The sequence below is a fragment of the Thermus composti genome (assembly GCF_014647535.1).
Taxonomy (GTDB): Bacteria; Deinococcota; Deinococci; order Deinococcales; family Thermaceae; genus Thermus; species Thermus composti.
In genome coordinates, this window is sequence record NZ_BMPJ01000010.1 from 1 (window position 1) to 82383 (window position 82383).

The 82383-nt window shown below is 67.7% G+C and carries 85 protein-coding genes and 1 pseudogene; 52 read left to right on the forward strand and 34 right to left on the reverse strand.

Annotated elements, in window-relative coordinates:
- The first annotated feature begins 74 nt into the window (after positions 1–74).
- Positions 75–734 (forward strand): SDR family NAD(P)-dependent oxidoreductase, encoded by a 660-nt coding sequence (locus IEX93_RS05120; protein WP_188847250.1) that lies wholly within the window; start codon positions 75–77, stop codon positions 732–734.
- Here the strand turns inward: IEX93_RS05120 and IEX93_RS05125 are convergent.
- The 11 genes from IEX93_RS05125 to IEX93_RS05175 are packed head-to-tail and all read right to left on the reverse strand — an operon-like array spanning position 688 to position 9076.
- Complete coding sequence (locus IEX93_RS05125) at positions 688–1026, reverse strand: VanZ family protein (RefSeq protein WP_188847169.1); 339 nt, start codon at positions 1024–1026, stop codon at positions 688–690. The two genes, IEX93_RS05120 and IEX93_RS05125, sit on opposite strands and share 47 nt — an antisense overlap.
- The gene (gene mce / locus IEX93_RS05130; protein WP_188847170.1) at positions 1026–1418 is read right to left on the reverse strand and encodes a methylmalonyl-CoA epimerase; all 393 of its coding nucleotides are present in this window, start codon (positions 1416–1418) and stop codon (positions 1026–1028) included. The genes IEX93_RS05125 and mce overlap by 1 nt, the downstream gene beginning before the upstream one ends.
- 4 nt (positions 1419–1422) lie before the next feature.
- Positions 1423–3060, reverse strand: coding sequence for an FAD-binding dehydrogenase (locus IEX93_RS05135; protein WP_188847171.1), 1638 nt, complete (start codon positions 3058–3060; stop codon positions 1423–1425).
- 24 nt (positions 3061–3084) lie between these two features.
- Positions 3085–4035 carry a 4Fe-4S dicluster domain-containing protein gene (locus IEX93_RS05140; RefSeq protein WP_188847172.1) on the reverse strand — a complete coding sequence of 317 codons (951 nt, stop codon included), beginning with the start codon at positions 4033–4035 and terminating at the stop codon, positions 3085–3087.
- The gene (locus IEX93_RS05145) at positions 4035–5102 is read right to left on the reverse strand and encodes a bifunctional 3-deoxy-7-phosphoheptulonate synthase/chorismate mutase (RefSeq protein WP_188847173.1); all 1068 of its coding nucleotides are present in this window, start codon (positions 5100–5102) and stop codon (positions 4035–4037) included. The genes IEX93_RS05140 and IEX93_RS05145 overlap by 1 nt, the downstream gene beginning before the upstream one ends.
- 33 nt (positions 5103–5135) lie before the next feature.
- Positions 5136–5876, reverse strand: coding sequence for a twin-arginine translocase subunit TatC (tatC, locus tag IEX93_RS05150; protein ID WP_188847174.1), 741 nt, complete (start codon positions 5874–5876; stop codon positions 5136–5138).
- Positions 5873–6097 (reverse strand): TatA/E family twin arginine-targeting protein translocase, encoded by a 225-nt coding sequence (locus tag IEX93_RS05155; protein WP_188847175.1) that lies wholly within the window; start codon positions 6095–6097, stop codon positions 5873–5875. The genes tatC and IEX93_RS05155 overlap by 4 nt, the downstream gene beginning before the upstream one ends.
- A 32-nt stretch (positions 6098–6129) precedes the next feature.
- Positions 6130–7491, reverse strand: a complete 1362-nt coding sequence (glmU, locus tag IEX93_RS05160) for a bifunctional UDP-N-acetylglucosamine diphosphorylase/glucosamine-1-phosphate N-acetyltransferase GlmU (protein WP_188847176.1) — start codon at positions 7489–7491, stop codon at positions 6130–6132.
- 4 nt (positions 7492–7495) lie between these two features.
- Entirely contained in the window at positions 7496–8347 is an 852-nt protein-coding gene (gene lgt / locus IEX93_RS05165) for a prolipoprotein diacylglyceryl transferase (protein WP_188847251.1), read from the reverse strand.
- 15 nt (positions 8348–8362) lie between these two features.
- Positions 8363–8596, reverse strand: a complete 234-nt coding sequence (locus tag IEX93_RS05170; protein ID WP_188847177.1) for a glutaredoxin family protein — start codon at positions 8594–8596, stop codon at positions 8363–8365.
- A gap of 3 nt (positions 8597–8599) precedes the next feature.
- Positions 8600–9076 carry a DUF456 domain-containing protein gene (locus IEX93_RS05175; RefSeq protein ID WP_188847178.1) on the reverse strand — a complete coding sequence of 159 codons (477 nt, stop codon included), beginning with the start codon at positions 9074–9076 and terminating at the stop codon, positions 8600–8602.
- Positions 9077–9165: 89 nt separating this feature from the next.
- Here IEX93_RS05175 and IEX93_RS05180 point away from each other — a divergent pair, with 89 nt between their 5' ends.
- The 4 genes from IEX93_RS05180 to IEX93_RS05195 all read left to right on the forward strand — a co-directional run bounded on the left by IEX93_RS05180 (position 9166) and on the right by IEX93_RS05195 (position 14350).
- On the forward strand, positions 9166–10227 hold the full coding sequence (locus tag IEX93_RS05180; protein WP_188847179.1) for a 3-hydroxyacyl-CoA dehydrogenase NAD-binding domain-containing protein: 1062 nt from the start codon (positions 9166–9168) through the stop codon (positions 10225–10227).
- Positions 10224–11552 carry an acetyl-CoA hydrolase/transferase family protein gene (locus IEX93_RS05185; RefSeq protein ID WP_188847180.1) on the forward strand — a complete coding sequence of 443 codons (1329 nt, stop codon included), beginning with the start codon at positions 10224–10226 and terminating at the stop codon, positions 11550–11552. Before IEX93_RS05180 ends, IEX93_RS05185 begins: the two co-directional genes overlap by 4 nt.
- Before the next feature lie 159 nt (positions 11553–11711).
- Entirely contained in the window at positions 11712–14087 is a 2376-nt protein-coding gene (gene topA, locus IEX93_RS05190; RefSeq protein ID WP_229906099.1) for a type I DNA topoisomerase, read from the forward strand.
- Positions 14087–14350: a hypothetical protein gene (locus IEX93_RS05195; protein WP_188847182.1), complete on the forward strand. Its 264-nt coding sequence runs from the start codon at positions 14087–14089 to the stop codon at positions 14348–14350. Before topA ends, IEX93_RS05195 begins: the two co-directional genes overlap by 1 nt.
- Here the strand turns inward: IEX93_RS05195 and IEX93_RS05200 are convergent.
- The 4 genes from IEX93_RS05200 to IEX93_RS05215 form a co-directional block, all read right to left on the reverse strand.
- Positions 14289–15407, reverse strand: a complete 1119-nt coding sequence (locus tag IEX93_RS05200; RefSeq protein ID WP_188847183.1) for a VanW family protein — start codon at positions 15405–15407, stop codon at positions 14289–14291. The genes IEX93_RS05195 and IEX93_RS05200 overlap by 62 nt on opposite strands.
- Positions 15408–15468: 61 nt before the next feature.
- The gene (locus tag IEX93_RS05205; protein WP_188847184.1) at positions 15469–16185 is read right to left on the reverse strand and encodes a pseudouridine synthase; all 717 of its coding nucleotides are present in this window, start codon (positions 16183–16185) and stop codon (positions 15469–15471) included.
- Complete coding sequence (locus tag IEX93_RS05210; RefSeq protein WP_188847185.1) at positions 16182–16511, reverse strand: nucleotidyltransferase domain-containing protein; 330 nt, start codon at positions 16509–16511, stop codon at positions 16182–16184. The genes IEX93_RS05205 and IEX93_RS05210 overlap by 4 nt, the downstream gene beginning before the upstream one ends.
- The gene (locus tag IEX93_RS05215; RefSeq protein ID WP_188847186.1) at positions 16492–16911 is read right to left on the reverse strand and encodes a HEPN domain-containing protein; all 420 of its coding nucleotides are present in this window, start codon (positions 16909–16911) and stop codon (positions 16492–16494) included. The genes IEX93_RS05210 and IEX93_RS05215 overlap by 20 nt, the downstream gene beginning before the upstream one ends.
- 19 nt (positions 16912–16930) lie before the next feature.
- Here IEX93_RS05215 and IEX93_RS05220 point away from each other — a divergent pair, with 19 nt between their 5' ends.
- Both IEX93_RS05220 and IEX93_RS05225 read left to right on the forward strand, forming a co-directional pair.
- Positions 16931–18058 carry an alanyl-tRNA editing protein gene (locus IEX93_RS05220; protein WP_188847187.1) on the forward strand — a complete coding sequence of 376 codons (1128 nt, stop codon included), beginning with the start codon at positions 16931–16933 and terminating at the stop codon, positions 18056–18058.
- A 4-nt stretch (positions 18059–18062) separates the two neighbouring features.
- A complete protein-coding gene (locus IEX93_RS05225; protein ID WP_188847188.1) occupies positions 18063–18833 on the forward strand; it encodes an SDR family NAD(P)-dependent oxidoreductase in 771 nt (256 codons plus the stop codon).
- Positions 18834–18835: 2 nt separating this feature from the next.
- Here the strand turns inward: IEX93_RS05225 and IEX93_RS05230 are convergent, their stop codons facing one another.
- Positions 18836–19378 (reverse strand): NAD(P)/FAD-dependent oxidoreductase, encoded by a 543-nt coding sequence (locus IEX93_RS05230; RefSeq protein ID WP_188847189.1) that lies wholly within the window; start codon positions 19376–19378, stop codon positions 18836–18838.
- 26 nt (positions 19379–19404) lie between these two features.
- On the opposite strand from IEX93_RS05230, the gene IEX93_RS05235 reads away from it, so the two are divergent.
- From IEX93_RS05235 to IEX93_RS05255, 5 genes are read left to right on the forward strand one after another with little or no spacing between them, the layout of a single operon-like run.
- Positions 19405–20721, forward strand: a complete 1317-nt coding sequence (locus IEX93_RS05235; RefSeq protein ID WP_188847190.1) for a PASTA domain-containing protein — start codon at positions 19405–19407, stop codon at positions 20719–20721.
- Positions 20718–21044, forward strand: a complete 327-nt coding sequence (locus tag IEX93_RS05240; RefSeq protein WP_371863150.1) for a YraN family protein — start codon at positions 20718–20720, stop codon at positions 21042–21044. Before IEX93_RS05235 ends, IEX93_RS05240 begins: the two co-directional genes overlap by 4 nt.
- A 9-nt stretch (positions 21045–21053) precedes the next feature.
- Entirely contained in the window at positions 21054–22841 is a 1788-nt protein-coding gene (locus IEX93_RS05245; protein ID WP_188847192.1) for a menaquinone biosynthesis decarboxylase, read from the forward strand.
- 7 nt (positions 22842–22848) lie between these two features.
- Complete coding sequence (gene trmB / locus IEX93_RS05250) at positions 22849–23784, forward strand: tRNA (guanosine(46)-N7)-methyltransferase TrmB (RefSeq protein WP_188847193.1); 936 nt, start codon at positions 22849–22851, stop codon at positions 23782–23784.
- Positions 23785–23803: 19 nt separating this feature from the next.
- Positions 23804–24871 (forward strand): cystathionine beta-lyase, encoded by a 1068-nt coding sequence (locus IEX93_RS05255; protein ID WP_188847194.1) that lies wholly within the window; start codon positions 23804–23806, stop codon positions 24869–24871.
- 46 nt (positions 24872–24917) lie between these two features.
- Here the strand turns inward: IEX93_RS05255 and IEX93_RS05260 are convergent, their stop codons facing one another.
- Positions 24918–25382, reverse strand: coding sequence for an Hsp20/alpha crystallin family protein (locus tag IEX93_RS05260; RefSeq protein ID WP_188847195.1), 465 nt, complete (start codon positions 25380–25382; stop codon positions 24918–24920).
- 98 nt (positions 25383–25480) lie between these two features.
- Between IEX93_RS05260 and IEX93_RS05265 the strand changes: the two genes are divergently transcribed.
- Genes IEX93_RS05265 through IEX93_RS05275 form a run of 3 tightly spaced genes read left to right on the forward strand, consistent with a single transcriptional unit; the run spans position 25481 to position 27533 of the window.
- Positions 25481–26173, forward strand: coding sequence for a sulfurtransferase (locus tag IEX93_RS05265; RefSeq protein ID WP_188847196.1), 693 nt, complete (start codon positions 25481–25483; stop codon positions 26171–26173).
- Entirely contained in the window at positions 26170–26793 is a 624-nt protein-coding gene (locus IEX93_RS05270) for an MBL fold metallo-hydrolase (protein ID WP_188847197.1), read from the forward strand. Before IEX93_RS05265 ends, IEX93_RS05270 begins: the two co-directional genes overlap by 4 nt.
- Complete coding sequence (locus IEX93_RS05275) at positions 26781–27533, forward strand: zinc ribbon domain-containing protein (protein ID WP_188847198.1); 753 nt, start codon at positions 26781–26783, stop codon at positions 27531–27533. The genes IEX93_RS05270 and IEX93_RS05275 overlap by 13 nt, the downstream gene beginning before the upstream one ends.
- Before the next feature lie 3 nt (positions 27534–27536).
- Here the strand turns inward: IEX93_RS05275 and IEX93_RS05280 are convergent, their stop codons facing one another.
- Both IEX93_RS05280 and IEX93_RS05285 read right to left on the reverse strand, forming a co-directional pair.
- Positions 27537–27965: an OsmC family protein gene (locus IEX93_RS05280; RefSeq protein WP_188847199.1), complete on the reverse strand. Its 429-nt coding sequence runs from the start codon at positions 27963–27965 to the stop codon at positions 27537–27539.
- A 75-nt stretch (positions 27966–28040) separates the two neighbouring features.
- Entirely contained in the window at positions 28041–28631 is a 591-nt protein-coding gene (locus IEX93_RS05285) for a DUF981 domain-containing protein (protein ID WP_188847200.1), read from the reverse strand.
- A gap of 71 nt (positions 28632–28702) precedes the next feature.
- On the opposite strand from IEX93_RS05285, the gene IEX93_RS05290 reads away from it, so the two are divergent.
- The 5 genes from IEX93_RS05290 to truA all read left to right on the forward strand — a co-directional run bounded on the left by IEX93_RS05290 (position 28703) and on the right by truA (position 33972).
- Positions 28703–29479, forward strand: a complete 777-nt coding sequence (locus IEX93_RS05290; protein WP_188847201.1) for a metalloenzyme — start codon at positions 28703–28705, stop codon at positions 29477–29479.
- A 60-nt stretch (positions 29480–29539) separates the two neighbouring features.
- Complete coding sequence (locus IEX93_RS05295) at positions 29540–30541, forward strand: iron ABC transporter substrate-binding protein (RefSeq protein WP_188847202.1); 1002 nt, start codon at positions 29540–29542, stop codon at positions 30539–30541.
- Complete coding sequence (locus tag IEX93_RS05300) at positions 30538–32085, forward strand: ABC transporter permease (RefSeq protein ID WP_188847203.1); 1548 nt, start codon at positions 30538–30540, stop codon at positions 32083–32085. Before IEX93_RS05295 ends, IEX93_RS05300 begins: the two co-directional genes overlap by 4 nt.
- A complete protein-coding gene (locus tag IEX93_RS05305; protein ID WP_188847204.1) occupies positions 32064–33110 on the forward strand; it encodes an ABC transporter ATP-binding protein in 1047 nt (348 codons plus the stop codon). The genes IEX93_RS05300 and IEX93_RS05305 overlap by 22 nt, the downstream gene beginning before the upstream one ends.
- Before the next feature lie 100 nt (positions 33111–33210).
- Positions 33211–33972 carry a tRNA pseudouridine(38-40) synthase TruA gene (gene truA / locus IEX93_RS05310; RefSeq protein WP_188847205.1) on the forward strand — a complete coding sequence of 254 codons (762 nt, stop codon included), beginning with the start codon at positions 33211–33213 and terminating at the stop codon, positions 33970–33972.
- On the opposite strand, the gene IEX93_RS05315 is transcribed toward truA, so the two are convergent.
- The 4 genes from IEX93_RS05315 to erpA all read right to left on the reverse strand — a co-directional run bounded on the left by IEX93_RS05315 (position 33969) and on the right by erpA (position 38624).
- Positions 33969–35156 (reverse strand): ABC transporter permease, encoded by a 1188-nt coding sequence (locus tag IEX93_RS05315; RefSeq protein WP_188847206.1) that lies wholly within the window; start codon positions 35154–35156, stop codon positions 33969–33971. The genes truA and IEX93_RS05315 overlap by 4 nt on opposite strands.
- A gap of 9 nt (positions 35157–35165) precedes the next feature.
- Entirely contained in the window at positions 35166–36176 is a 1011-nt protein-coding gene (locus IEX93_RS05320; protein WP_188847207.1) for an ABC transporter permease, read from the reverse strand.
- A 75-nt stretch (positions 36177–36251) separates the two neighbouring features.
- Positions 36252–38120: a peptide ABC transporter substrate-binding protein gene (locus IEX93_RS05325; protein WP_188847208.1), complete on the reverse strand. Its 1869-nt coding sequence runs from the start codon at positions 38118–38120 to the stop codon at positions 36252–36254.
- A 123-nt stretch (positions 38121–38243) separates the two neighbouring features.
- A complete protein-coding gene (gene erpA, locus IEX93_RS05330; RefSeq protein WP_018111546.1) occupies positions 38244–38624 on the reverse strand; it encodes an iron-sulfur cluster insertion protein ErpA in 381 nt (126 codons plus the stop codon).
- A 78-nt stretch (positions 38625–38702) separates the two neighbouring features.
- On the opposite strand from erpA, the gene IEX93_RS05335 reads away from it, so the two are divergent.
- From IEX93_RS05335 to IEX93_RS05360, 6 genes are read left to right on the forward strand one after another with little or no spacing between them, the layout of a single operon-like run.
- Positions 38703–39833, forward strand: a complete 1131-nt coding sequence (locus IEX93_RS05335; protein ID WP_188847209.1) for a M24 family metallopeptidase — start codon at positions 38703–38705, stop codon at positions 39831–39833.
- A 26-nt stretch (positions 39834–39859) separates the two neighbouring features.
- Complete coding sequence (locus IEX93_RS05340) at positions 39860–40792, forward strand: ribose-phosphate diphosphokinase (RefSeq protein ID WP_188847210.1); 933 nt, start codon at positions 39860–39862, stop codon at positions 40790–40792.
- Complete coding sequence (locus IEX93_RS05345) at positions 40789–41511, forward strand: alpha/beta hydrolase (RefSeq protein WP_188847211.1); 723 nt, start codon at positions 40789–40791, stop codon at positions 41509–41511. The genes IEX93_RS05340 and IEX93_RS05345 overlap by 4 nt, the downstream gene beginning before the upstream one ends.
- The gene (locus tag IEX93_RS05350; RefSeq protein WP_188847212.1) at positions 41492–42055 is read left to right on the forward strand and encodes a DUF72 domain-containing protein; all 564 of its coding nucleotides are present in this window, start codon (positions 41492–41494) and stop codon (positions 42053–42055) included. Before IEX93_RS05345 ends, IEX93_RS05350 begins: the two co-directional genes overlap by 20 nt.
- Positions 42052–43944: a biosynthetic arginine decarboxylase gene (gene speA / locus IEX93_RS05355; protein ID WP_188847213.1), complete on the forward strand. Its 1893-nt coding sequence runs from the start codon at positions 42052–42054 to the stop codon at positions 43942–43944. The genes IEX93_RS05350 and speA overlap by 4 nt, the downstream gene beginning before the upstream one ends.
- A 25-nt stretch (positions 43945–43969) precedes the next feature.
- Positions 43970–45016 (forward strand): GGDEF domain-containing protein, encoded by a 1047-nt coding sequence (locus tag IEX93_RS05360; protein WP_188847214.1) that lies wholly within the window; start codon positions 43970–43972, stop codon positions 45014–45016.
- A 57-nt stretch (positions 45017–45073) separates the two neighbouring features.
- Here IEX93_RS05360 and metK read toward each other — a convergent pair whose 3' ends face one another.
- Entirely contained in the window at positions 45074–46252 is a 1179-nt protein-coding gene (metK, locus tag IEX93_RS05365) for a methionine adenosyltransferase (RefSeq protein ID WP_229906097.1), read from the reverse strand.
- A 95-nt stretch (positions 46253–46347) separates the two neighbouring features.
- Here metK and murI point away from each other — a divergent pair, with 95 nt between their 5' ends.
- From murI to IEX93_RS05410, 9 genes are all read left to right on the forward strand, one after another.
- Entirely contained in the window at positions 46348–47121 is a 774-nt protein-coding gene (gene murI / locus IEX93_RS05370) for a glutamate racemase (RefSeq protein ID WP_188847216.1), read from the forward strand.
- A gap of 27 nt (positions 47122–47148) precedes the next feature.
- On the forward strand, positions 47149–47793 hold the full coding sequence (locus IEX93_RS05375; RefSeq protein ID WP_188847217.1) for an LOG family protein: 645 nt from the start codon (positions 47149–47151) through the stop codon (positions 47791–47793).
- 5 nt (positions 47794–47798) lie between these two features.
- Positions 47799–48410 carry an RdgB/HAM1 family non-canonical purine NTP pyrophosphatase gene (rdgB, locus tag IEX93_RS05380; RefSeq protein ID WP_188847218.1) on the forward strand — a complete coding sequence of 204 codons (612 nt, stop codon included), beginning with the start codon at positions 47799–47801 and terminating at the stop codon, positions 48408–48410.
- Entirely contained in the window at positions 48407–49438 is a 1032-nt protein-coding gene (locus IEX93_RS05385) for an RMD1 family protein (protein WP_188847219.1), read from the forward strand. Before rdgB ends, IEX93_RS05385 begins: the two co-directional genes overlap by 4 nt.
- 96 nt (positions 49439–49534) lie before the next feature.
- Entirely contained in the window at positions 49535–50731 is a 1197-nt protein-coding gene (locus tag IEX93_RS05390; RefSeq protein WP_188847220.1) for a sugar ABC transporter substrate-binding protein, read from the forward strand.
- Positions 50732–50790: 59 nt separating this feature from the next.
- Positions 50791–52119 (forward strand): ABC transporter permease subunit, encoded by a 1329-nt coding sequence (locus tag IEX93_RS05395; protein WP_188847221.1) that lies wholly within the window; start codon positions 50791–50793, stop codon positions 52117–52119.
- Positions 52120–53439, forward strand: coding sequence for a sugar ABC transporter permease (locus IEX93_RS05400; RefSeq protein ID WP_188847222.1), 1320 nt, complete (start codon positions 52120–52122; stop codon positions 53437–53439).
- The gene (locus IEX93_RS05405) at positions 53436–55145 is read left to right on the forward strand and encodes a glycoside hydrolase family 13 protein (protein ID WP_188847223.1); all 1710 of its coding nucleotides are present in this window, start codon (positions 53436–53438) and stop codon (positions 55143–55145) included. Before IEX93_RS05400 ends, IEX93_RS05405 begins: the two co-directional genes overlap by 4 nt.
- Positions 55146–55167: 22 nt before the next feature.
- A complete protein-coding gene (locus IEX93_RS05410) occupies positions 55168–57408 on the forward strand; it encodes an endonuclease MutS2 (RefSeq protein ID WP_188847224.1) in 2241 nt (746 codons plus the stop codon).
- On the opposite strand, the gene IEX93_RS05415 is transcribed toward IEX93_RS05410, so the two are convergent.
- On the reverse strand, positions 57405–57812 hold the full coding sequence (locus IEX93_RS05415; RefSeq protein ID WP_188847225.1) for an acyl-CoA thioesterase: 408 nt from the start codon (positions 57810–57812) through the stop codon (positions 57405–57407). The genes IEX93_RS05410 and IEX93_RS05415 overlap by 4 nt on opposite strands.
- A 186-nt stretch (positions 57813–57998) precedes the next feature.
- Here IEX93_RS05415 and IEX93_RS05420 point away from each other — a divergent pair, with 186 nt between their 5' ends.
- Entirely contained in the window at positions 57999–59690 is a 1692-nt protein-coding gene (locus IEX93_RS05420) for a M3 family oligoendopeptidase (RefSeq protein WP_188847226.1), read from the forward strand.
- 35 nt (positions 59691–59725) lie between these two features.
- Positions 59726–60179 (forward strand): annotated as a pseudogene (locus IEX93_RS05425) (arsenate reductase ArsC).
- Here IEX93_RS05425 and ubiE read toward each other — a convergent pair.
- On the reverse strand, positions 60176–60874 hold the full coding sequence (ubiE, locus tag IEX93_RS05430) for a bifunctional demethylmenaquinone methyltransferase/2-methoxy-6-polyprenyl-1,4-benzoquinol methylase UbiE (RefSeq protein WP_188847252.1): 699 nt from the start codon (positions 60872–60874) through the stop codon (positions 60176–60178). The pseudogene IEX93_RS05425 and the gene ubiE sit on opposite strands and share 4 nt — an antisense overlap.
- Positions 60875–60926: 52 nt before the next feature.
- On the opposite strand from ubiE, the gene IEX93_RS05435 reads away from it, so the two are divergent.
- Both IEX93_RS05435 and IEX93_RS05440 read left to right on the forward strand, forming a co-directional pair.
- Positions 60927–62741 (forward strand): ABC transporter permease, encoded by a 1815-nt coding sequence (locus tag IEX93_RS05435; protein ID WP_188847227.1) that lies wholly within the window; start codon positions 60927–60929, stop codon positions 62739–62741.
- Complete coding sequence (locus IEX93_RS05440; RefSeq protein WP_188847228.1) at positions 62738–63661, forward strand: ABC transporter permease; 924 nt, start codon at positions 62738–62740, stop codon at positions 63659–63661. Before IEX93_RS05435 ends, IEX93_RS05440 begins: the two co-directional genes overlap by 4 nt.
- On the opposite strand, the gene IEX93_RS05445 is transcribed toward IEX93_RS05440, so the two are convergent.
- From IEX93_RS05445 to IEX93_RS05465, 5 genes are read right to left on the reverse strand one after another with little or no spacing between them, the layout of a single operon-like run.
- Positions 63649–63906, reverse strand: a complete 258-nt coding sequence (locus tag IEX93_RS05445) for a hypothetical protein (protein WP_188847229.1) — start codon at positions 63904–63906, stop codon at positions 63649–63651. The two genes, IEX93_RS05440 and IEX93_RS05445, sit on opposite strands and share 13 nt — an antisense overlap.
- Positions 63903–64439 (reverse strand): flavin reductase family protein, encoded by a 537-nt coding sequence (locus IEX93_RS05450; protein ID WP_188847230.1) that lies wholly within the window; start codon positions 64437–64439, stop codon positions 63903–63905. Before IEX93_RS05450 ends, IEX93_RS05445 begins: the two co-directional genes overlap by 4 nt.
- Positions 64436–65203: a PSP1 domain-containing protein gene (locus IEX93_RS05455; protein WP_188847231.1), complete on the reverse strand. Its 768-nt coding sequence runs from the start codon at positions 65201–65203 to the stop codon at positions 64436–64438. Before IEX93_RS05455 ends, IEX93_RS05450 begins: the two co-directional genes overlap by 4 nt.
- The gene (locus IEX93_RS05460; RefSeq protein WP_188847232.1) at positions 65200–66009 is read right to left on the reverse strand and encodes a DNA polymerase III delta subunit-related protein; all 810 of its coding nucleotides are present in this window, start codon (positions 66007–66009) and stop codon (positions 65200–65202) included. Before IEX93_RS05460 ends, IEX93_RS05455 begins: the two co-directional genes overlap by 4 nt.
- Positions 65976–66698 carry a metallophosphoesterase family protein gene (locus tag IEX93_RS05465; RefSeq protein ID WP_188847233.1) on the reverse strand — a complete coding sequence of 241 codons (723 nt, stop codon included), beginning with the start codon at positions 66696–66698 and terminating at the stop codon, positions 65976–65978. The genes IEX93_RS05460 and IEX93_RS05465 overlap by 34 nt, the downstream gene beginning before the upstream one ends.
- A gap of 23 nt (positions 66699–66721) precedes the next feature.
- On the opposite strand from IEX93_RS05465, the gene IEX93_RS05470 reads away from it, so the two are divergent.
- Positions 66722–67342: a hypothetical protein gene (locus IEX93_RS05470; protein ID WP_188847234.1), complete on the forward strand. Its 621-nt coding sequence runs from the start codon at positions 66722–66724 to the stop codon at positions 67340–67342.
- A 13-nt stretch (positions 67343–67355) separates the two neighbouring features.
- Positions 67356–67556 carry a hypothetical protein gene (locus tag IEX93_RS05475; RefSeq protein ID WP_188847235.1) on the forward strand — a complete coding sequence of 67 codons (201 nt, stop codon included), beginning with the start codon at positions 67356–67358 and terminating at the stop codon, positions 67554–67556.
- On the opposite strand, the gene IEX93_RS05480 is transcribed toward IEX93_RS05475, so the two are convergent.
- Positions 67544–67972, reverse strand: a complete 429-nt coding sequence (locus IEX93_RS05480; protein ID WP_188847236.1) for a hypothetical protein — start codon at positions 67970–67972, stop codon at positions 67544–67546. The genes IEX93_RS05475 and IEX93_RS05480 overlap by 13 nt on opposite strands.
- A gap of 41 nt (positions 67973–68013) precedes the next feature.
- Entirely contained in the window at positions 68014–68982 is a 969-nt protein-coding gene (locus tag IEX93_RS05485) for a tetratricopeptide repeat protein (protein WP_188847237.1), read from the reverse strand.
- Between IEX93_RS05485 and IEX93_RS05490 the strand changes: the two genes are divergently transcribed.
- The 11 genes from IEX93_RS05490 (at position 68939) to IEX93_RS05540 (ending at position 80502) form a co-directional block, all read left to right on the forward strand.
- Positions 68939–70162: an MFS transporter gene (locus IEX93_RS05490; protein ID WP_188847238.1), complete on the forward strand. Its 1224-nt coding sequence runs from the start codon at positions 68939–68941 to the stop codon at positions 70160–70162. The two genes, IEX93_RS05485 and IEX93_RS05490, sit on opposite strands and share 44 nt — an antisense overlap.
- A gap of 17 nt (positions 70163–70179) precedes the next feature.
- The gene (gene thrS, locus IEX93_RS05495; protein ID WP_188847239.1) at positions 70180–72159 is read left to right on the forward strand and encodes a threonine--tRNA ligase; all 1980 of its coding nucleotides are present in this window, start codon (positions 70180–70182) and stop codon (positions 72157–72159) included.
- A complete protein-coding gene (locus IEX93_RS05500) occupies positions 72159–72935 on the forward strand; it encodes a PaaX family transcriptional regulator (protein ID WP_188847240.1) in 777 nt (258 codons plus the stop codon). Before thrS ends, IEX93_RS05500 begins: the two co-directional genes overlap by 1 nt.
- Positions 72936–72944: 9 nt before the next feature.
- Positions 72945–74132, forward strand: a complete 1188-nt coding sequence (locus IEX93_RS05505; RefSeq protein ID WP_188847241.1) for an ABC transporter substrate-binding protein — start codon at positions 72945–72947, stop codon at positions 74130–74132.
- A 2-nt stretch (positions 74133–74134) separates the two neighbouring features.
- On the forward strand, positions 74135–75289 hold the full coding sequence (locus IEX93_RS05510; RefSeq protein ID WP_188847242.1) for an extracellular solute-binding protein: 1155 nt from the start codon (positions 74135–74137) through the stop codon (positions 75287–75289).
- A gap of 23 nt (positions 75290–75312) precedes the next feature.
- The gene (locus IEX93_RS05515) at positions 75313–76509 is read left to right on the forward strand and encodes an ABC transporter substrate-binding protein (protein WP_188847243.1); all 1197 of its coding nucleotides are present in this window, start codon (positions 75313–75315) and stop codon (positions 76507–76509) included.
- Between the two features lie 10 nt (positions 76510–76519).
- Positions 76520–77284, forward strand: coding sequence for a sugar phosphate isomerase/epimerase family protein (locus IEX93_RS05520; protein WP_188847244.1), 765 nt, complete (start codon positions 76520–76522; stop codon positions 77282–77284).
- Positions 77285–77365: 81 nt separating this feature from the next.
- A complete protein-coding gene (locus IEX93_RS05525; protein ID WP_188847245.1) occupies positions 77366–78094 on the forward strand; it encodes a c-type cytochrome in 729 nt (242 codons plus the stop codon).
- 3 nt (positions 78095–78097) lie between these two features.
- Positions 78098–78580, forward strand: a complete 483-nt coding sequence (locus tag IEX93_RS05530) for a cytochrome C (protein WP_188847246.1) — start codon at positions 78098–78100, stop codon at positions 78578–78580.
- An 8-nt stretch (positions 78581–78588) separates the two neighbouring features.
- Positions 78589–79221, forward strand: a complete 633-nt coding sequence (locus IEX93_RS05535; RefSeq protein ID WP_188847247.1) for a QcrA and Rieske domain-containing protein — start codon at positions 78589–78591, stop codon at positions 79219–79221.
- 9 nt (positions 79222–79230) lie between these two features.
- Positions 79231–80502, forward strand: coding sequence for a cytochrome b (locus IEX93_RS05540; protein ID WP_188847248.1), 1272 nt, complete (start codon positions 79231–79233; stop codon positions 80500–80502).
- Between the two features lie 56 nt (positions 80503–80558).
- Here the strand turns inward: IEX93_RS05540 and IEX93_RS05545 are convergent, their stop codons facing one another.
- A complete protein-coding gene (locus IEX93_RS05545) occupies positions 80559–82148 on the reverse strand; it encodes a 30S ribosomal protein S1 (protein WP_188847249.1) in 1590 nt (529 codons plus the stop codon).
- Positions 82149–82383 lie beyond the last annotated feature (235 nt).

The following is an 82383-nucleotide window of genomic DNA, read 5'->3' on the forward strand; positions in this document are numbered from 1 at the left end:
GAAGTCACCCAAGAACTCTTGAAGCAGGCTAAGGGAGGGCGAGGAAGGAGTTTTGGGTAAAGCCCTGTTTTCTCATCACCGGGGCGGGCGGGGCCCTAAGCCGGGCCCTCATCCCCGCCTTCCACCGGGCCGGGGCGCGGCTTTTCCTCTCGGACCCGAGGCCCGAGCGCATGGCGGAAAGGGCGGAGGCCGTGGGGGCCAAGACCTTTGTGGCCGACCTCACCCGGCTGGAGGAGGCGGAGGCCCTGGCCCGCTTCGTGGAGGGGCAGGCCCCCCTTTACGGGGTGGTCCACACCGTGGGGGGCTTCGCCGCCGGGCGGTTTTTGGACTCCGACCCTGGGCTTTACGACTGGATGCTGGACCTCAACCTCCGCACCACCTTCAACCTCCTCAAGGCCGTCCTTCCCTACATGGAAAAGCGCAAGGAGGGGTTCTTCGCCGCCTTCGCCGCCGGGCCTGCCTGGACGGGCGTGGGCCCGGGAAGGGCCCTTTACACCGTGGCCAAAACCTCCCTGGCGAGCCTCCTAAGGTCCTTGCAGGGGGAGGTGGAAGGGGTCCGTTTCCTCGTGGTCTACCCCATGGGCACCCTGGACACCGAGGCCAACCGCAAGGCCATGCCCCAGGCGGACTTCTCCCGCTGGATCGCCCCCGAGCTCGTGGCAGAGATGGTGGTGGAAGCGGCCAGCGCTAAGGGCGGGAGGCTTCTGGAGCTTCCCATCTACCCGCCCCTTTAGCCCCCACGTAAGCCCCGAGGAGGTCCGCCAGGAGGTCCAGGCCGAAGGCCTCCCGCCCGGGGACGAAGCTTTGGTGCCACTCGTCCAAAAGGCCGTAGAGAAAGGCCCCCAGGAAAGCCGGCCCGAAGCGGCCAAGCCCCAGGCGAAGGAGAAGGCCCAAAAGGGCGTAGGCCAGGAAGTGGGCCCCCTTGTCCCAAGGGTGGGGAAGGCCCGCCCCCGCCGTGGGCTTGCTGGAAAGCCAGAAGAGGAGGCCCATCTCCCCCAGGGCCAAGAGGAGGAAAAGGGGGCGCACTACGCCTCCACCAGTTCCCAAAGCACCCCAAGGCCGAAGCTGGGGTGGAGAAAGGCCACCCGGTGCCCCCCAAAGCCGGGCCTTGGGGCCTCGTCTATGAGCCTGGCCCCTTCCGCCTTAAGCCGGGCCAGGTCCTCTTCTATCCGGGGCGTGGCGAAGGCCAGGTGGTGAAGCCCGGGGCCCCTCTTGACCAGAAACCGCCCCACGGGGGTCTCGGGGCCCAAGGGGGCGAGGAGTTCCAAAAGGGCCTCCCCCTCCCCCTCGAGGAGGGCCACCCGCACCCCCTGGTGGGCCACCTCCCCTTCCGCCACCACCCGGAAGCCCAGAAGAAGGTAGCGGGCCTTGGCCGCCTCGAGGTCCTCCACGGCGATGCCCACGTGGTGAAGCCGCATGGGGCTATTCTAGCCCTTCCAGCACCCCCTGGGCCGCCTGGCGCCCGCTGAAGAGGCACCCCCCCAGGAAGGTGCCCTCCAAGGCCTTGTACCCGTGGAAAGCGCCACCCCCAAACCCCGCCGCCTCCCCCACGGCGAAAAGCCCGGGCAAGGGCTCGCCCTTGGGGGTGAGGGCCCTTCCCTTGAGGTCCGTCTGGATGCCTCCTAAGGTCTTGCGAGTGAGGGTCCATAGCCTGACCGCCACCAAGGGGCCTTTCCCCGAGAGGAAGGGGTGGGGCTTGGCCACCCGGAAAAGCCGGTCTCCCAGGTAGCGGCGGAAGGCGTGGACCATGAGGACCTGGCCGTCCTTGGCGAAGGGGTTTTGAAGCTCCCGGTCCCTGGCCTTCACCTCCCGCTCCAGCCGCACGGGGTCCAAGGCCCCAGGGGCCAGGGCCTCCATCTTGCGCATGAGCTCGGAGAGGTCCTGGGCCACGAGGAAGTCCTTCCCCCGCTCCAAAAAGGCCCGGACGGGGGCCGCGGGGCCAAAGAGGCGGTTTTGCACCACCCCAAGCCAGCTTTTCCCGGTGAGGTCTGGGTTTTGCTCCGAGCCCGAGAGGGCGAACTCCTTCTTCAGGGTGGCCAGGTCCAGAATGAACCAGCTCCAGTCAAAGCCGGTGCTCCGCAGGTAACGCAGGGTCTCCAATGCGTCAAAGCCGGGGAAGAGGGGGGCGGGGAGGCGCTTTCCCATGGCGTCCACCCAGAGGGGCGAGGGGCCGGGGAGGATGCGGATCCCGTGGCGGGTCCAGATGGGGGTGTGGTTCTCCACCCCCTCGGGGTAGTGCCACATCCGGTCCAGGTTTACCAGGCGGGCCCCCGCCCGCTCCGCCAGGAAGAGGCCGTTCCCGTCCACGTGGTCGGGGACCCCGGAAAGGAGCCGCTCCGGGGGCTTCCCCATGTGCTTTGGCCAGAAGCGGCGCACCAGGTCCAGGTTGGCCCCGATGCCCCCCGTGGCCAGGACCACCGCCTGGGCCCGGAAGCGAAAGGCCCCCACCGCCTTGCGGCTCGTGGGGGCCCCCCGGGGCTTGGGGTCCTCCTCCAGGACCACCCCGGCCACCCCCACCGCCTTTCCCCCCTCCACCAGGACCTCCTCCACCCGGTGGCGGAGGAGGACCCTGAGGAAGCCCTTTTCCCCTAGGGCCTCCACCCTTCGCAAGAAGGGGGCAAGGAGCCCTGGCCCCGTCCCCCAGACGATGTGGAAGCGGGGGACGGAGTTCCCGTGCCCCGTGGCCAGGCCCCCGCCCCGTTCCGCCCAGCCCACCACCGGGAAGAAGCGCACCCCCAAGGCGGCAAGCCAGGCCCTTTTCTCCCCGGCGGCGAACTCCAGGTAGGCCTCGGCGAAGCGCCTTCCCCAGGCGTCCTCCTCCCGGTCGTAGCCCGCCGCGCCCATCCAGTCCTGGAGGGCAAGCTCCAAAGAGTCCCGGATCCCTAAGCGGCGCTGCTCGGGGGAGTCCACCAGAAAAAGCCCCCCGAAGGACCAGAAGGCCTGCCCGCCCAGGTAGGGCTCCTGCTCCAAAAGGAGGACCCGCTTGCCCCTTTGGGCCACCTCCGTGGCCACCACCAGGCCGGCGAGCCCCCCGCCCACCACCACCAGGTCGGCGTCCATAGGTTGGGGGCTATTATACCGGGTTCAAAGGTCGTACCAGGGGGGCCTGCCCCGGAAAAGCTCCAGCTCCTTCCCCACCTCTTCCTTGGGGGCCTCTTCCAGCCGGATCACTTGGGGCGGGCAGCTTTCCACGCAGGCCCCGCACCCCGTGCAGGCCTCCACCTGAAGCCTTAGGACGTACTCCTCCCCCTCCCTTACCCGCCTCACCGCCCCCGTGGGGCAGACGTTGGTGCAGACGGGGCATAGGGTGCACCCCTCCTCCACCCGGATCCGGGGCCAGCGGACCTCCGGGGCACGGCTTGCGGCAAGCCGCCGAAGCCGAAGCTCCGCCGGCAAAATCCCCTCCTCCTTGCCCTCCTCCGAAGCGGGCAGGGGGAGCTCGGGGATGAGGTCGGCGGCGGTACGCTTGGCGCTTCCCAAAAGGGCCTGGAAGAGCTCCCGCCTGCCCACCCGCTCCCCGGGAAGCTCCCCTTCCACCACCTCCACCTCCACGGGGAAGTAGCGCCTGGCCTCCTCCGCCATCCGCTCAAGGTGCTGGGGGACCTCCGGCCCCCCGATCCGGCAGGCCCCGCAGTCCCCCCGGGCGAGGACCACCTTGCCGAAGCGGCTTCCCGCCTCGGCCAGAAGCCCCGGGGTGAGGCGGCCCAGGCAAAGGACCTCCTCCCCCTTCCCTTCCGCCTTGGAGCAGCGAAGCTTCCCCTTGCCCCGGATCAGGGCCTCCTGGATGGCCCCAAGGGGGTACTCCAGGGCGATCCCGGGGCAGACCCCGGTGCAGAGGCCGCACCCCGTGCACAAGACCTCGTCCAGCTCCACCCGCCACCCCTCGAGGCGCACCGCCCCCTTGGGGCAGGCCTGGTAGCACCGGTCGCACCCCCCCACGCTGTTCTTGTAGAGGAGGCAGCGGGCCTCGGTATAGCGGGGCCTCGGGTCCGTAGCCTTGAGAAAGGCGTTTAAGAGGTTATCCCAAAGGCCCATCACCCCTCGGGGAGGAGGTCCCTTAGGGCCTCCAGGAAGCGCCCGAACTGGGCGAAATCCATCTGCTGCTGGTTGTCGGAGAGGGCCACCTTGGGGTTGGGGTGGACCTCCACGTGCACCCCGTCCGCCCCCACCGCCAAAGCAGCCCGGGCCAGGGGGGCGAGGAGGTCCGTGCGCCCGGCGGCGTGGGTCACGTCCACGATGACGGGGAGGTGGGTCTCCTGCTTGGCCAGGGCCACGGCGGAGAGGTCCAGGGTGTTCCGGGTCCAGCGCTCAAAGGTACGGATCCCCCGCTCCGCCAGGATCACCTGCTCGTTCCCTTGGGCGAGGATGTACTCGGCGGCGTAGAACCACTCCTCCATGGTGGCGGAAAGTCCCCGCTTGAGGAGGACGGGCTTCCTGGCCTTCCCCACCTCCTTGAGGAGGGCGAAGTTTTGCATGTTGCGGGCCCCGATCTGGAGGATGTCGGCGTATTCCGCCACCACCTCCACGTCCCTGGTGTCCATGACCTCGGTGACGAAGACCATGCCGAAGGCGTCCGCCGCCTTGCGGCCGATCTTTAGGCCCTCCACCCCGAGGCCCTGGAAGCCGTAGGGGCTCGTCCGGGGCTTAAAGGCCCCGCCCCGAAGCACCCGCACCCCCTTTTGGGCCAGGAAGCGGGCGGTCTCCATCATCTGCTCCTCCGACTCAATGGAGCAGGGCCCGGCGATGAGGAGGGGCTTTTCCCCGAAGACCACGTCCTTCACCCGCACCCGGGTGGGCTCGGGCTTGTGCTTTTTGGAGTAGAGGAACTTCTTCTGGTCCTGGCGCTCCTCCAGGTCCAGGCTCGCCTGGAAGATCTCCTTGAAAAGCTTCCTTATGGTCTCGTTGGGGAAGGGGCCCGGGTTTTCGGCGGTGAGGTAGGCGAGCATCTCCTCCTCCCGCTTGGGGTCGTAGTGGGGGAGGCCGAGCTCGGTCTGGATCCGGCCGATCTCCTGCACCAGCCGCCCCCTTTCGGAAAGGAGGCGGAGGATCTCCCGGTTCACCCGGTCCACCTCTTTGCGCAGGGCCAGGATGCGCTCGTCCATGGGCTATTCTATGGCGGAAGGGCTAGCCCCCTGTCAAGCCGCCTCCTGGGGCCTCTGCCTTTCCGCGAGACGAGCCACCAGGACGGAGATCCAGTAGAGGACGAGAAGGGGCAGGGTGACGATGGAGAGGGAGACCACGTCCACCGTGGGGGTGATGACCGCCGCCAGGGTGAGGAGGAGGACCACGGCGATGCGCCAGTTGCGGGCGAGGAAACCGGAGGAGAGAATCCCCAGGCGGGCCAAGAGGTAGCTCACCACCGGCATCTCAAAGACCAGGCCCATCACGGTCATCATCATGAGGATCTGGCCCATGTAGCGGCCGATGGAGATCTGGGGGGTGACCACGTCCCCAAGAAAGCCCAGGAGGAAGGGTATGGCGAAGGGCAGAAAGCCGTAGTAGGCGAAAAGGGCCCCCAGGGCGAAGCTAAACCCAGCCCCCAGGAGAAAAGGCCCCGCCAGGCGCTTTTCGTGCTCGTAAAGCCCGGGGGCGATGAAGGCCCAGACCTGGTAGACGATGAAGGGGAGGGCGAGCACAAGCCCCCCGAAGGCCGCCACCTTTAAGGAGACCAAAAAGGGCTCCGTGATGTCCAGGACGATGAGGTTGATCTGGACGCCGTTCTGCTTGGCCGCCAGGTCCAAGGGTCTCTTAAGCCAGTCCAAAAGGGGGACCCTAAAGGTCCAGGCCACCCCCGTCCCCACCGCCCAGGCGAGAAGGGACCAGAGGATCCGGGCGCGGAGCTCCTCGAGGTGCTCTACCAGCGGGGCTTCCTTCAAGCCTTGGGCTCCTCCTTCTTGGCCTCGGCGGCCACGGCCGGCTTGGGCTCCTCCTTAACCTCCACGCTTTTTTCCAGCTCCTCGCGGATCTCCTGGGCCCCCCGCCTAAACTCCCGGATGCTCTGGCCCAAGGAACGCCCAAGCTCCGGGAGCTTCTTGGGCCCGAAGATGAGGAGGGCCACCACCAGGATCACCAGGATTTCCGGCATGCCCAGGTTCATGCTCTAAGTGTACCACCCGCCCCTGAAGGGAATCACTCCTCGCCCAGCTTCCTCAGGGCGTAGCCCTCGAGGTTCCGCTGCCTCCCCCGGGCCACGGCCAAGGCCCCGTCGGGCACCTCCTGGGTGATCACGCTCCCCGCCCCCACCAGGGCCCGGTTCCCCACCTTGACCGGGGCCACCAAGACGCTGTTGGAGCCGATGAAGGCCTTCTCCCCGATCTGGGTCTTGTGCTTGCGCTTGCCGTCGTAGTTGGCGGTGATGACCCCGGCCCCGATGTTGGTCCCCGCCCCCACCTCGGCGTCCCCCAGGTAGGCGAGGTGCCCCGCCTTCACCCCAGGGTGAAGGAGGCTATTCTTCACCTCCACGAAGTTCCCCACGTGGACCTCCTCCCTAAGGACCGCCCCCGGGCGAAGCCGGGCAAAAGGCCCGGCGGAAGCGCCTCCGTGGAGGTGGGCGCCTTGGGCCACGGTGTGGGCCTGGACCTTGGCCCCGGGTTCCAAAACCGTGTCCTCGAGGACCGCGTAAGGCCCCACCTCGCACCCCTCCCCAACCCGGGTCTTCCCCTTGAGGACCACCCCGGGCCAGAGGACCACATCGGGAGCGAGCTCCACCGAGGGCTCCAGGTAGATGGTCTCGGGGAGGACCATCCGCACCCCCTTTTGCATCCAAGCCCGGCGAAGCCTCTTAAGAAGCACCCCCTCCACCCGGGCGAGTTCCTCGCGGGTGTTCACCCCCAAGGCCTCCTCCGCCACACCCCGCACCGCCTCCACCCTTTTGCCGTGGACCCGGTAGATGGCGATGAGGTCGGGGAGGTAGTACTCCCGGGCGGCGTTTTCGTTTCTCACCTCCCTTAGGGCCTGGAAGAGGAAGCCGTCAAAGGCGTAGGCCCCGGCGTTCACCTCCCGGATGGCCTTCACCTCGGGGGAGGCGTCCTTCTCCTCCACGTTGGCCAAGACCTCCTCCCCCTCGCGGAGGATGCGGCCGTAGCCCGTGGGATCAGGGAGCTCCACGGTGAGAAGGGCCATGCCGGCCCCCGCCTCCACCCGTTCCAAAAGGGCCCTTAAGGTTTCCGGGGTAAGGAGGGGGGTATCCCCCTGGGTTACCAGAAAAGGCCCCGGGAAGCCCCTAAGGAGGCTTTCCGCCTGGAGGAGGGCGTGGGCCGTCCCGAGCTGCTCTTGTTGCCAGGCCACCTCCACGGGGTAGCCCTTTAGGGCCTCCGCCACCACCTCGCCCCCGTGGCCCACCACCACCACGAGCCTTTCGGGCTTTAAGGCCAAGGCGGCCTCGAGGGCGTAGTGGAGCATGGGTTTGCCCAAAAGGGGATGCAGGACCTTGGGCAGGCGGGACTTCATCCGGGTTCCCTGCCCCGCGGCCAGGATCACGTGGGCGTGCATAGGGCTATGCTACCTCCTTCCCCCCGGTGGGATGCCCCCGGCCCAGCCTCCGCAGCATGTAGAGGGAGAGGAGGACGAGGGGCAGGCTCACCACCTGGGTGGCGGTGAAAAGCCCGATGCCGAGCTCATCGTTCCGGTAGACGGGAAGCCACAAGGGGTTTAGGCGGAAAGGCTCCTCCAAAACCGAGCGCAAGACGCTATACCAGAGGAGAAAGTTCCAGAAGGCGTACCCCGGGAAAGGCCTTTTTTTAAGCCAGTAAAGGGAAAGGGGCAGGAGGATGACCCCCACCAAGGCCCCGTAGACCTGGGTCAGGTGCACAGGCCCCCTAAGGAGTTCCGCGCACTGGTACACCTGGGCGATGTCGTCAATGCCGGGGCAGACCCCGGGAAAGCCCTTGGCCCACTCGGGCCAGGTGAAGCCGATGGGCAAGGTGGTGAGGCGGCCTGCGGTGTCGGAGCCATTCATGAGGTTGCCCATCCTCCCGGCGATGATCCCCAAGGCCACCCCCGGGGTGGCGGCGTCCAGGTAGGGCCAAAGGGGGTAGCCCCGTCTGCGGTGGAAGTAGAGGAAGGTTAAAGCCCCGCCCAGCACCGCCCCGTGGAAGGAAAGCCCCCCGTGCCAGATGTAAAAGACCTCCTGGGGGTTCTCTAGGAAGTAGCCCGGCGAGGTGAGGACATACCCGAGCCGCGCCCCCACCACCCCGAAGACCACCGCCCAGAAGGCCACCCGCTCAAAAGCCTCCACGTCCAGCCCCCAGGCCTGGACGCGGCGCTTGGCCAGCTCATAGCCCGCGAAGATGGCCAGGGTGAGGAAAAACCCGTACCACTGGATGCGCAAGGGGCCGATCTCAATCATGGTGGGGTCCACGGCCTACCTCCTTAGCGCCCCCGCAAGCTCCCTTTCGCCGAAGGCCCCTTCCAGAAGCACCCTATCCCCCAAGAGGAGGACCGGGACCCTAAAGGTGTAAAGGCGGAAAAGCTCCGGGTCCTGGTCCACGTCCCGGCGCACGTAAGGAACCCCCAGGACCCATAGAGCCCTTTCCGCCTTCTCGCAAAGCCCGCACCCCTCCCGGGTGACGAAGACCAGTTCCATGGCGGAAAGCATACGTCAAAAGACGGCCCTGAGGACCAGGACCCCCATGGCCAGGTGGACCAAGACCTTGGCCACCACCCCGCCCATAAGGCCCACCAGGGTGCCCCAGGCCGCCTTCAGGGCCTCCTCCGGCCGCCTTCCCGAGAGGTACTCAAAGAGCCAGGCGAGGAAAAAGGGGAGGACCAAGACCCCCACCACCCCGAAGAAAAGCCCCAAAACGCCCCCCAGAAAGGCCCCCCAAAGCCCCGCCCGGCCCGCCCCGTAGCGCCTCGCCCCCCAAAGGGCGGCCACGTTGTCCAAAAGCATGGCGAGGAGGGCCAGGGCCCCAAGCCCAAGCCACGCCCCCAAGGAAAGCTCCCGGAAGCCCACGAGAAGCTCGTGCACCAGGGCCCCGAGGAGGATCACCAAGGTGGCAGGGACGAAGGGGAGGAAGGTGAGGAGCACCCCGAGGACCCACAAGGCCACGAAGAGCCAGTCGGCGAAGGCGTCCACGCCCCAAGCCTAGGGGAGAAGGGGATGAGAAGGGCAAGGGACATCCGCCACCTTCCAAGGCCGTAAGCTTGGAGGCGAGGAGACGGGTCATGGACTTCGGCCTACCCAAGGAACGGACAACCCTCAAAATCCCCCCCGCCCTGGGGGAGGAGGTGCGGGAAGGGCGGGTGGCCCTCACCCCCCAGGGGGTGCGGGAACTCACCCAAAGGGGCCACCGGGTCTACGTGGAGCGGGGGGCCGGGGAGCGGGCGGGCTTCCCCGACGAGGCCTACGAGGCGGCGGGGGCCCGGCTCGTGAGCCGGGAGGAGGCCTTGGGAAGGGGGGAGGTGGTGCTCAAGGTGGCCAGGCCCACCCTCGAGGAGATCGCCCTCCTCCGCCCCGGGGCCACCCTCATGGGCTTTTTGCACCTGGCGGTGGCGGGGTCGGGCCTCATAGAGGCCATGGCGGAAAAGGGCCTTAGCGCCATCGGCTACGAGCTCATCGGGGAGGGAAGCAAGCGGCCCGTCCTCAAGGCCATGAGCGAGATCGCCGGGCGCATGGCCCCCCAGATCGCGGGCCGCCTCCTCGAGGCCCCCCTGGGCCCCGGGGTTCTCCTCTCCGGCCTTCCCGGCATCCCCCCGGCGGACGTGGTCATCCTGGGGGCGGGGACCTTGGGCCGGGCGGCGGCCCGGGCCTTTTTGGGGGCGGGGGCCTCGGTCTACCTTCTGGATAAGGACCTCTCCGCCCTGGAGGCGGCGGCCCGGGAGGCCCCCGGGGCCATCACCGCCCTCATCACCCAAAGCCGCCTGGAGCGCTACGTGGCCTTCGCCGACGTCCTGGTGGGGGCGGTGGCCGTGCCCGGGGAGAGGGCCCCCCGCCTCCTCCCCCGGGACCTCCTCCTCAGGATGCGGCGGGGCTCGGTGCTCCTGGACTTCGCCATAGACCAAGGGGGGGTGGCGGAGACGAGCCGCCCCGGCGTTTACCAAGAAGGGGGCATCACCCACTTCTGCCTCCCCAACGTCCCCGCCCTGGTGCCCCGCACCGCCAGCCACGCCCTCACCGCCACCCTCTTGCCCTTTTTGCTCCAGGTGGAAGACGACCCCCTAAAGGTCCCCGGGCTCCGCCAGGGGGCCTACCTCCTTCTGGGGCAGAAAGGAGGCCACCTAGAATGAGCTACCGCAAGAAGCTCACCTCCCCCGAGGACGCCGTAAGCCTCATCCGATCGGGGATGCGGGTCTTCGTCTCCGGCAACGCCGCCACCCCCACGCCCCTCCTCAAGGCCCTGGCCGCCCGCAAGGACGAGCTGGAAAACGTGGAGCTCGTCCACCTCCTGCAGATGGGGGAGGACCCCTTCGCCGGCCCCGAGATGGAGGGGCACTTTAGGAGGCGCTCCCTCTTCGTGGGCCCCGCCGACCGGGAGGCGGTGAACCAGGGCCGGGCGGACTACGTGCCCATCATGCTCCACCAGGTGCCCTGGCTTTTCAAGCGCCGCATCCTGCCCTTGGACGCCGCCCTTGTCCAGGTCTCCCCGCCCGACGAGCACGGCTTTTGCTCCTTGGGGGTGGAGGTCATCGCCACCAAGGCGGCGGTGGAAACCGCCCCCATGGTCATCGCTATGGTGAACCCCAGGATGCCGAGGACCCTGGGGGACACCTTCGTCCACGTCTCCCGCTTCGCCGCCATCGTGGAGCTGGACTGGCCCCTGCCCGAGCTCAAGCGGGAAGGCTTCGGGGAGGTGGAGCGGAGGATCGGGGAGCACGTGGCGGGCCTCATTGAGGACGGGGCCACCCTCCAGATGGGCATCGGGGCCATCCCCGACGCCGTCTTGGCAAGCCTGGAAGGCCGGCGGGACCTTGGCATCCACACGGAGATGATCTCGGACGGGGTCCTCGAGGCCTGGGAAAAGGGCCTCATCACCGGGGCCAAAAAAACCCTCCACCCCGGCAAGATCATCGGCACCTTCGTCCTGGGCTCGGAGAGGCTCTACCGCTTCGTCCACGACAACCCCCTCTTTGAACTCCACCCCGCCGACTACGTGAACGACCCCTTCGTCATCGCCCAAAACCGCAAGATGGTGGCCATCAACTCCGCCATTGAGGTGGACCTCACGGGCCAGGTGGTGGCGGATTCCATCGGCACCCGGATCTACTCCGGCTTCGGGGGCCAGCTGGACTTCATCCGGGGGGCGGCGCGGAGCGAGGGGGGGAAGCCCATCATCGCCCTGCCCTCCACCGCCAAGGGGCATAGCCGCATCGTCCCCTTCCTCAAGCCGGGGGCGGGGGTGGTCACCACCCGGGCCGACGTCCACTACGTGGTGACCGAGTGGGGCGTCGCCGAGCTCTTCGGCCGCTCCCTGAAGGAAAGGGCCAAGGCCCTCATCGCCATCGCCCACCCGGACTTCCGGGAGGAGCTCACCCAGGCCGCTTGGGAGCGGAAGCTTTTGCCCCGGAGCTACCCCGGGGCCGACCTGAAGGGGAAAAGCGAGCCCCGGGCTTGACAATCCCGCGCCCAGCCCCCTAAATAGGGGGCGATGCCGGGAAAGAGGGCCAAAGGGCCAACCCAAAGCCGAAGAAAAGACCCAAGCCCGGGAGAAAACCCCACCGCCAATACCCTGGTGGTGGTGGAGTCCCCCGCCAAGGCGCGGAGCATCCAGAAGATGTTGGGGCCCGGCTACGAGGTTCGGGCGAGCCGGGGCCACGTGGCGGACCTCCCCGAGCGGACCCTGGGCGTGGACGTGGAGCGGGGCTTCGCCCCCACCTACGAGGTGAAGAAGGACAAGAAGCCCGTGGTGGAGGAGCTAAAGAAAGCCGCCCAGGGAAAGCGCCTCCTCATCGCCACCGACCCCGACCGGGAGGGCGAGGCCATCGGCTGGCACGTGGCGAGGCTTCTGGGCCGCGACCCCAAGGAGCCCATCCGGGTGGAGTTCCACGAGATCACCCCCAGGGTGGTGCGGGAAGCGGTGGAAAAACCCCGCCCCATTGACCAGAACCTGGTGGACGCCCAGCAGGCCCGGCGGGTCCTGGACCGCCTCTTGGGCTACAACCTCTCCCCCCTCCTCTCCCTGGAGTTCCGCAAGCGGGCCCTCTCCGCAGGCCGGGTCCAGAGCGTGGCCCTGAGGCTCGTGGTGGAGCGGGAGGAGGAGATAGAGACCTTCCAACCCGAGGTCTACTGGGTCCTCGAGGGGCGATTCCAGGTAGCCCCTTCGGGACCGGACCCGGAAGGAACCCCCTTCCCCGCCCGGCTTTACGAGGTGGAGGGGAAGCGGCTTTGGACGGGCCAGGGGAGCAAGGAAGGGAAGCTCCACCTAAAGACCGAGGCCGAGGCCAGGGCCCTGGCGGAGGAGGCGGGGCGGGCCACCTACCGGGTGGCCCAGGTGGAGGTGAAGGAGCGGCGCAAATCCCCCCCACCCCCCTTCACCACCTCCACCCTGCAGCAGGCGGCCAGCAGCCGCTTGGGCTACACCGCAAGCCGCACCATGCGCATCGCCCAACGCCTCTACGAGGGGGTGGACCTCCCCGAGGGCACCGTGGGCCTCATCACCTACATGCGCACCGACTCGGTGCGGGTCTCCCCGGAAGCCCTGGCCCTGGCCCGGGAGGTGATCGCCGAGCGCTTCGGACAAGCCTTCCTGCCCGAGGCGCCTCGGGTCTACCAGAACCGCAAGGCAGGGGTGCAGGACGCCCACGAGGCCATCCGGCCCACGGACCCGAGGTGCACCCCGGAAAGCGTGCGCCCATACCTCTCCGAGGAGGAGTACCGCCTTTACGACCTCATCTGGCGCCGCTTCCTGGCAAGCCAGATGCAAGACGCCCTCTACGAGCAGACCGCCCTTCTATGCCAAGGGGGGCGCCTGGTTTTCCGGGCCTCGGGCTCGGTGCTGAAGTTTGAGGGCTACCTCAAGGCCTGGGGGCGGGAGGAGGAAGAGGAAGCCCCCCCGGTGCCCGCCCTCCCCGAGGGCACCCAGGTCCAGCTCGTGGAGGTGCGCCCGGAGAAGCGGGCCACCGAGCCCCCGCCCCGCTACACCGACGCCAGCCTGGTGAAGACCATGGAGGAGCTGGGCATCGGCCGCCCCTCCACCTACGCCCCCACCCTCGAGACCCTGGAGAAGCGGGGCTACGTGGAGCGCAAGGGGCGCACCCTCCTCCCCACCCCCTTGGGCCGCCAGGTGGTCCACTACCTCAAGGAGCGGTTTCCCCAGGTGGTGGCCTACGAGTTCACCGCCCGCATGGAAGACCGCCTGGACCAGGTGGAGGAGGGCAAGGCCCCTTGGCCCCAGGTGGTCTGGGAGTTCTACGAGCCCTTTCTAAAGGAGCTCGCCCAGGTGCCCAAGAAGCTCTGCCCCAACTGCGGCCGCCCCTTGGAGCTCAAGGTGAGCCGCTACGGGCAGTTCCTGGGGTGCACCGGCTACCCGGAGTGCACCTACACCGAGCCTTTGGAGAAAAAAGAGGCCGAGCCCACCGGGGAAGCCTGCCCCAAGTGCGGCAAGCCCCTCCTCCGCAAAGCGGGGCGCTACGGGAGCTTCATCGCCTGCTCCGGCTACCCGGAGTGCGACTACACCCGGGACGACGGCACCCCCACGGGCCAGGCCTGCCCCAAGTGCGGGGGACGCCTTTTGGAGAAGCGGAGCAAGCGGGGAAGACCCTACTACAAGTGCGAGAACAAGGACTGCGACTTCCTCTCCTTCTACCCCCTCCTGGAGGAACGCTGCCCCGCCTGCGGCTGGCCCCTGGCGGGAAAAGGGGAAGGCGCCTGCCTAAACCCCGCCTGTCCCCAGCACGACCCCAGGCTCCTTCCCGCTAAAGCCCCCACCCAAGGCTCCTCCCGGAAGAAGCCCCAAGCCCCCACCCCGCCCAAGGACTGGGAAGCGCTCAAGCCCTTCCTGCCCACCCTCCTCGAGGCCGAACAAAAGGCCCTGGAAGCCCTGGCCCAGGGCAAGCCCCTCTCCGAGGAGGAAGCCAAGCTGGCCAAGCGGGCCCTCTTCAAGCTCCGCATGCGAAAGGGCCGGGCCCAGAAGGAGGCGATCAAGGCCTGATGGAAAGCCTCAAGCTCCACCTCCTGCGCCTGGCCCGAAGGGGCCCCGTGGAGGTCCCGGGGCTTCCCTTGAGGGCCTACCCCCTCCTGGCCCCCGAGGAGCGCCCCCCCAAGGCCTTTTACCTCCTTTTGGAAGGGGAGCTGGTCATTGACCTGCCCGAGGGGCGCTACCTGCACCTGAAGCGGGGCGAGGCCGCCTGGATCACGGAGCCCCACCGCCTTTTGCCCGTGGAGGGGGCGGTTCTTTTGGAGCTTCCGGCCTAGGCCCCACCAGATAGACCGCCCCCCAGGGGCGGTAAAGGCTTAGGAAGCGCTCCTCCACCTGACGGCCATCCCCATAGCGCACCCGGCGGCGCACCTCCACCCGCGCCCCCTCGGCGGCGAAGTCCACCTGCTTGCGGACCCCCGGGGGCAGGGAGGGGTCCAGGACCTCCCGGGGCGGGGGCGGGGGCTTGCGGTCGCTCACAAAGGGGCCTTCCCAGGCCACCTCCCGGTCCTTGGTGCCGAAGAGGTGGAAGCGAAGCCTCGAGCCCACCACCGAGCGCTGGACCAGGATGTGGCCCGGGGTGTCGTTGAGGACCTTCAGGTCCTTGTAGGGCTGGATCACCGCCGCATCCAGGCCCGTGGGCTTGTAGTAGGCCACCTGGTAGCTATGGGCGTGGCGCTCCCGGATGGGAAGCCCGGCGAGGAAGAAGGCCCGGAAGAGGGTGGTGGAGACCTGGCACACCCCGCCCCCCACCCCCTGTTCCGTCCGGTCCCCCACGATGACAAAGGCCTCCTTGTACCCCGCCTCCTGGGTGATGGGGCCCAGGGCCCGGTTGAAGGAGAAAAGCCCCGGGGGGATCAGGATCCCGTCCAGCTTGCTGGAGGCGAGGAGGAGGTTGTGAAGCCGCTCGGGGCTAGACCCCCTAAAGTCCGTCTCCCCCGTGGCCAGGTGTTCCCGCACCCCCAAGGCGTAAAGCTCCCTTAGGCTCGGGCTTGGGGGGAGGTAGCGCACGGGCAGGCGGAAGCTCTTTTTCCCTTGGGAAAGGGCCTCCCGGTAGGCGGCGAGGGCCTCTTCCTCGTCAAAGGTCAGGCCCTTCTTCTCCACCCCCCGCCACCTCCCGTCCTGGTAGACGAAGCGGGGGGGCCTGGGAGGGCGGGCGAGCTTTCGGAGGAGGGCCCTAAGCTCCCCCTCCGAGGCCACGGGGTAGCGCCTCACCCCGGTGTACTCCACCAAGCGCCCTTCCTCCACCACATCTTCCTTCAGGACCAAAAGGGCCTCTATCCCCTGGGCCCAGGCCAGGGCCAGGAAGGCGAGAAGCCCAAACCAAAGCCGCATATCCCACGCTAACACGGGAGGCGCGAAGGGGCTGTGAAAAAAAACCTAGCGGAAGAAGCGCCTAAGCCCCGCCCCCTAGGCCCACCGCCCGGTAGAGGGCCTTTTCCTCCTCCTCGGTGAGGTAGCGGGCCTTCCCCAAGGGAAGCGCCCCCAAGGCGAGGGGCCCCAAGGCGAGCCGCTTCAGGTAAAGGACCCGGTTTCCCCGGAGGGCGAACATCCGCTTCACCTGGTGGAAGCGCCCCTCCCTTAGGACGAGCTCCACCCGGGTAGGGTCCTCTTCCCAGAAAAGCTCGGCGGGAAGGAGCTTTTCCCCGTCCAAAACGAGCCCTTCCCGGAAGGCCCGCCGGTCCTCCTCGGTGGCCGGGTGGAGGAGGTGGACCAGGTAGCGCTTTTCCACCTTGTGCTTGGGGTGGGTGAGGCGGTGGAGGAGGAGGCCGTCGGTGGTGAAGAGGAGAAGCCCTTCGGTGTCCTTGTCCAAGCGGCCCACCGGGGAGAGGTCCCGCACGGGGAAGCCCTCTAAAAGGGCGTAGACGGAAGGGCCTTCCGTGCGACTTGTCACGTAGCCTCGAGGCTTGTGCAAAAGGACGTGGTGGTGGCGGCGCACGGAAAGGGGCCTCCCATCCAGCTCCAGGGAAGCCCCTTCCGGCACGGGAAAGCCGGGGTCAAAGACCCTCTCCCCCGCCACCCGCACCCGGCCCGCCCGGACGAGCCGGGCCACCTCCTTGCGGCTTCCCAGGCCCAGCCGGGCGAGGAGCCGGTCCAGCCTCTCCCCCTTCATAGCTCCAGGGCCCCTTCCAGCCACCAAAGGGCCCCCTTGGCCTTAAGCCGGGCGAACTCCTCCGGGGTGAGCCCCCTGGCCTCCACCCGGCCCCGGTTCAGGCCCTGCAGGAGGGCCAGGCGCTCCAGGGGGTCCTGGGGGAGGCGGGGGGAGACCACCAGGAGGTCTATGTCGCTTTCCAGGTTGAAATCCCCCCGGGCCACGGAACCGTAGAGGAACACCCGGGCCTCCCCCAAGGCCTCCCGCGCCCGCCTAGCGTACTCCCGGGCCTCGGCGAGGAGCGCCTCCCAAGCCTCTAACCTCGCCTTAAGCCCCTCCGAGGCCACGCCACACCTCCTCCACCCAGGCCAAGACCTTCTGGGCCGCCGCCAAAGCCTCCCGGGCCCGTCCTTCGGTGTAGTACTCGTGGGGGCTCCCCTCGGGGTAGGCGTCGGGGTAGCGGGCGGGGATGTAGTGAAGGTCCAACCCCTTGGCCGCCTCCTCCACCTCCCCCGGCACCCCCACCCCCGCCTCCCGCAGGGCCTGGACCAGGCGCAAAAGGGCGTGCCCGAAGGCCGGCCGCCCCAGGCCCCGGAGAAGCCCCTTTAGGGCGTACTCCGCCCCCTGGTGGGCCTTGAAGCTCGCCCAGTCGTAATCCCCCCCTTCCAGGTCCCGCGCCGCCGAGGCCAGGGTGTGGCGGGCCTGGGAAAACCACCTGGCGAACTCCTCCCGGTCCAAGGGCGCCATCCTCCTTATCCTAAGGGGCATGAGGCTTTACCAGCTGGATAGCTACGCCACCCGCTTTGAGGCCCGGGTGGAACGGGCCTGGAGCGACGAAAAGGGGCATTACGCCGTCCTCTCCCAGACCTTCTTCTACCCCGAGTCCGGGGGGCAGCCCGCGGACACCGGGGTCCTGAGGGGGCCTTTTGGGGAGGTGCGGGTCCTCCACGCCTACGAGGAGGAGAAGGCCTTCGGGGAGGTGGTCCACGTGCTTTCCGCGCCCATCCCGGAGGGCGCGGAGGTGGAGGGGGAGATTGACTGGAAAAGGCGCTTCCGCCACATGCAGCGCCACACCGCCCAGCACATCCTCTCCCAAGCCCTCCTCCGGGCCGGGAACTACCACACCGTCGCTGTGAGCCTGGACTCGCCGGTGTGCACCGTGGACCTAGAGGAGGAGGCCGAGGAGGAAAGGATCCGGGAGGCCGAAGCCCTGGCGGGCTTCGCCGTCTACGCCGACTACCCCATTGAGGCCTTCTATGTCTCCGAGGAGGAGCTCGCCCGCTACCCCCTAAGGCGCCCCCCCAAGGTCCGGGGCCAGGTGCGCCTGGTACGGATCGGGGACTTTGACCTCGCCGCCTGCGGGGGGACCCACCTGAGGACGAGCGCCCAGGCGGGGCCCATCAAGGTCCTCAAGTGGGAGCGCTACAAGGGGGGTACCCGGGTCTACTTCACGGCGGGGTGGGAGGCCTTGGAGGACTACCACGCCAAGCACGCCCTCCTTTCCCGCCTGGCCCTGGCCTTCTCCACCCATCCCCTGGAGGTGGAAAAGCCCGTGCGGAAGCTTCAGGACGAGCTTTACGCCCTAAAGGGGGAAAACCAAGCCCTCAAAGAAGCCCTGGTGGAGGCCCTTCTGGGAAGGGCCCTGGAGGAAGGGGTCCTCCTGGTGCCCGGGCCCGTCCTCGGGGACCTGGCCAAAAAGCTCCTTTCCTGGAGCGAAAAGACCTTCCTCCTCCTCTCCCCCGAGGGCCGCTTCGCCCTCCTAGGCCCGAGGCGCCAGGAGGTCTTGGAAAGGCTCAAGGCTTTGGGGGCCAAGGGCGGGGGCAAGGAGGTGGTCCAGGGGGCTCTGCCCCAGGAAAAGGTGGCCGAGGCCCTGGACCCCCGGCTTGTAAGCTAGGGACATGGGGCTTTTTGAGGGCAAGGGCGTCTTGGTGACCGGGGGTGCCCGGGGAATCGGGCGGGCCATCGCCCAGGCCTTCGCCCGGGAAGGGGCCTTGGTGGCCCTCTGCGACCTGAGGCCCGAGGGGAAGGAGGTGGCCGAGGCCATCGGGGGGTTTTTCGTCCAGGCGGACCTGGCCGACGAGAGGGACCGGGTGTGCTTCGTGGAGGAGGCCAAAAGGGCCTTGGGCCGGGTGGACGTCCTGGTAAACAACGCCGCCATCGCCCCGCCCGGCTCCGCCCTCCGGGTGCCGCTAGAAGCGTGGCGCAAGGCCCTGGAGGTGAACCTCACCGCCCCCATGCACCTCTCGGCCCTGGCCGCCCGGGAGATGCAGAAGGTGGGGGGCGGAGCCATCGTCAACGTGGCCAGCGTCCAAGGGCTTTTCGCCGAGCAGGAAAACGCCGCCTACAACGCCTCCAAGGGAGGGCTTGTGAACCTCACCCGCTCCTTGGCCCTGGACCTCGCCCCCTTGGGGATCCGGGTGAACGCCGTGGCCCCCGGGGCCATCGCCACCGAGGCGGTTTTGGAGGCCATCCTCCTTTCCGAGGACCCCGAGAGGACCCGGCGGGACTGGGAGGACCTCCACGCCCTAAGGCGGCTCGGGCTTCCCGAGGAGGTGGCGGAGGCGGTGCTCTTTTTGGCCTCGGAGAAGGCCAGCTTCATCACCGGGGCCATCCTCCCCGTGGACGGGGGGATGACCGCCAGCTTCATGATGGCGGGCCGCCCGGTCTGAGGCTACTTGGCGTGGTCTTTGTAGGGCTCGCCCCGAAGGTCGGAGATGAGCTGCACCGCCACGTAGGCCCCATCCCCGGCGCTCACGATGGCGTGGCCCGGCACCTTGCCCCGGGCCACCCCGGCGGCGTAGACCCGGGGGTAGCTGGTCCGCCCCCCTTCGTCGGTGTCTATGAAGGCCCCCTTCCGGGCGAGGCCCAAGAGGGAGGGCAGGGTGGGGTCTTTGTGGGTGCAAAGGAGAAGCCTTTCCGCCTCCACCACGCCCCCATCGGTCTCCACCTCAAACACCCCGCCCTTGTCCCGCACCCCCTTGACCACGCCCCTTTGGACCTGGGTCCCGTAGCGCTCGGCGTGCTCCCGTAGCCGCCTCAGAAGCTCTTCCCCCGAGGGCTCGTCCAAAAGCCCGGGATAGTTGGGCACCCGGCTCACCTGGAGGACCTGGGAGCGCCCCCCGTCCAGGACCAGGACCTTAAGCCCCGCCCGGGCCAGAAAAAGGGCCGCGGAAAGGCCGGAAGGTCCACCGCCCACCACCAAAACGTCCCACATACCGCCTAGAGTATAATCGGCGGCGGATGCTTCTGGACGACCGCTACCCGGTGCTGGAAACCCTGGAGCAGAGGGACGGGGTCACCCTTTACCGGGTAGAAGGTGGGCTCCTCTTCTTCTTTGAGGTCAAGACCCCCGAGGACAAGGAGCGCTTCTACCGCTACCGGGCGGCCCTGAAGCGGCTTACGGAGATGGGGCTTCTGGAGGCCCAGGTTTCCGCCAAGCCGGGCCGCTACTACGCCTTCTTTCCAGAAAAGCCCCTTTCCCGCAAACCCCCGCCCAAGAAGGCCCTCGAGGCCCTGGCCCCCTTGGGCTTCGGCCGGGAACACCTGGCCATGGCCGAGGAGGGCGTGGCCTACCTGGCCCCCTGGCCCCTCAAGGCCAAGCCCCTGCCCCGCCCCAGGGGGAAGGGAAGCCTCCTTGGGGTGGCCCCCGGGCTTCTCCTCCTCGCCCTCGGGGGGTGGCTTCTCTTAGAGGGGCTTAACCGGTACTTCAACCCCCCCGAGTACGCCGTCCCGGACCTGGTGGGCAAGACCGCCCGGGAGGCCTTCCTCCTCCTCAAGGACACCGGGCTTCGCCTCGAGGTGGAGGAGGGGAACGACCCCACCAAGCCCAAGGAGGTAGTCCTGGCCCAAGACCCCCCGCCCGGGACCCGGCTTAGGGAGGGGCGGACGGTGCGCCTCGTGCTGAACCAGGCCCGCCTCAACCCCCTGCCGGACCTAAGGGGCCTGAGGCTGGAGGAGGCGGAAAGCCGCCTCTCGGAACTGGGCTACCGCCTTTTGGGCACCGCCCGGGTGGAAAGCCAAGAGCCCTTAGGCACCGTCCTCGCCACCACCCCCGCCCCCGGTACGCCCCTGCCCCCCGGGGGGGGTGTTTGGCTCCTCGTCTCCCTGGGGGCCTCCCCCGAGGCCACCACCCCCATGCCCCGGCTGGTGGGCCTCACCCGGGAGGAGGCGGTCTTCCTCCTAAACGCCGCCGCCATCCCCTACCAGGTGGAGGAGGTACCCTCCGGGGCGCCGCCCGGGGTGGTCCTCGCCCAGGAGCCCGCCCCCGGGACCCCCGTGCCCCAGGGGGGCGGGGCCCGGATCCAGGTGGCGGCCCAGGGCCAGGTCTACCTCCCCCCAAGCCCCCCCACCCGGACCGTGAACCTGGCCCTGAACCTTCCCCCCGAGGCCGAGGGGCGGCAGGTGCGCCTGGTCCTTCTGGACGAGCGGGGGGAGCAGGTGGTCTACGAGGGGCCAGGGCAGGAGGGCCTTCGGGTGGAGGGCACCTACCAGGTGGTGGGGGAGGCCCGCTTCCGCCTCTACTTGGACGGCTTCCTCTTCCAGGAGTGGGCTCCGTGAAGGGCGCCTGGGCCGAGGAAAGGGCGCTTCGCTACCTCCTGGAAAGGGGGTACCGCCTCCTGGGGCGAAACCGCCGCACCCCCTTCGGCGAGGTGGACCTCTTCTTGGAAAAGGACGGGGTCTACGTGGTGGTGGAGGTGAAGCAAAGGCGCTCAGACCGCTTCGGCACGCCCCTGGAGGCCATCACCCCGGGGAAGGTGCGAAGGCTTTGGCAAAGCGCCCGCTACCTCCTGGGCCGGGACGACCTGCCGGTGCGCCTCGAGGCGGTCTTGGTCCATGGAAGCCCCGAGGACTTCCGCTTAGAGCACCTTGTCCTGGAGTAAGCTTTAGGCGTGTTTAGGAACCTTAGGGCCTACCTGGAGGCCCTGGAAAGGCGGGGCGAGCTTAGGCGGGTGAAGGTGCCCGTCTCCGCCGAGCTGGAGATCACCGAGATCGCGGACCGCATGGTGAAAGGAGGGGGGCCCGCCCTCCTCTTTGAGCGGGTCACGGGCAAGGACTTCCCCGTGGCCATCGGCCTTTTTGGGACCCGGGAGCGGACCGCCTTCGCCCTTGGGGTGAAGGACCTGGACGAGCTGGCGAGGAAGGTGGAGACCCTCCTGGAGCTAAGGCCCGGCAAGGGGGGGCTTTCCGCCCTCCTTGGGCTTCTTCCCAAGCTTCCCCTCCTCAAAGGCTTCTTCCCCAGGTGGGTGCGCCAGGCCCCGGTGCAGGAGGTGGTGCTGAGGGGGGAGGCAGTGGACCTGAGGCGCCTTCCCGTCCTCAAGTGCTGGCCCTTAGACGGGGGGCCTTTCCTCACCCTGCCCCTCGTCATCACCAAGGACCCGGAGACGGGGGAGCTCAACCTGGGGATGTACCGGATGCAGGTCTTAGACCCCAGGAGCACCGCCATGCACTGGCAACTCCACAAGGTGGGCCGCCGCCACCTGGAAAAGGCCAAGAAGCTGGGGAAGAGGCTGGAGGTGGCCGTGGCCCTGGGGGGGGACCCAGTCCTCACCTACGCCGCCACCGCCCCCCTGCCCCCCTTGCCGGAGGTGAGCGAGTTCCACCTGGCGGGCTTCCTCCGGGGGGCCCCCATTGAGCTTGCCCGGGGGGTAACCGTGGACCTCCCCGTGCCCGCGGAGGCGGAGTTCGTCCTCGAGGGCTACATAGACCCGGAAGAGCCCCTGGTGGAGGAAGGCCCCTTTGGCGACCACACGGGCTTCTATACCCCTGTGGACCTCTACCCCCGCTTCCACGTCACCGCCCTCACCCACCGCCGGAAAGCCATCTACCCCGCCACCATCGTGGGCGTTCCCCCCATGGAGGACGCCTACCTCATTGAGGCCACGGAGAGGCTCTTCCTCCCGGCCCTCCGCCTGGTCCTCCCCGAGGTGGTGGACTACCACATGCCCCCCGAGGGGGTGGCCCACAACTGGGTGAACGTAAGCCTAAGGAAGGAATACCCGGGCCAGGCCTACAAGGTGGCCTACGGGATGCTGGGCCTGGGGCAGATGATGTTCGCCAAGGTCATCGTGGCGGTGGACGCCGATGTGCCGGTGAAGCCGGGGTTTGCCACCCTCCTCCACGCCTTAAAGCACGCCCTCCCCGGCCGGGACACCCTCCTCCTCCGGGGCCCCATGGACGTCCTGGACCATAGCGCCCGGGCCTTCGCCTACGGGGGGAAGCTTTTCATAGACGGCACGAGGAAGCTCCCCGAGGAGGGGGAAGAGGTGCCCTTCGCCCCCAAGGCCCACGCCGAGCTTCCCCAAGACCCCGAGGTGGTGGCCCAGAGGCAGTGGCCGGGGCTTTGGGGCGTGGCCATGAGGAAAGAAAGGCCCCACCAGGCCTGGGAGGTGGCGGAAAGGCTCCTAAGCACCCCGCAAAGCGCCGGGATCCGGCTCCTCCTCCTAGCCGACGCTGACACCGCCCTAAGCCCCGAGGAACTCCTCTGGTACGTCCTCAACAACATTGACCCCGAGCGGGACGCCCGGGTGATGGCGGGGGTGGAGGGGCCGGTTTTGGTCCTGGACGGCACGAGGAAGCTCCCCGAGGAGGGCTTCCAGAGGGTCTGGCCCGAAAGGATCCGCATGGACCCCAAGGTGAAGGCCCTGGTGGAGGCCCGCTGGGAGGAGTACGGGCTATAATCCCACCGTGCTGGTCCGCCCCGCCCTCCTCCCCGCCTGGCCCCCCTCCCCCAAGGACCTCTTCGGGCGGGAAGGCCCCTTGGTCCTGGAGATCGGCTTCGGGGACGGCCGCTTCACCGCCTGGCTCGCCCGGGCCCACCCCCACTGGCTCGTCCTGGGGGCCGAGGTCTCGGGGGCGAGCGTCCTTAGGGCCTACAGGCGGATGCGCAAAGAGGGCCTGGAAAACGTCCGCCTTTACCACGGGGAAGGCCCCTTCGCCCTTAGAAACCTAATCCTCCCGGGAAGCCTCCACCGGGTGATCGTCAACTTCCCCGACCCCTGGCCCAAGAAGCGCCATCAGGACCGGCGCCTCCTCCAGGAGGGCTTCTTCCGGAGACTTTCCACGAGGCTTGAAGAGGGAGGGGCGCTCCTCCTCACCACCGACCACGAGGACTACTTCCGTTTCGCCCTGGAGGAGGCGGAGAGGACGGGCCTCTACCGCATAGAGGTGAGGCCCCCGCCGGAGGCCCACCTGCAGACCAAGTACGCCCTCAAGTGGAAGGAGGCGGGCCGCTCCTTCTTCCACGCCGTCTTCACCAAGGTGGCCGAGGACCCCAACCCTTGGCCCCCCCTAAGGAGGTACCCCATGGCCCACGCCCTCTTGAAAGGAGAGCTCCCGGAAACCCTTGACCTCGCCAAGACCCCGGTGCCCATCCCCGGAGGCATCGCCGTCTTCCTGGAGGTGGCCCGGGGGGAGAAGGGGTTTTACGTGGTCACCCACCTGGAGGAGGAGGACCTGACCCAGGACCTCCTTCTGGAGGTGCGCAGGAGCGCCCACGGGGTCTACGCCGGGGTGGGCCGCTTCGGAAGCCCCCTCATCACCGAGGGGGTGAAGCGGGCGGTGCGGGCCCTGGTGGAAAGGCTAAAGGGGCTTGGCCTCGAGGTGGTCCAGGACCACACCTGAGGCCGGGTAAGATAACGGCATGATTCCCCCCCGCAAGGACTCCCTCAAGTGGGGCACCTACCCCGAGGACGTCCTCCCCCTTTGGGTGGCGGACATGGACTTCCCCGTGGCCGAGCCCATCCGAAAGGCCCTAAGGGAGCGGGCGGAGGGCTTTTTGGGCTACCCGCCACGGGAGGGGGACCCGGAGCTTAGGGCCCTCCTCCTGGAGCGCCATGGCCTCGAGGGGGAGGTGGCCTTCCTGCCGGGGGTGGTGGTGGGGCTTTTCGCCGCCGTGGCCGCCTTCACCGCCCCGGGCCAGGGGGTCCTCACCCAGGTGCCCATCTACCCCCCTTTCCTGGCCGCCATCCGGGAGGGGCGGCGCACGGTCCTGGCCAACCCCTTAAGGGAGACCGAGGAGGGCTACCGGCTGGACCTGGCGGGCCTTGAGCGCCTGGCCTTCGCCTCGAGGCTCCTCCTCTTCTGCCACCCGCAAAACCCCACGGGAAGGGTCTTCACCGAGGAGGAGCTGGAGGCCTTGGCTCACATCGCCCGCAAGCACGACCTCATCGTGGTCTCCGACGAGCTCCACGCCCCCCTCACCTACGAGAGGCCCCACATCCCCTTGGCCCGCTTCCTCCCCGAGCGCACCCTCACCCTCCTAGGCCCCGGAAAGGCCTACAACCTGGCGGGCCTCCCCCTGGGGGCGGCGGTGGGGCCCAAGCCCCTCTTGGAGGCCTTCAAGCGCCACCTCCCCCACACCTTCCCCAACGTCTTGGCCATGGCCGCCTGGAAGGCGGCCCTCCTGGAAGGCGATGCCTGGCTTAAGGCCACCTTGGCTCAGCTCAAGGCCAACCGGGACCGGGTGGCCGGGTGGGCCAAGGCCATGGGCCTGGGTCACTTCCCCCCTGAAGGGACCTACCTGGCCTGGATCCGGACGGAGATCCCCAAGGCGGCGGCCTACTTCCTGAAGGAGGCCCGGGTGGCCCTGAACCCCGGGGAGAACTTCGGCCCAGGGTACGACCGGTACGTGCGCCTGAACTTCGCCACCTACCCCGAGGTCCTGGAAGAGGCCCTACGCCGGCTTTCCGAGGCCCTCAAGCGGGCCTAAAGAAAACCCCCCCTGGGCTTCCCCAGGGGGGCAAGGCCCCACGCCCTTACTGGACCACCTGGATGGGGATCCGCTTGGCCCGGGCCTCCGCCACCTTGGGCAAGGTGAGGCGCAGGATGCCGTGGCGGAACTCGGCCTTGGCCTCGTCCCCCTTCACCTCCACGGGGAGGGTGAAGGTGCGCACGAAGGAACCGTGGGGGATCTCCTGGAGGTAGTAGCGGCGGGCCTTGGCCTCCTCGGCGGGCTTCACCTGGCCCCGGACGGTGAGCTTGTTGCCCTCGAGGCTCACCTCCAGGTCCTCTGGGGCAAGCCCGGGCACCGCCATCTCCAGGACCAAGGCCTCGTCGGTCTCGTAGAGGTCGGCGGGGGCCACGTAGGCCACCGCGGGCCGGCCGAAGTCGCCTAAGACCTCCTCAAAGAGCCGGTTGGCCTCCTCCAGGAGGGAGAAGGGACCCCAGGTCCTGAAGGGCGTGAGCTCGGTGGAGCGGCTGTCCCTACGCACCAGGGCCATACCTATCACCTCCGCTTTTACTTATATCTCCTGCGCCTCAGTTTGTCAAGTATCCTTAGGGCAATAGGCCTACCCCTGCGCCCCCTATAATCAGGGGCATGGAGCTTCCCAAGGACGCGGTTTTCGTGGACACGCGGCCCCGGCCCGCCTACGAGGCGGGGCACCTGCCGGGGGCCCGCCACCTGGACCTCTCCGCCCCCAGGCTCCGCCTCCGGGAGGAGGCGGAGCTTAAGGCCCTGGAAGCGGGGCTCACGGAGCTTTTCCAAAGCCTGGGCCTACGAAGCCCCGTGGTCCTTTACGACGAGGGGCTCACGAGCCGGCTTTGCCGCACCGCCTTCTTCCTGGGCCTAGGGGGGCTAGAGGTGGAGCTTTGGACCGAGGGCTGGGAGCCCTACGCCACGGAGAAGGAGGAGCCCAAGCCGGAGCGCACCGAGGTGGTGGCCAGGCTTCGGCGGGACTGGCTCCTCACCGCCGACGAGGCCGCCCGCCACCCCCTTCTTTTGGACGTGCGGAGCCCCGAGGAATACCAGGGCAAGGTCCACCCCCCCTGCTGCCCCCGGGGCGGGCGCATTCCCGGGAGCAAGAACGCCCCCTTGGACCTTTTCCTGAGCCCGGAAGGCCTTCTGGAGCGGCTCGGGCTTAAGCCGGGGGAGGAGGTGGGGGTCTACTGCCACTCGGGGGCGCGGAGCGCCGTGGCCTTCTTCGTCCTAAGGAGCCTCGGGGTCAAGGCCCGGAACTACCTGGGCTCCATGCACGAGTGGCTCCAGGAGGGGCTGCCCACCGAGCCATGAGGGCCTACCCCATCACCCTTGGCCCCTTGCAGGAAAACGCCTGCCTGGTGGAGACGCCGGAGGGCCCGGTCCTTATTGACCCCGGGGACGAGCCGGAAAAGCTCTTCCGGCTTTTCCGGGAAACGGGCCTCACCCCCAAGGCCATCCTCCTCACCCACGCCCACTTTGACCACGTGGGGGCGGTGGCCCCTCTGGTGGAGGCCCTGGACCTCCCCGTCTACCTCCACCCCCTGGACCTTCCCCTCTACCAGGGGGCGGACCTCGCCGCCCGGGCCTGGGGCTTCGCCATCCCCAAGCCCCCTTTGCCCGTGGAGCCTTTGGAAGAGGGCATGACCCTTTTCGGCTTCCAGGTCCTCCACCTCCCCGGGCATAGCCCCGGCCACGTGGCCTTTTACGACCCCGAAGGGGGGCAGGTCTTCTCCGGGGACCTCCTCTTCCGGGGAAGCATCGGCCGCTACGACCTGCCCGGGGCCGATCCCAAGGCGCTTTTCGCCTCTCTAAAGAGGCTCCTTTCCCTCCCCCCCAACACCCGGGTCCACCCCGGGCACGGGCCCGGGACCACCCTGGGCCTCGAGGCCCGCACGAACCCCTTCCTCACCGGGTTAGAATGGGAAACGTGAGCGGGGCGGACGTTCCCCAAAGCAAGCAGCTGGCAGCCCTTAGAGCGCTTTTCGCCCTCCAGGAAAAGGACCTGGCCATTGACCGGCTAGAAAGCGAGGCGGAAAGCCTTCCCGAGGAACTCCTTGCGGTGAAGAACCAGGTGGAGGCCCTGGAGGAAAGGCTTGCCGAGCTCCTTGAGCGGAAGCGAGAGCTGGAGCGGGAGTACCAGCGCCATAGCCTAGACATAGAAGACCTAAGCGCCAAGGAGAAGCAGGCGGAGGAGGAGCAGAAGAAGGCCCAAACCGCCCGGGAGCAGACCCAGTACGAGAACCGGATCCAGCAGATCAAGGACCGGATCCGGGAGCTTTTAGAGCTTTCCACCCCCATCATGGAGGCCATGGAAGAGGTGGAGGCGGAGGTGGCCCGGGTGGAGGCGGAGCTTAACCAGCTAAGACCCAAGTTGGAAGAGCTCCTTAAGGCCAACGAGGCCCGGGTCAGGGCCCTCAAGGAAGAGGCCCAGGCCCTCCTCGCCGAGCGGGCGGTCATGGCCCAGGGCATCCCCACAAGCCTCCTCAAGGAGTATGAAGCCATCCGCCGGGCCCGCCGGGGAACGGGCATCGTGCGGATGGTGCGCCAGGGGCAGATCTTCCGCTGCGAGGGGTGCAACGTGGTCCTGCCCACCCACGTGGCCCAGAAGGTGGTCCAGGCCCAGGTTGTCCGCTGCCCCTCCTGCGGGAGGCTCCTCCTTAAGGAGGAGTAGGGCCTAGACCAGGCGGGCCTGAAGGGCGATCTCCTTCACCCCCGCCAAGGCCCGGGAGATGGGGCAGCCCTCCTTGGCGGCCTCGGCGATCTCCAGGAACTTCTCCGGAGAAATCCCCGGCACCTCCGCTTCGGTGAAGAGCTCAATCCGGGTGAGGGTGGGCTTCCCGTCCACCATCTCCAGGTGGACCCGGGCCTCGGTGGAAACCCGCTTGGGGGGAAAGCCCTCCCGCTCCAGGCTGGCGGCCAGGGCCATGGAGAAGCACCCCGCGTGGGCCGCGGCGATGAGCTCCTCGGGGTTCGTCCCCTCCCCTTCTTCAAACCGGGAAGGGTAGGAGTAAGGCCCCTGGAAGGCCTGGCTCCCTAGCTCCATAACCCCCTTCCCCTGCCTAAGGCCACCTTCCCATACCGCCTTCGCCTTGCGCACCGGCATGATACCCTCCTTCGCCCAAAGCTTACCCCATGCCCAAAGGGCCTTTGGGCATGGGGACACAAACCTTAAGGCGCTTTAGCCCCCGCCTCCCACGGCGCTGGCGATGTGGCCGTAGTAGGCCATGAAGCCGGTGAGGAAAGCGCCCAAGGCCATCAAGGCCAGGACCAAGGCCCCCAGGTAAGCCCAGGCGCGCCGGGCCTCCGGGCGGCTATAGGCGTAGAAGAGGATCCCGATGGACGCCACCCCCGCCGCTCCCCACATGAGGGCGGTGAGGGCAGGGCTTTTGGTGAGGCCGAAGTCCAACACCGCCCGCGCCCCCTGCAGGAGGTAAAGCCCGAGGAAAACCGAGGGCCAGGCCAGGGCCTTAAGCTCTAGCCCCTGGTAGAGGTAAAACCCCGCCAGGATCATCATGAAGGCGAAAAGCCCCGTGGCCACCCCAAAGAGCTCGGTGTACTGGGGCACGGGCCGCCCCGCCCAGTTGGTCCAGTAGAGCTGGGCCACAGCCCCCAGGGCGAAAACCCCCAGGGTGAAGAAGAGGGGGCCGTAAAGCCGGCCCAAGGCCTTCTCGTCCCCGCCCCGGGCCACGGCGAGAAGGTAGGCCACCCCGGAGACCCCGGCCGCCGTGACCAGGCCCAAAACGAAGACCAGCGGGTTGTAGCTTCCCATACCTCATCACCTCCTAAGCTCAAGGTAGCGCATACCCTGCATGACATATGTCCCCTTTGTAGGATGAATAGGTGCTTTTCCTCTTCGTGGACGGCCTGGGCCTGGGCGGGGCCTTGGAGGACCTCTTCCCCTTTCTGCTAGACCTTTCCCCGGCCCCCTTGGACGCTACCCTGGGGGTGGAGGGCCTCCCCCAGTCGGGCACCGGGCAGACCGCCCTTCTCACCGGGGAAAACGCCGCCAAGCTCCTCGGCCACCACCAGGGCCCCTTCCCAAGCCCCAGGCTCAGGCCCCTCCTCCGGCGAAGCCTCTACGCCTGGGCCAAGGAAAAGGGCCTAAAGGTCCTCCACGCCAACGGCTACCGGCCCGAGTACCTGAGGCGGGCCACGGAAGGGAAAAGGCTTCTCCTTTCCGCCTTCGCCCAGGCGGCGAGCCTCGCAGGTCTTCCCCTCCTCCCCTTAGGCCACCCCCTGGCCCTCCCCCCGGGCTTCTGGGAAGACCCCTACGGGGCGGGGGCCAAGGCCGCCGGGCTAGCCCGGGCCTTTGACCTGGTGGTCCTGGAGTACTGGGCCTTAGACCTCGCCGCCCACCGCCATCCCGAAAGCCTTCCCGAGCGCTTCCTAGAGCTCACCCTTTTCCTCCGGGGCTTTCTTGCGGAAGGGGGCACCCTCCTCCTCACCTCGGACCACGGCAACGCCGAGGAGCCCTGGCACCCCCAGCACACCCGAAACCCCGTCCCCCTGGTCTACACCGGGAGGGCGGGGGCCTTTCCCCGGGAGCTCACGGGGGTTTTCCCCTGGTTGCAAGTAGTTCTCACTTGCAAAATGTTAAAATCCGACCGGAATACTTGACTTTTACTTCCCCCTCTGGTAGGGTGCCTCCCGAGAGGGCGCCCTCTCGGGAGGTATCCGATGGAGCGACGGAAGCTGATCCTAAGCCTTGTGGGAACCCTGGCCCTGGGTCTAGGCCTCGCCCAGCAACCCACCCTCACCGTCTACTCGGGCCGGGGGGAAAGCCTGGTGGGGCCCTTGGTGGCCCAGTTCCAGCGGGAAACCGGGATCCGGGTCCAGGTGCGCTACGGTTCCGATGCCCAGATCCTGGCCGCCCTCCAGGAGGAGGGGGACCGCTCCCCCGCGGACGTCGTCTGGCTCAACACCTCGGGGGCCTTGGGCCGGGCGGCGGCCCTGGGGCTCCTCAGGCCCCTTGGGGAAAGCCTCCTCAACAAGCCCGTGGGCTTCGTCCCCGCCTCCAAGCGCTGGGTCCCGGTCACGGTGCGGCTTCGGGTCCTGGCCTACAACCCGAACCGCCTGAAGCCCGAGGAGCTCCCCCAAAGCCTCCTGGACCTGCCCCGCTTCGTCCGGGAGAAGGGGCTTCTGGGCCGGGTGGGCTGGACCCCCACCTACTCCAGCTTCCAGGACATGGTGGCGGCGATCCTCCTCCTCCACGGGGAGGAAGCGGCCAGGAAGTGGCTCACCGAGTTCAAGGCTTTAAACCCCAAAAGCTACGGCTCCTCCAACGTGGCCATGGTGGACGCCATTCGGGCAGGGGAGATTGACCTCGCCTCCACCAACCACTACTACGTCCTCCGCTTCCAGCGGGCGGGCTTCCAGGTGGGCATGGCCTTCTTCAAGGACGGGGACGTGGGCAACCTGGCCCTGGTCACGGGGGCGGGGATCCACCGGAACAGCAAAAACCTGGTGGCGGCCACCCGCTTCCTCAACTACCTCCTCTCGGAGAAGGGGCAGCAGTACTTCGTGGGCAACATCGGGGAGTACCCGGTGGTGAGGGGCGTGGTCCAGGACCCGAGGCTTCTGCCCCTGGAGGAGGCCCTCAAGAAGACCCCCAAACTGGACTTTGAGAAGCTGCCCACCGAGGAGGCCCTCAAGCTCATGCGGGAGCTTGGCGTCCTGTGACGGCACGGGTCCACCACCTTCCCGGGCTTCTCCCCTTCCTCCTCCCCGCCCTCCTCACGGGGGGCGGGGTGGTGTTGCCCATCCTCTACCTGGGGCTCCGGGCCCTCGAGGCCGACCCGGGAACCCTGAGGGAGATCCTCCTAAGGCCCAAAAACCTGGAGCTTCTCGCCAACACCCTGGCCCTCCTCCTCGGGGTTTTGGCCCTCACCACCCTCCTCGCCTTCCCTCTGGCCTTCCTCACCACCCGCACCGACCTCAAGGGGAAGCGGCTTTGGACCATCCTCCTCACCCTGCCCCTGGCCATCCCCGGGTACGTGGGGGCTTATGTCCTCCTGGCGGCCACCGGGTTGGGGGGGCTCCTTCCTCTCCCCCGCCCCGAGGGGTACTGGGGGGCTTTGCTCGTCCTCTCCCTCTTCACCTACCCCTACCTTTTCCTCCCCCTCCGGGCGGCCTTCCTAGGCCTAGACCCCTCCTTGGAGGAGGCGGCGAAGACCCTCGGGGTAAGCCCCCTTCGGGCCTTCTTCCGGGTAAGCCTCCCCCAGCTCTTCCCCGCCCTCCTTTCCGGCTACCTGGTGGTGGGGCTCCACGTGCTGGGGGACTTCGGCACGGTGAGCCTTCTCCGCTACGAGACCTTCTCCTACGCCATCTACCTCCAGTACAACGCCGCCTTTGACCGGGTGTACGCCGCCTGGCTGGCCCTCTTCCTCCTCCTCCTCACCGGGGGGCTCCTCCTCCTGGAAGGGGCCCTTCTCCGGCGGCTAAGCCTCGGCCGTAGCGGCAAGGGAGCCGCCCGCAAGGCCAAGCCCGTGCCTCTTGGGCGGATGGCCCCCCTGGCCTACCTCCTCCTGGCCCTGCCTGTAGTCCTTGGGCTTTTCTTCCCCCTTTACACCCTCCTCCACCTGGCCCACCGCTTCCCCATGGAAAAGCTCTTTGGGGTGGGGGAGGCCTTCCTCCACTCCGCCCTGGCCGCCCTCCCCGCAAGCCTCCTGGCGGTGGGGATGGCCCTTCCCATCGCCTACCTGGCGGTGCGCTACCCCGCAAGGCCCACCCGCCTGCTGGCGGGGATCGCCTACCTGGGCTACGCCGTACCTCCCTTGGCCTTCGCCCTGGCCTGGATCTTTTTCAGCCTCAAGAGCCTTCCCTTCCTTTACGGGAGCCTTCTCCTCCTGATCCTCGCCTTAAGCTTCCACTTCCTGGCCGAGGCCTTGGGACCCGTCCGGGGGGCCCTTTACCAGGTGCCCGCGCGGCTAGAGGAGGCCGCCAGGACCCTAGGGGAGACCCCCACCCGGGCTTTCTTCCGGGTTACCTTTCCCCTCCTTTGGCGGGGGGCGGTGGCGGGCGGGGCCTTGGCCTTCATCGGGGGCGTGAAGGAGCTTCCCATCACCCTCCTCCTCGCCCCCATGGGCTACGCCACCCTTTCCACCCGGGTTTTCAGCTACACTCAGGAAGCCATGTTCGCCGAGGCCGCCCCTTACGCCTTCCTCCTGGTGGCCCTTTCGGCGGCCTTTGTGGGGGTGTTGCTTTGGAGCGAGCGCCGCTTCTAAAACTGGAAGGGATCCGCAAGCGCTTCGGGGAACACGAGGTGCTCAAGGGGGTGGACCTCGAGGTCCATCCCGGGGAGATCCTGGCCCTTCTGGGCCCCTCGGGGTGCGGCAAAACCACCCTTCTTAGGGTGATCGCCGGCCTCGAGGCCCCCGAGGCGGGCCGGGTCTTCCTGGAGGGACGGGACATCACCGGCCTCCCCCCGGAGAAGCGGGGCATCGGCTTCGTCTTCCAGGACTACGCCCTTTTCCCCCACCTCACCGCCTTGGGCAACGTGGCCTTCGGCCTCAAGGGGAAGGACCGCCTGGCGCGGGCGCAGAAGGCCCTAGACCGGGTGGGGATGACCCTCTTCCAGCACCGCAAGCCCCACGAGCTCTCCGGGGGGCAGCAGCAGCGGGTGGCCCTGGCCCGGGCTTTAGCCCCGGGGCCCAAGCTCGTCCTCCTGGACGAGCCGTTCTCCAGCCTGGACGCGGGGCTTCGGGCCGCCACCCGGGAGGAAGTGCGCAAAGTCCTGAAGGAGACGGGCACCACCGCCATCCTGGTGACCCACGACCAGGAGGAGGCCCTCTCCTTCGCCGACCGGCTTGGGGTGATGCGAGGGGGGAGGCTTTTGCAGGTGGGCACCCCGGAGGAGGTCTACCTCAAGCCCAAAACCCCCTTCGTGGCCCAGTTTCTGGGGCGCACCAACCTCCTTTTGGGCGAGGCCAAGGGGGGGCATGCGGAGACCCCGCTGGGCCCCGTCCCCCTGGCGGAGCCCGCCTTCGGCCCCGTCCTCCTCTCCCTCCGGCCCGAGGCCCTCGCCCTCGCCCCGGAAGGGGCGGGTGGGGCCTTAGGGGTGGTGGTGGCCCGGGAGTTCAAGGGCCACGACCTCACCTTCCGGGTGCGGCTCCTGGCGGAGGATAAGGAGGTCCTGGTGCAAGAGGGTCCCACAAGCCCCTTCCGCGTGGGCGACCGGGTGGCCGTGCGGGTGGTGGGGGAGGGGATCGCCTTGGAGGGCCAGGCGAGGGTGCCGGTGGGAACGGACTAAGCACCCCGCCGCGGCGAGGGCCCCAAAAGGAGCTTCCCGAGCCTCATTGGGCGCCCCGTGTTGCGCGACCACCCCGCGGCCACCTAGTAAGCTTGAGGACGTGCGCCGGATCCTCGTCCTGGTGGAGTACGACGGCACGGGGTTCAAGGGGCTCCAGCGGCAAGGCCCGGGCCTGCGCACCGTCCAGGGAGAGCTGGAAAAAGCCCTTCCCGGGATCGGGGCCCTGCCCAAGGCGGTGGCCGCAGGCCGCACCGACGCCGGGGTCCACGCCCTGGCCATGCCCTTCCACTTTGACCTGGAAAGCGCCATCCCCGTGGCCCGGATCCCCGAGGCCCTAAACCGCCTCCTCCCCGAGGACCTGAAGGTGGTGCGGGCCTTAGAGGTGGTCCCGGACTTCCACGCCCGCAAGGACGCCCTTTGGCGGGCTTACCGCTACCGGATCCTCCTAAGGCCCCACCCCTCCCCCCTCCTCCGCCACCGGGCCTTCTGGGTGGGGCGGCCCCTGGACCTTAAGGCCATGGAAGAGGCCCTAAGCCTCCTTCCCGGGCGGCACAACTTCCTGGGCTTCGCCACCGCCGAGGTGCGGGAGGGGCTTCGGGAGCTTTACGAGGCCCGGCTGGAGGCGGTGGAGGGGGAGGCTGGCCTCGAGGTCCACCTCTACTTCCGGGGCCAAAGCTTCCTCCGGGGGCAGGTGCGGGGCATGGTGGGAACCCTTTTAGAGGTGGGGCTTAAGAAGCGCCCCCCGGAAAGCCTCCTGGAGATCCTAAGGACCGGGGACCGGCGCCTGGCCGGTCCCACGGCCCCGCCCCAGGGGCTTTACTTCCTCGAGGCCGCCTACCCCGAGGCCAAGCTCAAGCCTTAGAGGCGGCTCCTGGGGTCCAGGGCGTCCCGGAGCCCGTCCCCCAGGTAGTTGAAGGCCAGCACGGTGATGAAGATCATGAACCCCGGGGGCAGGGCGAGCCAGGGGGCGGTGAAGATGTACTCCTGGGCGTTGGTGAGCATGTTCCCCCAGGTGGCCACGGGCGGCTGGATGCCAAAGCCCAGGAAGGAAAGGGCCGCCTCCGTGAGGATGGCCCCGCCGATCTGCAGCGTGGCCTGGACGATGATGGGGGCCAGGGTGTTGGGCACCAGGTGGCGGAACATGATGCGGAAGTCAGAGGCCCCCAGGGCCTGCGCGGCGGTGGCGTAGTCCTGCTCCCTTAGGGAGAGGATGCTCCCCCGCACCAGCCGGGCCGTGCCCAGCCAGCCGAAGAGGACCAGGATGAAGATGATGATGAAAACGCTGGCGGCATCGCCAAACACCCCTTGGGCCCAACGCCCCACCGCCACCTCCGGGTCCCTAAGGAGGGCGGAGAGCACCAGAAGGAGGGGGAGGGTGGGGATGGTGAGCATAAAGTCAATGAGGCGGCTGATGGCCACGTCCAAATCCAGGCGGATCTGCCCCTTAAGCCCGTACCAGGCGGCCCAAAGGACCAGAGCCAGGGTAAGGCCGAAGCCCAAGTAGCTCCCAAGGCTTCCCGCCCGGATCCCGTCCTCGGCCAAGGCCCAGGCGATGGAGAGGACCAGGTAAAGGGCCCCGTAGTAAAGAAACCAGGAGAGGACCCGCCAAAGGGCGAAGGTCCAGGGATGGAAACCTTCCTTCTCCCGGCGCAAAGGGCCTAGGTAGAAGCGGAGGGGCCTGCCCGCGTAGTAGCCCGCCAAGGTGCCCATAAGGGTCCCCAAGAGCACGCTGGAGAAGGCCACGGCAAACCCCACCAGCAAGGAGATGCGGGAGCCGTAGATGATGCGGGAGAGCACGTCCCGGCCCAGGTCGTCGGTGCCCAAAAGGTGCTCCCGGGAAGGGGGGTTGAAGTAGTACTGGCCCACGTCCTCCCCCGTGGGCTGGGCGGTGGGATCGTAAGGGGCGATCAAGGGGGCGAAGATGGCCATGAGGACCAGGAGCACGATCACCACGAGCCCCGCCATGGCCATCTTGTGCCGCCTAAGCCGGCGCCAAAAGAGGCTGAAGAAGGTCCTGGACTGGGGAGAAGCGGTCGCGGTCGCCATGCCTCACCTCTAGCTGTAGCGGATCCTGGGGTCCACCAGGGCGTAGGCCAGGTCGGCCAGGAGGTTGAAAAGGGCGGTCATGAGGGCGAGGAAAGCCAAAGCCGCCATGGCCACGTTGTAGTCCTTCTCCACCAGGGCGTCAAAGATGGCCCGGCCCATCCCCGGGTAGCTGAAGATGGTCTCGGTGATGGTGGCCCCGCCCAAAACCCCGGGGATGGCGAGCCCCACCAAGGTCACGATGGGGATGAGAGCGTTCCTGAGGGCGTGCTTGTAGAGCACCACCCGCTCGGAAAGCCCCTTGGCCCGGGCAGTGCGGATGTAGTCCTGGGAGAGCACCTCCAGGAGGGAGGCCCGCATGAACCGGGTCCACTCCGCCATCTGCAAGGAGGCCAGAGTGACCACCGGCAGGACGAGGTGCCAGGCCCACTGGCCCAAGAACGCCCAGAGGCTCACCGCCCCGGAGCGCACGTCCTCCCAGAGCACCCCGGGCACCCCGCCCGTGGGGAAGCGGGGGAAGCCCGGGATATGGTCGGGGAGCCAGATGGCGAAGAAGTAAAGGAGCAAAATCCCCAGGAAGAAGACGGGCATGGAGAACCCCACGAAGGAGAGGAAGGTGATGACGTAATCCGCCAAAGAGTACTGGCGCACGGCGGAGAAGATCCCCACAGGGATGGCCACCACGAGGGCCAAGGTCAAGGCGAGCCCGGAAAGGATCAGGGTCTTGGGCAGGCGCTGGACGAAGATGTACTCCGCCGCGGGGATCCCGTAGGTGCGGCTATACCCCAGGTCCCCCCTTAGCGCCCGGGAAAGCCACTTGAAGTACCGGATGTGAAGGGGCTGGTCCAGGCCGTAGGCCCGCTTCAAGGCCTCAAACTGCTCGGCGGTCATGCGGGGGTTCTGCCGCCTGAGCTCGTCCAAAGGGTCCCCCGGCTGCAAGGCCAAGAGGGCGTAGATCACCACGCTGGCCGCGAAGAGCAGGGGGATGATCTGCAAAAGCCTGCGCACCGTGTAGGCGAACACCCTTGTACCTCCTCTTTTATGCCACTAAAAAGCCCGCTGGGGTTTACCCCAGCGGGCCCCACTATACCACCCGGGCTACCGGGTGGAAAGGGCGTACTTCGCCTGGTCCCACTTCTTCACGGCGCCCCGGCTCGCCCAGCCGATCTCCCAGGCATTCCAGCCGGGGTAGCCGTAGCCGCCCGCGTAAGCGCTGGTCACGTAGTTCACCAGGCCCTGGCGCACCACGTAGGGGTTGGCGCGGAAGTAGAGGGGAAGCGCCGGGAGCTCCTCGGCCCAGATCTCCTGCGCCCGGGCGAAGAGCTGCTTCCTGCGGGCCTCGTCAAACTCCAGCACCGCCTGGCTGGTGAGCCGGTCAAACTCGTCGTTCCGCCAGCCGCCGATGTTCTGGCCCTGGTAGTTGTTCTCCCTGGTGGGCACCAGGATGGCCCCGGTGTTCAGGTTCCTGTACTGGAAGAGGCCACCGTCCTCGGCCAGGGTGGAGACCCAGGCGAACATAAACATCCCGGTCCACTTGCACTCGGAAGCCCGCTGGGTGTAGTCGTCGGCGAAGACCACGGCGGAGGGGGCGTTGTTGATCTTGACGGCGATGCCGATCTTCCTCAGGTCCTCGGCGAAGAACTGCTGGGTGCGCTCGCGGATGGCGTTGCCCGCGGTGGTCACGTACTCAATCTCAAAGCGCACCGTGCGCCCGCCCACCTGGCGCTGGAGGATCCCATCGGGTCCAGGCCGCCAGCCCATCTGGGCGAGGAGCTGCCGGGCCTTGTCCAGGTTGAACTCGTACTTCTTGACGTTGGGGTGGAAGAGGGGGTTGACGGGGGCGATCCAGGTGTGGGCCACGGGCTGGAGCCCGTCAAAGAAGGCCCTTACCAGGCCCTCCCGGTTCATGGCGTGGAGGAGGGCCTGCCGGGTGCGCTTGTCGTTGAGGCCGAGGTCCTTGACCACCTGGCAGTTCTCAAACTTGTTGATGTCAATGTGCTCCCAGATGGCCCCGGGCACGAACCAGATGTCAAAGCGGCCGGGGGCACGGGAGGTGAGCTGGCGGCTCCTGGCCTGGTCAAAGGTGAGGGAGACGCTGGAAGTGGCGTCAATGGAGCCACCGATCACCGCCACCAGGAGGGAGTTGGTGTTCTGGATGAAGCGGTAGACCACCTTCTGCACGTATCTGCTCTCGCCGCCCTCGGGCTTGATGGGGAAGTTGGGGTTACGGACCATCTCAATGGAGTTCCCCGGCACCCAGCGGCGGAGCGTGAAGGGCCCGGAGTAGACCATGGCCCCCCGGTTCAGGGCCTGGGGCGTGGCGAACTTGAGGAAGAAGTTGCGGTAGAGCTCGTTGAGCCGCTCGGCGTCCTTGTCAGGGTCCAGGTTGCGGGCCGCCGCCTTCACCCTTTCCCACTCGGGCCCCATGACGTGCTTGGGGGCGTAGGTGGCGATGGGACCGTAGGTGTCGTAGTAGTAGGCGGGCTCAAAGATGAGAGTGAAGTTGCGGGCGTCCCTGATGCGAACGTTTACCCGCTCCCAGTAGTCCGGGTTCAGCACCGGCATGCCCTTGGCCTTCCCCACCTCAAAGTAGAAGGCCACGTCCTCGGTGGTGATGGGCTTGCCGTCGGACCACCTGGCGTCGGGGCGGATGGTGATGTCCATCTCCAGGCGCTTCTTGCCCGCGCCGATGTCCGTCACCCGCAGGCGGCCGTTTTGCAGGGTGGGCACCTCGGTGGCCAGGACCGGGAAGTTCTGGCTGTCGGCGTTGAAGCCGATGAAGGGGGCGAAGAGGTACTCCTCGATCTCGCTCTTGATGGCCTGGTTAGAGATGACGTCAAGGAAGTCCCCCGCCAAGACCCTGGGCTCCTGGGAAGCCCCGACGATGAGGCTATTGTCCTGGGGCCCCGCCAGGGCCAGGCCCAAAGCGGTTATACCGAGTACAGCCAGCTTACCTGCGCTCCTCATACCGCCTCCTTTCGTGGCACTTCCGTAAGTGCAAGGCCATTATACAGCCCTCCAGGCGAAGGTCAATGGGAAAAGCCTTAAGGGGGCCTGAAACCAGGCCCCCCTAGAGGACACCCCAAAGGCCTAGTGGCCGCAGGTGCGGGCCTCGCCCTCCTGGTCCTTGGTGCGGAAGGAGTGGCCGCAGCCGCAGGTGCTGGCGGCGTTGGGGTTGTGGACCGTGAACCCGCCCCCCATGAGGCTTTCCACCCAGTCAATCTCCGAACCCACCAGGTAGGGCAAGGACATGGGGTCCACCACCAGGCGTACCCCGTGCATCTCCACGAAGGTGTCCCCCTCGAGCTCCCGTTCGTCCACGGCCATGCCGTACTGGAAGCCCGAGCAGCCGCCGGACTTGATGTAGACCCGGATGGCGGCGTGTTCCTTCCCGTAGCGGGCCAGGATCTCCTTTGCCTTCTCCGCCGCCAGGGGGGTGATGCGGATGACCGCCTCTTGGGTTTCCACCATGCCGAACCTCCTTACCCCTAAGGCTAGCACGGAAGGGGTAGGAGAAGGTGAGGGAGCTTCCAGAGGTAGGATGGACCCATGGAGCTACGGGCGGTGCAGGAGGTCCTAAAGGAAGAACGCCTGGACGGCTGGCTTCTTTATAGCTTTGGCGGGAGCAACCCCTTGGCCCTCGAGGCCCTAGGCCTTTCCCACCTCCACCTCACCCGCCGCTTCGCCTACCTCATCCCCAGGGAAGGCCCCCCCACCCTCCTCTGCCACGCCATTGAGGCAAGCCTCTTCCCTCCCCTCCCCGGAAACCGAAAGACCTACCACACCTGGAGGGGCTTCCTGGAGGGCCTCGCCCACCTTCTAGAGGGGATGCGGCGCATCGCCTTGGAGTACGTCCCCGGAGGGCAGATCCCCTACCTCTCCCGGGTGGACGGGGGGACCCTGGACCTCCTCCGGGGGATGGGCCTGGAGCTCGCCTCCTCCTGGCCTTTGCTCCTCCTCTTCCAAACCTGGGACGAGGAAAGGCTAAAAAGCCACCTCCGGGCGGCGGCGGGGCTCGTGCGGGCCAAGGATTTGGCCCTAGACTACCTGCGGGTGCGTCCCAAGGCCAGCGAGCGGGAGGTCCAACAGGTCTTGGCGCGGGCCCTGGAGGAAAGGGGTCTCGTCTTTGACCACCCCCCCATGGTGGCCTTCGGGAAAAACGCCGCCAACCCCCACCACGAGCCCACGGACAAGCTTTTGGAAGAGGGGGAGGTGGTCCTTCTGGACCTCTGGGCCAAGGAGCCGGGCGGGGTCTACGCCGACCTCACCTGGATGGCGGGGAAAAGGCCCCCGGAGGCGGCCCACAAGGCCTTCCAGGCGGTGGCCCAAGCTAGGGACCAGGCCATCGCCTTCGTGGCCGAGGCCTACCGGGAAGGCCGCCACCCCAAAGGCTTTGAGGTGGACCGGGTGGCCCGCAAGGCCCTGGAAGAGGCGGGCTACGGCCCCTACATCCGCCACCGCACCGGGCACAACCTGGGGGAGGAGGTCCACGGGGCAGGCCCCCACCTGGACGACCTGGAGACCCACGACTTCCGCCCCCTGGTGCCGGGCCTCGCCTTCACCGTGGAGCCCGGGGTCTACCTGGAGGCCTTCGGGGTGCGCACTGAGGTGGACGTCTACCTCCATCCCACGGGCCCCGAGGCCACCACCCCCCTGCAGGAGACCATTACCCCCCTTTAGGGGGGCGTGGTATCTTGGGGAACGGCATGGACCGCCCCCTCCTGATCTTCTCCGGCCAGTCCAACCGGCCCCTGGCCCAGGCCATCGCCGAGGCCCTAGGCCTCCCCTTGGGGAAGAGCGTCACCCTCCGCTTCGCCAACGATAACCTCTTCGTGCGCTACGAGGAAAGCCTCCGGGAAGGCGACGTCTTCATCGTCCAGTCTTTCGTCCCGCCGGTGCAGGACCACCTGATGGAGCTCCTCATGATGATTGACGCCGCCAAGGGGGCGAGCGCCGCCCGGGTCACCGCCGTCATCCCCTACTTCTCCTACGCCCGGAGCGACAAGAAGGACGCCCCCAGGATCTCCATCACCGCCCGGCTCATCGCCGACCTCCTGCAGACGGCGGGGGCCGACCGGGTCCTCACCATGACCCTCCACTCCCCCCAGGTCCACGGCTTTTTCAAGATCCCCGTGGACCACCTCTCCGCCGAGCCGGTGATCGCCAACTACTTCGCCACCCGGGTGGACCTGGAAAACGCCGTGGTGGTGGCCCCGGACGCCGGGGACCTCAAGCGGGCGAGCTCCCTTGCCCGCAGGCTCGGCCTCCCCCTGGCCTTCATTGACAAGGAACGGGTCTCGGACACGGAGGTCCGGGTCCGGATGCTGGTGGGGGAGGTGGAAGGGAAGACCGCCCTCATCGTGGACGACGAGATCTCCACCGCGGGGAGCCTGGTGGAGGCGGTGGAGGCCCTGATGCAGGCGGGGGCCAAGGAGGTCTACGCCGCCGCCACCCACGGGGTCTACGTGGGCCCGGCCCTGGAGAGGATCGCCCAAAGCCCCGTGAAGGAGGTGGCCGCCACCGACACCTGCCCCCCCAAGGAAGGCCCCAAGCTCAGGACCCTCACCGTGGCCCCCCTCTTCGCCGAGGCCATCTGGCGGATCCATAGGGGGGAGTCGGTTTCCAGCCTCTTCACATGATGGCGCGGACCGAGCGGCTTCAGCTTGCGGGCCTTCCCGCTTTGGCCCGGGTCCCCGAGGACCCCAAGGCCCTCCTTTTGGTCCTCCACGGGCTCCAGGGGTCCAAGGAGCACATCCTCTCCCTCCTTCCCGGCTACGCCGAAAGGGGCTTCCTCCTCCTGGCCTTTGACGCCCCCAGGCACGGGGAGCGCCAAGGCCCTCCCCCCTCCGCCAAAAGCCCCCGCTACGTGGAGGAGGTCTACCGGGTGGCCCTGGGCTTCAAGGAGGAGGCCATGAGGGTGGCGGAGGAGGCCCAAAGGCGCTTTGACCTCCCCCTTTTCCTCGCCGGGGGGAGCCTGGGGGCCTTCGTGGCCCATTTGCTCCTCTCGGAAGGGTTCCGCCCCCAGGCGGTCCTGGCCTTCATCGGGTCGGGCTTTCCCATGAAGCTCCCCCAGGGGCAGGTGGTGGAAGACCCCGAGGTCTTGGCCCTCTACGAGGCCCCGCCCGCCACCCGGGGGGAGGCCTACGGGGGGGTGCCCCTTCTCCACCTCCACGGGACCAAGGACCTCCTGGTGCCCCTCGCCCGCATGGAGAAGACCCTCGAGGCCCTAAGCCCCCACTACCCGGAAGGCCGCCTGGCCCGCTTCGTGGAGGAGGGAGCGGGGCACACCCTCACCCCCCTCATGGCCCGAATGGGGCTCGCCTTTTTGGAGGCCTGGCTTGCTCCTCGAGGGGCTTAGGGGCTACCGGAACTTCCCCGGGGGGTTCAAGGCCTACCGCAAGGCCTTTCCCACGGTGGAGCTTTCCTGGTGGCACCGGGTGGGGGACGTGGGGACGATACGCCGCCTCCGGGCCCTCGCCCCCGAGGGGTTTCGCTTCAGCGTCTACGGCCACAAGCACCTCACCTTTAGGCCCTCGGGGGAGGAAAGGCGCACCTTAAGGCGCTTCCTCCGGCGCTTCCGCCTCTTCGGAGACAAAAGGGGAGCGGTGCGGCTTTGGGTGCCGGAAGAGGTGGAAAAGGAGGCTTTCCGGGAGTGGCTGGACCTCTTGGAGGAGGTGGCGAGGCCCTTAGGCCCCTTGGCCATCGCCTTCCAGGCGGAGGAGGCCCTCTGGCCCCTCGTCCTGGAACGGGGCTTTGCGGTGGTGAACCGGCCCGGGGGGCCCTTCCTCTACCTGGTGGACCCAAAAGGCCCCCTGCCCCCGGGCCAGGGCTACCTTTACCGGAGCCCTTCACAAGGGGGCGGTTCCGTCCTACACTCAAGGGCGGAGGTTGACCCGGATTGAAGACGGCCAGGCGCTTTTCCCCCAAGGAAGCCGAGGAGATCTACCTGGTGCCCCACTGGGGGGCGGGGTTTTTCCGGGTGGGCCGGGACGGGGAACTGGAGGTCACCCCCCAAGGCCCCCAAGGCCCCGCCGCCTCGCTACAGGAGATCGTGGAAGCCTTAAGGGACGAGGGGAGGCCCTTGCCCTTGGTCCTGCGCTTCCCCCAGATCCTCGAGGCCCGGGTGCGGGACCTCAACGAGGCCTTCCTGAAGGCCATGGCGAAGTACGAGTACCGGGGCACCTACCGGGGGGTCTACCCGGTGAAGGTGAACCAGAGGCGGCTCGTCCTGGAGACGGTGGCCCGGGCGGGGAGGCCCTACCACTTCGGCCTCGAGGCGGGGAGCAAGCCCGAGCTGGCCCTGATCCTGGCCCAGGACCTTTCCCCGGAGGCCCTCATCACCACCAACGGCTTCAAGGACGACGACTTCGTGCGTCTGGCCCTCATGGGCAGGAAGCTCGGCCGGAACGTGGTCATCACCCTGGAGAAGTTCGCCGAGCTTGCCCGGGTGGTGCGCCTCTCCAAGGAGCTTGGGGTCAAGCCCCTTCTGGGCATCCGCTACAAGCTCAAGGCCAAGGGGGCGGGCCAGTGGGAGGCCTCCGGGGGCGAAAACGCCAAGTTCGGCCTCACCACCCCGGAGATCGTGAGGGCGGTGGAGATCCTGAGGGAGGAAGGGCTTCTGGATACCCTGGTCATGCTCCACGCCCACATCGGCAGCCAGGTGACCGATATCCGCAAGGTGAAGCAGGCGGTGCGGGAGGCGGCCCAGACCTACGTGCAACTTAGAAAACTGGGGGCCCCTCTCCAATACCTCAACCTGGGCGGGGGGCTGGCCGTGGACTACGACGGCTCCAAGACCAACTTCTACGCCTCCGCCAACTACACCCTCTCCGAGTACGCCGAGAACCTGGTCTACGTCACCAAGGAGGTGGTGGAGGCCCAGGGGGAGCCCCACCCCATCCTGGTCACCGAGAGCGGCCGGGCCATCACCGCCTACCACCAGGTCCTGGTCCTGGAGGTCATTGACGTCATCACCCCTCCCGGGGAGAAGCGGCCCGACCCCCCGCCCGAGGAGGCCCACCCCCTGGTGAAGGAACTCTGGGAAAGCCTCCAAAGCCTCTCCCCCAAGAACTTCCAGGAGGTCTACCACGACGCCTTCGCCGACAAGGAGACCCTCCAGACCCTCTACGACCTGGGCCTCGTCTCCTTGCGGGACCGGGCCCTGGCGGAGGAGCTCTTCTACCACATCGCCCGCCGGGTCCAGGCCATCGCCCAAAACCTCCCCTACGTGCCCGACGAGCTGGAAGACCTGGAAAAGCTCCTGGCCGACAAGCTGGTGTGCAACTTCTCCCTCTTCCAAAGCCTGCCCGACGCCTGGGCCATCCACCAGCTCTTCCCCATCGTCCCCCTCTCCCGCCTCCACGAGCCCCCCACCCGCCGGGCCACCCTGGTGGACATCTCCTGCGACTCCGACGGCAAGATTGACCGCTTCATAGACCTCCACGACGTGCGCCAGACCCTCCCCGTCCACGCCCTGCGGCCCGGGGAGCCCTACTACCTGGGGGTCTTCCTGGTGGGGGCCTACCAGGACGTTTTGGGAAGCCACCACAACCTCTTCGGCCAGGTGGGGGAGGCCCACGTGGTGGTGAGCGAGGAGGGGTTCGCCATAGAGCGCTACGTGCCCGGGGAGTCGGCGGAGGAGACCATCGCCCGGATGGGTTTCACCTCCCGGGAGCTATTCCAGGGCCTGGAAAAACTCGTGCGCCAAAGCCGCCTCTCCCCGTCGGAGAAGGGGGCCTTCCTGGAGCGGTACACCCGGGAACTCCAGGGGTACACCTACCTCGAGGACTGAGCCCCTAAGGTAACCTTGAGGAAGGTTGCGCCCTACCCTCGAGGTCCTGGACCCCTTAATCCCTGCTAGGCGGCGCCTCGCTGTCCGGCTTCTCCTCGTGGGAAGCGGCCTCGCCGCCCTCGCCTACTGGGCCTCCAGCCGGGTGGGGCTGGACCCGGTGGACAAAAACCTCCTCCCCGTCCTCGCCGCGGGGTTTTTCCTGGGGGCCGTCCTCCTTCGCTACCGGCCGGGCACCGCCCCCTGGTTCCTCCCCCTGGTCCACGGCCTCCTCGCCCTCTACCTCCTGGCAAGCCTCGCCTACCAGCTCCTCCTCAAGCCCAGCCCCTTGGGCCTTTCCCCCGCGGCCTACTGGGTGCCCTTCGTCTACTTCTCCGCCTTCCTCTTCTTCCCCGCCCAGAGGGCCCTAAACCTTGCCCGCCTCTACCTCCTCCTCCTCTTCCTCCTGGCCGTCCTGGGGGCGCTTCGCGGCCACTTCCAGCCCGCCCACCTTAACGCCCTCGCCCAGTTCTTCGGGGCGAACCTGGCCTACACCGCCCTCCTCTACCTCCTCACCTCCTTGCGGGAAGGGTACCGGGAGGTCCAGGCAGAGGCCCACACAGACTTCCTCACCGGCCTTCCCAACCGGCGCTACCTGGACCTTCTCCTACCCCAAGAGCTCACCCGGGCCAAGCGGTACGGCCGCCCCCTTTCCCTCGTCCTCCTTGACCTGGACGGCTTCAAGGCGGTGAACGACCTCCACGGGCACGAGGTGGGGGACCGGGTGCTCCAGGCCCTCGCCCAATGCCTTAAGGCCCACCTCCGGCGAAGCGACCGCGCCGTGCGCCTGGGCGGCGAGGAGTTCACCCTCCTCCTCCCGGAAACCCCCCTGCCCCAAGCCCTGCGCCTGGCCGAGCGCCTGCGGCAGGCGGTGGAGGTCATAGCGGTTCCCCCGGTGGCGCGGATCACGGCAAGCTTCGGCGTGGCCGAGGCAGGCCCCACCGACACCCCCCTCACCCTCCTTCGCCGGGCGGACGAAGCCATGTACCGGGCCAAGCGCAAGGGGAAAAACCGGGTGGAGGCGGCTCCCAAATAGCGGAGGCCCCAGCCTTTCGCCGGGGCCCCCATGCTGGCGCAAGCCAGAAGAAGGGTATTAAAGCCCCGCCTCCCGCCTCAAGGCCTCCACCCGGTCCGTCTCCTCCCAGGGGAAGCCGGGACGGCCGAAGTGGCCGTAGGCGGAGGTGGGGGTGTAGATGGGCCGGAGGAGGTCCAGCTCCTCAATGATGGCGAGGGGCCTCGGGTCAAAGACCTTTTTGACGATCTCCGTGAGCTTCTCGTCGGGAAGGACCCCGGTGCCGAAGGTCTCCACCCGAAGGGAGACGGGCCTGGCCTTACCGATGGCGTAGGCCAGCTCCACCAAAGCCCGCCTCGCAAGCCCCGCCGCCACGATGTTCTTGGCCATGTAGCGGGCGTAGTAGCTGGCGGAGCGGTCCACCTTGGTGGGGTCCTTGCCGCTGAAGGCCCCGCCCCCGTGGGGCACCGCCCCCCCGTAGGTGTCCACGATGATCTTCCGCCCGGTGAGGCCGGTGTCGGCGTGGGGCCCCCCCAGGATGAAACGGCCCGAGGGGTTGATGAGGTACTCCGTCTCCCCTTCCTTCAGGTACTCAGGAGGGATGGCCTGGCGCACCACCTCGCGGATCAGGTCCTCCCGCAGCTGCTCCTGCTCCACCTCGGGGGAGTGCTGGGCGGAGACCACCACGGTTTTCACGTAAAGGGGCTTGTCCCCCTCGTAGACCACGGTGACCTGGGCCTTGCCGTCGGGGCGGAGGTAGGGGAGGACCCCGGTCTTGCGCACCTCGGCCAGGCGCATGGTGAGGCGGTGGGCCAGGGTGATGGGGAGGGGCATGAGCTCGGGGGTCTCGTCGGTGGCGTAGCCGAACATGAGCCCCTGGTCCCCAGCCCCGATGCGGTCCAGGGGGTCCGTGGACTTGAGCACCCGCCACTCGTAGGAGAGGTTGACCCCACCCGCGATGTCGGGGGACTGCTCGTCTATGGCGGTGAGGACGGCGCAAGTGTCGGCGTCAAAGCCGTACTTGGCCCGGGTGTAGCCCACCTCCCGCACCGTCTTGCGCACCAGGTTGGGGATGTCCACGTAGCCTTCCGTGGTGATCTCCCCCGCCACGAAAACGAGCCCGGTGGTGACCAGGGTCTCCGCCGCCACCCGGGCCTTCTTGTCCTGGGCGAGGAGGGCGTCCAGGATGGCGTCGGAGATCCGGTCCGCCAGCTTATCCGGGTGCCCTTCGGTGACCGACTCGGACGTGACCAGCCGCAACTTGCGCACCTCCTTTTCCCCGAAGCCCCTACCGGGGCAACCCTGATAGTATAGCACCCCCCCTCGGGCGTCTAGATCCAGTAGGATAGGGCCCCGTGAAGGATCCCAAGGCCCCTATCGGCGTCTTTGACTCCGGGGTGGGGGGGCTCACGGTGCTCAAGGCCCTCCGCCGCCTCCTGCCCCGGGAGGAGTTTCTTTACTTCGGGGACACGGCCCGCGTGCCCTACGGCGGCAAACCCCTCGTCATGGTGCGCCGCTTCGCCTGGGAGATCGCGGGCTTCCTCTTAAGGCAAGGGGTGAAGGCCATCGTGGTGGCCTGCAACACGGCGAGCTCCGCCGCCCTCCCCGACCTGGCCCAGGACCTCTCGGTCCCCGTCTTCGGGGTGCTGGAGCCCGTGGCCAAGGAGGCCCGAGCCTTCCAGAAGGTGGGCCTCATCGGCACCCAGGCCACGGTGGAAAGCGGGGCCTACGCCCGCCTCCTCCCCCTGGCCTGGGCCCGGGCCTGCCCCCTTTTCGTACCCCTGGTGGAGGAGGGGCTTTGGGACGACCCCGTGGCCCTCCTGGTGGCCCGCCACTACCTCGAGGACGCCCCCAAGGACCTCGAGGCCCTCATCCTCGGTTGTACCCACTACCCCTTCTTGAAGAAAACCCTGGAGAAGGCGCTTCCCGGGGTGAGGCTTCTAGACTCTGCCGAGGCCACGGCCAAGGAGGTGGCCCAGGGCCTAAGGCGGGAAGGCCTTCTGAACCCCGCGGGAAGGGGACAGGTGATCCACCTCGTCACCGGGGACCCGGAGGCCTACCGGGCCCTGGCCGAGCGGCTTGGAGAGCGGGTGGAGGAGGTTCACCGAGTTAGCCTGGAGGAGCTTTAAGCCCCTGTGAAGGGTTAGGCTTAGGACATGCCCAAGAAGCCCCTCATAGACCAGCTCCACCACGAGGACAGCTGGCGGCTTTTCCGCATTCTGGCGGAGTTCGTGGAGGGGTTTGAGACCCTTTCGGAGATAGAGGTGCCCCTGGTCTCCGTCTTCGGCTCCGCCCGCTTCGGCGAGGACCACCCCGCCTACGCCCTGGGCTACCGGCTGGGCCAGGCTTTGGCCCAGGCGGGCTTCGGGGTGGTGACGGGGGGCGGGCCCGGGGTGATGGAGGCGGTGAACCGGGGGGCTTACGAGGCGGGCGGGGTGAGCGTGGGGCTCAATATTGAGCTCCCCCACGAGCAAAAGCCCAACCCCTACCAGACCCACGCCCTCTCCTTGCGCTACTTCTTCGTGCGCAAGGTTCTCTTCGTGCGCTACGCCGTGGGCTTCGTCTTCCTGCCTGGGGGGTTTGGCACCTTGGACGAGCTCTCCGAGGTGTTGGTCCTGATCCAGACGGAGAAGGTCCACCCCTTCCCCGTCTTCCTCCTTCCCCGGGGGTACTGGGAAGGCCTCCTCTCCTGGATGGAGTTCCTAAAGGCCCAAGGGGCCATAGACCCCAAGGACCTGGCCCTCCTCACCCCCTTGGAGCACCCCGAGGAGGTGGTGGCCGCCCTAAAGGGAGTATCCTAAAAGGGATGCGCCTGGTCCTGGCCACCTCCAACCCCGGGAAGGTGCGGGAGCTAAAAGAGGGCCTTGCCCCCTTGGGCTGGACCCTCCTCACCCTCGCCGACTTCCCCTTGCGCATGCCCAAGGAGGAGGGGGCCACCTTCCTGGACAACGCCCTCCTCAAGGCGGCCCACGTGGCCAAGGCCACGGGGCTTCCCGCCCTCGCCGACGACTCGGGCCTCGAGGTCTACGCCCTGGGGGGCGAGCCCGGGGTCTACTCCGCCCGCTACGGGGGGAGGGCCACGGACCGTGAAAGGAACGTCTACCTCCTGGAAAGGATGCGCCACCTCAAAGGGGAGGAGCGCAAGGCCCGCTTCGTGGCCGTTTTGGTCCTGGCCTACCCCGACGGGCACGCCGAGGCCTACGAGGGAAGCGTGGAGGGGTACATCCTGGAAGCCCCCCGGGGCGAAGGGGGCTTCGGCTACGACCCCCTCTTCTACATTCCCGAGGCGGGGAAGACCTTCGCCGAGATGAGCCTAACGGAAAAGGCCCGCTACTCCCACCGGGGTAGGGCCCTAAGGGCCCTTCTGGAGGCCTACAAGGACGGGCCCCCGCCCCGGGAGGTCTCCAAGCTGGAATGAACGTCCTCTCCCCCCACATCGCCCTCTACCGCCTCTTTGACGTGGCGGACGAGATAGACCTCTCCCGCCTCGCCACGCCCCGCCTCCACCTCTCCCGGGCGAGGCTCGGGGCGGTGCGCTTTGAAAACCCCCCGGGGGAGATGGAGCTTGGGGTGCGGAGCGTGGAGGGGCTTTCCGGCCTCCTCACCGCCCGGCTTTACGAGTTCGGGGTGGTCTCCCTCTCCTTCCGCATCCACCTGGGAGAGCGGGTGCCCTGGGAAACTTTCTTGGAAAAGGGGCTTAGGATCCCCGAGCTCCCCTTCTGGGACGGGTTCTTCCTGGCGGAGCTCGCCGCCCTCGAGCCCCACCTCCAAGGGGCCCTCCTCCGCCCCGAAGAAAAGCGCTTGGCCGAGGAGTTCGTGGTCTACCACGCCCTGGGGCTGGAGGGGGAAAAGGCCTTCCGCCCCTCGGTGGACCTCACCCCCCTCTGGATGGGCACGGAGGAGGAGTTCGCCCCCGAGGTGCGGCGGGAGATGGAGCGCTACCGCTACAGCTACTCCACCGAGGACCTGGCCCTTTTGGGCTTTGACCGGGTGCTGATCCTGGACTCCGAGGGGATCTGGGACGTGGCCGACCTGGTGGAGTTCGTCCACGCCCAGCTTCTTGAGCTCTCCTACTACGACCGGGTGCTCACCGAGGAGCTTTGGGCCGTGCCCCAGGTCCTAAGGCACCGGGGGCTTTGGGGGTACGGGAGGCTCCAGCGCCTCCGCCGCCGCCTCATGGCACGCCACGCGGAGATCGCCGACGTGAAGGCCCGAATAGAGGGGGCCTTGCGCATCACCGAGGACCTCTTCTACGCCAAGATCTACCGGGCGGCCTTGGAGCTTTACGGGGCCCACGAGCTGGAGAGGAGCCTGGAGGAGAAGCTTAGGGTCCTGGAGGCCACCTACGAGATGGTGACCGAGGAGGTGGCCCACCTCCGCACCCAGGCGGTGGAGGTGGCCATCCTGGCCCTCATCGCCTTTGAGGTGGTGCGGGCCCTCCACTAGGGGGACTTGTGTCCCAGTCTGGAGATGGTATCCTTTACCCGAAGGGCGCGGGAAAAACCCTTGGAGGAAGCGTTACCACGCGCCTGGAGGTGGAGGATGAGGAAGCTCGTCCCGCTATTGGCCCTAGGCCTCTCCCTGGCCCTCGCCCAGGGAAAGATCACCGTCTGGACCCACTTCGGTGGGCCCGAGCTGGCCTGGCTCAAAGCCCAGGCCCGGACCTTTGAAAGGACCTCCGGCACCAAGGTGGAGGTGGTGGAGGTCCCCTTCGAGGAGATCAAGCAGAAGTTTATCCTGGGGGCCCCCCAGGGGCAGGCGGCGGACCTTCTGGTCACCGTGCCCCACGACTGGCTGGGCGAGATGGCCCAGGCGGGGGTCCTGGAGCCCGTGGGCAAGTACGTGACCCAGGACTACCTCGCAGACCTTCAGCCCGTGGCGGTGGAGGCCTTCACCTTTGGCGGCAGGCTCATGGGGCTTCCCGCCTACGCCGAGAGCGTGGCCCTCATCTACAACAAGAAGTACGTGAAGGAGCCTCCCAAGACCTGGGAGGCGTTTTTGGCCCTGGCCCAAAGGCTCACCACCGGCTCCACCTTCGGCTTCCTCTACAACATCGGGGAGCCCTACTTCAACTTTGGCTTCTTCAAGGCCTACGGTGCGGAGAACGTCTTCGGCAAGGACGCCAAGGGGAGCCTGGACCCCGCCAAGCTCCTCATCGGGGGCGAGGTGGGGGAGAAGGCCCTCCAGTTCATCAAGGACCTCCGCTTCAAGTACAACCTGGTCCCCGAGGGGGTGGACTACGGGGTGGCGGACGGGGCCTTCAAGGAGGGGACTTTGGCCATGATCATCAACGGCCCCTGGGCCCTCGGTGACTACAAGAAGGCGAAGATTGACTTCGGCATCGCCCCCTTCCCCACCCCGCCCGGGGCCAAGAACCCGTGGGGGCCCTTCCTGGGGGTGCAGGGGGTGGTGGTGAACGCCTACTCCAAGAACAAGACCCAGGCCGTCAACTTCGCCAAGACCCTGGTGACGGGGCGGAACCTGGTGGCCTTCAACCAGGCGGGCGGGCGCATCCCCGTGTCCAAGAGCGCCGTCAGGCAGCTGGCGAAGGACCCGGTGGTGGCGGGCTTCTCCCAGGTCTTCCCCCTGGGCACCCCCATGCCCAACATCTCCGAGATGGGCAAGGTCTGGGGCCCCTGGAAGAACGCCATCAGCCTCGCCATCCAGCGGCCCGACGCCAACGTGAAGAAGATCGTGGAGGACATGGTGGCCGAGATCAAGAAGGCCATCGGCAGGTAAGACCCATGGGCCCCCTCCACAGGACCTTCCTCCCCCGTGGGGGGGGTATTCCTTAGACCATGAAGCACCCGCCGGGTCTTAAAGGCTTCCTCCTGGCCCTGGCCCTCCTCTTGGGCCTCCTCCTCCTGGCCACGGGGGTGGGGCTTTTGGGGTACCTGGCCCTCGAGGCCTACCTGGCCCCCCCGGGCTGGACCATCCTGGTCCTGGCCCTTTTGGTCCTGGTACCGGGGGCGGTGGCCTTGGGGCGGCTCTTCCCGTGGCTTACCGACTGGTACTACCTCCTGCCCGCCCTCGCCTTCCTTCTCGTCTTCACCCTCTACCCCATCGGCCTCACCGTCTATTTGGCCTTCACCGACTACTCGGGGCGGAAAAACGGCTTTCCCGACCGCTCCACGGAAACCCGGGTGGTGGCCCAGGAAGGGGCGCGGCTCGTCCTCGAGGCCGACGCCAAGGAGGCCCTCCGCTGCGATCCTTGCCAAGGGGAGCAGGTGGAAGCCTACGCCGAGGGCCACCGGGCACGGGCCAAAATCCTCGAGGTGGAAGGCCCGAGCCTGGTCCTGGACCGCGACCTTCCCTTCCGGGCGGAGTACGTGGCCAAGGTGAACACCTTCGGCTTCGTGGGCCTCAAGAACTTCGCATTTATCCTCTCCCAGGCGAACCAGGCCCTCCTTCCCGTCTTCACCTGGAACGTGGTCTTCGCCCTGAGCACCGTGCTCCTAAACGCCCTCTTGGGCCTCGTCCTGGGGCTTATCCTCCACAACAAGGCCCTGAAGCTCCGGAACTTCTACCGCACGGCCCTCATCGTCTCCTGGGCCCTGCCCGGGGTTATCACCGTCCAGGTCTGGGTGGCCCTCCTCAACTACAACTTCGGGGCCATCAACCGGCTTCTCGGGGTCCTGGGCATCTACCCTATCCCCTGGCTCAACGATCCCGACTGGGCCAAGGTGGCCGTCCTCCTCGTGAACCTCTGGCTCGGCTTCCCCTACATGATGACGGCCACCCTGGGGGCCCTTTCCACCATTCCCGACGAGCTCTACGAGGCGGCCAAGGTGGACGGGGCCACCCCCTGGCAGACCCTTTGGGGGATCACCTTGCCCCTTCTGGAAAAGCCCATGCTGCCCATCCTGCTTTCCTCCTTCGCCTTCAACTTCAACAACTTCTACCTCATCTACCTGCTCACCGGGGGCGGGCCCGCGGAAGAGGGCAGGCTCGCCACCGCCCAGGCCACGGACATCCTCATCTCCTGGGCCTACAAGACGGCCTTCAGCGCCGAGGGACAGTCGGCCTACGGCCTAGGGGCGGCGATTAGCCTCATCATCTTCGCCCTCACCGTGCTCATCAGCCTGGTGAACTTCCGCTTCACGGGGGCGCTTCGGGAGGTGCGGTAAATGCGCAAGGTCCTGGGCTTCCTCTTCACGGGCCTCGCCCTTTACGGGGTCTACTGGTTCGCCGCAAACCGGCTCTTTGACGAGGGGTCCTACCGCAAGCAGGTGGCCTTCGGAAGCGTCTTCGTGCCCTTTGGCTGGGCCTACGCCCTCTTGGGGCTTTTGGGCCTCGTGGCCCTGATCCTCCTCTATAGCCTCCTCTACACCGCCCTCGTGAACCGGCTTCAGGGGAGGAGGCGTAGCCCCTGGCCCCTTTTCCAGGAGGGGGTGACCCATCTCTTCCTCTGGGTCCTGATCCTTTTGGTCTACTACCCCGTGGTCCAGGTGGTGGCGGCGAGCTTTGACCCCACCAACAACCTCTTTAGCTTCCGGAGGCCCGACACGGGCTTCCTCCTCCTGGACGCCAAGGTGATCCCCTACCTGCCCAACCCCTCCCTGGAAAACTACGCCGCCTTGGTGGAAGGGGTGGTCCTCTACCCCTACCAGGGGGCCCTCCTTCTCTTAGCGGCCCTCGCCCTCCTGGGGGTGGGGGGTATCGGTCTCTTGCGGCGGCTTCTTGCCCAGGGGGAGTGGATGGGCCTCTGGCAGGGGAGGCTTCTTTTCCTCATGGCCCTTTCGGTCTTCGCCCTCGCCCTATCCCTTTCCCCCAGGCAGTTCACCGGGCAGGGTACCGAGGCCAAGTTCCTCCTCTGGGTGCGGAACACCTTCTTAATCTCGGGGCTCACCGGGCTTCTCGCCGTCCTCCTCACCGCCACGGCGGGCTACGCCTTCGCCCGCTTCCGCCACCTGCCGGGGCGCTACCCCATGCTCCTCTTCTTCATCTTCGTGCAGATGTTCCCGGGGTTTTTGGCCCTGGTGGCCATCTACTACCTGCTTTCCCGGCTGGACCTCCTGAACACCTTCACCGGGCTGGTCCTGGCTTACTCCGGGGGCATTATCAGCTTCGGCACCTGGGTCTATAAGGGCTACCTGGAGAGCATAAGCCCGAGCCTCGAGGAGGCCGCCATGGTGGACGGGGCCACAAGGTGGCAGGTCTTCACCCGGATCCTTTTGCCCCTCTCCGCCCCCATGTTCGTCTTTATCTTCCTCCTGCAGTTCGTGGGCACCTACTCGGAGTTCGTCCTGGCCAACCTGGTCCTCACCGGGGTGGAGACCTGGAACGTGGGCGTGGGGCTTAGAAGCTTCACCACGGGGCAGTTCCAGACCAAGTGGGGGGTCTTCGCCGCGGCGAGCGTCTTGGGGTCTTTGCCCATCCTCTTCCTCTTCTACGGCTTCCAGCAGTACTTTGTCTCCGGGTACACCGCCGGGGCGGTGAAGGAATGATCCACGACCTAGCCCACATCCACCCCCCCTTCCCCGAGCTGGGGGAGGAGGTGGAGCTTTTCCTGGAAACCGAGGCCCGGGAGGGGCTTCTCCTTTACGAGCGGGACGGGGAGTTGCACAAAAAGCCCATGGCCCCTTGGGAAAAGGGCCTCCGGGTCAAAGTGCCCCTCCACGCAAGCCCCTTCCGCTACTGCTTCCGCCTGCCCCAAGGCTACCTGGGAAGCCACGGCCTGGAGAAGACCCTTCCCCGCTACGACCGCTTCTTCCACCTCCTCGCCAAGCCCCTTCCCCCGGAGTGGGCCTTGGGAAGGGTTTATTACCAGATCTTCCCCGACCGCTTCCGCCAGGGCCGCCCCGAGCTTGCCCCTAAGGACGGGGCCTGGCTTTACGGGGGAAAGCCCATCCGGCGCAAGGCCTGGGACGAGCCCCCCGGGGAGGACGGGGCCCGGGAGTTCTACGGGGGGGATTTGTGGGGGGTCCTGGAGGCCCTCCCCTACCTGGAGGACCTGGGCGTGGAGGTCCTCTACCTCACCCCCATCTTCCAAAGCCCCAGCAGCCACCGGTACGACACCGAGGACTACCTAAGGGTGGACCCCCACCTGGGGGGGGAGGAGGCCTTAAGGGCCCTTTACGAGGCCCTCGAGGCCCGGGGCATGAAGCTCATCCTGGACGGGGTCTTCAACCACGTGGGGGCGACCCACCCCTGGTTCCAGAAGGCCCTGGAAGACCCTACCGCCCCCGAGCGGGGGATGTTCACCTTTTATCCGGACGGGAGCTACGCCAGCTTCTGGGGCGTGAAGCACATGCCCAAGCTGGACTACGCCTCTTTCCTCACCCAAGAGCGCTTCGTCCATAGCCCCAAGGCCCCCGTCCGCTACTGGATGCGCCTTGCCCACGGCTGGCGGCTGGACGTGGCCCACTCCATCGGGGAAGGGGGCACGAACCGGAAAAACGCCCGCTGGCTTAGGGCCTTAGCCCAAGCCGCCAAGGAGGAAAGGCCTGACGCCCTCGTCTTCGGGGAGCTTTCCTACGACACCACCCCCACCCTCAGGGCCCACACCCTGGACGGGGCCATGCACTACGCCGGCTTCGCCCACCCGGTGATGGAGTGGCTTTCCGGGAAGGACCTCCACGGGAACCCCGTGGACGTGGGCCTCAAGGAGGCCTGGCAAACCCTTTGGGACCACTACCAGGCCCTGCCCCTCCAGCTCCGCCACGCCATGTACACCTTCCTCTCCTCCCACGACATCCCCCGGGCCCTCTGGCGGCTTAGGGGGGACAAGGAGCGTTTCAAGACCGCCTACGCCCTCCTTTTCGCCTTCCCGGGAAGCCCCGCCCTCTACTACGGGGACGAGATCGGCCTCTCCCAGCCCAACCCCTACGCGGTCTGGCGGGGAGACCCCTTCTGCCGCGCCCCCTTTCCCTGGGACGAAAGCCGCTGGGACCACGGGCTTTTGGACTTCTTCCGGCGCCTCATAAGGCTCAAGAAAACCCACCCCGTCCTCCGCCGAGGAGGCCTCCTAGCCCTTCCCGCCCCCGAAGGGGTCCTGGCCTTCAAAAGGCGGCTTGGGGAAGAAGAGATCTGGGCCTTCTTCGCCCCGGAGGGGGCGCGCCTCTCCCTGCCCCCCGGCCTAGACCTCCTTTCGGGGGAGGAGGTGGCGGGGGAGGTGGAGGCTTCTTACCTCCTCTTCCAGCCCTTAGCCTGAGGCCCGGGTATACTTTTCCTTTGTGCGGGATGTCCTCGAGGTCCTGGAGTTCCCCAAGGTCCGCGCCCTCCTCGCCCAAAGGACCAAGACCTCTCTTGGGGAGGAGCTCGCCCAAGGCCTCCTACCCCTCACCCAGGAGGAGGCCGAGCGCCGCCACGGGCTCACCCAGGAGGCCCTAAGCTACCCCTACGCCCTCCCCGAGGCGGGCGCCCTACGGGAGGCCTGGCGAAGGGCCCGCGCCGGGGCGAGGCTTACGGGCCCCGAGCTCCTAAGGGCGGCCCAGGCCCTCAAGGAGGCCATGGACCTAAAGGGGGAGCTTCTTCCCCTAAAGAACGCCCTAAGCCAGGTGGCGGAGGGCATCGGGGACCACACCCCCTTCCTGGAGCGGGTGAAAAAGGCCCTGGACGAGGAGGGGGCGGTGCGGGACGAGGCGAGCCCCCGCCTCGCCCAGATCCGAAGGGAACTAAGGCCCTTGCGGGAAACCATCCTGGAGCGCCTCTACGCCCTCATGGACCGGCACCGGGAGGCCTTCCAGGACCGCTTCGTCACCTTAAGGCGGGACCGGTACTGCGTCCCCGTGAAGGCGGGGATGAGCCACAAGGTGCCCGGGATCCTCCTGGACACCTCCGAGTCGGGGGCCACCCTCTTCGTGGAGCCCTTCTCCGTGGTGAAGCTCAACAACCGCCTCCAGGCCCTGAGGCTTGCGGAGGAAGAGGAGGTGAACCGGATCCTCCGGGAGCTTTCCGAGAGGCTCGCCCAGGACGAGGGGATGCCGGAAACCCTAAAGGCCCTGGCCCTTTTGGACCTAGTCCAGGCCCAGGCGGCCCTGGCCCGGGACCTGGGGCTTTCCCGCCCCCGCTTCGGGGAGGCCTACGCCCTGGAGGAGGCCTTCCACCCCCTCATCCCGAACCCCGTAAGGAACTCCTTCGCCCTGGACGAGAAGACCCGCCTCATCCTCATCACCGGGCCCAACATGGGGGGGAAGACCGCCCTCCTAAAGACCCTGGGCCTCGCCGTCCTCATGGCCCAGTCGGGGCTTTTCGTGGCGGCCAAGAAGGCCCTTTTGGCCTGGCCCGACCGGGTCTATGCCGACATCGGGGACGAGCAGTCCCTCCAGGAGAACCTCTCCACCTTCGCCGGGCACCTCAAAAGGCTCAAGGAGATGCTGGAGGAGGCCACCCCCCGTAGCCTCGTCCTCATTGACGAGCTGGGAAGCGGCACCGACCCCGAGGAGGGGGCGGCCCTCTCCCAGGCCATCCTCGAGGCCCTCCTAGAGAGAGGGGTCAAGGGGATGATCACCACCCACCTCTCCCCCCTAAAGGCCTTCGCCCAAGGGAGGGAAGGCATCCAAAACGCCTCCATGCGCTTTGACCTCGAGGCCTTGCGCCCCACCTACGAGCTCGTCCTCGGGGTGCCGGGGCGGAGCTACGCCCTGGCCATCGCCAGGAAGCTTTCCCTCCCCGAGGCGGTGCTGCGCCGGGCCGAGGCCCTTCTGCCCGAGGGGGGAAGGCTGGAAGAGCTTTTGGCAAAGCTGGAGGCGGAGCGCCTCGCCCTGAGGGAGGAAAGGCGCCGCCTCGAGGCCGAGCTGGCCCGGGCGGAGGCCCTGAGGCGGGAGCTGGAAAAGCGGGAAGCCCTCTACGAAGAGGAGCGAAAGGAGCGCCTGAAGGCCCTGGAGGAGGAGGTGCGGGCCAGGCTCCTCCAGGTGGAGGCCGAGATCAAGGCCCTCCGGGAGAAGGCCAAGACCGAGAGCAAGCGGGACGCCCTAAGGGAGCTCATGGCCCTAAGGGAGCGCTACGCCAAGAAAGCCCCACCTCCCCCCCCACCCCAAGACCTCGCCCCCGGGGCCCTGGTGGAGGTGCCCTCCTTGGGCAAGCGGGGCCGGGTGGTGGAGCTAAGGGGGGAGGAGGCCTTGGTCCAGGTGGGCCCCCTGAAGCTCAACCTGAAGGCCAAGGAGCTAAGGCCCCTCCCCGAGGCCACCCCCCCGAAACCCCTCCTGGCCAGGCCCAGGCGGGAGGTGAAGGAGGTGGACCTCAGGGGCCTCACCGTGGAGGAGGCCCTTTTGGAGGTGGACCAGGCCCTGGAGGAGGCCCGGGCCCTTGGGCTTCCCACCCTCCGCCTCCTCCACGGCAAGGGGACGGGGGCCCTCAGGCAGGCCATCCGCGAGGCCCTGCGCCGGGACAAGCGGGTGGAGAGCTTCGCCGACGCCCCGCCCCACGAGGGGGGGCATGGGGTGACGGTGGTGGTCCTAAAGCCACCGGCTTAGGAGGGAAGGTCTCTCCCCTCCAGCTCGGCGATCCGGTCCCGCACCGCCTGAGGGATAGGGGCGGGCCTGCCCCCTTCCAGCCAGACCAAAACCCCGATCCCCTTGGCGGCGGGCTGTCCGTTAGCGGTGATGAAGTGCTCCATGTGGAGGCTGGAGCGGCCGATCCTCAGGGTGCGCACCCCCACATAGACCTCGTCCTCCAGGAGGATGGGCTTCAGGTAGTCCACCTCCATCCGGGCCACCACGAAGTGGCCCTCCTCCAGCCAGTCCGGGGAGATCCTCTGGAAATAGCGGATGCGGGCCAGCTCCATGTAGGAGAGAAACACGGCGTTGTTCACGTGCCCCAAAGGGTCCAAATCCCGGAAGCGCACGTCCACCCGGACCGTAACCGGAAATCCCTCCATGGGCTTAGTTTATACCTTAGATCTTCCCGGACAACTAAAGGGTGTATCCCCTCCGCTTTAAGCTTCCGGGAAGGGGTAAGCATGGACGCCCTAGGCCCCGGCTTTACCGCGCCTTCAGGGCCTCGCGTCCACCTCGAGCCCCTGGCCTATTGAGGCCCTGACCCGCCGGTCAGGTATAGTGGGGGCATGACCGAGACCACCTGGGACCTAACCCCCCTCTTCCCCAGCCTGGAAAGCCCCGAGTTCCAGAGGGCCTGGGAGGACCTCAAAGGGGAGATCGGCCGCCTCAAAGGGCTTTTGGAAGAGGCCGCCCCCCTTTCCCAGGTCCTGGCCTCCCTGGACGCCCTCCTGGAGAAGGCCACCCCCCTTTGGGCCTACCTTTACGCCCGCTACAGCGCCGACACCCGGGACGAGGCCGCCCTCGCCAAGCTCTCGGAGCTTGAGGTCCTCTTCCTGGACTTCCAGCGCCTAAGGCCAAGGCTCACCCGCTACCTGGCCCTGCAGGACCCCATGGAGGCGGGCCCCTACCGAATCCTGGTGGAGGAGGCCAAGGAGGAGGCCCTCCACATGATGCCCGAGGGGGAGGAGGTCCTGGCGGCGGAGCTATCCCTCTCGGGAAGGCAGGCCTGGGCCAAGCTCCACGAGAGCCTCACCAGCCAGATCACCGCCCTGGTGGACGGGGAGGAGATGCCCATAAGCCAGGTGCGCAACCTCTACTTCCGCCCCGAGGAAGAGGTGCGGAAGAAGGCCTACGAGGCGGAGCTCAAGGCCTGGGAGGCCCACGAGGTGCCCCTGGCCTTCGCCTTAAACGGGGTGAAGGGGGAGGCCAGCGTCCTAAACCGCCGCCGGGGCTATAGGGACGACCTCGAGCCCACCCTCCACAGAAACCGCATCACCAGGAAAGCCCTAAAAGCCATGCAGGAGGCGGTGCGGGAAAGCCTTCCCCTCTTCCGCCGCTACTACCTCCTCAAGGCCAAGGCCTTAGGGAAGGAACAGCTGGACTGGTGGGACCTCTTCGCCCCCATCGGGAAGGGCCGGCGCTGGAGCTTAGAGGAGGCCCGGGCCTTCATCCCCGCCAAGCTCGCCGCCCTGGTGCCCAACGCCGCCAAGGTGGCGGAGATGGCCTTCGCCGAGCGCTGGATGGACCTTCTCCCACGAAAAGGCAAGGTGGGCGGGGCCTACTGCATGCCCAGGGGCGGGGGGAAAAGCCTTATCCTCGCCAACTACGAGGAAAGCTTTGAATCTATCTCCACCCTGGCCCACGAGCTAGGCCACGCCTACCACAACTTCGCCCTGGCCCAGGCCCCCGCCTCCTTAAGGGAGGTCCCCATGACCCTGGCGGAGACCGCCAGCATCATGAACGAGACCCTGGTGGTGGAGGCGGCCCTCAAGGAGGCCTCCCCCGAGGAGGGCCTCCTCATCCTGGACGCCTACCTGCAAGGGGCGGCCCAGGTGGTGGTGGACATCCATAGCCGCTTCCTCTTTGAGTCCTGGGTCTTCCAAAAGCGCAAGGAGCGGGAACTTTCCCCAAGGGAGTTCAAGGAGCTCATGCTCAAGGCCCAGGAGGAGGCCTACGGGGAGGTCCTGGCCACCCGCCACCCCTACATGTGGGCGGTGAAGGGGCACTACTACGGGGCGGACTTCTACAACTACCCCTACACCTTCGGCCTCCTCTTCGGGCTTGCCGTCTACCAGAAGGCCAAGGAGGACCCCCGCTTCGCCGAGGGCTACGAGGCCCTTTTGGCCCAGTCGGGCATGTACCCCGCCCAGGAGCTGGCCCGCCGCCACGGCTTTGACCTGGAAAGCCCCGCCTTCTGGCGCCAGGGGATTAGGATCTTGGAGGAGAAGGTGGCGGAGCTGGAAAGGAGGCTCGCCTGACGCCCTTCTGACCCAAGGGGCTTAGGCTTTGGGGGATGCGGGTCCTCGTCCTTTGCACCCACAACTCCGCCCGGAGCCAGATGGCGGAGGCTTGGCTTAAGCGCTTCGCCCGGGAGCTTGGGGTGGACCTCGAGGTCCACTCCGCCGGCACGGAAAAAGACCTTGGTGAAGGAGGAGGCCAAGCGGGTCATGGCCGAGGTGGGGCTGGACCTCTCGGAGCACACCTCCAAGACCCTCTTGGAGGTCCCCGACCCCTGGAACTTTGACCTGGTCCTCACCGTCTGCGACCAGGCCGAGGAGGCCTGCCCCGCCTACCCCGCCCGGACCCAAAAGCGCCACGTCTCCTTCCCCGACCCCACGGGGAAGCCCCTGGAGGCCTGGCAAGCGGTGCGGGACGCCCTGGGGAGGATGGCCCGCTTCCTGGTGGAAGCCCTCAAGGAGGGGCGGGTGCCGAGCGACGAGGAACTCCGGGAAAAGGCGGGGCTTTAGGGCTTGTCCCCCACGTGGATGGCCGCCACCCCGAAGGTAAGGAGCTCGTAGGCCACGGAAAACCCCGCCCCCTCCATCAGGGCCTTCAGGGCCTCGGGGGTGGGGAAGGCCTCCACGCTTTCGGGAAGGTACCGGTAGGCCCCGAAGTTCCCGGAAAGAAGCCCCCCTAGAAGGGGCAGGACCCGCTGGAAGTAGACCCGGTAGACGAGGCCAAAGGCCCCCCTGGGGGGCGGGGGGAACTCCAGGAGGACGAGCCTCCCCCCAGGGGCCAGGACCCGGTAAAGCTCCCTTAGGGCCTTCTCGTAGTCGGCGAAGTTGCGGAAGCCAAAGGCGATGGTCACGGCGTCAAAGGCCCCATCAGGGAAGGGGAGGGCGAGGGCGTCGGCCTCGAGGAAGGCCACCTCGAGGCCCCTAGAAGCCGCCTTCCTCCGGGCGATCTCCAGCATGGGAGGGGCGAAGTCCGCCCCCACCACCTCCGCCTCCGGGGCCCTTTCCTTGAGCAAAAGGGCCAGATCCCCCGTGCCCGTGGCCAGGTCCAGGATGCGCCTCGGGGCCTTCTCCAGGGCCAAGGCCACTGCCCGCCGCCGCCAGCGGAGGTCCGCCCCGAAAGAGAGGAGGCGGTTCAGGAGATCGTAGCGGGGGGCGATCTCCGAGAACATCCGCCGCACCCTCTTGGCCTTTTCTTCGGGTGCCACCACGGGGGGAGTCTAGCACGAAAGGCCCCCCTCTTGGGGTAAAATCCTCCGCGTGTTGACGGACCGCAAGCGCCTGGGGCTCCTCGTCCTCCTGGGAGGGGGGCTCACCCTCCTCCTCTGGTACTTTTCGCCCTGGGCCGTGCCCCACCGGATCTTCGGCGGGGAGGGGGTGCTCCTCAACCCCTTCGGCCACCACCTTCCCCAAGGAAGCCTTCCCCAAGGCTACCGGGACGGCTGGCTCTACCCCATCTTCTACCTCTCCCTGGCCTGGCTCGGCCTAAGCCTCCTCCTCCCCTGGACCAAGGCCGCCCCCAAGGGGCTCTACTGGGCGGGGGCCCTTGGGCTTGGCCTTTTCCTCCTCACCTACCTCCTCTTCCAAGGGAGCGTGGCCCAGGTGAACGCCGGGGCGGAAAGGCCCGTTCTAAGGCGGTTTAGCCTGGGGCTTGGGAGCTACGCCACCTTGGCCTATAGCCTCTACCTCCTCCTCCTGGCCCGGGTCTTCTCCCCGGGGGGGCTCGCCTTTTTGGTGCGCCGGCGGGGGGTGGTGGTGCCCCTCTTTTCCCTCCTTCTGGCCTCGGGCATCGGCGGGGTCATCGTAGCGGTCCTGAAGGAAAGCCCCGGGGAGGCCCAGGGCCTCAGGGAAAGCCTGATGCTGAAGCTAGACCTCATCACCTACACCTACCAGCTCCTCTATAGCCCCCTGGTAAACCCCTCCGGGTTCCTGCAAAGCCTCCTCCTGGCCACCCCCCTCGTCTTCACCGGCCTGGCGGTGGCCTTGGGGTTTAGGGGCGGCCTCTTCAACATCGGGGCCTCGGGGCAGCTCATCCTGGGGGCCATCGCCGCCATGCTGGTGGGGGTGTACCTGCCCGGGCCCAGGTGGCTGGTGCTTCCCTTGGCCATCCTGGCCGCCGCCCTAGCGGGGGGGCTTTGGGGGGCGCTGCCCGGCTGGCTCAAGGCCCGCTTCGGGGCCCACGAGGTGATCAACACCATCATGCTGAACTACATCGCCGCAAGCCTTTTCCTCTTCCTCATCTCCGCCAACGAGTACAAGTTCTTCGGCCGCACCCTCTACCTCCCCTTCAAGTACCCGGGGTACGAGGCCCGGAGCTACGAGATCCGGCCTGAGGCCCGCATCCCCCACTGGACCGACCTGGTGGCCCCCGGGGGGGAGCTCTCCTTCGCCCTGCCCTTGGCCCTCCTCCTGGGACTTTTGGGCTACTTTCTGGTGCGGAAGAGCCTGGGGCACCGGGTGTTGGGGGCCCTTCTTCTGGGGGCGGGGGGCTACCTGGTGGGAGGGCTTCTCCCCGGGCCAGAGGTGGCCTTCGGCCCCGACCTCACCTCCGTGCGCCTGAACGGGGCCTTTCTTCTGGCCTTGGGGGCGCTTTTCTTCTTCCACTTCTACGTCTTCCGCACCGTGGGGGGGTATGAGCTGCGGGCTTTGGGCCTCGCCCCCAAGGCGGCGGAGTACGGGGGCGTGCGGGCAGGGCAGAAGATGGTCTGGGTCATGTTTTTGGCGGGGGCCTTGGCGGGGCTTGCCGCCACCCACTACGTTTTGGGCGGGGGGATTGACGAGTACCGCCTGAAGCAGTCCCTCCCCTACTCCGTGGGGTTTGACGGCATCGCCGTGGCCCTCATGGGCCAGAACACCCCCTTGGGCGTGGGGCTTGCCGCCTGGCTTTTCGGCATCCTCCTCACGGGAGGGCTCCAGGTGAACCTGCAGCTGGGCATCAGCCGGGAGCTGGTCTCGGTCCTTCAGGCCCTGATCGTCCTCTTCGTCGCCGCAGGAGGCTTTTTGCCCCGCTACTTCACCGACCCCCTGAGGGCGGCGGAAGTGGAACTCAAGGCGGAAAAGGAGGTGAAGGAATGAGCCTGGACGCCGCCTTCCTCACCGCGCTTCTTCTCTCCACCCTGCGCCAGACCACGCCCCTCCTCCTCACCGCCCTCGGGGGGATGTTCTCGGAGAGGAGCGGGGTGGTGAACATCGCCCTCGAGGGCATCCTCCTCTTCGGCGCCCTCACGGCGGCGGTGGTGGTGGAGCGCCTCGAGGCCGCCCTGGGCCCCGGGCCCCACCCCTGGCTTCCCTGGGTGGGGGTGCTGGCCGCCATGGGGGTAGGGGGCCTGGTGGCCTTCGTCCACGCCCTGGTCTCCATCAAGTACCGGGCCGACCAGATCATCAGCGGCACCGCCCTCAACCTCCTGGCCCTGGGCGCCCCGAGCCTCGTCCTCACCTACTTCTACGGCAACGCCACGAGCTCCAAGGAGGTGGCGAACCGCCTCCCCCTCTGGGGCCCGGAGGGCTTCCAGCTTTCCCCTTTGGTCTACCTGGCCTTCCTCCTCGTGCCCCTCACCTGGTGGGTTCTCTTCAAGACCCCCTTCGGCCTCCGCCTGCGGGCGGTGGGGGAGCACCCCGAGGCCGCCGACACCCTGGGGGTGAACGTCTACCGGATGCGGTATACCGGGGTGGTCCTCTCCGGGATTCTTGCGGGGCTTGCCGGGGCATACCTCGCCATCGGCTTCCTCAACCAGTTCGTGCGGGGAATGTCGGCGGGGATGGGCTTTATCGCCCTGGCGGCCATGATCTTCGGCAAGTGGCACCCGGTGGGGATCCTCTTCTCCACCCTCCTTTTCGGCTTCGCCTCGGCCCTGGCCATCCAGCTCCAGGGCACGGAGATCCTCCCCGCCGTCTTGGTGCAGGCCTTCCCCTACGTGGTCACCGTCTTGGTCCTGGCGGGGTTTATCGGCCGAAGCCGTCCCCCGGCGGCGGTGGGCAAGCCCTACGAGAAGTAGGTGCGAAGCCGCCCCAGGCGGTAGAGGAGCCTCAGGCGGCTCCCGTCCCGGAAGACGAGCTCCACCCCGCCCTTCAGAAGGGCGAAGCCCTCGAGGCTTTCCGCCCCCACCCCTTGGGCGAAGCGGGCGTGGGCGTCCGCCCTGAGGTAGAGGAAGCCCTCCTCAAAGAAGATCTGGGCCTCCGTCCCCTGGCGGTTAAAGACCAAGCGGCGCACCCTCTTTCCCCAGGCCTCCGCCTCCCTCACGGCGAAGACGCCTCCTCGGCAGGGCGCCCATAAAGGCCCTTGCCGTAGTAGAGGAGGGAAAGGCCGGGCTTAGGCCTTCCCTTCTCGTCCAAAAGGGCCTCCTCCTCCCAGACCGCCACCACCTTGCCCACGAAGAGGTCGTGGTCGCCGAAGGTGCGGACCTCTAAAAGCTCCAGCTCGTAGGCGGCGTAGGCCCCTTCCAGAATGGGCACCCCGGTGTGGCCCAGGAAGTGGGGGGCTTTCCCCTTGTCCACCTCCCGCCCCGAGCGGCTTCCCAGCCAGTGGACCAGGTCCCTCTGCCCGAAGGGGTGGAAGCTCGCCGAGAAGCGGCGGGCCTTTAGGAGGAGCCCGTGGGTGAAGCGCTTGGGGCTGATGGAGACCCCGAAGAGGGGCGGGTCGGCGGAAAGGCCCGTGTTCCAGACGGCGGGGCAGAAGTTCACCCGCTCCCCAAGCCGCACCCCCACCACGGCGGGGACCCCGGGGTAGTAGTGGTAGAAGGCGGGCAGGGGACCTTGCGCCCGGTAGGACCTCATGCCAGATCCTCCTTGTCCACTTCCACGGTCTTGCCTTCCTCCAGGAGGAGCTCCACCGTGCCCTTCAGGGGGTTCACCTTCTGCACCTTGCCGCAGAGGCCGGCCTTAGTGCACACCCGGGCGTTCTTTTTAGGGAGTTCCTTAAGAAGCTCCTGGTAAACGGGGTGCTCGTAGGTGAGGCAGCAGAGGAGCCTCCCGCAAGGGCCCGAGATCTTCTCCGGGTTTAGGGGAAGCTGCTGGTCCCGGGCCAGCTTGATGGACACCTGGGCGAAACCCTGGAGCCAGGTGGAGCAACAGGACTCCATGCCGCAAGCCCCCAAGGCCCCCAGGTACCGGGCCTCCTCCCGGGGGCCTTCCGCCACGAACTCCACCCGGACCCCGTAGCGCTGGGAGAGCTCCCGGCTGAAGCGCCGGAGGTTCACCCGCTCCGCCGCGGCGTAATGGACGGAAAGGTGCCGCCCGTCCAGGGTGAGGTCGCAGCCTAAGATCTTGGCGGAGATGCCCTCCTCCTTGAGCCGGGCCCTCAGGTAAAAGCCCACCTCCTCGGCCCGGGCCCTGAGGCGGGCCGCCTTGTCCAGATCCTCCTTGGTGGCGAGGCGCACCACCTCCCCTTCCTCCTTGGCCTTCCTCGGGGGGGTGCGCACCCGGCCCACCTCTAGCCCCCTCCCCGTGCGCACCACCACGTAGGCCTCTAGAGGGGGCGGCTCCCCTTGGAAGCGAAAGTAGCGGAGGAGCGGGGTGCGGAAGCGTACGCCCACGGTCATGGTTCTAAGTCTACGCTCAACCGGGCCAGGACCACCTCGGGGTTCACGTAGCGCTCCAGGGCCTCCCGGGCCGCCTCCAAGGCGAGAAGGCCCCGGGGGTTTTCCCGAAGGAGGGCGTAAAGGGCGAAAAAACCTTCCTCCTCCGCCAGAAGCTCCCTAAGGAGGGAAAGCCGGGCCAAGGAGCCCGCCCGAAGCGCCTCTTTGGCCCGTTCCATGCGGGCCTGGAAGCCTTCCGGGTCCTGAAGGGCGCGCCTAAGGCGCCCCGGGGCCCCGGCGGCGTAGGCCAGAAGCTCGGGGTCTTGGGTGAGGGCGGAAAGCTTCTCCTGGAGCACAGGGGCGAAGGGAACCTCCAGGAGGCGGCTCGCCAGGGTGGGAAGGAGGGTGTCCCGGCTTGGGGCGATGAGGACCAGGCGGGCGTAGGCCGGGGGCTCCTCCAGGAGCTTGAGGAGGGCGTTGGCCGCCGCCTCGGTGAGGAGGTGGGCGGCGTCCAGGATGGCCACCTTCACCCGCTCCCGGGGGTGGGTGGCGAACCAGTCCCAAAGGGGTTCCACCTCCTCGAGGCGCACCTCCTTCTCCCCCCGAAGCCCCCGCTCCTTGGGGGCGATCTCCAGAAGGTCGGGGTGCTCGGGAAGGTAAGGGGGCGGGAAGCCCCGGTTAAGCCCCACGGCGTACCAGCGGGCCACAAGCCGCCTCCCCACCCCTTCGGGGCCGGTGAAGAGGAGGGCGTGGGCCCTAAGGCGGGGCAAAAGGGCCAGGACCTCCTCGTGGCCCACTATTGGCCAAGGAGAAGCCGCTGGTAGAGCCATGGGGGAAACCCCTCCTCCTCCAAGCGGGCGGCCACCCGCTCCACCGGGTAGGCCACCCGGTAGAAGCGCACCTCGTCCCCCTCCCAGAGAGCGAAGGCCGCCCCCGGCACCCCGTCCCGGGGCTGGCCCACAGAGCCCGGGTTCAGAAGGGCCCGCACCGAAGGGGGAAGGAGAAGCTCCCCCCCCTCGGGAAAGGCCTGGTAGCGCACCCAAGGGCGGGGCCCTCTAAGCTCCAAAAAGGCCCCCGCCAGGTGGGTGTGGCCGTGAAAGGCGAGGCGGTTTTCGGCGCAGCGGAAGGCCTCCCGGGCCACGGCGAGGTCGTCCACGTACTCCAGGGGGTCACAGGGGCTCCCGTGCACCAGAAGGGCCCCCTCCACCTCCTTCTGCCAGGGCCAGGAGGCCAGGAAGGAAAGGGCCCGGGGGGAAAGCCTTTCCCGCTGCCAGGCCAGGATCTCCATCACCGCCCCCTCTTGGGGCAGGCGGTCTAAGGCGAGGAGCCAGGCGTCGTGGTTGCCCAAGACGCACTCCGCCCCCACCTCCTCTAGCCAGGCCAAGACCCGGTCCCCGTCGGGGTAGTAGCCCACCGCATCCCCCAGGAAGAGCACCCGGTCAAAAGGGGGGGCCTCCTCCAGCACCGCCTCGAGGGCGGGCCAGTTCCCGTGGATGTCCGAGAGGACCAGGTAGCGCACGGGGCATAGGATACCATGGGGCCATGGCTCCCCTTCTGGAGGTCCTTTCCCAAGACCTAGAGGTCCTCTCGGAACACCTGCGGGCAGGCCTGGACGCCTTCGGTACCCTCTACGCCTACCTGGAAGGAGGCCGGGGAGGGCGGACCACCCTCCTCCACGCCCCTTACGCCGAGGCGATCCCCGTCCTTCAGGCCCTAAACGGCCTCGCCTTCCGGGGCCGGGTGATCCTGGCTCTGGACCCCTCCCCCCTCTCCCCCACCCGGGAGGGGACCCCCCTCTCGGGCCCCACCCTGGCCCCCCTGGCCCACCTCCTGGACCACCTGCGCCCGGACCGTCTCCTTCTGGCCTTCCCCGGGGAGGGCCTGGGCCTCGCCTTCCCGGGGGGGAAGGAGACGGAAAGGGGGTGGCGGGCCCTCGAGGACGAGGCCCCGCCCCTCACCCTCCACGTCCAAGCCCCCACGGGCCTCGTCTACCGGGAGGTTCGGGCCTACGAGCCTTGGGAAAGCCCTCCTCTACCCTTGGACCTCCCCTTAGCCCCAGGGCCTTACCTGGGGGCGGCGGGGCGCAGGCGGGGGATTCCCACCTACGGGGTGGGGCTGGTAAACTTGAGGGCGAGCCTGGAGGCGCTTTTAGGCCTCCCTTAAAAGGAGGATAGCCATGGTGTACATAGTCCTCTTCGCCCTCGGCGCCGCGCTGGTGACCCTCTTCTTCTACCTGATCCTCAACCCCCGGGTCCTCACCACGGAAGGCGAGACCTTTGACCTGCGCTTTGTCCTCTTTATGCTCCTCCTGATCCTGCTTTCCGCCGGGACCGTGGCCCTTATGCTCCTGATCGGCAAGGCCCATCACCTGCTCTGAAGGGCCCGGAGGAAGGCTTCCGGGGGAAGCTCCCCCCGGAGGTATTTAAGATCTTGCTCCAGAAAGTCCCGGGTGGCGGCCAGCACCGGGCGGAAGGCCTCGGGGAAGGTCTTTTCCAGATGGGCTAGGCAGAGGAGGAGCCCTTCCACCATGGCCCTTTCCTGCTCCCGGCGCCGCCTCCCTCCCCGGAGGGCGCTATAGGCCAGGTGCTCAAGCCGCCGCGCCACGCAGGTCTTGGGCTCTCCCCCCACCCCGAAGCAGGCAAGCCCCTCCGCCCCGGGGCAGCGCGCGTAGGCCTCGGGGTAAAGGGGGGCAAGCTCCGGGTGGCCGAGGAGGGCGGGCCCCAAGGGGCCGGCGTGGGCCGCCGCCAGCCGCAGGTAATGGGCGTGGCGCAGGCGGCGGACCTCCACTTCCATGCCCTAAGGATAGGCCCGCCCCTTGGGGACAAATGACCCCGCTACCCAAGGCGGAAAGGGCTCCTAAGCCCCGCAAAGGCGATGGCCCGGGCCTCCTCGGGGGCCCAGGAGAGGGCCAAAACCCCCCGGTAGGCCCTCAAGGCCCGCTCCCTCTCCCCCGCCAGGTCCAGAAGCTGGCCGAAGCGGGCGAGGACGTAGCCCGGGAGGTAGCCCGGGTGCTGGAAGTCCATCCGGACCACCTCTTCCATGAGGCCCAAGGCCTCCCGCCACGCCCCCGCCGCCAGGTAGATCTGGGCCGCTAGGTAGAGGGCCTCGGGGCTTCCGATGGCGAAGAGCCCCTCCAAAAGGGCGGTCCAGTCGTCCTCCTCTTTAAGCTGCCAGGCCCGGTCCAGAAGGGCCCGCTCCCGTTCCTCCTCCGTGGGGGTGTGGGCCTTGGGCAGGGCCTCGGGGAAGGCCTCGGCCAGAAAAAGGTAGTCCAGAAGCTCCGCCACCACCGCCCCTTCCCGCCCCTTCAGGGCCTCCACCACCCGCTCCATGCGCCGCTTTCTAAAGCCCGTGGCCGGCCCCTCCCCGAAGGCCTGGGCGAAGCCCTGGTAGACCTCCCGGATGCCCGCCAGGAACTCCTCCCCCCCCAGGGCCTCCGGGGTGAGGGGGGTCTTGAGGAGGGCCAGAAGGGCCTCGTCAAAGGCCCGCATCCTGTCCAGGTAGGGGGCCCCCCGGGGGTGCTGGGCCAAAGCCTCCCGGAAGGCCTCGGCCTCCGCCTTGAGGTGGCCCTCCCCGTCTAAGGCCACCACGGGGATGCCCCGCCTTTCCGCCCAGGGCAGGAGGTGGAAAAGAAGGGGGTCCTCCTCCCGCCACCCACCCCCTTCCAGGGCCTCGGGGGAGAGGGAGGCCAGGTAAACGGCGGGAGGGCGGGCCTCTTCCAGAATGGCCAAAACCGTGGCGGCGTTGTAGCGTGGGTGCAGGATGTGGAAGGCCCCCAGGGAAGGCAGGACAAGCATCCTCTCCATCTTAGACCTAAGGGAGCGGAACTACCGCCTGGCGGTGGTGAACGGCTGGCTGGTGTGGCTAGGGGATGCCTTTTTTAACCCTTACATCGTCCTGGCTGGCTTCGCCGCCGCTTTGGGGGTCCCGGGAAGCCTCGTCGGCCTCCTACCCGCCCTCCTCTATGCGGGCACCCTCCTCCCCCAGGCCTTCCTGGTGGGCTACGTAAGCCGCCTCCCCCGGAAGATCCTCCTCTACCGGCGGATGGCCGCCCTGCGGCTTCTAGGCCTTTCCCTGGTCACCCTAAGCGCCCTCTTCCTAGGGCCCTGGCCGGGGGCCCTCCTTGGAGGGTTTTTCCTGGGCCTCTCCCTCAACGCCCTCTTCAACGGCATCTCCAACCTCCCCTTCTGGGAGGTCCTGGCCAAGGCCATCCCCAGGGAAAAGAGGTCGGGGCTTTTCTCCGCAAGAAACCTGATCGGAGGGTTTTTGGCCTTTCTGGCGGGGCTTTTGACGCGGGAGATTCTGGCCCTGGACCTCCCCTTCCCCTTACCCTACGCCCTGGTCTTCGCCCTGGGGACCCTGGCCTTCGGGATAGGCTGGTACCTCTTCGGCCTGATAGACGAGCCCGAAGATCCCCCAAGCTCCCAGAGGCCCGACCTCCTCGCCCCCCTCAAGGACCCGGGGTTCCGCAGGTACCTGGGGGTCCGCGCCTTCCTGGCCCTCGGGGGGATGGCCGAGCCCTTCTTCGCCGCCTACGCGGTCCAGAAACTGGGCCAGAAGGAGGAGCTAGGCCTCTACCTGGCCTTTTACGCCCTTTCCTTCACCCTTTGCAACCTCCTCTGGGCCCAGCTCGCCCAAAAGAGCTCCAAAAGGGTCCTCCTCCCGGGGATGGCCCTGGCCCTTCTGGCCCTCCTCCTCGCCCCCCTGCTCCCCCCCGGGACCTTCGGGGTGGTCTTCTTCCTGCAAGGGGCTTACCTCTCCGCCTTTGGGCTGGCCACCTCCACCTACCTCCTCAACCTGGCCCCCGAAGAGAAGCGGAGCGCTTACATCGGCCTGGGCAACACCCTGGCCGGGGTCATGGGCTTCGCCCCGGTGCTGGGAGGGGTGGTCCTGGACCGCCTGGGGTTTTCCGCCCTCTTCCTCCTGGCCGCCCTGGCCTACGCCCTGGGCCTTCTTCTGGGAAGGCGGCTTCCCCAGGAAGGCTAGCCTGTATAGTAGGGCACATGACGGTTTACCTGCCGGACGGGAAGGCCCTCGAGGTCCCCGAGGGGGCCACCGCCCGGGACGTGGCCCAAAGGATCGGGCCGGGCCTGGCCAAGGCGGCGGTGGGAGCCCTGGTGGACGGGGAGCTTTACGATCTCTTCAAACCCCTTCCCCCGGGGGCCCGGGTGCGGATCCTCACCGAGAAGGACCCCGAGTTCCAGACCCTTTTCCGCCACACCTTAGCCCACGTCCTGGCCCAGGCGGTGCGGGAATACTTCCGGGAAAAGGGGTACGACCCGGATAGCGTCAAGCTAGGCGTGGGACCGGTCATAGAGAAGGGCTTCTACTACGATATAGACGCCCCCGAGCCCCTCTCCGACGAGGACCTCCCCGCCATAGAGGAAAAGATGCGGGAGATCCTGAGGCGGGACCTCCCCCTAAGGCGCTTCGTCCTCCCCCGGGAGGAGGCCCTGGCCCGCTACCGGGGAAAGGACCCCTACAAGACGGAGCTCATCCTGGAGATCCCCGAGGGGGAAGAGATCAGCTTCTACCAGCAGGGGGACGAGAGCTTCGGCTTCACCGACCTCTGCCGCGGGCCCCACGTCCCCTCCACGGGCAGGATCCCCCCCCACTTCAAGCTCACCCACGTGGCGGGGGCCTACTGGCGGGGGGACGAGCGACGCCCCATGCTCCAAAGGGTCTACGGGGTGGCCTTCCGCACCGCCGAGGAGCTTAAGGAGTACCTCTGGCAGCTGGAGGAGGCCAAGAAGCGGGACCACCGGCGGCTTGGGCGGGAGCTGGAGCTTTTCCTCATTGACCCCATGGTGGGGAAGGGCCTGGTGCTTTGGCTCCCCAAGGGGAACGTGGTCCGGGAGGAGCTCATGGCCTTCATGCGGGAGGAGCAGGTGAGGCGGGGCTACCAGCTGGTGACCACGCCCCACATCGGGAGCCTCGAGCTCTACAAGACCTCGGGCCACTACCCCTACTACGCGGAAAGCCAGTTTCCTCCCATCAGCTTCAAGGAACGGGGCGAGGAGGAGGCGTACCTCCTCAAGCCCATGAACTGCCCCCACCACATCAGGATCTACGCCTACAGGAAGCGCTCCTACAGGGAGCTTCCCCTGAGGCTTGCCGAGTTCGGCACCGTCTACCGCTACGAGAAGGCGGGGGAGCTTCTTGGCCTCACGAGGGTTAGGGGCTTCACCCAGGACGACGCCCACATCTTCTGCACCCCCGAGCAGGTGAAGGGGGAGTTTTTGGGGGTCTTGGACCTGGTCCTTAAGGTCTTCGCCACCCTGGGGCTTAAGGACTACCGGGCCCGGATCGGGGTGCGGGACCCCAAGAGCGAAAAGTACGTGGGGGACGAGGCCAAGTGGGCCCTGGCGGAGCGGCAGATTGAGGAGGCGGCGGCCGAGGCCGGCCTCCGGTACACGGTGGAAGAGGGGGATGCCGCCTTCTACGGCCCCAAGCTGGACTTCGTGGTGAAGGACGCCCTGGGCCGGGAGTGGCAGCTTGGCACCATCCAGGTGGACTACAACCTCCCGGAGCGCTTCGGCCTCACCTACGTGGGCCCGGACGGGGAGGAGCACCGCCCCGTGATGCTCCACCGGGCCCCCTTTGGCTCTTTGGAGCGCTTCATCGGCATCCTCATTGAGCACTTCGCCGGAGATTTCCCCTTGTGGCTTGCCCCGGTGCAAGCCGTGGTGGTCCCCGTCTCGGAGAAGCAGGCGGACTACGCCCAGGAGGTGGCCCATCGGCTTAAGGAAGCGGGCCTTAGGGCCGAGGCGGACCTCAGGAACGAGAGGATGCAGGCCAAGGTGCGCGACGCCGAGGTGCAGAAGATCCCCTACGTCCTGGTGATAGGAGAGAAGGAGAAGGCGGAGGGCACGGTGAGCGTGCGCAGGCGCCACCGGGGGAACCTGGGGGGGATGCCCCTTCCGGCTTTCCTGGAAGGGGCCCTCAAGGAGTACCGGGAAAGGCTTTTAGAATCCCCTTTCTGATGCGGGCGCGTTCTACCATCTTCACCCTCTTTCTGGAGTACATCTACCCGGAGCGGGAAGCCCGGGTCAAGGACCTCATCGCCATGATGGAAGTCCTGGGCTTCTCCGAGGCGGCGGTGCGGGCGGCGCTTTCCCGGAGCGCCAAGCGGGGCTGGGTGCAGCCCAAGCGGGAGGGGCGCACCGCCCTCTATACCCTCTCGGAAAGGGTCTACTGGCAGGTGCGCCAGGTGCGCCGCCGCCTCTACGGCCCCAGGGCCCCTTGGGACGGGAGCCTCCTTTTGGTCCTGCCCGAGGGCCCCAAGGAGCGGGGAAGGCGGGAGCGCTTCCGGCGGGAGATGGCCCTTTTGGGCTACGGGAGCCTGCAACCTGGGCTCTACCTGGGGGCGGGGGTGGACCTTAGGGCCACCCGGGAACTCCTCGGCTTCTACCGCCTAAGGGCCCGGAGCTTCCAGGCCAGGCCCCTGGAGGCGCCGGAGGAGATCCTCGCCATCTTCCCCCTGAAGGAGGCGGAGGCCCACTACCGGGGGCTTTTCCCCGTGGCCATCCCCGAGGATCCCTTGGAGGCCTTCCGCACCCTCACCCGCCTGGTCCACGAGATGCGCAAGGCCCTCTTCCTGGACCCCCTCCTGCCGCAGGGGCTTTGCCCGCCGGGCTTCCTGGGGGTGGAGGCCCACCAAAGCTTCCTCCAGGCCCGCGAGGACCTTTACCAAAGGGCCCTCCCCTTCCTTAAGGATCTGGGGCTTCCCCTTTCAGCCCTCTCACCCAAAGCCGGGTAAGCTTGGGGCATGCGGCGCTTCCTCTTGGCCCTGGGCCTCCTGGGGGCTGCCCAGGCCCAGGTGGTGATTCCCTTCTGGCACACCGCGGGCCCCCCCGGGGGCGCTATCCTGGAAGAGGCCATCCGAAGCTTCCACCAAAGCCAAAAGGCCTACCGCCTCGAGGCCCGCTACGTGGGGGACTACCGGGAGGCCGGGGTGAAGCTTCTTGCCGCCTTGCGCTCGGGAAACGCCCCGGTCCTCTTCCACGGGGAGCTTTCCTTCCTGCCCCGCCTGGGCCAGGAAAGGGTGGCCGTGCCCCTGGACCCCTACCTCCAGGACCTCCCCCAGGACCTCTACCCGGGGATGATGCGGGCGGTCCAGGTCCAGGGGAGGACGCTAGGCCTTCCCCTGGGGCTTTCCGTGCCCGCCCTTTACTACAACAAGGACGCCTTCCGGGCCAAGGGGCTCACCCCGCCCAGGACCTGGGCCGAGCTTGAGGCGGCGGCGGCCAAGCTCACGAGCCGCACCGCCAAGGGGTTCGTGGTCACCACGGACATCTGGGCCTTCACCACCCTGGTCATGAGCCGGGGCGGGAGCCTGGTGAAGGACGGCCGGCCCAACTTCACCTCCAAGGAGGCCCTCGAGGCCCTGGAGATGCTCCACCGCATGGTGCAACGGGGCCACGCCCAGGCCCGCAACCTGGCGGAGGCCCCCTACGCCGTGGCCGACTTCCTGAGGACCAAGGCCTTCATGGGCCTAGGCCCCACCACCGCCCTCCCCGTGGTCCAGGCCCAGACCGCCCTTCCCTTCGCCGTGGGGCTCGCCCCCGTGCCCCGGGAGAAGGAGGGCGCCGTCCCCCTCTCGGGGGCGGCCCTGGTGGTCCTAAGGGGCGCCACCCCCGAGCAGGCCCAGGGGGCCGTGGCCTTCTGGCGCCACTTCCTAGACCCCAAGCGCCAGGCGGCCTGGGTGCGCACCACCTGGTACCTGCCCCTGAGGCGGGCCGCCGAGGCGGAGCTAAAGGACTTCCTCCAGGACCCCGAGCGGCGGGCGGTCTTCGCCCAGGCGGAGTGGGGCCGCCCCTGGAGCCAAGACCCCGAGGTGGTGGTCTGGTACAGCTACCTGGAGGAAGCCTTGGAGCGGAGCCTCAAGCAAGGGGTCAGGCCCCAGGTGGCCCTGGAGGAAGCCCAGAAGAAGGCCCTGGCGGCGGAGGGGAGGTAAGGGTGCGGGGGCTTGCCCTGGGTCTTTTCCTGGGTTTGGCCTTAGCCCAAGTGGAGATCCCCCTCTGGCACACCCTGGGGGAAGGAGGGTTTTTGGAGGCCGAGGCGGCGGCCTTCAACCGGTCGCAAGACCGCTTCCGCATCCTCCCCCGCTTCGTAGGGGACTACCGGGAGCTGGGCGCCCTGCTCACCGCCGCCCTGCGCAACGGCACCGCCCCCCCGGCGGCGCAGGTGGAGCTGGGCTTCCTCCCCGTCCTGGTGCGGGAGGGCCTGGCCGCCCCCCTCCCCCCGCCCCAGGCCCCCGATCTGGACCCCGACCTCCTCCGGCTGGGAGAGGTGGGAGGGCGGCTTTACGGCTACCCCTTGGGGGTCTCGGTGGCGGTCCTCTTCTACAACCAGGAGGCCCTTAAGGCCCGCCGCCTCTCGCCTCCCCGGGACCTCTTGGGGCTTAGGGAGACGGCGCGGAGGCTTTCCACCCGCTCGGCCAAGGGCCTTCTCTTCTCCGCCGACGTCTACAGTTTCGCCACCTTGGTCCTGGCCCAGGGGGGAAGGCTCGCCCAAGGAGGAAGGCCCGCCCTGGACGGGGAAGGGGCGGTGCGGGCCTTGGCGTACCTCGAGGCCTTGGAAAGGGAAGGGGCCCTGCAGGTGCGCTCGGCCACGGAGCTTTTCGCCGCAGGAGCCGACTTTTTAAGGACCAAGGCCTTTTTGGCCATGGGGCCCTCCACCCTTCTTCCCGCCGTCCAAAGCCGCACGAGGCTTCCCTTCACCGTGGGCCTCGCCCCCTTGCCCCTGGAGGCCCAAGGCCGGGTGGCCGCCTCGGGGTCGGTGCTGGTGGCCCTCCGCCACGCAGGCCCCGAGGTGCGGGAAGGCCTTAGGGCCTTTTACCGGCACCTGGCGGACAAGGAGCGGCAGCTCGCCCTGGCCCGGGGGGCCTACTACCTCCCCTTAAGCCTCGAGGCCCAGGAGGCCTGGCGGAAGGAGGAGGTGGGGAGGCTCCTCCTAAGCCAAAAGACCCGCCTCACCCCGTGGCACCAGGATAGCCCCCTCCTCCTCTGGGCACCCCCCTTGGAGGAGGCCCTGGAAAAGGCCCTGAAAGGGAACACGCCCCCGCAGAAGGCCCTGGAGGAGGCCCAGGCCCGGGCCCTTAAAATCCCCTGACGGGGGCGTGGTAGCATCGGGGCATGCGCCAGGGGGTTTTGCTCCTCTTCCTCCTCCTCCCCGCCTTGGGCCAGGTCCAGATCCCCTTCTGGCACGCCATGGACGGCCCGGCGGGAAGGCTTCTTGCGGCCTTCGCCCAGGAGTTCAACGCCCGCCAGGACCGCTACCGGGTCCTGCCCCAGTACCAGGGCACCTACCCCGAGGCCGAGGCCAAGCTGGTGGCCGCCTTAAGGACCGGAAGCGGGCCCGTCCTCTTCCAGGCGGAGCTCTCCTTCTTCCCCCGCCTGGTGGCGGAGGGGCAGGCCTTGGCTCTTGACCCCTACCTGGATCTGGAAATGGCCTTCGTGGAAGATCTCTTTGCGCCCGCCTGGAACTACGGGATGGTGGAGGGCAGGCGCTACGACCTACCCTTCAACACCTCCACCCCGGTCCTCTTTTACAACCTGGACGCCTTCCGGGCCAAGGGCCTCAAGCCCCCCAAGGACTGGAAGGAGTTTGAACGGGTAGCCCAGGCCCTCACCTCCCGCCAGACCAAGGGCTTCATCTTCGTCACCGACCCCCAAGCCTGGCTCTTTGAGGCCATGGTGACGAGCCGGGGGGGAAGCCTAGTGAAGGATGGCAGGCCCAACTTCACCTCCAAGGAGGCCCTCCAGGCCCTGGAGATGCTCCACCGCATGGTGCAACGGGGCCACGCCCAGGCCCGCAACCTGGCGGAGGCCACCTTCGCCCAGCTGGACTTCGTGCGCACCAAGGGGATGATGGTCATGGCCTCCATCGCCAACTGGCCCGCCGCCGAGAACTTCTCCTTCGCCTTCGCCCTGGGGGTGGCCCCCGTGCCCCGGGAGGAGGGGGGCAAGGTGCCCATGGGCGGGGCCCAGCTGGTAGTCCTAAGGAGCGCCTCGGAAGCCCAGGTCCAGGGGGCTTTGGCCTTCTGGCGCTACCTCATGGAGCCCAAGAACGTGGCCCGTTTCGTGGAGGCCAGCTACTACGTGCCCGTGCGCAAGTCGGCCCTGCCCCTTCTAGAGGGTTTCTACCGGGAAAACCCCTTCCGCAAAGTGGCCTTTGAGCAGATCGCCCACGCCCAAGAAAGGCCCCGGCTCCCCCAGTTCTCCGCCTGGGCCCGCCTCCTGGCCGAGGCCCTGGAACAAAGCCTCAAGGGCGGGGTTCCCCCGCGAAAGGCCCTGGAGGAGGCCCAGCGAAAGGCGGAGGCCATCCGCTAGAATGGGGCGGATGCGCCTCGGGTTTACCCCCTTTAACGCCCTCCTAAGCTACGAGGAGGCCTTTCCCCTGGCGGCGGAGCTCGGCCTGGACCTCGAGGTGGCCTACGACCTTCACGAGGTCCTGCCCCTCCCCGACCCCCGCTCCTTGAGGGCCACGGGAGAGGCCCTGGGCGTGGGCTTCACCCTGCACCTTCCCTTTGTAGAGGTCAACCCCGCAAGCCTCATCCCCAGCGTGCGCCAGCTCTCGGAGGACCGCCTCAAGCGGGCCCTGGAGTTCGGCGAGGCCTTGGGGGCCAAGGTGGGGGTCCTGCACACGGGCCAGGTCCCCTTCCGCCACCCCCTGGCCCTGAACCTGGCCCACGAGGCCCTGGAACAAACCCTCTCCGCCCTCCTTCCCCTCCCCTTCCCCGTGGCCTTGGAAAACCTCGCCCTCTCCGAGGAAGACCTCATCCAAGGGCCGGAAGACCTCCAAAAGCTCCTTGAGCGCTTCCCCCAGTACGGCTTCTGCCTGGACGTGGGCCACGCCCTGGTGGAGCTGGGCCCCAAGGGGCCCTTCCGCTACCTGGAGGCCCTCGCCCCCCGCCTTCTCCACCTCCACCTCCACGACAACCACGGGCAAAAGGACGATCACCTGCCCGTCGGGTCCGGGCGCATACCCTGGGAAAGCCTAAAGCCCTTCCTCGAGGGCTTCCAGGGCACGGCCGCCCTCGAGGTCACAGGGGGCAAGGCCGGGGTGATCCGAAGCGCAGAGCGCCTGCGGAGGTTTTGGGGCTAAGGCGGGACATCTGTCCTTGCCGCCAAGCCTTTATAGTGGGTGAAGTGGGGCTTTGCGCCCCTATTCACAAAGGGAGGGGAGATGATCGTAGACCGCATTGAAGTCTACCTGGACCAAGGGACCGAGCCCGTGGCCGTCCTGAAGGAGCCCCCTTACCGGCTCAAACTGGACACCCGGAACCTCCCCGACGGGGAGCACACCCTTAGGGTGGTGACCCACTTCCGCGGGGGAGGCCAGGAGATCCGGGTCATCCCCTTCACCGTCAACAACTACCCCGATGTCCTGGTCCTCGGCGTGGACGAAGGGGGGGAGGTGGCGGGGGAGGTGGAGCTCCGCATGCACGTGGGCGAGCCGGAGCTCCCCGTGGAAACCCCTCGCTTCAACCCCCTCTGGTACGCGGTGGCCGCCGTGGTGGTGCTGGGTGGCATCTGGAGCTACTTCGCCCTCTCTCCGGCCACAGAGCGCATCGTGGAGGAGGTGGCCCCGCCCGCCCAGGAAGCCCAGGCCCACGGGGGCGGGCAAGAGGCGGTCCCCGCGGGGGTGGACCCCGCCCTCATGGAAAAGGGCAAGGCCCTCTACGAGGCCCACTGCGCCGCCTGCCACCAGGCGAACGGCCAGGGCATGCCCCCCGCCTTCCCCGCCCTGGCGGGCAACCCCAACCTCCAGGACGCCCAGATGATCCTTAACATCGTCAAGAACGGCCGCGGGGCCATGCCCGCCGTGGGGGCCAACTTCAGCGAGGAGGAGCTTAAGGCGGTGGCCACCTACATCCGGAATAGCTTCGGCAACAACTTCGGCCCGGTGGAGTGAGCCATGTACCGGAACGACCCCATCCTGCCCACCTTCGCCCTGATCCTGGCGGCGGGGCTCTTCTACGCCGCCTACCTGGACGGTCAGCACATCGCCCGCCTCTTGGGCCACACCCCCCTGGAGCTTTCCGTGGGGCAGATCGGCCTCATGGCCTTCGGGGCCGTTCTCCTTCTTTACGGCCTCATCGGCCTCGTCTCCTATTGGTTGGAAGGCCCGGAGCTCAGGCCCGGGCGGCACTTCCCTACCCCCTCCACCGCCCCCGTGGCCGCGGGCGTGGTTTTGGTCCTCCTCCTCACCGCCCTTTCCGGCTTCTTCGTGCGGCTCCTGGTCTACTCCGCCCAGACCGGGCACAACCCCACCTGGCTTCAGGGCCTCATCTTCGGGTCCATAAGCCTGGTGGTGGCGGCCCTTTTCGGCATTTACAAGCGCTTCTTCGGCCGGGACGAGGTGATCACCGAGGAGGAGAAAAGCGAGTTCCCCTGGTGAGGTGAAGCATGGACGAACGCGAGATCCGCTTGCGCCAATCCCGTAGGCGGCTTTTCCTGAAGACAGTGATCGGCACGGGCATCGGCCTCTCCCTGGTCTCCGCCTTCTACGTGGGGGCAAGCCTCAGGCCCCGGAAGGAGGTGACCCCGGAGAAGGAGCCCTTGAAGCCCGGGGACATCCTGGTCTACGCCCAGGGGGGCGGGGAGCCCAAGCCCATCCGCCTCGAGGAGCTCAAGCCCAACGACCCCTTCGTCCTGGCCTACCCCATGGACCCCAAGACCAAGGTGGTGAAGAGCGGGGAGGCCAAGAACACCGTCCTCGTGGCCCGCTTTAATCCGGAAGAGCTCTCCCCGGAAACCGCCCAGCACGCCGTGGAGGGGGTGGTGGCCTACTCCGCCGTCTGCACCCACCTGGGGTGCATCGTGAGCCAGTGGGTGGCGGACAAGGAAGCGGCCCTCTGCCCCTGCCACGGCGGCGTGTACGACCTTAGGGACGGGGCCAAGATCATCGCCGGCCCCCCGCCCCGCCCCGTGCCCCAGCTTCCCTTAAGGGTGGAGGACGGGGTCTTGGTGGCCGCCGGGGAGTTCTTGGGGCCGGTGGGCGTCCAGGCGAGCGCCCTAACCTGCTGCCGCCATGTTTAGGAGGGAAGCATGTACAAGTGGCTTGACGAGCGCCTAGACCTCACGGGCCTCTACCACAAGGTCCTGCGCAAGGCCTTCCCCGTGCACCACTCCTTCTTCCTGGGGGAGATCACCCTCTTCGCCTTCGTGGTCCTGGTCCTCACCGGGGTCTTCCTCACCCTGAACTACGAGCCCTCCATCCGCGAGGTGCGCCTACCCGACGGGCGCACGGTGCCCGCCGCCTACGCCAGCGTCCTTTACATAGACAGCCTCCCCTTCGGTGCCGTGATCCGGAGCCTCCACCACTGGTCGGCCCACGTGATGATCGCCGCCGCCTTCCTCCACATGCTCAGGATCCTCCTCTCGGGGGCCTACAAGAAGCCCCGGGAGCTCAACTACCTGGTGGGGCTTGGGCTTCTGGGCCTGGCGGTGGTCACCGCCTTCACCGGCTATGCGCTTCCCTACGACAACTACGCCGTCACCGCCACCCGCATCGGCTACGGCATCGCCCACTCCATCCCCTGGATCGGGGGAACCCTGGCGGAGATCATGTTCGGCGGGGAGTTCCCGGGCTCGGAAAAGGCCATTCCCCGCCTGTTTAGCCTGCACGTGCTCTGGCTTCCCCTCCTCCTCATGGCCCTGATCGGGGCCCACCTGGCCATCATGGTGAAGCAGAAGCACACCCAGCCCCGCTACGCCGAGCGGGTGGCCCCGGGGAAGATCCTGGGGGTGCCCATGTACCCCCAGCAGATGGTCATGATGATCATCCTTTTCGCCCTCTACGTGGGCATCATGACCCTGATCGCTGGGGCTTTCCTGGCCCACCCCATTGAGGCCTTCGGCCCCCCCACCCCCAACACCCCGGCGGTGAAGCCCGACTGGTACTTCCTTTGGCTCTACGGGCTCCTCCAGATCATCCCCTCTAGCTGGGAGTTCCACCTCTTCGGGGCGGTCATCGGACCGGAGTTCATCGGCGGCGTGGTGGTGCCCGGGATCCTAGCCCTTATTGGCCTCCTTCTTCCCTTCGTGGACACCCGCAAGGACAAGATGCGCTACATGGAGCTTCCCTCGGAACACCCCGTGCGTACCAGCGCTATCCTGGCCCTCCTGGCCTTCTTCCTCATGAGCACCTTGGCGGGTTACAAGATTGACTTCCAGCAACAGGGCTCCCTTCTCGGCAACAACGCCGTCCTCTGGACCCTGGTCCTGGGCGGCCCCTTGCTCACCTTCCTCCTCTCCTACACCCTGATCCGGATCTTCTACGGGAAAAAGGAGGAGGTTTCCGAGGCCGGGAAGAGCTAAGCCCCCCTTCCCGGGGGGCTTTTTTTTCAGGGGCCCCTGCCGGGGCCCCTGAAGCTTCACTTTTCCTCTTCCAGGCCGAGGCTAGCCAGGAGGTCCCCGTAGAGGTCGCCCAGCTTCACGCTGGCGGTGGAGGTGGGCACGGCGGAGGCATCGTAGAGGTTGTACTCGGCCACCGCCCCGTACTCGTACTCCCGGCGCTCCTCCCGGCGGGAAGGCCCCGCGCGCCGCTTCCCGCCCTTGCCCTTGGCCCGGCGGGGCTTGTCCTCGGCCTTGGGAGCCGGGGGCGGAAGAAGGCGCTTGCGGGAGAGGGAGACCCGCTGCTCCACGGGGTCTATGTGGAGGACCACCACCTCCATCTCGTCCCCCTTCTTGAAGAGGGCCTGGGGGTTCTCCACCCGGGCGTGGTCCAGCTCGGAGATGTGGACCAGGCCCTCGATGCCCGGTTCCACCTCCACGAAGACCCCGAAGTCCGTGACTCCGGTGATCTTCCCCTTGACCACGCTCCCCGGCGGGTACTTCTCCACGAGAAGCTGCCAGGGATCGGGCTGGGTCTGCTTGAGGCCCAAGGAGAGGCGGCGCTCCTCGGGGTCCAGGCGGAGGACCACGGCCTCCACCTCATCCCCCTCCTTCACCACCTCGGAAGGGTGCTTGGGCCGCTTGGTCCAGGAGAGCTCGGAGATGTGGACAAGGCCCTCGAGGCCCGGCTCCACCTCCACGAAAACCCCGAAATCGGTGAGGCCCACCACCCTGCCCCGCACCCGGGTGCCCACCGGGTACTTCTCGGCCACGGTGGTCCAGGGGTCAGGGGTGAGGGCCTTGATGGAGAGGTTGATCCGCTCCTTCTCGGGGTCCACGGAGAGGACCTTGGCCTGGACCTTCTGCCCCTTCTGGACCACTTCCCGGGGGTGGCCAAACCGCCCCCAGGTGAGCTCGGAGCGGTGGACCAGGCCGTCCACCGGCCCCAGGTTGACGAAGGCCCCGAAATCGGTAACCTCCACGACCGTCCCTTCCACCACCTGGCCGGACTCTAGGCTCCGGAAGAAGGCCTCCTTGGCCCGCTTCTGCTCCTCCTCCAGGAGGACCCGGCGGGAGAGGATCACCCGCTTCTTCCTGCGGTTGAGTTCAATGATCTTGGCCGGGATCTGCTGGCCCACGAAGGCGTCCAGGTTGGGGATGCGCTGCAGGTCCAGCTGGGAAGCCGGGATGAAGGCCTGGACGCCGTCCAGCTCAGCGACCACGCCCCCCTTGACCTTCTCCTTAACGGTAACGGTGACCGGCTCCCCCTTCTCGTAGAGCTCCTGGATCCGGACCCAGTGCTCGTTTTGCTCCACCTTCTTCCGGGAAAGCAGGATCTGGCCCGTCTCCGGATCCACCCGCAGGACCTGGACCTTGACCCGGTCCCCGGGCTTCAAGAGCTCCCTAAGCTCCTCTTCCGAAAGGGACCTTTCGGTGAGCTGGTTGAAGGGGATGATACCTTCCGTCTTGGCGCCGATATCTACCGCTACGCCTTCCGAACCCACCAGGACCACGGTGCCCGTCAGGATCTGACCGGGGCGAACGCGTTTCTCCAAACGGGCCTCGGTTTCCTGAAGGGCCTCCTCCATGCTGAAGGTCTGTTCTGGGGTCTGGGTCGCCTTTTCTTCCATGCCGCCTCTTTCCTCCTTACGCGCCTTCCTAAGAAGGCGGGCGCTTTCGCGCGCGTTCACACGAAAAGGAGGGGGAGAACGCTACTCCCCTCTTCCGCGTGAACCGGCCCCGAAGGGCATACCCTTCTTTTATACCACGCCCCCTACCCCTTGCCAAGGGGTTTAGCAGGACTTTACCCACATCTCCGTTTCGTGGTAAATCTCCCCTTGCGGGCGCAGCCCGTATCTGGTACCG

What these genes read in the sequence shown, in the direction of transcription:
- IEX93_RS05395 (WP_188847221.1), top strand. Translation starts at nt 50,791, where the DNA reads ATGAAGCACCCGCCGGGTCTTAAAGGCTTCCTCCTGGCCCTGGCCCTC.
- IEX93_RS05480 (WP_188847236.1), bottom strand. Translation starts at nt 67,972, where the DNA reads ATGGAAGTGGAGGTCCGCCGCCTGCGCCACGCCCATTACCTGCGGCTG.
- IEX93_RS05230 (WP_188847189.1), bottom strand. Translation starts at nt 19,378, where the DNA reads ATGTGGGACGTTTTGGTGGTGGGCGGTGGACCTTCCGGCCTTTCCGCG.
- IEX93_RS05545 (WP_188847249.1), bottom strand. Translation starts at nt 82,148, where the DNA reads ATGGAAGAAAAGGCGACCCAGACCCCAGAACAGACCTTCAGCATGGAG.
- IEX93_RS05505 (WP_188847241.1), top strand. Translation starts at nt 72,945, where the DNA reads ATGCGGCGCTTCCTCTTGGCCCTGGGCCTCCTGGGGGCTGCCCAGGCC.
- IEX93_RS05490 (WP_188847238.1), top strand. Translation starts at nt 68,939, where the DNA reads ATGTGGAAGGCCCCCAGGGAAGGCAGGACAAGCATCCTCTCCATCTTA.
- mce (WP_188847170.1), bottom strand. Translation starts at nt 1,418, where the DNA reads ATGCGGCTTCACCACGTGGGCATCGCCGTGGAGGACCTCGAGGCGGCC.
- IEX93_RS05400 (WP_188847222.1), top strand. Translation starts at nt 52,120, where the DNA reads ATGCGCAAGGTCCTGGGCTTCCTCTTCACGGGCCTCGCCCTTTACGGG.
- IEX93_RS05530 (WP_188847246.1), top strand. Translation starts at nt 78,098, where the DNA reads ATGTACCGGAACGACCCCATCCTGCCCACCTTCGCCCTGATCCTGGCG.
- IEX93_RS05220 (WP_188847187.1), top strand. Translation starts at nt 16,931, where the DNA reads ATGAGGCTTTACCAGCTGGATAGCTACGCCACCCGCTTTGAGGCCCGG.
- IEX93_RS05450 (WP_188847230.1), bottom strand. Translation starts at nt 64,439, where the DNA reads ATGAGGTCCTACCGGGCGCAAGGTCCCCTGCCCGCCTTCTACCACTAC.
- IEX93_RS05280 (WP_188847199.1), bottom strand. Translation starts at nt 27,965, where the DNA reads ATGCCGGTGCGCAAGGCGAAGGCGGTATGGGAAGGTGGCCTTAGGCAG.
- IEX93_RS05535 (WP_188847247.1), top strand. Translation starts at nt 78,589, where the DNA reads ATGGACGAACGCGAGATCCGCTTGCGCCAATCCCGTAGGCGGCTTTTC.
- rdgB (WP_188847218.1), top strand. Translation starts at nt 47,799, where the DNA reads ATGCGCCTGGTCCTGGCCACCTCCAACCCCGGGAAGGTGCGGGAGCTA.
- IEX93_RS05540 (WP_188847248.1), top strand. Translation starts at nt 79,231, where the DNA reads ATGTACAAGTGGCTTGACGAGCGCCTAGACCTCACGGGCCTCTACCAC.
- IEX93_RS05375 (WP_188847217.1), top strand. Translation starts at nt 47,149, where the DNA reads ATGCCCAAGAAGCCCCTCATAGACCAGCTCCACCACGAGGACAGCTGG.
- IEX93_RS05200 (WP_188847183.1), bottom strand. Translation starts at nt 15,407, where the DNA reads ATGCGGCTTTGGTTTGGGCTTCTCGCCTTCCTGGCCCTGGCCTGGGCC.
- IEX93_RS05335 (WP_188847209.1), top strand. Translation starts at nt 38,703, where the DNA reads ATGGAGCTACGGGCGGTGCAGGAGGTCCTAAAGGAAGAACGCCTGGAC.
- IEX93_RS05470 (WP_188847234.1), top strand. Translation starts at nt 66,722, where the DNA reads ATGGCTCCCCTTCTGGAGGTCCTTTCCCAAGACCTAGAGGTCCTCTCG.
- IEX93_RS05270 (WP_188847197.1), top strand. Translation starts at nt 26,170, where the DNA reads ATGAGGGCCTACCCCATCACCCTTGGCCCCTTGCAGGAAAACGCCTGC.
- IEX93_RS05135 (WP_188847171.1), bottom strand. Translation starts at nt 3,060, where the DNA reads ATGGACGCCGACCTGGTGGTGGTGGGCGGGGGGCTCGCCGGCCTGGTG.
- IEX93_RS05500 (WP_188847240.1), top strand. Translation starts at nt 72,159, where the DNA reads ATGCGGGCGCGTTCTACCATCTTCACCCTCTTTCTGGAGTACATCTAC.
- IEX93_RS05385 (WP_188847219.1), top strand. Translation starts at nt 48,407, where the DNA reads ATGAACGTCCTCTCCCCCCACATCGCCCTCTACCGCCTCTTTGACGTG.
- IEX93_RS05440 (WP_188847228.1), top strand. Translation starts at nt 62,738, where the DNA reads ATGAGCCTGGACGCCGCCTTCCTCACCGCGCTTCTTCTCTCCACCCTG.
- IEX93_RS05180 (WP_188847179.1), top strand. Translation starts at nt 9,166, where the DNA reads ATGGACTTCGGCCTACCCAAGGAACGGACAACCCTCAAAATCCCCCCC.
- IEX93_RS05285 (WP_188847200.1), bottom strand. Translation starts at nt 28,631, where the DNA reads ATGGGAAGCTACAACCCGCTGGTCTTCGTTTTGGGCCTGGTCACGGCG.
- IEX93_RS05215 (WP_188847186.1), bottom strand. Translation starts at nt 16,911, where the DNA reads ATGGCGCCCTTGGACCGGGAGGAGTTCGCCAGGTGGTTTTCCCAGGCC.
- IEX93_RS05145 (WP_188847173.1), bottom strand. Translation starts at nt 5,102, where the DNA reads ATGGACGAGCGCATCCTGGCCCTGCGCAAAGAGGTGGACCGGGTGAAC.
- erpA (WP_018111546.1), bottom strand. Translation starts at nt 38,624, where the DNA reads ATGGTGGAAACCCAAGAGGCGGTCATCCGCATCACCCCCCTGGCGGCG.
- IEX93_RS05260 (WP_188847195.1), bottom strand. Translation starts at nt 25,382, where the DNA reads ATGGCCCTGGTGCGTAGGGACAGCCGCTCCACCGAGCTCACGCCCTTC.
- topA (WP_229906099.1), top strand. Translation starts at nt 11,712, where the DNA reads ATGTTGGGGCCCGGCTACGAGGTTCGGGCGAGCCGGGGCCACGTGGCG.
- IEX93_RS05140 (WP_188847172.1), bottom strand. Translation starts at nt 4,035, where the DNA reads ATGGGCCTTTGGGATAACCTCTTAAACGCCTTTCTCAAGGCTACGGAC.
- IEX93_RS05195 (WP_188847182.1), top strand. Translation starts at nt 14,087, where the DNA reads ATGGAAAGCCTCAAGCTCCACCTCCTGCGCCTGGCCCGAAGGGGCCCC.
- IEX93_RS05460 (WP_188847232.1), bottom strand. Translation starts at nt 66,009, where the DNA reads ATGGCTCTACCAGCGGCTTCTCCTTGGCCAATAGTGGGCCACGAGGAG.
- IEX93_RS05225 (WP_188847188.1), top strand. Translation starts at nt 18,063, where the DNA reads ATGGGGCTTTTTGAGGGCAAGGGCGTCTTGGTGACCGGGGGTGCCCGG.
- IEX93_RS05455 (WP_188847231.1), bottom strand. Translation starts at nt 65,203, where the DNA reads ATGACCGTGGGCGTACGCTTCCGCACCCCGCTCCTCCGCTACTTTCGC.
- IEX93_RS05525 (WP_188847245.1), top strand. Translation starts at nt 77,366, where the DNA reads ATGATCGTAGACCGCATTGAAGTCTACCTGGACCAAGGGACCGAGCCC.
- IEX93_RS05390 (WP_188847220.1), top strand. Translation starts at nt 49,535, where the DNA reads ATGAGGAAGCTCGTCCCGCTATTGGCCCTAGGCCTCTCCCTGGCCCTC.
- IEX93_RS05515 (WP_188847243.1), top strand. Translation starts at nt 75,313, where the DNA reads ATGCGCCAGGGGGTTTTGCTCCTCTTCCTCCTCCTCCCCGCCTTGGGC.
- IEX93_RS05315 (WP_188847206.1), bottom strand. Translation starts at nt 35,156, where the DNA reads ATGGCGACCGCGACCGCTTCTCCCCAGTCCAGGACCTTCTTCAGCCTC.
- IEX93_RS05235 (WP_188847190.1), top strand. Translation starts at nt 19,405, where the DNA reads ATGCTTCTGGACGACCGCTACCCGGTGCTGGAAACCCTGGAGCAGAGG.
- IEX93_RS05415 (WP_188847225.1), bottom strand. Translation starts at nt 57,812, where the DNA reads ATGGAGGGATTTCCGGTTACGGTCCGGGTGGACGTGCGCTTCCGGGAT.
- IEX93_RS05170 (WP_188847177.1), bottom strand. Translation starts at nt 8,596, where the DNA reads ATGCTTTCCGCCATGGAACTGGTCTTCGTCACCCGGGAGGGGTGCGGG.
- IEX93_RS05275 (WP_188847198.1), top strand. Translation starts at nt 26,781, where the DNA reads ATGGGAAACGTGAGCGGGGCGGACGTTCCCCAAAGCAAGCAGCTGGCA.
- IEX93_RS05405 (WP_188847223.1), top strand. Translation starts at nt 53,436, where the DNA reads ATGATCCACGACCTAGCCCACATCCACCCCCCCTTCCCCGAGCTGGGG.
- IEX93_RS05265 (WP_188847196.1), top strand. Translation starts at nt 25,481, where the DNA reads ATGGAGCTTCCCAAGGACGCGGTTTTCGTGGACACGCGGCCCCGGCCC.
- IEX93_RS05520 (WP_188847244.1), top strand. Translation starts at nt 76,520, where the DNA reads ATGCGCCTCGGGTTTACCCCCTTTAACGCCCTCCTAAGCTACGAGGAG.
- IEX93_RS05205 (WP_188847184.1), bottom strand. Translation starts at nt 16,185, where the DNA reads ATGAAGGGGGAGAGGCTGGACCGGCTCCTCGCCCGGCTGGGCCTGGGA.
- IEX93_RS05345 (WP_188847211.1), top strand. Translation starts at nt 40,789, where the DNA reads ATGATGGCGCGGACCGAGCGGCTTCAGCTTGCGGGCCTTCCCGCTTTG.
- IEX93_RS05485 (WP_188847237.1), bottom strand. Translation starts at nt 68,982, where the DNA reads ATGGAGAGGATGCTTGTCCTGCCTTCCCTGGGGGCCTTCCACATCCTG.
- IEX93_RS05420 (WP_188847226.1), top strand. Translation starts at nt 57,999, where the DNA reads ATGACCGAGACCACCTGGGACCTAACCCCCCTCTTCCCCAGCCTGGAA.
- thrS (WP_188847239.1), top strand. Translation starts at nt 70,180, where the DNA reads ATGACGGTTTACCTGCCGGACGGGAAGGCCCTCGAGGTCCCCGAGGGG.
- lgt (WP_188847251.1), bottom strand. Translation starts at nt 8,347, where the DNA reads ATGATTGAGATCGGCCCCTTGCGCATCCAGTGGTACGGGTTTTTCCTC.
- IEX93_RS05475 (WP_188847235.1), top strand. Translation starts at nt 67,356, where the DNA reads ATGGTGTACATAGTCCTCTTCGCCCTCGGCGCCGCGCTGGTGACCCTC.
- IEX93_RS05325 (WP_188847208.1), bottom strand. Translation starts at nt 38,120, where the DNA reads ATGAGGAGCGCAGGTAAGCTGGCTGTACTCGGTATAACCGCTTTGGGC.
- IEX93_RS05255 (WP_188847194.1), top strand. Translation starts at nt 23,804, where the DNA reads ATGATTCCCCCCCGCAAGGACTCCCTCAAGTGGGGCACCTACCCCGAG.
- IEX93_RS05185 (WP_188847180.1), top strand. Translation starts at nt 10,224, where the DNA reads ATGAGCTACCGCAAGAAGCTCACCTCCCCCGAGGACGCCGTAAGCCTC.
- glmU (WP_188847176.1), bottom strand. Translation starts at nt 7,491, where the DNA reads ATGCACGCCCACGTGATCCTGGCCGCGGGGCAGGGAACCCGGATGAAG.
- IEX93_RS05295 (WP_188847202.1), top strand. Translation starts at nt 29,540, where the DNA reads ATGGAGCGACGGAAGCTGATCCTAAGCCTTGTGGGAACCCTGGCCCTG.
- IEX93_RS05340 (WP_188847210.1), top strand. Translation starts at nt 39,860, where the DNA reads ATGGACCGCCCCCTCCTGATCTTCTCCGGCCAGTCCAACCGGCCCCTG.
- IEX93_RS05155 (WP_188847175.1), bottom strand. Translation starts at nt 6,097, where the DNA reads ATGAACCTGGGCATGCCGGAAATCCTGGTGATCCTGGTGGTGGCCCTC.